At 66.9% G+C, this 113,127-nt stretch carries 103 protein-coding genes, 2 tRNA genes, 2 pseudogenes and 1 riboswitch (2 of these 108 only partly in view); of the genes and pseudogenes, 51 read left to right on the top strand and 56 right to left on the bottom strand.

The genetic code is table 11. The features are described 5' to 3' along the window. Nucleotides 1–718, bottom strand: partial view of a diguanylate cyclase domain-containing protein gene (locus tag ACSFBM_RS09955; protein WP_435484202.1) — the beginning only. 845 nt of this gene lie to the left of the window's left edge; only the first 718 of its 1,563 coding nucleotides appear in the window; it begins with the start codon at nt 716–718; the stop codon falls past the left edge of the window. 169 nt (nt 719–887) lie between these two features. On the opposite strand from ACSFBM_RS09955, the gene ACSFBM_RS09960 reads away from it, so the two are divergent. After that, on the top strand, nt 888–1,391 hold the full coding sequence (locus ACSFBM_RS09960) for a hypothetical protein (RefSeq protein WP_435484203.1): 504 nt from the start codon (nt 888–890) through the stop codon (nt 1,389–1,391). A 614-nt stretch (nt 1,392–2,005) separates the two neighbouring features. Here the strand turns inward: ACSFBM_RS09960 and ACSFBM_RS09965 are convergent. From ACSFBM_RS09965 to ACSFBM_RS10020, 12 genes and pseudogenes are all read right to left on the bottom strand, one after another. Then, nucleotides 2,006–2,275 (bottom strand): annotated as a pseudogene (locus tag ACSFBM_RS09965) (methyl-accepting chemotaxis protein); the annotation flags it as partial. A gap of 209 nt (nt 2,276–2,484) precedes the next feature. Next, a tRNA-Pro gene (locus ACSFBM_RS09970) sits at nt 2,485–2,561 on the bottom strand. A gap of 26 nt (nt 2,562–2,587) precedes the next feature. Further along, a complete protein-coding gene (locus ACSFBM_RS09975; RefSeq protein WP_435436678.1) occupies nt 2,588–3,052 on the bottom strand; it encodes a MerR family transcriptional regulator in 465 nt (154 codons plus the stop codon). A gap of 64 nt (nt 3,053–3,116) precedes the next feature. After that, nucleotides 3,117–3,488, bottom strand: coding sequence for an integration host factor subunit alpha (locus tag ACSFBM_RS09980; protein ID WP_435436677.1), 372 nt, complete (start codon nt 3,486–3,488; stop codon nt 3,117–3,119). A 5-nt stretch (nt 3,489–3,493) separates the two neighbouring features. Beyond that, on the bottom strand, nt 3,494–5,935 hold the full coding sequence (gene pheT, locus ACSFBM_RS09985) for a phenylalanine--tRNA ligase subunit beta (protein ID WP_435484204.1): 2,442 nt from the start codon (nt 5,933–5,935) through the stop codon (nt 3,494–3,496). Nucleotides 5,936–5,973: 38 nt separating this feature from the next. After that, complete coding sequence (gene pheS, locus ACSFBM_RS09990) at nt 5,974–7,050, bottom strand: phenylalanine--tRNA ligase subunit alpha (RefSeq protein ID WP_435436675.1); 1,077 nt, start codon at nt 7,048–7,050, stop codon at nt 5,974–5,976. A gap of 113 nt (nt 7,051–7,163) precedes the next feature. Beyond that, nucleotides 7,164–7,523, bottom strand: a complete 360-nt coding sequence (gene rplT, locus ACSFBM_RS09995; RefSeq protein WP_007832499.1) for a 50S ribosomal protein L20 — start codon at nt 7,521–7,523, stop codon at nt 7,164–7,166. A 24-nt stretch (nt 7,524–7,547) separates the two neighbouring features. Further along, nucleotides 7,548–7,751 carry a 50S ribosomal protein L35 gene (gene rpmI / locus ACSFBM_RS10000; protein WP_007832497.1) on the bottom strand — a complete coding sequence of 68 codons (204 nt, stop codon included), beginning with the start codon at nt 7,749–7,751 and terminating at the stop codon, nt 7,548–7,550. Between the two features lie 158 nt (nt 7,752–7,909). Continuing rightward, the gene (infC, locus tag ACSFBM_RS10005; RefSeq protein ID WP_435436705.1) at nt 7,910–8,533 is read right to left on the bottom strand and encodes a translation initiation factor IF-3; all 624 of its coding nucleotides are present in this window, start codon (nt 8,531–8,533) and stop codon (nt 7,910–7,912) included. Nucleotides 8,534–8,635: 102 nt separating this feature from the next. After that, nucleotides 8,636–10,543: a threonine--tRNA ligase gene (gene thrS / locus ACSFBM_RS10010; RefSeq protein ID WP_435484205.1), complete on the bottom strand. Its 1,908-nt coding sequence runs from the start codon at nt 10,541–10,543 to the stop codon at nt 8,636–8,638. A 344-nt stretch (nt 10,544–10,887) separates the two neighbouring features. Continuing rightward, nucleotides 10,888–12,219, bottom strand: a complete 1,332-nt coding sequence (aceA, locus tag ACSFBM_RS10015) for an isocitrate lyase (RefSeq protein ID WP_116907807.1) — start codon at nt 12,217–12,219, stop codon at nt 10,888–10,890. A gap of 206 nt (nt 12,220–12,425) precedes the next feature. Continuing rightward, entirely contained in the window at nt 12,426–12,839 is a 414-nt protein-coding gene (locus ACSFBM_RS10020) for a gamma-glutamylcyclotransferase family protein (protein WP_435484206.1), read from the bottom strand. Nucleotides 12,840–12,875: 36 nt separating this feature from the next. On the opposite strand from ACSFBM_RS10020, the gene ACSFBM_RS10025 reads away from it, so the two are divergent. Continuing rightward, nucleotides 12,876–13,808: a DMT family transporter gene (locus ACSFBM_RS10025; RefSeq protein ID WP_435484207.1), complete on the top strand. Its 933-nt coding sequence runs from the start codon at nt 12,876–12,878 to the stop codon at nt 13,806–13,808. A gap of 155 nt (nt 13,809–13,963) precedes the next feature. Continuing rightward, on the top strand, nt 13,964–14,428 hold the full coding sequence (locus ACSFBM_RS10030; protein WP_093128656.1) for an SWIB/MDM2 domain-containing protein: 465 nt from the start codon (nt 13,964–13,966) through the stop codon (nt 14,426–14,428). Nucleotides 14,429–14,468: 40 nt separating this feature from the next. Here ACSFBM_RS10030 and ACSFBM_RS10035 read toward each other — a convergent pair whose 3' ends face one another. Beyond that, nucleotides 14,469–15,248 (bottom strand): AraC family transcriptional regulator, encoded by a 780-nt coding sequence (locus ACSFBM_RS10035; protein WP_435484208.1) that lies wholly within the window; start codon nt 15,246–15,248, stop codon nt 14,469–14,471. A gap of 103 nt (nt 15,249–15,351) precedes the next feature. On the opposite strand from ACSFBM_RS10035, the gene ACSFBM_RS10040 reads away from it, so the two are divergent. Further along, nucleotides 15,352–15,645, top strand: coding sequence for a hypothetical protein (locus ACSFBM_RS10040; RefSeq protein WP_435484209.1), 294 nt, complete (start codon nt 15,352–15,354; stop codon nt 15,643–15,645). Here ACSFBM_RS10040 and ACSFBM_RS10045 read toward each other — a convergent pair. Next, complete coding sequence (locus ACSFBM_RS10045) at nt 15,611–17,335, bottom strand: thiamine pyrophosphate-binding protein (protein ID WP_435484210.1); 1,725 nt, start codon at nt 17,333–17,335, stop codon at nt 15,611–15,613. The genes ACSFBM_RS10040 and ACSFBM_RS10045 overlap by 35 nt on opposite strands. Nucleotides 17,336–17,429: 94 nt before the next feature. On the opposite strand from ACSFBM_RS10045, the gene ACSFBM_RS10050 reads away from it, so the two are divergent. The 13 genes and pseudogenes from ACSFBM_RS10050 to arsC all read left to right on the top strand — a co-directional run bounded on the left by ACSFBM_RS10050 (nt 17,430) and on the right by arsC (nt 31,710). Beyond that, entirely contained in the window at nt 17,430–18,095 is a 666-nt protein-coding gene (locus ACSFBM_RS10050; RefSeq protein WP_435436666.1) for a TetR/AcrR family transcriptional regulator, read from the top strand. A gap of 171 nt (nt 18,096–18,266) precedes the next feature. Continuing rightward, on the top strand, nt 18,267–19,262 hold the full coding sequence (locus ACSFBM_RS10055) for a tripartite tricarboxylate transporter substrate binding protein (RefSeq protein ID WP_435484211.1): 996 nt from the start codon (nt 18,267–18,269) through the stop codon (nt 19,260–19,262). Between the two features lie 25 nt (nt 19,263–19,287). Then, nucleotides 19,288–20,061: an ABC transporter permease gene (locus ACSFBM_RS10060; protein WP_435436664.1), complete on the top strand. Its 774-nt coding sequence runs from the start codon at nt 19,288–19,290 to the stop codon at nt 20,059–20,061. Between the two features lie 46 nt (nt 20,062–20,107). Further along, nucleotides 20,108–21,121: an ABC transporter substrate-binding protein gene (locus ACSFBM_RS10065; protein ID WP_435484212.1), complete on the top strand. Its 1,014-nt coding sequence runs from the start codon at nt 20,108–20,110 to the stop codon at nt 21,119–21,121. A 154-nt stretch (nt 21,122–21,275) separates the two neighbouring features. Continuing rightward, nucleotides 21,276–22,055 carry an ABC transporter ATP-binding protein gene (locus ACSFBM_RS10070; protein ID WP_435484213.1) on the top strand — a complete coding sequence of 260 codons (780 nt, stop codon included), beginning with the start codon at nt 21,276–21,278 and terminating at the stop codon, nt 22,053–22,055. Nucleotides 22,056–22,066: 11 nt separating this feature from the next. Continuing rightward, nucleotides 22,067–23,497, top strand: coding sequence for an enolase C-terminal domain-like protein (locus ACSFBM_RS10075; RefSeq protein ID WP_435484214.1), 1,431 nt, complete (start codon nt 22,067–22,069; stop codon nt 23,495–23,497). A 50-nt stretch (nt 23,498–23,547) separates the two neighbouring features. After that, the gene (locus tag ACSFBM_RS10080; RefSeq protein WP_435484215.1) at nt 23,548–24,711 is read left to right on the top strand and encodes a Gfo/Idh/MocA family protein; all 1,164 of its coding nucleotides are present in this window, start codon (nt 23,548–23,550) and stop codon (nt 24,709–24,711) included. 7 nt (nt 24,712–24,718) lie between these two features. Continuing rightward, nucleotides 24,719–25,927, top strand: coding sequence for a dihydrodipicolinate synthase family protein (locus tag ACSFBM_RS10085; RefSeq protein ID WP_435484216.1), 1,209 nt, complete (start codon nt 24,719–24,721; stop codon nt 25,925–25,927). Nucleotides 25,928–25,936: 9 nt separating this feature from the next. Continuing rightward, nucleotides 25,937–26,815 (top strand): sugar phosphate isomerase/epimerase family protein, encoded by an 879-nt coding sequence (locus tag ACSFBM_RS10090; protein WP_435484217.1) that lies wholly within the window; start codon nt 25,937–25,939, stop codon nt 26,813–26,815. 47 nt (nt 26,816–26,862) lie between these two features. Beyond that, nucleotides 26,863–27,953: pseudogene (locus ACSFBM_RS10095) on the top strand (DNA glycosylase AlkZ-like family protein). 250 nt (nt 27,954–28,203) lie between these two features. After that, nucleotides 28,204–30,414, top strand: a complete 2,211-nt coding sequence (locus ACSFBM_RS10100; RefSeq protein WP_435484218.1) for a TonB-dependent siderophore receptor — start codon at nt 28,204–28,206, stop codon at nt 30,412–30,414. A gap of 98 nt (nt 30,415–30,512) precedes the next feature. Next, nucleotides 30,513–30,681: riboswitch (FMN riboswitch) on the top strand. Nucleotides 30,682–30,780: 99 nt separating this feature from the next. Further along, nucleotides 30,781–31,293 (top strand): 6,7-dimethyl-8-ribityllumazine synthase, encoded by a 513-nt coding sequence (locus ACSFBM_RS10105; protein WP_435436655.1) that lies wholly within the window; start codon nt 30,781–30,783, stop codon nt 31,291–31,293. A gap of 36 nt (nt 31,294–31,329) precedes the next feature. Further along, a complete protein-coding gene (gene arsC, locus ACSFBM_RS10110) occupies nt 31,330–31,710 on the top strand; it encodes an arsenate reductase (glutaredoxin) (protein WP_435484219.1) in 381 nt (126 codons plus the stop codon). A gap of 4 nt (nt 31,711–31,714) precedes the next feature. Here the strand turns inward: arsC and queG are convergent, their stop codons facing one another. Continuing rightward, on the bottom strand, nt 31,715–32,788 hold the full coding sequence (gene queG, locus ACSFBM_RS10115) for a tRNA epoxyqueuosine(34) reductase QueG (protein ID WP_435484220.1): 1,074 nt from the start codon (nt 32,786–32,788) through the stop codon (nt 31,715–31,717). Here queG and tsaE point away from each other — a divergent pair. The 3 genes from tsaE to ACSFBM_RS10130 all read left to right on the top strand — a co-directional run bounded on the left by tsaE (nt 32,774) and on the right by ACSFBM_RS10130 (nt 35,234). After that, complete coding sequence (tsaE, locus tag ACSFBM_RS10120; protein WP_435484221.1) at nt 32,774–33,280, top strand: tRNA (adenosine(37)-N6)-threonylcarbamoyltransferase complex ATPase subunit type 1 TsaE; 507 nt, start codon at nt 32,774–32,776, stop codon at nt 33,278–33,280. The two genes, queG and tsaE, sit on opposite strands and share 15 nt — an antisense overlap. Then, nucleotides 33,277–34,797, top strand: a complete 1,521-nt coding sequence (locus ACSFBM_RS10125; protein ID WP_435484222.1) for an N-acetylmuramoyl-L-alanine amidase — start codon at nt 33,277–33,279, stop codon at nt 34,795–34,797. Before tsaE ends, ACSFBM_RS10125 begins: the two co-directional genes overlap by 4 nt. A 152-nt stretch (nt 34,798–34,949) precedes the next feature. After that, nucleotides 34,950–35,234 carry a glycine zipper domain-containing protein gene (locus ACSFBM_RS10130; RefSeq protein ID WP_435436650.1) on the top strand — a complete coding sequence of 95 codons (285 nt, stop codon included), beginning with the start codon at nt 34,950–34,952 and terminating at the stop codon, nt 35,232–35,234. A 67-nt stretch (nt 35,235–35,301) separates the two neighbouring features. Here ACSFBM_RS10130 and ACSFBM_RS10135 read toward each other — a convergent pair whose 3' ends face one another. Further along, nucleotides 35,302–35,964 (bottom strand): DedA family protein, encoded by a 663-nt coding sequence (locus tag ACSFBM_RS10135; RefSeq protein ID WP_435484223.1) that lies wholly within the window; start codon nt 35,962–35,964, stop codon nt 35,302–35,304. 47 nt (nt 35,965–36,011) lie between these two features. Between ACSFBM_RS10135 and ACSFBM_RS10140 the strand changes: the two genes are divergently transcribed. From ACSFBM_RS10140 to ACSFBM_RS10160, 5 genes are all read left to right on the top strand, one after another. Further along, nucleotides 36,012–36,509, top strand: coding sequence for a GNAT family N-acetyltransferase (locus ACSFBM_RS10140; RefSeq protein ID WP_435484224.1), 498 nt, complete (start codon nt 36,012–36,014; stop codon nt 36,507–36,509). 84 nt (nt 36,510–36,593) lie between these two features. Continuing rightward, a complete protein-coding gene (mutL, locus tag ACSFBM_RS10145; protein ID WP_435484225.1) occupies nt 36,594–38,498 on the top strand; it encodes a DNA mismatch repair endonuclease MutL in 1,905 nt (634 codons plus the stop codon). A 189-nt stretch (nt 38,499–38,687) separates the two neighbouring features. Next, entirely contained in the window at nt 38,688–39,662 is a 975-nt protein-coding gene (locus ACSFBM_RS10150; RefSeq protein ID WP_435484226.1) for an alpha/beta hydrolase, read from the top strand. Between the two features lie 90 nt (nt 39,663–39,752). After that, entirely contained in the window at nt 39,753–40,781 is a 1,029-nt protein-coding gene (gene miaA / locus ACSFBM_RS10155) for a tRNA (adenosine(37)-N6)-dimethylallyltransferase MiaA (protein ID WP_435484227.1), read from the top strand. Then, complete coding sequence (locus tag ACSFBM_RS10160; protein WP_435484228.1) at nt 40,778–41,431, top strand: ABC transporter ATP-binding protein; 654 nt, start codon at nt 40,778–40,780, stop codon at nt 41,429–41,431. The genes miaA and ACSFBM_RS10160 overlap by 4 nt, the downstream gene beginning before the upstream one ends. A 19-nt stretch (nt 41,432–41,450) precedes the next feature. Here the strand turns inward: ACSFBM_RS10160 and ACSFBM_RS10165 are convergent, their stop codons facing one another. After that, complete coding sequence (locus ACSFBM_RS10165; protein WP_435484229.1) at nt 41,451–42,416, bottom strand: threo-3-hydroxy-L-aspartate ammonia-lyase; 966 nt, start codon at nt 42,414–42,416, stop codon at nt 41,451–41,453. Nucleotides 42,417–42,532: 116 nt separating this feature from the next. Here ACSFBM_RS10165 and ACSFBM_RS10170 point away from each other — a divergent pair, with 116 nt between their 5' ends. The 5 genes from ACSFBM_RS10170 to ACSFBM_RS10190 all read left to right on the top strand — a co-directional run bounded on the left by ACSFBM_RS10170 (nt 42,533) and on the right by ACSFBM_RS10190 (nt 47,239). Continuing rightward, the gene (locus ACSFBM_RS10170) at nt 42,533–43,240 is read left to right on the top strand and encodes a GntR family transcriptional regulator (protein ID WP_435484230.1); all 708 of its coding nucleotides are present in this window, start codon (nt 42,533–42,535) and stop codon (nt 43,238–43,240) included. Continuing rightward, nucleotides 43,237–44,112, top strand: coding sequence for a phytanoyl-CoA dioxygenase family protein (locus tag ACSFBM_RS10175; RefSeq protein ID WP_435484231.1), 876 nt, complete (start codon nt 43,237–43,239; stop codon nt 44,110–44,112). The genes ACSFBM_RS10170 and ACSFBM_RS10175 overlap by 4 nt, the downstream gene beginning before the upstream one ends. A gap of 5 nt (nt 44,113–44,117) precedes the next feature. Beyond that, entirely contained in the window at nt 44,118–45,479 is a 1,362-nt protein-coding gene (locus ACSFBM_RS10180; protein ID WP_435484232.1) for an NAD(P)H-dependent oxidoreductase, read from the top strand. 162 nt (nt 45,480–45,641) lie between these two features. Continuing rightward, a complete protein-coding gene (locus ACSFBM_RS10185) occupies nt 45,642–46,010 on the top strand; it encodes a YciI family protein (protein WP_435484233.1) in 369 nt (122 codons plus the stop codon). Continuing rightward, nucleotides 46,007–47,239, top strand: coding sequence for an RNA polymerase sigma factor (locus tag ACSFBM_RS10190; protein WP_435484234.1), 1,233 nt, complete (start codon nt 46,007–46,009; stop codon nt 47,237–47,239). The genes ACSFBM_RS10185 and ACSFBM_RS10190 overlap by 4 nt, the downstream gene beginning before the upstream one ends. Before the next feature lie 42 nt (nt 47,240–47,281). Here the strand turns inward: ACSFBM_RS10190 and ACSFBM_RS10195 are convergent, their stop codons facing one another. After that, complete coding sequence (locus ACSFBM_RS10195) at nt 47,282–47,935, bottom strand: NUDIX hydrolase (RefSeq protein WP_435436704.1); 654 nt, start codon at nt 47,933–47,935, stop codon at nt 47,282–47,284. Nucleotides 47,936–48,121: 186 nt separating this feature from the next. Between ACSFBM_RS10195 and ACSFBM_RS10200 the strand changes: the two genes are divergently transcribed. After that, nucleotides 48,122–48,694, top strand: coding sequence for an NADAR family protein (locus ACSFBM_RS10200; protein ID WP_435484235.1), 573 nt, complete (start codon nt 48,122–48,124; stop codon nt 48,692–48,694). After that, nucleotides 48,691–49,590 (top strand): ADP-ribosylglycohydrolase family protein, encoded by a 900-nt coding sequence (locus ACSFBM_RS10205; protein ID WP_435484236.1) that lies wholly within the window; start codon nt 48,691–48,693, stop codon nt 49,588–49,590. The genes ACSFBM_RS10200 and ACSFBM_RS10205 overlap by 4 nt, the downstream gene beginning before the upstream one ends. A gap of 9 nt (nt 49,591–49,599) precedes the next feature. Here the strand turns inward: ACSFBM_RS10205 and ACSFBM_RS10210 are convergent, their stop codons facing one another. After that, nucleotides 49,600–51,033, bottom strand: coding sequence for a serine hydrolase domain-containing protein (locus ACSFBM_RS10210; RefSeq protein ID WP_435484237.1), 1,434 nt, complete (start codon nt 51,031–51,033; stop codon nt 49,600–49,602). 81 nt (nt 51,034–51,114) lie between these two features. Here ACSFBM_RS10210 and ACSFBM_RS10215 point away from each other — a divergent pair, with 81 nt between their 5' ends. The 3 genes from ACSFBM_RS10215 to ACSFBM_RS10225 all read left to right on the top strand — a co-directional run bounded on the left by ACSFBM_RS10215 (nt 51,115) and on the right by ACSFBM_RS10225 (nt 56,298). Then, the gene (locus tag ACSFBM_RS10215) at nt 51,115–53,718 is read left to right on the top strand and encodes an FtsX-like permease family protein (protein WP_435484238.1); all 2,604 of its coding nucleotides are present in this window, start codon (nt 51,115–51,117) and stop codon (nt 53,716–53,718) included. A 427-nt stretch (nt 53,719–54,145) separates the two neighbouring features. Further along, complete coding sequence (locus ACSFBM_RS10220; RefSeq protein ID WP_435484239.1) at nt 54,146–55,222, top strand: PLP-dependent cysteine synthase family protein; 1,077 nt, start codon at nt 54,146–54,148, stop codon at nt 55,220–55,222. An 8-nt stretch (nt 55,223–55,230) separates the two neighbouring features. Continuing rightward, entirely contained in the window at nt 55,231–56,298 is a 1,068-nt protein-coding gene (locus tag ACSFBM_RS10225) for a lipocalin-like domain-containing protein (protein WP_435484240.1), read from the top strand. Nucleotides 56,299–56,425: 127 nt separating this feature from the next. Here ACSFBM_RS10225 and ACSFBM_RS10230 read toward each other — a convergent pair whose 3' ends face one another. The 6 genes from ACSFBM_RS10230 to ACSFBM_RS10255 all read right to left on the bottom strand — a co-directional run bounded on the left by ACSFBM_RS10230 (nt 56,426) and on the right by ACSFBM_RS10255 (nt 62,353). After that, a complete protein-coding gene (locus ACSFBM_RS10230; protein ID WP_435484241.1) occupies nt 56,426–57,430 on the bottom strand; it encodes a branched-chain amino acid ABC transporter permease in 1,005 nt (334 codons plus the stop codon). Nucleotides 57,431–57,443: 13 nt separating this feature from the next. Continuing rightward, nucleotides 57,444–58,319: a branched-chain amino acid ABC transporter permease gene (locus ACSFBM_RS10235; RefSeq protein WP_435436629.1), complete on the bottom strand. Its 876-nt coding sequence runs from the start codon at nt 58,317–58,319 to the stop codon at nt 57,444–57,446. A gap of 42 nt (nt 58,320–58,361) precedes the next feature. Then, the gene (locus tag ACSFBM_RS10240; protein ID WP_435484789.1) at nt 58,362–59,510 is read right to left on the bottom strand and encodes an ABC transporter substrate-binding protein; all 1,149 of its coding nucleotides are present in this window, start codon (nt 59,508–59,510) and stop codon (nt 58,362–58,364) included. A gap of 100 nt (nt 59,511–59,610) precedes the next feature. Continuing rightward, nucleotides 59,611–60,759: an ABC transporter substrate-binding protein gene (locus ACSFBM_RS10245; RefSeq protein ID WP_435436702.1), complete on the bottom strand. Its 1,149-nt coding sequence runs from the start codon at nt 60,757–60,759 to the stop codon at nt 59,611–59,613. A 114-nt stretch (nt 60,760–60,873) separates the two neighbouring features. Then, the gene (locus ACSFBM_RS10250; protein WP_435484242.1) at nt 60,874–61,581 is read right to left on the bottom strand and encodes an ABC transporter ATP-binding protein; all 708 of its coding nucleotides are present in this window, start codon (nt 61,579–61,581) and stop codon (nt 60,874–60,876) included. Nucleotide 61,582: 1 nt separating this feature from the next. Next, complete coding sequence (locus ACSFBM_RS10255) at nt 61,583–62,353, bottom strand: ABC transporter ATP-binding protein (RefSeq protein ID WP_435484243.1); 771 nt, start codon at nt 62,351–62,353, stop codon at nt 61,583–61,585. Nucleotides 62,354–62,535: 182 nt separating this feature from the next. Between ACSFBM_RS10255 and ACSFBM_RS10260 the strand changes: the two genes are divergently transcribed. Then, the gene (locus ACSFBM_RS10260) at nt 62,536–63,816 is read left to right on the top strand and encodes an AGE family epimerase/isomerase (protein ID WP_435484244.1); all 1,281 of its coding nucleotides are present in this window, start codon (nt 62,536–62,538) and stop codon (nt 63,814–63,816) included. Nucleotides 63,817–63,876: 60 nt separating this feature from the next. Here ACSFBM_RS10260 and ACSFBM_RS10265 read toward each other — a convergent pair whose 3' ends face one another. From ACSFBM_RS10265 to ACSFBM_RS10280, 4 genes are read right to left on the bottom strand one after another with little or no spacing between them, the layout of a single operon-like run. After that, nucleotides 63,877–65,439, bottom strand: coding sequence for a DHA2 family efflux MFS transporter permease subunit (locus ACSFBM_RS10265; RefSeq protein ID WP_435484245.1), 1,563 nt, complete (start codon nt 65,437–65,439; stop codon nt 63,877–63,879). Nucleotides 65,440–65,483: 44 nt separating this feature from the next. Continuing rightward, on the bottom strand, nt 65,484–66,827 hold the full coding sequence (locus ACSFBM_RS10270; RefSeq protein WP_435484246.1) for an HlyD family secretion protein: 1,344 nt from the start codon (nt 66,825–66,827) through the stop codon (nt 65,484–65,486). 38 nt (nt 66,828–66,865) lie between these two features. Beyond that, nucleotides 66,866–68,329 (bottom strand): efflux transporter outer membrane subunit, encoded by a 1,464-nt coding sequence (locus tag ACSFBM_RS10275; protein WP_435484247.1) that lies wholly within the window; start codon nt 68,327–68,329, stop codon nt 66,866–66,868. After that, on the bottom strand, nt 68,322–68,861 hold the full coding sequence (locus ACSFBM_RS10280; RefSeq protein WP_435484248.1) for a MarR family winged helix-turn-helix transcriptional regulator: 540 nt from the start codon (nt 68,859–68,861) through the stop codon (nt 68,322–68,324). The genes ACSFBM_RS10275 and ACSFBM_RS10280 overlap by 8 nt, the downstream gene beginning before the upstream one ends. Nucleotides 68,862–68,937: 76 nt before the next feature. On the opposite strand from ACSFBM_RS10280, the gene ACSFBM_RS10285 reads away from it, so the two are divergent. Then, nucleotides 68,938–70,722: an ABC transporter transmembrane domain-containing protein gene (locus tag ACSFBM_RS10285; protein ID WP_435484249.1), complete on the top strand. Its 1,785-nt coding sequence runs from the start codon at nt 68,938–68,940 to the stop codon at nt 70,720–70,722. A gap of 30 nt (nt 70,723–70,752) precedes the next feature. Here ACSFBM_RS10285 and ACSFBM_RS10290 read toward each other — a convergent pair whose 3' ends face one another. The 25 genes from ACSFBM_RS10290 to ACSFBM_RS10410 form a co-directional block, all read right to left on the bottom strand. Then, nucleotides 70,753–71,205, bottom strand: a complete 453-nt coding sequence (locus ACSFBM_RS10290) for a DUF1178 family protein (RefSeq protein ID WP_435484250.1) — start codon at nt 71,203–71,205, stop codon at nt 70,753–70,755. A gap of 7 nt (nt 71,206–71,212) precedes the next feature. Then, nucleotides 71,213–71,818 (bottom strand): NUDIX domain-containing protein, encoded by a 606-nt coding sequence (locus ACSFBM_RS10295; RefSeq protein ID WP_435484251.1) that lies wholly within the window; start codon nt 71,816–71,818, stop codon nt 71,213–71,215. Between the two features lie 4 nt (nt 71,819–71,822). Continuing rightward, nucleotides 71,823–72,128 carry a DUF2818 family protein gene (locus ACSFBM_RS10300; protein WP_435484252.1) on the bottom strand — a complete coding sequence of 102 codons (306 nt, stop codon included), beginning with the start codon at nt 72,126–72,128 and terminating at the stop codon, nt 71,823–71,825. A gap of 13 nt (nt 72,129–72,141) precedes the next feature. Next, the gene (gene nuoN / locus ACSFBM_RS10305; RefSeq protein ID WP_435436617.1) at nt 72,142–73,629 is read right to left on the bottom strand and encodes an NADH-quinone oxidoreductase subunit NuoN; all 1,488 of its coding nucleotides are present in this window, start codon (nt 73,627–73,629) and stop codon (nt 72,142–72,144) included. Nucleotides 73,630–73,655: 26 nt separating this feature from the next. Continuing rightward, nucleotides 73,656–75,134, bottom strand: coding sequence for an NADH-quinone oxidoreductase subunit M (locus ACSFBM_RS10310; RefSeq protein WP_435484253.1), 1,479 nt, complete (start codon nt 75,132–75,134; stop codon nt 73,656–73,658). Between the two features lie 24 nt (nt 75,135–75,158). Beyond that, nucleotides 75,159–77,195, bottom strand: a complete 2,037-nt coding sequence (gene nuoL / locus ACSFBM_RS10315) for an NADH-quinone oxidoreductase subunit L (protein ID WP_435436615.1) — start codon at nt 77,193–77,195, stop codon at nt 75,159–75,161. Between the two features lie 7 nt (nt 77,196–77,202). Further along, entirely contained in the window at nt 77,203–77,511 is a 309-nt protein-coding gene (gene nuoK, locus ACSFBM_RS10320) for an NADH-quinone oxidoreductase subunit NuoK (RefSeq protein WP_019653383.1), read from the bottom strand. After that, complete coding sequence (locus ACSFBM_RS10325; RefSeq protein ID WP_435436614.1) at nt 77,508–78,167, bottom strand: NADH-quinone oxidoreductase subunit J; 660 nt, start codon at nt 78,165–78,167, stop codon at nt 77,508–77,510. Before ACSFBM_RS10325 ends, nuoK begins: the two co-directional genes overlap by 4 nt. 36 nt (nt 78,168–78,203) lie before the next feature. Further along, the gene (nuoI, locus tag ACSFBM_RS10330; RefSeq protein ID WP_435436613.1) at nt 78,204–78,749 is read right to left on the bottom strand and encodes an NADH-quinone oxidoreductase subunit NuoI; all 546 of its coding nucleotides are present in this window, start codon (nt 78,747–78,749) and stop codon (nt 78,204–78,206) included. A 17-nt stretch (nt 78,750–78,766) separates the two neighbouring features. Continuing rightward, complete coding sequence (gene nuoH, locus ACSFBM_RS10335) at nt 78,767–79,843, bottom strand: NADH-quinone oxidoreductase subunit NuoH (protein WP_435484254.1); 1,077 nt, start codon at nt 79,841–79,843, stop codon at nt 78,767–78,769. Beyond that, nucleotides 79,840–82,011 (bottom strand): NADH-quinone oxidoreductase subunit NuoG, encoded by a 2,172-nt coding sequence (gene nuoG / locus ACSFBM_RS10340; RefSeq protein ID WP_435484255.1) that lies wholly within the window; start codon nt 82,009–82,011, stop codon nt 79,840–79,842. The genes nuoH and nuoG overlap by 4 nt, the downstream gene beginning before the upstream one ends. 17 nt (nt 82,012–82,028) lie before the next feature. After that, on the bottom strand, nt 82,029–83,369 hold the full coding sequence (gene nuoF / locus ACSFBM_RS10345; protein WP_435436610.1) for an NADH-quinone oxidoreductase subunit NuoF: 1,341 nt from the start codon (nt 83,367–83,369) through the stop codon (nt 82,029–82,031). Then, entirely contained in the window at nt 83,369–83,926 is a 558-nt protein-coding gene (locus ACSFBM_RS10350; RefSeq protein ID WP_435436609.1) for an NADH-quinone oxidoreductase subunit NuoE family protein, read from the bottom strand. The genes nuoF and ACSFBM_RS10350 overlap by 1 nt, the downstream gene beginning before the upstream one ends. Nucleotides 83,927–83,936: 10 nt before the next feature. After that, a complete protein-coding gene (locus ACSFBM_RS10355; protein WP_435484256.1) occupies nt 83,937–85,190 on the bottom strand; it encodes an NADH-quinone oxidoreductase subunit D in 1,254 nt (417 codons plus the stop codon). 1 nt (nt 85,191) lies between these two features. Next, a complete protein-coding gene (locus ACSFBM_RS10360; RefSeq protein ID WP_435484257.1) occupies nt 85,192–85,803 on the bottom strand; it encodes an NADH-quinone oxidoreductase subunit C in 612 nt (203 codons plus the stop codon). 13 nt (nt 85,804–85,816) lie between these two features. Then, nucleotides 85,817–86,296, bottom strand: a complete 480-nt coding sequence (locus ACSFBM_RS10365; protein WP_007837763.1) for a NuoB/complex I 20 kDa subunit family protein — start codon at nt 86,294–86,296, stop codon at nt 85,817–85,819. Between the two features lie 12 nt (nt 86,297–86,308). Beyond that, the gene (locus tag ACSFBM_RS10370; protein ID WP_012748607.1) at nt 86,309–86,668 is read right to left on the bottom strand and encodes an NADH-quinone oxidoreductase subunit A; all 360 of its coding nucleotides are present in this window, start codon (nt 86,666–86,668) and stop codon (nt 86,309–86,311) included. 66 nt (nt 86,669–86,734) lie between these two features. Continuing rightward, nucleotides 86,735–86,819: transfer RNA gene (locus ACSFBM_RS10375), tRNA-Leu, on the bottom strand. Between the two features lie 119 nt (nt 86,820–86,938). Next, nucleotides 86,939–87,340: a preprotein translocase subunit SecG gene (secG, locus tag ACSFBM_RS10380; protein WP_435484258.1), complete on the bottom strand. Its 402-nt coding sequence runs from the start codon at nt 87,338–87,340 to the stop codon at nt 86,939–86,941. 35 nt (nt 87,341–87,375) lie between these two features. After that, complete coding sequence (gene tpiA / locus ACSFBM_RS10385) at nt 87,376–88,140, bottom strand: triose-phosphate isomerase (protein WP_435484259.1); 765 nt, start codon at nt 88,138–88,140, stop codon at nt 87,376–87,378. A 13-nt stretch (nt 88,141–88,153) separates the two neighbouring features. After that, entirely contained in the window at nt 88,154–89,152 is a 999-nt protein-coding gene (locus ACSFBM_RS10390) for an NAD(P)H-quinone oxidoreductase (RefSeq protein ID WP_435484260.1), read from the bottom strand. Nucleotides 89,153–89,241: 89 nt separating this feature from the next. Then, a complete protein-coding gene (gene pnp / locus ACSFBM_RS10395; protein ID WP_435484261.1) occupies nt 89,242–91,572 on the bottom strand; it encodes a polyribonucleotide nucleotidyltransferase in 2,331 nt (776 codons plus the stop codon). 205 nt (nt 91,573–91,777) lie between these two features. Further along, nucleotides 91,778–92,044 carry a 30S ribosomal protein S15 gene (gene rpsO / locus ACSFBM_RS10400; protein ID WP_093128570.1) on the bottom strand — a complete coding sequence of 89 codons (267 nt, stop codon included), beginning with the start codon at nt 92,042–92,044 and terminating at the stop codon, nt 91,778–91,780. A gap of 135 nt (nt 92,045–92,179) precedes the next feature. Continuing rightward, entirely contained in the window at nt 92,180–93,352 is a 1,173-nt protein-coding gene (locus tag ACSFBM_RS10405; RefSeq protein WP_435484262.1) for a pyridoxal phosphate-dependent aminotransferase, read from the bottom strand. A 30-nt stretch (nt 93,353–93,382) separates the two neighbouring features. Then, nucleotides 93,383–94,678 (bottom strand): branched-chain amino acid ABC transporter substrate-binding protein, encoded by a 1,296-nt coding sequence (locus ACSFBM_RS10410; protein ID WP_435484263.1) that lies wholly within the window; start codon nt 94,676–94,678, stop codon nt 93,383–93,385. Between the two features lie 124 nt (nt 94,679–94,802). Here ACSFBM_RS10410 and ACSFBM_RS10415 point away from each other — a divergent pair, with 124 nt between their 5' ends. Both ACSFBM_RS10415 and ACSFBM_RS10420 read left to right on the top strand, forming a co-directional pair. Further along, the gene (locus tag ACSFBM_RS10415; protein WP_435436600.1) at nt 94,803–95,174 is read left to right on the top strand and encodes an Hsp20/alpha crystallin family protein; all 372 of its coding nucleotides are present in this window, start codon (nt 94,803–94,805) and stop codon (nt 95,172–95,174) included. A 189-nt stretch (nt 95,175–95,363) separates the two neighbouring features. After that, a complete protein-coding gene (locus ACSFBM_RS10420; protein ID WP_435484264.1) occupies nt 95,364–96,116 on the top strand; it encodes an alpha/beta hydrolase-fold protein in 753 nt (250 codons plus the stop codon). Here the strand turns inward: ACSFBM_RS10420 and tsaD are convergent. Beyond that, on the bottom strand, nt 96,055–97,113 hold the full coding sequence (tsaD, locus tag ACSFBM_RS10425) for a tRNA (adenosine(37)-N6)-threonylcarbamoyltransferase complex transferase subunit TsaD (protein ID WP_435484265.1): 1,059 nt from the start codon (nt 97,111–97,113) through the stop codon (nt 96,055–96,057). The two genes, ACSFBM_RS10420 and tsaD, sit on opposite strands and share 62 nt — an antisense overlap. A gap of 114 nt (nt 97,114–97,227) precedes the next feature. Between tsaD and ACSFBM_RS10430 the strand changes: the two genes are divergently transcribed. From ACSFBM_RS10430 to ACSFBM_RS10485, 12 genes are all read left to right on the top strand, one after another. Further along, complete coding sequence (locus ACSFBM_RS10430) at nt 97,228–98,490, top strand: nitrate- and nitrite sensing domain-containing protein (RefSeq protein ID WP_435436597.1); 1,263 nt, start codon at nt 97,228–97,230, stop codon at nt 98,488–98,490. Between the two features lie 354 nt (nt 98,491–98,844). Next, nucleotides 98,845–100,089, top strand: a complete 1,245-nt coding sequence (locus ACSFBM_RS10435; RefSeq protein WP_435484266.1) for a CmpA/NrtA family ABC transporter substrate-binding protein — start codon at nt 98,845–98,847, stop codon at nt 100,087–100,089. A 10-nt stretch (nt 100,090–100,099) separates the two neighbouring features. Next, the gene (gene ntrB, locus ACSFBM_RS10440) at nt 100,100–101,017 is read left to right on the top strand and encodes a nitrate ABC transporter permease (protein WP_435484267.1); all 918 of its coding nucleotides are present in this window, start codon (nt 100,100–100,102) and stop codon (nt 101,015–101,017) included. 55 nt (nt 101,018–101,072) lie between these two features. Then, nucleotides 101,073–101,882 carry an ABC transporter ATP-binding protein gene (locus ACSFBM_RS10445; protein WP_435444179.1) on the top strand — a complete coding sequence of 270 codons (810 nt, stop codon included), beginning with the start codon at nt 101,073–101,075 and terminating at the stop codon, nt 101,880–101,882. A 26-nt stretch (nt 101,883–101,908) separates the two neighbouring features. After that, nucleotides 101,909–104,389, top strand: coding sequence for a nitrite reductase large subunit NirB (gene nirB, locus ACSFBM_RS10450; protein ID WP_435484268.1), 2,481 nt, complete (start codon nt 101,909–101,911; stop codon nt 104,387–104,389). Nucleotides 104,390–104,400: 11 nt separating this feature from the next. Then, a complete protein-coding gene (nirD, locus tag ACSFBM_RS10455; RefSeq protein WP_435484269.1) occupies nt 104,401–104,814 on the top strand; it encodes a nitrite reductase small subunit NirD in 414 nt (137 codons plus the stop codon). Nucleotides 104,815–104,853: 39 nt separating this feature from the next. After that, entirely contained in the window at nt 104,854–107,703 is a 2,850-nt protein-coding gene (locus ACSFBM_RS10460; protein WP_435484790.1) for a nitrate reductase, read from the top strand. A gap of 185 nt (nt 107,704–107,888) precedes the next feature. Continuing rightward, nucleotides 107,889–108,794: a DNA-binding protein YbiB gene (gene ybiB, locus ACSFBM_RS10465; protein ID WP_435484270.1), complete on the top strand. Its 906-nt coding sequence runs from the start codon at nt 107,889–107,891 to the stop codon at nt 108,792–108,794. Next, entirely contained in the window at nt 108,791–109,606 is an 816-nt protein-coding gene (gene cobA / locus ACSFBM_RS10470) for a uroporphyrinogen-III C-methyltransferase (protein ID WP_435484271.1), read from the top strand. Before ybiB ends, cobA begins: the two co-directional genes overlap by 4 nt. 137 nt (nt 109,607–109,743) lie before the next feature. After that, the gene (locus ACSFBM_RS10475) at nt 109,744–110,856 is read left to right on the top strand and encodes an ABC transporter ATP-binding protein (protein ID WP_435484272.1); all 1,113 of its coding nucleotides are present in this window, start codon (nt 109,744–109,746) and stop codon (nt 110,854–110,856) included. 71 nt (nt 110,857–110,927) lie between these two features. Beyond that, entirely contained in the window at nt 110,928–112,196 is a 1,269-nt protein-coding gene (locus ACSFBM_RS10480; protein WP_435484273.1) for an ABC transporter substrate-binding protein, read from the top strand. Between the two features lie 115 nt (nt 112,197–112,311). Next, nucleotides 112,312–113,127, top strand: partial view of an ABC transporter permease gene (locus ACSFBM_RS10485; RefSeq protein WP_435436586.1) — the 5' portion only. The gene runs 57 nt beyond the window's last position; only the first 816 of its 873 coding nucleotides appear in the window; its start codon is at nt 112,312–112,314; the stop codon falls past the right edge of the window.

Consider the following 113,127-nt stretch of genomic DNA (forward strand, 5'->3'; position numbering starts at 1 on the left):
TGGTAGGCACCGAGGCGATGGCCGAGATTTCGTCGATGCCCTTGGCATTGCGCGTCGTGCCGCTGCCGCGATAGCCTTCCATCGCGCGGTCGTGCAGCAGGTTCACGCCGACCGGCGGGGTGGGCGTGAGCGACATCGAGACGTCCGTCGAGGCGACGAAAAGCCGGTCGCGCGGCGACACCACCAGGATGCCGCCCGCCTGCCCCACGCGCCCGCGCTGCAGATGCTCGAGCAGGCCGTCGGCCGACAGGTCGGCGGTGGCCGCCAGCACCGCAACGACCTGCCCGACCCCGTTGCGCACCGGCGTGGCCATGGGCAGCACCGAATGACCCGAAACGGGCATGGCCTGCGCACGGCCCAGGCCGGACCGCCCCGCCAGCGCGCCGGTGAATTCCGCGCCGCCGACCGGAAGCTGTCCGACGCCGTCGAGCCGCTGGCCGGAGGCGTCCGCCACCGTCAGGCCGAGCGGGAACACCGGGCTCAGCGCGCTGCGTTCTTCCAGCCATGCACGCAGTTGCCCGGGTTGCGAAAGAAGGTCGGGCGGCAGGGTGGACGCCAAGCGCTCGAGAAACAGCAGCCGCTCGCTCAGGTAGTTGTCGACGTCGCGGGCCACGTAGCCGGCCAGGGCCGTCTGCTGCGTCGCCACCGATTCCGTCAGGTCTTGGCGCAGGAAGCGGCTGAGCTGGAAATAGCTGGCGGCCGTTCCCACGAGCGCCATCACCAAGCCCATCACAATCAGCCGAAAAACCAGGCTATTGACAGATTTTCTAGGTTTCACTCGTGTGACAGGTGATGGGGCGGAAGGTTCGCGACTGTAGCGCAAGCGCCCCTGGGCTCCCCGGGCAGGCACCAAGCCAGCCCACGCTGGACACCGAAAGGCACAGAAGATGCAAACGCATACGGAAGTTCTAACACGAATTCAGCGACTGCGCCGGCGATTCGTAGTGCCGGCCATTGCTGTTTCGCTCCTGGCCGCGGCCTGCTCGTCGCTCGAGCCGCCAAACGAATTCAGTGAGGCGCTGGGCAAGAAGCTGCGCACGGAACAGCCCGCGGTGGTCGACCTTGCGACGGTGGTGGCGCGCCCGTGGGACGAGCTTTTCGTGTTCGGCCCTTACTCGGGCCGCGAGCAGAACTGCAGGACGCTGCAGCTGCTGTGGTTCGACTGCCGCCGAACCTTCGCCTTCGACATGAACGAGAACGAGCTGGCGCTGGTCTTCAGAGTCGATGGCAAGGTCGTTCGCTCGGAGCGGCATTTGCGCATCAACGGAGACTTCCTCCGGCGCGTGTTCCCCCAACCGATCCAGCGCTCAGCGGCAAAGTTTGCAGTGATGCATGCACCTGGCGTGACCCCTGACGGCAGGCGATGGATCGACTTGGTGTACGAGAACTGACCTCGCAGTTCGGGTCACGTGCGGGTCACCGGTGACGGCCGAGGCAGACAGGGTGTTGGCGGACGCGTTGGATACACAGGCAAAGCGGAATGTCCGATGTGTCGCCATGCTATACTCGTCGCTTCGCTCAAAGATCCTGAGCGTTGCCTGGCCAGGCAGCCGAATCTCATACCGGCGCGTCGAAGTCACTACGACGAGAAAAACAAAAATGACTTCATGCAAAAGAATTTGCCGTAGCGTGGACCGCGTAAGAGTTCACGACCACATTCCAAAGCCCGCCTAGCGCGGGCTTTTTCATGGGCGCCAGGCCCTGGTCTCCAGCAAGGCGCGAGGAGCACAAGCGCCTGGCCGGACATGACGGGCGCTGAGCATGCACAAGAAGGTGACAGCAGGCGCGGCATCGAGGCATTCCCTGAGCAGTTTTTTATCCCTCCCTGGCCTCTACCAGCGCCGGCCTGCTGTCGAAAGCCAGTGTGCTCACGCGAAGTGAAGCCAGGGTGAAGTCCGCGCGCGGGTTCTGTGAAACAGAGCTCGACGCGCTCGGAACTCGGCCCATTCTTTCGACGCTTGCCTTGCTGACTGCTTCGGCGGTGCTACTGCGCGCAAGATGCGCGGCGCCCGCGCCGTTGCGGGCGTCTTGCGGGGCAAGGCGGAAGTCTCAGGATGTTGGTCTGAAATGCAATGCCGTCGATCACCCCGATGATGTCGACGATCTACTTCGACGAGCTGTCGATCGATGCCATGGTGCCGACCACCTGCGAGACCACCGTGCCGCCCTTGATGGCCACCTTGGAGGCCGGCAAGGCCAACTGGTTGTCCTGGCGTGCGTTCTCCGCGTTCTGCCTGACCGTGGAGAGAAACGGCTGCGTCGCCGGTCCTCTTTGTCTATCGTCACCCTGACCTACTGCTTCAAGATTCGGCTGTGCAGGAGCGGATCGCGAGCACGCGGAGGATCGGTCATGCCCGATTTTGTGCGGCGCGCGCCGCGCAGTGCGCGTGGAGTGGTGGCATGCGAAGTGAATCTGCTTGCATGGCACTAAAGAAAAACGGGTCAGAGCTTGTGGCTCTGACCCGTTGATCTATCTACTGATTTTGGTCGGTGTGAAAGGATTCGAACCTTCGACCCCTTGCACCCCATGCAAGTGCGCTACCAGGCTGCGCCACACACCGAAGCTCTCGATTATAGCTGTGTAAATTCAGCGTCCGATGGTCAACAGCTCACGAATTTCAAAGAGTTCGCGGCGCAGGTGCAACAACTGGGACAGATCGGCCGGCTTCGCCGTTGCTGACGCCGACACGGGCGCGTCCTGCACGACGGCTGCGTCGAATTCTTCCTGGTCGATCTCGATCGCTTCCATGCCTTCGAGCGGAACCTCACCGGCCTTGCGGCGCTCGCGCTCGCCCTGCACGAGTTCCTGCAGCTTGTTGCGCGCACCGCTGATGGTGAAGCCCTGGTCATAGAGCAGGTCGCGGATGCGGCGAATCATGAGCACCTCGTGGTGCTGGTAGTAGCGGCGGTTGCCACGACGCTTCATGGGGCGCAGTTGCGTGAACTCCTGCTCCCAGTAGCGCAGCACGTGCGGCTTGACGCCACAAAGTTCGCCCACCTCACCGATGGTGAAGTAGCGTTTGACAGGAATCGGCGGGAGCGTTTTCTCCATTGAAATCAAGACTGTGCGCGGGAAACCTTAGAGATTACTCCACGCAGGCGCACAGCACCAAGCACTATTCCGCGCCCAGGCTCCACTCGACCTCGGACGCGTTGCCCTGATCGATGCTCCCGTGGATCTGTTCCTTCAGTTTCGCGCTCGCGTGGAAGGTGGCCACGCGGCGTTCACCGATGGGAATGGCTTCGCCGGTGCGCGGGTTGCGGCCCGGCCGCGGCGCCTTCACACGAATCTGGAAGTTGCCGAAGCCCGAGATCTTCACGTCCGTGCCTTCAATGAGGCTGCCGGCCACGAGCTCGAAGAAGGCTTCGACCATGTCCTTGGACTCACGCTTGTTCAAGCCGATCTGCTCGAACAGCAGGTCGGCCAGATGCGCCTTGGTGAGCGCGGGTGTTTCGAGGGCCTCGAGCGTGAATTCGGCAGCGTTCATTCTCATCAACCCCTCAAGCGGCCGCCGAGCGTGGCGCCCAATTGTTCGACGATGGCACGCACGGCAGGTTCGACCTGCTCGTCCGTCAGGGTGGCGCTGTCGCTCTGGAAGCTCAGGCGCACTGCCATGCTTTTCTCGCCTTGCGCCAGCGCACCAGGCGCGGCCGCAGTGCCTTCGCGCAACGGCTGCGGACGGTAGATGTCGAACAGCGCCGCATCGCGCAGCAGGCCCTGCGCAGCGGTTGCCGCGCGAATGGTCTGCATGAGCGCGTCGTGCGTGACCGACTCCGCCACCACGATCGCGATGTCGCGTTCGACGGCCTGGTGCTTGGGCACGGCCTGCGCCACCGGCACGGGCCGCGCGGTCACGGCGTCGAGGTCGAGTTCGAACAGCACCGGCGCCTGCGAGAAGTCCCACTTCTGGCGCCAGCGCGGATGCAGTTCGCCGACGAAGCCGACGGCCTTGCCGTCGACCAGCACGCGCGCCGAACGGCCCGGGTGCAGCGCAGGATGCTCGGCCACCTCGAAGGTCGGGACCACCGGCGCAAGCAGCGCCTCGACGTCGCCCTTCATGTCATAGAAATCGACGCGCTGCGACTTGCCGTCCCAGCGCGATTCATCAGCATCGCCCCAGGCCAGGCCGGCCACGCGCATCGGCTGGTTCACGCCGCGCACCGTGCTGTCGGTGGTGGCCACGCTGTCGTCGCGCAGAAACACGCGGCCCGCCTCGAACACGCGCACACGTGGCGCCTTGCGATCGAGGTTGAACTTGAGCACCTGCATCAGCGAGCCGAGCAGCGAGGAGCGCATCACGCTCATCTGGCTGGCGATGGGATTCAGCAGCTTGATCGGGTTGGCGTTGCCGGCCAGGTCTTGCTCCCAGTGCGCTTCGACAAAGCTGAAGTTGATCGTTTCCTGGTAACCCAGCGCGGCCAGGCTGCGGCGCACCGCGAACCGGCTGCGCTGCGCCTCAGGGCGCACGCGCGCGGTGATCGGTGCCAGCGGCGCAGTGGTCGGCAGGTTGTTGAAGCCGATCAGGCGAGCGACTTCTTCGATCAGGTCTTCTTCGATCAACAGGTCGAAGCGATGCGGCGGCGGCGTCACGGTCAACGTGCCCTCGCCTTCCTTGATGGCAAAGCCGAGGCGGTTCAACGCATCGGCGCACTGCGCCTGGGTCAGCGGCATGCCGATGACGCGCGCTGCGCGCGCCACGCGCAGCGTGACGGGCACGGCCGCAGGCACGTGCAGCGTCTGGTCGTCGATGGCGCCGACCTGGCCGCCGCAGATCTCGACGATCAGTTGCGTGATGCGCTCGATGATCTGCACCGTGCGGCTCGGATCGACGCCGCGCTCGTAGCGGTGGCCCGCATCGGTCGAGAAGTTGAAACGGCGCGAACGGCCCTGCACGGCTTCGGGCCACCAGAACGCGGCTTCGACATAGATGTTGCGCGTGTCGTCGGACACCGAGGTGGCGTCGCCGCCCATGATGCCGGCGAGCGACTCGACCTCGCGGTCGTCGGCAATCACACCGACCTTGTCGTCGACCGCGATGGTCGTGCCGTTCAGCAGCTTGAGCTGTTCGCCCGCCTTGCCCCAGCGCACCGTGAGGCCGCCGTGGATCTTGTCGAGGTCGAAGATGTGGGTCGGCTGGCCGTACTCGAACATCACGTAGTTCGAGATGTCGACCAGCGGGGTCACGCTGCGTTGGCCGCAGCGCGCGAGGCGCTCGACCATCCAGCCGGGCGTGCTCACCTGGGTGTTCACGCCTCGCATGATGCGGCCCGAGAAACGGCCGCAGAGTTCGGGTGCTTCGACCTTGACGGGCAACACGTCGGTGAACGCGGCCGCGACCGCGGCGATGGCCGGGGTCTTGAGCGGCGCACCGGTGAGCGCGGCGAGTTCACGCGCCACGCCATAGACGCTCAGGCCGTGCGCCAGGTTGGGCGTGAGCTTGAGCGTGAGCAACGCGTCGTCGAGCTTGAGCACGTCGCGCACGTCGGCGCCGATGGGTGCATCGGCATCGAGCTCGAGCAGGCCGCCATGGTCTTCGCTCAGCTTCAGCTCGCGCGCCGAGCACAGCATGCCCTGGCTTTCGACGCCGCGCAGCTGACCGAGCTTGATGAGGAAAGGCTTGCCGTCTTCGCCCGGTGGCAGCTCGGCACCGACAAGCGCACAGGGCACCTTGATGCCGACGCGGGCGTTGGGCGCACCGCACACGATGTTGAGCAAGGCGCCCTGCCCGGCATCGACCTGGCACACGCGCAGGCGATCGGCGTTGGGGTGCTGCACCGCTTCCTTGATTTCACCGACCACGATGCGCGTGAAAGGCGGCGCCACCGGTCGGCGCTCTTCGACCTCGAAGCCGCCCATGGTGAGCGTTTCGGCCAGTGCGGCGCTGTCGAGGGGCGGGTTACAGAACTCGCGCAGCCAGGATTCCGGGAATTGCATCTCTTCGATCTCGATCTGGTTTTTTTGTGGGTGGGTGCTTACTGGAACTGCGAGAGAAAACGCAGGTCGCCGTCGAAGAAGAGGCGCAGGTCGTTCACGCCGTAGCGCAGCATCGTGAGCCGATCGGGGCCCATGCCGAAGGCGAAGCCGATGTAGCGCTCGGGGTCCAGGCCCATGTTGCGCACCACGTTCGGATGCACCTGGCCGGCGCCCGACACCTCGAGCCAGCGGCCGGCCAGCGGGCCGCTCGCGAACTGGATGTCGATCTCGGCGCTGGGCTCGGTGAACGGGAAGAAGCTCGGGCGGAAGCGCAGCACGAGGTCGTCGCGCTCGAAGAAGGTGCGGCAGAAGTCGGTGAAGACGACCTTCAGGTCCTTGAAGCTCACGTTCTCGCCGAGCCACAGGCCTTCGCACTGGTGGAACATGGGCGAATGCGTGGCGTCGCTGTCGACACGGTAGGTGCGGCCCGGCGCGATCACGCGGATCTCGGGCGCCTTGACGGTGCCGGTCGCGTCGGCAGCTGCAGCGGCGAACTCGGCCGCATATTTCTTGATGTGCTGATGTGCATAGCGCACCTGCATCGGGCTGGTGTGCGGACGCAGGTTGTAGGGAACACCGTCGTCGCCGTTGATGTCGACATAGAAGGTGTCCTGCATGGAACGCGCCGGATGGTTCGGCGGGTTGTTGAGCGAGGTGAAGCTGTGCCAGTCGCTCTCGATCTCGGGGCCGTCGGCCACGTCGAAGCCCATGCTCGAGAAGATCTCCTCGATGCGCTCCAGCGTGCGGCTCACGGGGTGCAGGCCTCCCGGAATGCGGCGGCGCCCGGGCAGGCTCACATCGAGCGCCTCGGCGCGCAGTTGCAGCGAGAGTTCTTCGTCTGCCAGTTGCTGACGGCGCTCGGTCAAGGCGGCCTCGATGGCCTGCTTGCCCACGTTGATCGCGGCGCCGCGGGACTTCTTCTCCTCGACACTCAGTGCGGCCATGCCCTTCATCAGCTCGGTGATGCGACCCGACTTGCCGAGGAACTGCGCCTTGGCGTTTTCGAGTTCAGCGGGCGTTTTCGCCTGGGCGAAAGCGGCGCCTGCGGTGGCTACCAGGGAGTCCAGCTCGTTCATAGCAACAAAAATCTTCGAGGGGAAATAAAAAAGAGCTGGAGCCTTTTCAAGCGCCAGCCCTTGAGCCGTGGGCGCAGGAAGCCGCCCGAAGGCGGCACCCCTGCTGTGCAGAATCAAGCAGCCAGCTTGGCCTTGACCTGCTCCACGATGCCGGCAAAAGCGGCCTTGTCGTGCACGGCGATGTCCGCAAGCATCTTGCGGTCGATCTCGATACCGGCCTTGCGGATGCCGTTGGCGAACTGGCTGTAGGTCAGGCCCAGTTCACGCGAGGCGGCGTTGATACGCGCAATCCACAACTGACGGAACACGCGCTTCTTGGTACGGCGGTCACGGTAGGCGTATTGGCCTGCCTTCATCACCGCCTGTTTGGCGACGCGGAAGACATTGCCGCGGCGACCGCGGAAACCCTTGGCGAGTGCGAGAACTTTCTTGTGGCGGGCGCGAGCCGTTACACCACGTTTGACGCGAGGCATGTGTGTACTCCTTGTTCGTCTGAGTTAAATGCCACGGCCGGGCAGCATGGCGGCGACAGAAACCATGTTGGTCTCATGCACTGCGACTGCACCACGGAGGTGACGCTTGTTCTTGGTGGTCTTCTTCGTCAAGATGTGACGCTTGAAGGCTTGACCGCGCTTGACGGTGCCACCGGGACGAACGCGGAAACGTTTTTTCGCGCTGCTCTTGGTCTTCATTTTGGGCATGTGAATGCTCCTTTAGTTTGTGCTCGTGAGGCGCCGCGGATACTCCACGGACTTGTTGGCCCCGAGACACTTCTTTATCTCGCCGCTGCCTGCGCTTCTTTCGAAGTGCCGGCAACGGCGAAATCCCTTCAAAACCTCGCTACTGCGACCCCGCCCGTTCAGGCCGTTGCGGGAGACGCCGCTGCCGGCGCAGCGTCTGCTGCCGGCTTCGGTGCGGCGCCTCCGGCCTTCTTGCGGCCCGGCGCGATCATCATGATCATCTGCCGGCCTTCGAGCTTGGGGAACTGCTCGACCATGATCAGGTCGCCCAGTTCGTCGCGAATGCGCTGCAGCAGCGCCAAACCGAGCTCCTGGTGCGTGATCTCGCGGCCGCGGAAGCGCAGCGTGATCTTGCATTTGTCGCCCTCATCGAGAAAGCGCTTGATGTTGCGCATCTTGATGTTGTAGTCGCCGTCGTCGGTACCGGGGCGGAACTTGATTTCCTTGACCTCGATGACCTTCTGCTTCGACTTCGCCTCTGCTGCCTTCTTCTGCTCGTGGTACTTGAACTTTCCGTACTCGATCAGGCGGCAAACCGGCGGGTTGGCCGCCGCAACGACCTCCACCAGATCCACGTCAGCCTCGCCGGCAAGGCGCAAGGCCTCCGAGAGACTCATGACACCCATGGGCTCGTTTTCCGGGCCGACTAGGCGGACTTCCGGGGCCATGATTTCCCGGTTAAGGCGGTGTTGGCGTTCCTCGCGGTGGCGGCGGTCGCGAAATGCAGTAGCGATGGTCAGAATCCTTCAAAATTTGCTACAAAATCTGTAGCGAACGCCGGTCAGTCCTCGCGGACAAGCGACACGACTTGCAGGGGAAACACATGGGGGTGTTTCCCGGACAAATCAACGCTTGTCAGCAACATCCTGGACGAGCCGTTGCACGAACGATTCGAGGGACATTGCACCGAGGTCTTGATTGCCCCGGGCGCGCACTGCGACGGCACCTGCCTCCTTTTCCTTGTCGCCTACGACGAGGATGTAAGGGAGCTTTTGCAACGAATGCTTCCGTATTTTATACGTAATCTTTTCGTTGTGCAGGTCAAGCTGAACCCTAAGCCCTTGATTTTGCAGCGCTTTCGCCACGTCCCGAGCGTAATCGGCCTGTCCTTCGCTGATATTGAGCACCGCAACCTGCACCGGAGCGAGCCATGCGGGCATCGCGCCGGAGTGGTGTTCGATGAGCATGCCGATGAACCGCTCCAGGCTGCCGACGATCGCGCGGTGCAGCATCACGGGATGCGCGCGGCCGCTCGATTCCGTCACGTATTCGCCGCCCAGGCGCTCCGCCGTGTTGAAGTCGACCTGCATCGTGCCGCACTGCCACTGGCGACCGATGGCGTCACGCAGCGTGTATTCGATCTTCGGGCCGTAGAAGGCGCCGTCCCCCGGCGAGATGATGAAGTCGACACCCGAACGGCGCAGCGACTCCATCACCGCATGCTCGGCCTTGTCCCACAGCTCGTCGGAGCCCACGCGGTTCTCGGGACGCGTCGCGACCTTGTAGAGGATGTCCGTGAAGCCGAAGTCGGCGTAAACCTTCTGCAACTGCGCCGTGTAGGCGATGCACTCGTCCAGGATCTGGTCTTCCGTGCAGAAGATGTGCCCGTCGTCCTGCGTGAAGCCGCGCACGCGCATGATGCCGTGCAGCGCGCCGCTGGGCTCGTTGCGGTGGCACTGGCCGAACTCGCCGTAGCGCAGGGGCAGATCGCGGTAGCTGCGCAGGTCGCTCTTGAAGATCAGCACGTGGCCCGGGCAGTTCATCGGCTTGAGCGCGTACTCGCGCTTCTCCGACTCCGTGGTGAACATGTTGTCGCGGTAGTTCTGCCAATGGCCCGTTTTCTCCCACAGGCTCTTGTCGAGAATCTGCGGACCCTTCACTTCCCAATAGCCCGTGTCGCGGTAGATGCCGCGCATGTACTGCTCGACCTGCTGCCACACCGCCCACCCCTTCGGGTGCCAGAACACCACGCCCGGCGCCACTTCGTCGATATGGAACAGGTCGAGTTCCTTGCCAAGCTTGCGGTGATCGCGCTTCTCGGCCTCCTCGATGCGCTGGATGTACTGGTCGAGCTGCTTCTTGTCGGCCCAGGCCGTACCGTAGATGCGCTGCAGTTGCTCGTTCTTGGCGTCGCCGCGCCAGTAGGCACCGGCCAGCTTCGTGAGCTTGAAGACCTTCAGGAAGCGCGTGTTCGGCACGTGCGGCCCGCGGCACATGTCGACGTATTCCTGGTGGTAATACAGGCCCATGGTCTGCTCGTCGGGCATGTCCTCGACGAGGCGCAGCTTGTAGTCCTCGCCGCGCGACTTGAACACCTCGATCACCTCGGCGCGCGGCGTCATCTTCTTGACGACGTCATAGTCCTGCGCAATCAGCTCCCGCATGCGCGCTTCGATGGCTTCCATGTCCTCGGGCGTGAAGGGGCGCTCGTACGAAATGTCGTAATAGAAGCCTTCGTCGATCACCGGACCGATCACCATCTTCGCCGTCGGGTAGAGCTGCTTCACCGCATGGCCAACCAGGTGGGCCGTCGAGTGGCGGATGATCTCCAGGCCCTCGTCGTCCTTGGGCGTGATGATCTGGAGCTTCGCGTCGTGGTCGATGACGTCGCTGGCATCGACGAGCCTGCCGTCGACCTTGCCGGCCACCGTCATCTTGGCGAGGCCGGGGCCGATGGACCGGGCCACTTCGGCCACCGAAACAGGGCCTGGGAACTCGCGGCGCGAGTTGTCGGGGAGCGTGATCTGGATCATGTGAAAACCTCGGGGAGAAAAACAAAAAAGCGCGGTGGAAGACCGCGCTTTGCTTGGCTGTAGAGCTGGCAGAAGCCAGCACGCGCGGGGCTACCGGCCTTTTCCTTCAGTGAAGAAAAAGCCGCTGGTTTCTTGCGGGGTAGTTCGCGGTGTCATAACCAAGGTGCCTTTCTCGCTCTTGTTGAGTGCAGAGCCGGTGATTCTAGCCGCTGCCCGCCCGGGCCGTGGGTACGGCACTCCTGGAGCCACGCGCCCCAACGAGGAAGGGGCCAAAGCAAAAGCCCGGCGACGAGCCGGGCTTGAAAGCGACGGCAAGCCGCCGCGCGTCAACCGATCCGCGAGGATCAGTGGAACTGCTCTTCCTCGGTCGAGCCCGACAGCGCCTTCACGCTGGACGAGCCGCCCTGGATCACGGTGGTCACGTCGTCGAAGTAGCCGGCACCGACTTCCTGCTGGTGCGACACGAAGGTGTAGCCCTTGTCGCGCGCCGCGAATTCGGGCTCCTGCACCATGTTCACGTAGTGCTTCATGCCTTCGCCGCGGGCGTAGGCGTGGGCGAACTGGAAGGTGTTGAACCAGTTGATGTGAATACCGGCCAGCGTGATGAACTGGTACTTGTAGCCGAGGGCCGACAGGTCTTCCTGGAACGATGCGATCTGCTTGTCGTCGAGGTTCTTCTTCCAGTTGAAGGAAGGCGAGCAGTTGTACGACAGCAGCTTGCCGGGGCATGCAGCGTGCACGGCCTGGGCGAATTCGCGGGCGAAGCCGATGTCCGGCACGCCGGTTTCACACCACACCAGGTCGGCGTACGGTGCGTAGGCCACACCGCGGCTGATGGCTTGTTCCAGGCCGTTCTTGACGCGGTAGAAGCCTTCTTGCGTGCGCTCGCCGGTCAGGAAGGGCTTGTCGTTGGCGTCATGGTCGGAGGTGATCAGGTTGGCGGCTTCCGCATCGGTGCGGGCCAGCACGATGGTCGGCACGCCCATCACGTCGGCGGCGAAGCGCGCGGAGATCAGCTTCTCGCAGGCTTCCTGCGTGGGAACCAGCACCTTGCCACCCATGTGGCCGCACTTCTTCACGGCAGCCAACTGGTCTTCGAAGTGCACGCCGGCAGCGCCCGACGCGATCATGTTCTTCATCAGTTCGAAGGCGTTCAGCACGCCGCCGAAGCCGGCTTCCGCGTCGGCCACGACCGGCAGGAAGTAGTCGATGAACTCCTTGTCGCCCGGGTTGATGCCACGGCCCCACTGGATTTCATCGGCACGGCGGAAGGTGTTGTTGATGCGACGGACCATCGTCGGCACCGAGTCGTAGGCGTACAGCGACTGGTCGGGGTACATCGTCTCGGAGGTGTTGCCGTCGGCGGCGACCTGCCAGCCCGACAGGTACACCGCTTCCAGGCCGGCCTTGGCCTGCTGCATGGCCTGGCCGGCGGAGATGGCGCCGAACGCGTTCACGTAGCCCTTCTTGGCACCGCCGTTGATCTTGTCCCAGAGCTTTTCAGCGCCGCGCTTGGCCAGCGTGTGCTCGATGGGAAACGAGCCGCGCAGACGCACCACGTCGGCCGCGCTGTAGCCGCGCTTGACGCCCTTCCAGCGCGGGTCGGTGGCCCACTCTTTTTCGAGGGCGGCGATTTGTTGTTCGCGGCTGAGTTGTTCTGTGAGGGTCTGGGGCATGGTCACTCCGTGAGGTTGGTTGAAGGTCTGGCGCTGCGGCCGTGGAGTTACTTTAATCCGCTCCCGGACTCTTATGTCTTATAGAAGACATATTTTTCAACCAATAAAATCAATAGCTTACGGAAGTATTTCTCAATGCAAAATTATTTTTCTCATATTGAGAAAAAATATTGCGGCGCAGCACTCTCGCATTTCACAATGCGCAATCAATCTTTCGTTGGTGAAAACGAGCCACCGCTCAGCGCGGCATGCGAGATCCAGTCCCCGCTCTGGATCACATGGCGGCCTGCAATGCGCGACGGGTGAATCTCGTACACCAGGCAATCGACCCACTGCCCACTCACTTCGACGCGCACGCGCCGCTTGATGTACTCGCCCGAATCGTCATCGGCCACTTCCTCGAGCACATCGAGCGCAGCCTCGAGCGCCGGATCGACCGCATAGACCTCGCCCACGACACGCCCCACGCCACCGAGCACGATGCCCGGATAGGCGCCCAGGTCGTACAGCGTGCCGTCGATGCAGGCCTCGCCCACTCGCACAGGCAATGGCCGGTAGCGCGCGATGTCGTTGCGCCCGCCGCTGCGCAGCGTGCCGTAGACAAAAACGTGGGGCATCATCGAAACCGCTTTCCGCAACAACAAGATCCCAGTCTATTGAACTCCACCACCCCCGCATCAGGCCGCCTCGTGGCCTACGGCTGCCTGGCCTTGAGCATGTCGCTCGTGGGCGGCTACGTCGCCCTCTCCAAGCCCCTGGTCGCCGCCTTCCCCGTGCTGCTGCTCGCGTGGCTGCGCTTCGGCATTGCGGCGCTCGCCATGCCCCATTGGCTCAAGCGCGCGCCCGACGAGCCGCCCATGACATCGCGCACGCGCTGGCTGGTGTTCCTCGAATCGTTCCTCGGCAACTTCCTGTTCTCGATCTGCATGCTGTTCGGCGTGAGCCTGACCAGCGCGGTGTCGGCCGGCGTGATCATGGCGTCGATCCCCGCCTGCGTGGCCGTTGCGAGCTGGCTCTTCCTGCGCGAGCGCATCACCATGCGCATCGGCGGGGCCATCGCTTGCGCGGCGCTGGGCATTGGTCTGCTCGCGCTCTCGACGGCGTCTTCCGCGCACGCGCCGGCCTCGACCGCGGCCATGCATTCGTCGATGCCGTGGCTCGGCAACCTGCTGGTGTTCTGCGCGGTGCTCTGCGAGACGGCCTACGCGGTGATCGGCAAGTCGCTCACAGGGCGCCTCGGCCCCAAGCGCATCGCCTCGCTCATCAACCTGTGGGGCTTCATGCTCTCGATGCCCTTCGGCATCTGGTTCGCGCTGCAGTTCGACTTCACCGCCGTGCGCTTCGGCACCTGGGCCCTGCTCGTGGCCTATGCGCTGGCCGCGAGCATCTGGACGGTATGGCTATGGATGACCGGACTTCGCAACGTACCAGCCGCACAAGCGGGTGTCTTCGCGGTGCTGCTGCCGGTGAGCGCAGCCCTCGTGGGCGTGCTCGTGCTGGGCGAAAACCTGTCTTCGCCACAGCTGATTGCGTTCGTGATCGCCATCGTGGGCGTGGTGCTCGCAACATGGCCGGCCCGGCGAACGTGAAAAAGGACGCTTCTCCCCTCTGAAAAAACAACAGCCCCCAATGAAAAAAGCGCTTTTCCCCTTGGAAACGCGTTTTTTCTCCTTTAGCATCCGCAATGCCACTGGAGACGCAAGTTTTTCATTGGTGAACGTTCAACCAAAAAAGGAAATCAACCATGGCAACTGCAAAGAAAGCTCCGGCAAAGAAAGCTGCGGCTCCCGCGAAGAAGGCTGCTGCTCCGGCAAAGAAGGCCGCTGCTCCTGCGAAGAAGGCTGCTGCTCCGGCAAAGAAGGCTGCTGCTCCTGCAAAGAAGGCCGCCGCTCCCGCGAAGAAGGCTGCTGCTCCTGCAAAGAAGGCCGCACCCGCAAAGAAGGCTGCTCCCGCCAAGAAGCGCACGCCCAACGCCGCGTTCATGAAGGCCCTGACCCCCAGCCCGGCACTCGCCGCCGTAGTCGGCTCGACGCCGCTGCCGCGCACCGCTGTCGTGAGCAAGCTGTGGGACTACATCAAGAAGAACAACCTTCAAGACAAGGCCAACAAGCGCAACATCAACGCCGACGCCAAGCTGAAGGAAATCTTCGGCAAGGCCCAAGTGTCGATGTTCGAACTGGCCGCGCTGATCGGCAAGCACGTCAAGTAAGCACTCGGGGGCCTCGCGCTCCTGAATCAGAAAGCCGGCTTCATGCCGGCTTTTTTTTCGCCTGCGGCAAGGCCATCCCCTCCTCGAAGAAGCGCGCCGGCGTGCAGCCGAAGTGCTTGCGGAAGGCCTCGATGAAGGCGCTCACCGAGCTGTAGCCCACCGTCAAAGCCACCGTCGTCACAGGCTCTTTCACGCTCAGCAGTTCCACCGCCTTCAGCAAACGCGCCTGCTGGCGCCATTGCGCGAAGCTCAGTCCCGTCTCTGCCGCGAAGCGGCGCGTCAGCGTTCGGCGCGCCATGCCGATGCGATCGGCCCATTCGTCGATTCCATCCGCCAGCGCCGGATCGGCGGACAGCGCGGTGGCCATCGCGATCAGGCGCCTGTCCTGCGGCATCGGCAGGTGCAGCGACGGCCTCACGCCCGCCACAAGCTCGTCGATCAGCACACCCACCAATCGCGCACGGCGTGGCTCCTGGAGGGGGTCGGATGCATCCAGCGATGTCAGCCGGTCCACCAGCCCCTGCGCCAGCGGCGTGACCGCGAATACATGCGGCCCGTCCGGCAACACGGCCGCCATCGACGCGTCGATGTGCAGGCTCCAGCCCGCCGTCGCGCCGAAGCTGTGCGCCGCATGGGCGCAGCGCGGCGCGATCCAGCCGATCCACCCCGGCGGCTGCACCCATCGCCCCGATGGTGTCTCGATGACCTGCAGGCCCTCGCGCAGCGCGAACAGCTGACCGGTCTCATGCGCGTGATACCCGGTGACGCGCGGTGCTTCGTGCGCGTCGAGCCAGAGCCTCGCCGAGGGCTCAGCAGCCATGCCTGGCCCGCCGGCGGTATCGATTGGCCCCGCGCCGCAAGCCTGAACGCGCCGTGCTGCCTAGCATCGTGTTCATCTTCACCACCCCTTCCAAGGAACACACATGCAAGCCCAGGATGTACTGCCCGACGGCCAGGACTTCACCGTCATCAACGGCCACACATTGCGCAAGGGATCGGTCGGTGCCTTCCTCGCGAACGTGCGCGTCCTCGAAGACGCGCATGCGTCTGCCGAGCAGAAACACACCGCGCGGCACGACCTGCTGTCGCTGATTCCCACCCTCGACGCCCTGGGCCTGTTCGACGTGTTCGAACTGCGGTCGAGCGCCCTGCGCGCCGAAGTGGCCCGGCATCGTGCCGAACTCAGCGCGGGGCCTGCTGCTTCGCCGAGCGCGTGATCGACGCCAGCGTGCCGCGCGTGGTGATCACCTCGGGGTCGAGCGGAATCTCGATCAGCGTACCCGTGTCCGCCGCCAGTGCGCGCAACAGCGCGGCTTCGAATTGCCCGGTGGCCGTCACCCGCTCGGCTGCATAGCCATAGGCGCGTGCAAGTCCGCAGAAATCGGGGTTGCGCAGCGCCGTGCCGCTCGTGCGTTCGGGGTACTCGCGCTCCTGGTGCATGCGGATGGTGCCGAACATGCCGTTGTTCAGCAGCACGATGATGCTCTTGCCGCCGTGCTGCGACGCCGTGGCCAGCTCCTGCCCCGTCATCAGGAAATCGCCGTCGCCCGCGATCGTGAAGGCCACGCGCCCCGTCGCCAGGTTGGCCGCGATGCCGGCCGGCACGCCGTAGCCCATGGCACCGCTGGTCGGCGCCAGCTGCGTCTTGGTGCCCTTGGCGAGCCCGTGGTAGCGGAAGTAGCGGTGCACCCAGCTCGCGAAGTTGCCCGCGCCGTTGGTGATGGCCGCATCCGCCGGCAGGTGCTTCTGCAGCAGCGCGACGACCTGCGCCATGTCGACCGGCCCGCGCGGCGTCTCGGCAGGCATGCCGGCCAGCGCCTGCGGCACCAGGTTGGCTTCGTAGTCGGCATGCGCCTGCAGCGTCCACTCTTCCCACGGCAGCGTCGGCGGCGCGCTCAGCACCTCCAGGCTGCGCGCGGCCGCGCTCATGCCGGCGTTGATCGCCAGGTCGGCCTGGTACACGCGGTTGAGTTCTTCCGCGCTCGCGTGGATGTGCACCAGCGTCTGCTTCGCCTTGGGCGCCTCGAGCAGCGTGTAGCCGCCGGTCGTCATCTCGCCCAGGCGCGGGCCGATCGCCAGGATCAGGTCGGCGTCCTTCACGCGCTGAGCGAGCTTGGGGTTGATGGCGATGCCGACGTCGCCCGCATACAGCGGATGGTGGTTGTCGAACGTGTCCTGAAAGCGGAAGGCGTTGGTCACTGGCAGGCGCCAGTTCTCGGCAAAGCGCTGCAACGCCTGCGCGGCCTGCGCGGTCCAGCCGCCGCCGCCGGCAATCAACAGCGGGCGCTGCGACTTCAGCAGCAGTTCGCGCAGCGTGCGCAGCGCACCGGGGTCGCTCCAGGGCTCGACGGCCTCCACGCGCTTCAACGGGCGCGCCGCGGTCTCGCTGCGCAGCATGTCTTCCGGCAGCACCACCACCACCGGGCCGGGCCGTCCGTTCATCGCCGTGGCGAAGGCGCGTGCGATGTATTCGGGAATGCGGTTCGCGTCGTCGATGCGCTCCACCCGCTTGGCGAAACCCTTGGTGCTCGGCCCGAAGAAGCTGCCGTAGTCCACCTCCTGGAAGGCCTCGCGGTCGCGGAAGTCGCTGCCGACGTCGCCCACGAACAGCACCATCGGCGTCGAGTCCTGGAATGCGTTGTGCACGCCGATCGACGCATTGGTCGCACCCGGACCGCGGGTCACGAAGCACACGCCCGGCCGCCCGGTGAGCTTGCCGTGCGCCTCGGCCATGAAGGCCGCGCCGCCCTCCTGCCGGTTGACGATGAAGCGCGCACGGTCGCGGTACGCATGAAAGCCGTCGAGCACCGCCAGGAAGCTTTCGCCGGGCACGCCGAACGCGATCTCCATGCCCTGCTCGACCAGGCACTCCACGATCAGGTGGCCTGCGGGTTGTGATGTACTCATGAGAAGTGGAACCTCAGCTGCAAATGTCTTCGGCAATTATGTGCGCCCCCTCCAGACGCCTTGCGTTAATTCACCAATTGGTTAAATTCGCGCCATGAAGGCCCCCAAGGACTCCGCGTCCGACGCCCCCGAACTTCTCGAACCCCGTTCGCGCGATGCCGACCGCTCGCAGCTCGCCATCCTCGCGTCGGCGCGCGACGAGTTCTCCGCACGCGGCCTGGCCGGCGCGCGCATGGACAGCATCGCCGAGCGCGCGGGCCTCAACAAGCGGCTCATCTACTACTACTTCGGCAGCAAGGACGACCTGTTCCTGGCGGTGCTGGAGCGCACCTACGCCGACATCCGCGAGGCCGAGCAGCGCCTGCACCTCGACGAGATCGAACCGGTCGAGGCCATCCGCCAGCTGGTGTCCTTCACCTGGCACTACTACCTGGAGCACCCCGAGTTCATCACGCTGCTCAACAGCGAGAACCTGCACTGCGCGGCGCACCTGAAGCGCTCCGAGCGCATCCAGGAAATGAACTCGCCGCTGGTGCAACTGCTCGACACCGTGCTGGAGCGCGGCAAGAAGGACAACCTGTTCCGCGCGGGCGTCGACCCGGTGCAGCTGTACATCTCCATCGCGTCGCTGTGCTACTTCTACCTGTCGAACAACCACACGCTGTCGGCCATCTTCGGGCGCGACCTGCGCGCGCCCAAGGCGATGGCGCAACGCCTCTCGCACATGACCGACCTCGTGCTGGGCTACGTCCTGCGCTGACCTCGCACTGAGCGCGCGCCCTCGCGGCGCCCTCGCGGCGCCCTCGCACTCTCCGGGTATTCACTAGGCAGCGGCCGTTGACGCTGCGGCGCACCCGTTCCTAAAATCGTTAATTCACTCATTGGTGAATTGAACGATCAAAGAATGCGGACCCACCGCGCGGAGACAAACTTGAAGCCTCTTCTTGCAAGCACTGCACGCACCGCCGTCATTGCCTCCCTGACCTGCATCGCGGCCTTGCTGCCGGGCCTGGCCGCCGCGCAGAACGGTTACCCCACCAAGCCGATCCGCGTGATCGTTCCCTTCGCGGCCGGCAGCACCACCGACATCATTGCCCGCGCCATCACCGACAAGATGAGCCTCAGCATGGGCCAGACGCTGGTCATCGACAACCGCGGCGGCGCCAGCGGCACCATCGGGCAGCAGGCAGTGGCCACGGCCGCTGCGGACGGCTACACGGTCATGATCCATTCGTCCTCGCACACGGTGAGCCCGTCGACCTTCGCCAAACTGCCCTTCGACACGGTGCACGACTTCGCGGGCGTCACGCCCATCTCGTCGCTGCCCAACGCGCTGGTCATCTCGCCCTCGAAGAACATCAAGACGCTGCCGCAGTTGCTGGCCGCCGCACGCGCCAAGCCCGGCAGCATGAACTTCGCCTCCGCCGGCCAGGGCAGCGCCACGCACCTGAACGCCGAGAAGTTCAAGATGGCCGCGAAGATCGACGCGACCAACATCCCCTTCAAGGGGTCGGGCGAGGCCGTGACCGAAGTGCTCTCGGGCCGGGTCGACTACTACTTCTCCCCCATCGCGCCGGTCATCGGCCAGATCAAGGAAGGCCAGCTGCTGGCGCTGGCCGTCGGCTCGCCCAAGCGCGCGGCCGCCCTGCCCGACGTGCCCACCACCACCGAGGCCGGCGTGCCCGGCTCGGAGTTCAACTTCTGGATCGGCATGATGGCGCCGGCCAAGACGCCACGCGACATCGTCGAGCGACTGAACGCAGAGGTGGCCAAGGCGCTGGCCACGCCCGAGGTGAAGGAACGCTTCCTGAAGCTCGGCGCCGACGCCTGGACGCTCAAGCCCGCGCAGTTCGACGCCTACATCAAGGACGAGATCGCCAGCAACGCCGAACTCGTGAAGGCCGCCGGCCTGACCGTGCAGCAGTAAGCACGCAAGAAAGCGCCGCCCCGCCATGCTCCGCAAGCTCCTGCTCTCCCCGGCCCTGCGCCCGTTCATCCTCATCTTGCTGCTGCTGGTGCTGTGGGACCTGGCGATCCGCCTCTTCAAGATCCCGGCCTACCTGGTCCCACCGCCGTGGGAGGTGGTGAAGCAGCTCGTGGCCGAATGGCCGCGCCTGTTGTCCGAAAGCTGGAAGACCACGCTGGCCACGCTGGGCGGCTTCGGCCTGACGATCCTGATCGGCATTCCGATGGCGATGGTCATCGCCTACTCGCGCGTGGTCGAGTCGTATGTGTACCCGCTGCTGGTGTTCTCGCAGAGCATCCCGAAGGTGGCGATCGCGCCGCTGTTCGTGGTGTGGTTCGGCTTCGGCATCTTTCCGAAAGTGATCAGCGCCTTCCTGCTGGGCTTCTTCCCGGTGGTGGTGTCCACGGTGATGGGCTTCAAGTCGGTCGAGCCCGACATGATCGACCTGTCGCGCTCCATGGGCGCGAGCCGGCTTCAGACCTTCTTCAAGATCAGCCTGCCGCAGGCCCTGCCCCAGATCTTCAGCGGCCTGAAGGTGTCGGTCACGCTGGCCGTGGTGGGTGCGGTGGTGGGCGAGTTCGTCGGCTCCAACTCGGGCATCGGCTATGTGCTGCAGGTGGCCAACGGCAACTTCGACCTGCCCCTGATGTTCGCCGCGCTGGTGGTGCTGTCGAGCATCGGCGTCATTCTTTTCGTCGCGGTCGACCTGGTCGAGCGCGTGATGATTCCGTGGCACGCCTCGCAGCGCCACGCGCACTGAGTTCCTGGTTCCTTCTGCATACCAACAACCTCCCGGAGACAAGACCATGAAGAAACTGCTTCCCTCGCTGCTCGGCGCCGCCGCCTTCGCCGCCTTCGCCGCCCTTTCCATCGCGCCGGCCCACGCCCAGGCCGACAAGCCCAAGGACAAGGTCACGCTGATGCTCAACTGGTACCTGTACAGCGAGCACGCGCCCTTCTTCCTCGGCAAGGAAAAGGGCTTCTACGCCGAGGAAGGCATCGACCTCGACATCCAGGAGGGCCGCGGTTCCGCCGTCACCGCGCAGGCGGTGGCCGCCAAGTCGGCCACCTTCGGCTACATCGACGTCACGACCATGATCAAGGCCGCCGCCAAGGGTGCGCCGCTGAAGTCGACCGGCGTGCTGTTCCAGGTGAGCCCGATGTCGGTCATGGGCTTCACCGAGAAGAACATCAAGACGCCCAAGGACATCATCGGCAAGACCGTGGCGACCACGCCGGGCGACTCGATGTCGCAGATGTGGCCGCTGTTCCTCAAGGTCAACAACATCACGGCCGACCAGGTGAAGATCGTCTCGGGCGACGGCCAGACCAAGCTCAATGCCGTGACCAACGGCCAGGCCGACCTGCTGCTGGGCTATGTGATGGACCAGGCCATCAAGCTGCAGGACGCCACCGGCAAGCCCGTGACGCCCATCCGCTTCGCCGACTCGGGCGTGAACCAGATCAGCTCCGGGATCATCACCAACAAGAACCTGCTGACCGAGAACCCCGACCTGGTGAAGCGCTTCATGCGCGCCTCCACCAAGGCGGCCGAGGCCGCCGAGAAGAACCCCGAAGCGGCGGTGGACGCCATGCTCAAGGCCAACCCGAAGGCCGGCGTGCGCGACACGCTGATCGTGGGCATGAAGCAGAGCGTGGCGCTGTACCACACCAAGGAAACGGCCAACCAGCGCCCGTTTCGCGTGGCCATGAAGAACGTGAGCGACTCGCTCGACCTGCTGGTGCAGTACGGCGGCATGGACGCATCCACGCGCGGCAAGCCGGAAGACTACGTGACCCTCGACTTCCTGCCGCAATAGGTTCACCCCCAGGCTGCGCGCACTTCATGTCGCTTCTCCCTCCCCGTTCCGGGGGCGACACCAGCGGCCCGGCAAAGCCGGTTCCGCGGTGTCTCGCGAAAAAGCCGAACGCCCCGTTTTCAACTCGCCAGCTTCCGCTCTCTCTTTAAGCTCAATGCCTACCAATGTCCTGATCGAAGCGCGCGGCGTCTCGAAGATCTACCCCAGCAAGGACGGCCCGGTCGAGTCGCTCAAGCCGCTCGACTTCGCCATCGGGGAAGGCGAGTTCGTCTCGGTCGTCGGCCCCTCGGGCTGCGGCAAGAGCACGCTGCTGAAGATGGTGGCGGGCCTGCTGCCCATCAGCGGCGGCAGCCTCACGCTGGCGGGCAAGCCCATCGTCGGTCCGCAGAAGGACGTGGGCATCGTGTTCCAGAGCGCGGTGCTGCTGCCCTGGCGCAGCGTGGAAGACAACATCCTGCTGCAGGCCGAGATGCGCCACCTGCCCATGGATGCAGCCAAGGCCCGCGCCCGCGAGCTGATGGAGATGGCCGGCCTGAAGGGCTTCGAGGGCAAGTACCCCTGGCAGCTCTCGGGCGGCATGCAGCAGCGCGCGTCGATCTGCCGCGCGCTGCTGCACGACCCCTCGGTGCTGCTGATGGACGAGCCCTTCGGCGCGCTGGACGCAATGACGCGCGAGAAGATGAACCTGGAGCTGCAGCGCATCTGGCTGGCCTCGAAGAAGACGGTGATGCTCATCACCCACAGCATTCCGGAAGCCATCTTCCTGTCGGACCGCGTGATCGTGATGAGCGAGCGGCCCGGCGCCATTGCCGCCGTGTACGACATCGACCTGCCGCGCGCCCGCACGCTGGACATGATGGCCTCGCCGGAGTTCGGCGCGTACACGAAGCTGGTGCGCGCGCATTTCTTCTCCCAGGGCATCCTGGACCACTGAAGGCGACAGCCATGGATGCGATCCGCTTTCACGTCGAGGAAGTCCGCTTTGCCGAGCGCCACGTGGCGCTGCGGCTGCCGTTCCGCTTCGGCGCGGCCACCGTCACGGCCTGCCCGCAGGTCTACGTGAAGGCCCGCATCCGCCTGGCGGACGGCCGCACCGCCGAGGGCTGCGCCGCCGAGATGATGGTGCCCAAGTGGTTCGACAAGAACCCCGCGCTCACCCACGAGCAGAACTTCGAACAACTGCGCTTTGCCTTGCGCGACGCGCGCGAGGCCTACACGGCCGAGCCCGAAGCGCAGACCGCGTGGACGCACTTCGCATCGAACTACGCCGCGCTGCAGGACCTTGCCAAGGCCAAGGGCCTGCAGCCGCTGGTGGCCAGCTACGGCCCGGCGCTGATCGACCGCGCCCTGTTCGACGCGCTGTGCCTGCACACCGGCGTGAGCTTTGCCACGGCGATGAACGGCAACCTCGGCGGCATCGACATCGCCGGCAGCGGCCTGGTCGACGACCTCGCGGGGTTCGACATGCACGCGTTCCTGGCCGGCAAGTCGCCGCGCGTGCGCATCGCGGCGCGCCACACCGTGGGCCTGGCCGATGCCATCGACGACGAAGACGCCGCGCCCGATGCGCCGACCGACGGGCTGCCCACCACGCTGGCCGCGGCCGTGCGCCGCTACGGCCTCACGCACTTCAAGATCAAGCTGTGCGGCAACACCGCGCGGGACATCGACCGCCTGCAGCGCATCGCCCGCGTCATCGACGGCCACGCGCAACTGGTCACCCTCGACGGCAACGAGCAGTACGCGGACGCCGACGACTTCGCCGTGTTCCTCGACCGCATGCTGTCCACGCCCGTGCTGTGGAAGCTCGCGCAGAAGACGGCGTTCGTCGAGCAGCCGATCCGGCGCGATGCGGCGCTGCAGCGCGACGTGTCCGCGCTGGGCAAGCGCATTCCGCTGCTCATCGACGAATCCGACGCGACGCTCGACGCCTTCGTGCAGGCCCGCGCGCTCGGCTACACCGGCGTGTCGAGCAAGAGCTGCAAGGGCTTCTACAAGTCGGTGGTCAATGCGGCGCGCTGCGCCCACTGGAATGCGGCCCAGGACAAGCCGCGTTACTTCCTTTCCGGTGAAGACCTCACCATGCAGGCCGGCCTCGGCGTGCAGCAAGACCTGGCGCTGGTCGCCTGGCTGGGCCTGTCGCACGTGGAGCGCAACGGGCACCACTACGTCAACGGCCTGGCAGCCGCGCCCGAGGCCGAACAGCAGGCCCTGTTGAAGCTGCACCCCGGCCTTTACGAGCAAAGCGACGGCGCGGTGCGCCTCGCCATCCGCGACGGACAGCTCGACCTGTCCTCGCTCGCCACCGCGCCCGGTTTCGCCACCGGCCAACCCGGCGCCGGCATCTCGTGGGACGCGATGCGTTCCGTCTACTGAAGCCCCCCGCTTCGATCTCCAATCTCTCTCGCATCTCAAGGAAGCAAACGATGGCCACCCAACGTCTAGGAATCATCATGCACGGCGTCACCGGCCGCATGGGCATGAACCAGCACCTGATCCGCTCGATCTGCGCCATTCGCGCCCAAGGCGGCGTCACGCTGTCGAACGGCGACAGAGTCATGCCCGACCCCATCCTCATCGGCCGCAACGCCGAGAAGATGGAGGCGCTCGCCAAGGCGCACAACATCGCGCGCTGGGGCACCGACCTCGACAAGGCCCTGGAGAACAAGGAGGACACCATCTTCTTCGACGCCGGCACCACGCAGATGCGCCCCACGCTGCTGGCCAAGGCCATCCGCGCCGGCAAGCACGTGTACTGCGAGAAGCCGATCGCCACCAACCTGAACGAAGCCGTCGAAATCGCCCGCCTGGCCGAAGGCTCGGGCCTGAAGCACGGCGCGGTGCAGGACAAGCTCTTCCTGCCCGGCCTGCGCAAGCTCGACATGCTGCGCCGCGCGGGCTTCTTCGGCCGCATGCTCAGCGTGCGCCTGGAGTTCGGCTACTGGGTGTTCGAGGGCGACCTGCAGCCCATCCAGCGCCCGAGCTGGAACTACCGCAAGGAAGACGGCGGCGGCATGATCCTGGACATGATGTGCCACTGGCGCTACGTGCTGGACAACCTGTTCGGCGAGGTGAAGTCGGTGTCGTGCATAGGCGCCACCCACATCCCCAAGCGCTGGGACGAAGCCGGCGAGCCCTACCAGGCCACCGCCGACGACGCGGCCTACGCCACCTGCGAGCTCACCGGCCACAACGGCGAGCCCGTCATCGCGCAGATCAACATGAGCTGGGTCACGCGCGTGCGCCGCGACGACCTGGTCACCTTTCACGTGGACGGCACCGACGGCTCGGCCGTGGCGGGCCTGTCGAGCTGCCGCGCCCAGTCGCGCGTGGCCACGCCGCGCCCGGTGTGGAACCCCGACGAGAAGCAGACCATGAACTTCTTCGACCAATGGCAGGAAATTCCGGACTCGCAGGTCTACGACAACGGCTTCAAGATCCAGTGGGAGCACTTCATTCGCCACGTGGTCGAGAACGCGCCCTACAAGTGGACGCTGCCCGAAGGCGCCAAGGGCGTGCAGCTGGTGGAGGCCGCGCTCGAATCGTGGAAGGACCGCCGCTGGGTCGACGTGTCCCCGCTGAAGGTCTGAGGCGGCCATGGCGCTCTCGCTCATCCTCCCCACCGCCGGCGGCACGCTGGCGCCGTACACCCTGCGCGGCACCGTGCCGGTGAAGCCTGCTGCGGGCGTGAAGTTCGACCGCATCGCCTACTCGGCCGCGCACGTCGTGGCCGACCCGCTCGCCGCCATCGACCCGTGGCTGCAATGCGCGGTCGACTGGGACACCACCATCGCCTACCGCCGCCACCTGTTCTCGCTGGGGCTGGGCGTGGCCGAGGCCATGGACACTGCGCAGCGCGGCATGGGCCTGGACTGGCCCACGTCGCTCGAACTGATCCGCCGCTCGCTCGATGCGGCGAAAGATATTCCCGGCGCGCTCGTCGCCTCGGGCTGCGGCACCGACCACCTGGACATCGACGACGTGAAGAGCGTCGACGACGTGATCCGCGGCTACGAAGAACAGATGGCCGCCATCGAGAAGCTCGGCGGCAAGCTCATCGTCATGGCCAGCCGCGCGCTGGCCCGCGTGGCGAAGAGCCCAGCCGACTACGAGCGGGTGTACGACCGCATCCTGGGCCAGGCGAAGCAGCCGGTGGTGCTGCACTGGCTGGGCGACATGTTCGACCCGGCGCTGGCGGGCTACTGGGGCACGAAGGACGTCGATGCGGCCATGGACAGGGCGCTGGGCATCATCGCGGCGCACCCCGACAAGGTCGACGGCATCAAGATCTCGCTGCTCGACAAGGACAAGGAAATTGCGATGCGCCGGCGCCTGCCCGCTACCGGAGGGGCCGATGGCCGTGGTGTTCGCATGTACACGGGCGACGATTTCAACTACGCAGAGCTGATTGCGGGTGACGGTTTCGGGAGCGAACCGACGCACGGCAAGAGCGATGCGCTGCTGGGCATCTTCGACGCCATCGCGCCCGCGGCCAGCGCCGCGCTGGGCGCGCTGGCGCAGGGGCACACCGAGAAGTTCCACGCCATCCTCGGACCCACGGTGCCGCTGTCGCGCCACATCTTCGCGGCGCCCACGCGCTTCTACAAGACCGGCGTGGTGTTCATGGCCTGGCTCAACGGCCACCAGAAGCACTTCACGATGGTGGGCGGCCAGCAGAGCACGCGTTCGCTGCAGCACTTCGCGGAGTTGTTCCGCCTGGCCGACGCGGCCAACCTGCTGGAGCAGCCCGAACTTTCGGTGCGGCGCATGAAGACGCTGCTGGCCCTGCACGGCGTGGAAGGTTGAAGCCACCCCATGCGTGATTTTTCGAAAGACCACGACTGGCTGTCGATCAACACCGCCACGGTGCGCAAGCAACTGGGCGCCGAGGTACCGCTGGACCGCATCATCGACCAGTGCGCCGAGCGCGGCATCCGTGCGATCAGCCCGTGGCGCGACCAGGTGGCGGCCGTCGGCCTGGCCAAGGTCGCCAGGCAACTGAAGGCGCACGGCATCGGCCTGTCAGGCTACTGCCGCGGCGGCTTCTTTCCGGCGCCCGATGCGGCCGGCCTGAAGGCCGCGATCGACGACAACCGCCGCGCCATCGACGAGGCCAAGACACTCGATGCGCCCTGCCTGGTGCTGGTGGTGGGCGCGCTGCCCGGTGCGCTCGAGGGCAAGGCCGCGTACACGGACATCGGCCGTGCGCGCAACGAGGTGCGCGACGGCATTGCCGCATCCCTTGAGTACGCCCGCGAGGTCGGCATGCCGCTGGCCATCGAGCCCCTGCACCCGATGCAGGCGGCCGACCGCGCCTGCATCAACACGCTGGAACATGCGCTCGACCTGTGCGACGAACTCGATGCGGGCAAGAGCGGCATGCTGGGTGTGGCGCTGGACATCTATCACGTGTGGTGGGACCCGAAGCTGCGGCAGCAGATTGCCCGCGCGGGCCGGGAGCGCCTGCTGGCCTACCACGTGTGCGACTGGCTCACGCCCACGCGCGATCTGTTGAGCGACCGCGGGATGATGGGCGACGGCGTGGTCGAGCTGAAGAAGATCCGCGGGTGGGTCGAGGACGCAGGCTTCTCCGGGTTCAGCGAGGTCGAGATTTTTTCCAACCTCGACTGGTGGCAGCGGCCTGGCGGTGAAACGCTCGACGCCTGCATCGAGCGACACCGTAGCGCGGTCTGACGCAGCGCCGCGAAGCGAAAGGCTGCCGCCTGTGCTGCAATTCGCCGATGGCTGACCCGACCCTCGACGACCTGCGCCGCTATGCCGTGGCGCGGACCCTCTTCAAACCCACCACGCTGCCCGCAGCGATCCGCCAGCTCGGCTTTGTCCAGGCCGATCCCATCCGCGCCCCCGCGCGTGCGCAAGACCTGACCTTGCGCCACCGCGTGACGGACTACCGCGCGGGCGACCTGGAAAGCCGCTACGCCCGCCTCGCCGTCGAGGAAGACTGTCTCGTCAACTACGGCTTCCTGCCGCGCGAGCATCTGGCGCTGATGCATCCGCGCGAAGCCAGGCAGGCCTGGGACGCCGACACCCGCCGCAAGGCCGCCGACGTGCTGGCCTACGTGCAGGAACACGGCCCCGTGCACCCGCGCCAGGTCGAGCAGCATTTCGCGCACGGCCGGGTCAAGAACTACTGGGGCGGCTCGAGCAACGCGACCACCCCCTGCTCGACGGCATGCACTACCGAGGCATGCTGCGCGTGGTGCGGCGCGACAGCGGCACGCGCGTGTACGCGGCCGTCGCGCACCTGCCCGCCGACGACAGCCCCGCCGGCCGCGCGCTGCGCGCCGCCGCGCTCATCGCACTGGTGGTGCGCAAGTACGCGCCGCTGCCGGCCGCGAGCCTCACCTACCTCGTGCGCCTGCTCGGCTACGGCGCGCCGCACCTGTCGGCGCAGACACAGGCGGCACTGCGCATCGCGCGCGACGAACTCGCGAGCTGCCGCATCGACGGCACCACCTGGTACTGGCCCGCCGGCGAGAACCCGGCCTCGCGCCGCCACGCCCCCGACGACGCGGTGCGCCTGGTCGCGCCCTTCGATCCGGTGGTGTGGGACCGCCGCCGCTTCGAGCTGCTGTGGGGCTGGACGTACAAGTTCGAGGCCTACACGCCCGCGCCGAAGCGCCAGTTCGGCTACTACGCGCTGCCGCTGCTGTGGCACGACCGCGTGATCGGCTGGGCCAACGTCACGGCGCCCGGCGGGCAGGTGCAGCCCGACTTCGGCTACGTCGACAAGAAGCCGCGCGACGCGGCCTTTCGCGCGGCGCTGGACGACGAGCTGCAGCGCATGACGCAGTTCCTTTCGGGGCGCTGAAGCGCTTCTATAATTCCGCCGCTCAGCCAGCCGCCCGCCACGGGCGCGCCAGCCGTCTTCGAAGGAACGAAGACCGCAGCCGCAACGGCTGCCCCGACGACGCACAGACACACAAACACCATCGGCCGCCGGCATCCGGCGCGCGGCCGGATGCGCTCGCACGGACCGAACCGAACCCGAGAAGCCATGGCACGCCCCGACGCGCGCCGCAGCCACTCCCCCTTCACGCAGGACACAGGAGAAGCTGCACATGACATCCAGGATCCGTCGCCCGAATTGGCGCCTTTCACCCCTTTCACCCCTTTCACGCATTTCGCACGGCCGCCGCGCCACGCTTGCCGCCACCGCCGTGGCGCTGAGCGCGGCCGTGCCGGCCTACGCCGAGGACAAGGACGAAGCCAACGAGCCCCGCAGGGCGCTGCCCACCGTCACCGTCTCGGGCGATTCGGACGAGACCGCCACCGGCCCGGTGACCGGCTTCGTCGCCAGGCGCGGCGGCACCGCCACCAAGACCGACACGCCGCTGATCGAGACGCCGCAAGCCATCTCGGTCATCACGCGCGACCAGATGGAGGCCCAGGGTGCGCTCACGCTGCGCGAAACCACCAACTACACGGCCGGCGTGGTGTCGAGCTACTTCGACAGCCGGGTCGATTCGTTCAAGGTGCGCGGCGGTGATGCGGTGCAGTACCTCGACGGCCTGCAGCGCACCTACGGCACCTACAACTCGACCAGGGTTGATCCGTACCAGCTCGAGCGCGTCGAGCTGCTGCGCGGCCCGTCGTCGGTGCTCTACGGGCAAGGGGGCATCGGTGGCGTGCTCAACATGGTGTCGAAGCGGCCGCAAGCGGAGGCGCAGCGCGAAGTGCAGGTGCAGCTGGGCAACCACGACCGCAAGCAGGTGGCGGCCGACTTCACCGGCCCGCTCGATACCGAAGGCAAGTGGCTCTACCGCCTGGTGGCCGTGAACCGCGACAGCGGCACGCAGGTCGACCACGTGTCTGACGACCGCATCCTGGTGGCGCCATCGCTCACCTGGCGCCCGAGCACCGACACCTCGCTCACGCTGCAGGCGTCGTACCAAAAGGACAAGAGCGGCTCGCTGATCGGCTTCTTCCCGTGGCAGGGCACGCTGCAGCCTTCGCTCTACGGGCAGATTCCCACCTCGACCTTCACCGGCGAGCCGGGCTTCGACCGCTACGACTCGCGCAACACCTCGCTGGGCTACCTGTTCAGCCACCGCATCGACGACACGTGGACCGTGCGGCAGAACCTGCGCTCGACCGAAAGCAAGGTCTGGTACGACACCTCGTACACCAGCTTCACGGCCAACCGCCTCACGGGCCGGCCCGCGCGGCCGGTGTTCAACATCGACCAGCGCACCATCGAGCGCGACCTGAGCTCCACCATCAGCGGCGGCAAGATGCTGTTGATCGACAACCAGGCCGAAGCGCATTTCAAGACTGGCGCGGTCGAACACACGCTGCTGGTGGGCGCCGACTTCCAGCGCAACCAGACCTCGCAGCTCACCGGCCGCGGCCGCGCGGGCGCGCTCGACGTGTATGCGCCGGTGTACGGCAACTACACGCCGCCCGCCGTCCTCACGCGCCAGCCCGCCGTGGTGCAGAAGCAGGTAGGCATCTACGCACAGGACCAGGTCAAGTACGGCAGATGGATCGGCCTGCTGGGCCTGCGCCACGACAAGGCCGACACCGACACCGAAGGCCGCCCCGCGGCCGCCGTCGACGACAAGGCCACGACCAAGCGCGCAGGCCTGGTCTACCTGGCCGACGGCGGCTGGGCGCCGTACCTGAGCTATGCCGAATCGTTCCTGCCGCTGGGCGGCGTCGACCTGAACAACACGCCCTTCAAGCCGCAGCGCGGCAAGCAGTGGGAGGCCGGCATCAAGTGGGAGCCCGAAGGCCAGCGCACCTCCTTCATGGCGGCGGTGTACGACCTGCGCGACACCAACCGCAAGACCACAGACCCGACCAACCCGCTCAATAGCGTGCAGCTCGGCGAGGTGCACGTGAAGGGCCTGGAGCTGGAGTACAAGGGCAGCATCGCGCGCGACTGGGACTGGATCGCCTCCTATGCCTACACCGACGCGCGCGTCTCGCGCAGCAACGGCGCCGACCTGGGCAAGCGCCTGTCGGGCGTGCCGAAGCACGCGGCCTCGGCCTGGCTGATGCGGCGCTTCTCGATCGGCGGCGTGCCCGGCTTTTCGCTGGGCGGCGGCGTGCGCTACCTGGGCGAATCGTGGGACGGCACGGACGCCCTGCGCACGCCGTCGGTCACGCTGTTCGACGCGATGTTCGCCTGGGACAACGGCCCGCTGCGCCTGTCGCTGAACGTCGGCAACCTGACGGACAAGGTGCAGATCACCACCTGCCTCACGCGCGGCGACTGCTTCTACGGACAGCGCCGTAACGTGACCGCGGCCGCCACGTATCGCTTCTGAAGAAAATCCCCGCGCGCCTGAAGGTCTGGCGCGCGGGCGACAACCCGGCCCTGCGCCGGACTTCTAGAATCGCTCCGTCGTCCGGTTCGCCGGGTGGCAAGCGTTCTCAGGGCGGGGTGCAATTCCCCACCGGCGGTGATGGCGGCTCTTCCGAAAGGAGGCTGCACGAGCCCGCGAGCGCCTGGAGCTTGCAACAAGCCCCGGGGTCAGCAGATTTCGGTGAGATTCCGAAGCCGACGGTCACAGTCCGGATGAAAGAGAGCGCGAAATGCGGGCATGCCCGCGCGCCTCGCATTTGCCGGCGCGCGGGCGGGCCTGTGGTTTCGTGCGCCCTGATTCAGGAAACCTGCTTTCTAGAGGCACACCATGAGTCAGATCAACGACCTTCCCCTTTCCGCAGTGACGGCATCGGGCTCCCCGCGCGGCACGCGCATCGCCTTCGTCGAGGCCCAGTGGCACGCCGACATCGTGCACCAGGCCCGCGACGCCTTTCTTGCCGAGATGGACCGGCTCGGCGTGGCACGCGAGCTCATCGACATCTTCGACGTGCCGGGCGCCTTCGAGATTCCGCTGCACGCCAAGCGGCTCGCCAACTCCGGCAAGTACGCGGCCATCGTCGCCTGCGCGCTGGTGGTGGACGGCGGCATCTACCGCCACGAGTTCGTGGCGAGCACGGTGGTCAGCACGCTGATGTCGCTGCAGCTGGAGACCGACGTGCCGATCTTCTCGGCCGTGCTCACGCCGCACCACTTCCACGAGCACGTGGAGCACCGCAAGTACTTCCACCGCCACTTCGCCGTCAAGGGCACCGAAGTGGCCGAGGCCTGCTTCCGCACGCTGGAAGGCCTGAACAAGGTCGACGCGCTGCTGGCGGCGTGACAGCGGCGGATTGCGCGTTTTTGCGATGATTCCGCCATGACCGCACGCACCCCCACCACCGCCTACCCGATGACGATCTTCCACAAGCCCAACTGCAGCACGTCGCGCAACGTGCTGTCGTTGATCCGCGAAAGCGGCGTGGAGCCCGAGATCGTGCTGTACCTGGAAGCGCCGCCCTCGAAGAAGAAGCTGCGTGAACTCGCCAAGGCCATGGGCATGGGCCCGCGCGACCTGCTGCGCACAAAGGAAGCGCCCTACGAGGAACTGAAGCTGGCCGACGAGACATTGACCGACGACCAGCTGTTCGACGCCATCGTCGCGCACCCGATCCTGCTGCAGCGCCCCATCGTGGTGTCGCCGCGCGGCACGCTGATGTGCCGCCCGTGGGAACGCGTGCGCGAGATCCTGCCCGCCTGAGTATTCAGCTGCCGGCCTGCTGCGCCAGGCCCCAGGCCACGTGCTCGCGCACGAGCTCGCTGTCGTGCGAGGCCCGTGTCGCGAGTGCTTCTTGCGCCCCGCCCTCGCCCGCTTTCGCCGCATTGCCCAGCGCCACCGCGATGTTGCGCAGCCAGCGCTCATGCCCGATGCGGCGGATCGGGCTGCCCTCGGTGCGGCGCAGGAAGTCTTCTTCGGTCCAGGCGAACAGCTCGGCCAGCGTGCGGCCGGTGAGCCCTTCGCGGGCATCGAAATCGGGCAGCGTGCTTTTCTTCGCGAACTTGTTCCAGGGGCAGATCAGCTGGCAGTCGTCGCAGCCGTAGATGCGGTTGCCCATGAGCGGGCGCAGCTCGGCCGGAATCGGTCCGCCGTGCTCGATGGTGAGGTACGAGATGCAGCGCCGCGCATCGAGCCGCCGCGGCGCGACGATGGCCTGCGTCGGGCACACGTCGATGCAGGCACTGCAGCTGCCGCAGTGCGCGGTGACGGGCTCGCTCGGCGGCAGCTCCATGTCGACGTAGATCTCGCCCAGGAAGAACATCGAGCCCGCGTCTCGGTCGAGCACCAGCGTGTGCTTGCCGCGCCAGCCCTGCCCGCTGCGCGAGGCCAGCTCGGCTTCGAGCACGGGGGCCGAGTCGGTGAAGGCGCGATGGCCGAAGGGGCCCACCTCTTCGGCGATGCGCTCGGCCAGCCTGGCGAGCCGGTTGCGCAGCACCTTGTGATAGTCGCGGCCCCGCGCATAGACCGACACGATGGCCTCGCCGGGGCGCGTGAGCCGGTCGAACTCGACGGCCTGCCATTCGGGCGAGGTGTCGCGCGGCAGGTAGTCCATGCGCGCGGTGATCACGCTCACCGTGCCCGGCACCAGCTCGGCCGGGCGGGCGCGCCGCGTGCCGTGCGTTGCCATGTATTGCATCTCGCCGTGGAACCCATGGGCCAGCCATTGCATCAGACCGTGCTCGGCGCTCGATAGATCGACGCCCGCGATTCCGATTTGGGAGAATCCGAGATCCCGGGCCAAGGCCTGAATACGAACAACGAGTGGATGGCTGACGATCACTTGCCGATTGTAGAAACGCAAACGAGCACCCGCACCCTGTGCTGGCGCAGCGAAGACGACACCGACGCCTTCGCGCGCGCACTCGCGGGCTCGCCGGCCGTGCGCGACGCTTTCATCGCGCTGCATGGCGACCTGGGCGCGGGCAAGACGACCTTCGTGCGCCACCTGCTGCGCGCGCTGGGCATCGAGGGGCGCATCAAGAGCCCCACCTATGCCGTGGTGGAGCCGCACGAGGCGCCCGACGGCCTGCAGATCTTCCATTTCGACTTCTACCGCTTCGCCGACCCGCGCGAATGGGACGACGCGGGCTTTCGCGACATCTTCGCGGGCCCCGGGCTCAAGCTGGCCGAATGGCCAGACAACGCCGCGGGCCGTACCCCACCTGCCGACCTCGCTATTAAAATAGAAGCAATGACTGACGACACACGCAGCGTGACCCTCCTCGCGAACACCCCTCGCGGCCGCGATCTGCTGGCGCGCATCGCCGCATGAAGGCGGGCGGCCTGAAACGGCGCGTGCTGCTGCAAGGCGGCAGCATCGCGCTGATGCTCGGCGTGCACCAGATCGCGCGCGGCGCTTCCATCCTCGCCGTGCGGGTGTGGCCCGCCGCCGACTACACCCGCGTGACCATCGAGTCCGACGCGCGCCTCAATTCGCAGCAGCTCGTGGTGGGCAGCCCGCCGCGGCTCGCGGTGGACATCGAAGGCATCGACCTCAACCCCGAACTGCGTGAGCTGGTCGGCAAGATCAAGCCGGGCGACCCGTTCATCAACGGCCTGCGCGTGGGGCAGAACGCACCGAAGGTGGTGCGCATCGTGTTCGACCTGAAGCAGGCCGTGGTGCCGCAGGTGTTCTCGCTCGCGCCCGTGGCCGCGTACAAGCACCGGCTGGTGCTCGACCTGTATCCCGAGCAGGCCGTCGACCCGATGGAAGCACTGATCGCCGAGCGGCTGCGCGACGCGCCCCGTACGGCAGGCAGTGCAACAGGCAATTCAACGGGCAGCTCGGCCATGGCCGGCGCGGCCCCCACGCCCGCACCGCCGCCCCCGCCCGGCGTGCCGGTGCGCCCCGCGCCCCCCGCCGGCGACGCGCTGGGCGACCTGATAGCGCAGCAAGCCATGCGCCCCGGTCCTCCCACGCCGCCGCCGCCGGTGGTGGCCGGCGCCGACCGGCCGGGCCCACCGCCGGTGCTCGTGGCACCACCGCCCGTCAGGCCCCTGCCGCCGCCGATGCCACCGGCTGTGGCGGCGGCCCGGGGCGGCACCGCCACCGCGAGCCGCACCGACCGAATCATCATCGTGGCGCTCGACCCCGGCCACGGCGGCGAAGACCCCGGTGCCATCGGCCCGGCGGGAACGCGCGAGAAAGACATCGTGCTGCAGGTGGCGTTCCGCCTGCGCGACCGCATCAATGCGAGCAGCGTCAACGGCAACCCGATGCGCGCCTTTCTCACGCGCGACGCCGACTTCTTCGTGCCGCTGGGCGTGCGCGTGCAGAAGGCCCGCCGCGTGCAGGCCGACCTGTTCGTGAGCATCCATGCCGACGCCTTCACCACGCCGGCCGCACGCGGTGCGAGCGTGTTCGCCCTGAGCCAGAGCGGCGCGTCGAGCAGCGCGGCACGCTGGATGGCCAACAAGGAAAACGACGCCGACAAGGTGGGCGGCGTGAACGTCGGCGGCCACGAGGCGCAGGTGCAGCGCGCGCTGCTCGACATGAGCACCACCGCACAGATCAACGACAGCCTGAAGCTGGGCGGCGCCATGCTCGGCGAAATCAAGGGCATCGGCGCGCGGCTGCACAAGGGCCAGGTCGAACAGGCCGGCTTCGCAGTGCTGAAGGCGCCGGACATTCCCAGCGTGCTGGTGGAAACCGCGTTCATCAGCAACCCGGAAGAAGAAGCCAACCTGCGCCGCGTCGACTACCAGGAAAGCCTGTCCGATGCGCTGATGCGCGGCATCCAGCGGTACTTCTCGCAGAACCCGCCGTTGGCCCGCAGCCGCCAGCTCTGATTCAGGCGCCTGCCTTGCAAACTCTAGGCAGGCCCTGCTGTCCCACGGCTGCCGGCCTGTGACACCGCACAGCCAGGCGCGGCAGGCTCCTACACGGCGACAACAGGGGCGTTGGCCATGATTGACCCATCACTCTTCGAAAGGTGGACATCATGAACACACGTCTCTGGATCGCTGCAGCCGCAGCCACTTCGGTCATGACGATTGCAGGCTGCGCAAGCGGCCCCAACCAGAACCTCGGTACTGGCGTCGGTGCAGTGGGCGGTGCGCTCGTGGGCAACGCCATCGGCGGCAACACGGCCGCCACCGTGGGTGGCGCTGCCATCGGCGGCATCATCGGCAACCAGGTCGGCCGCAATGCCGACGAGCGCAACTACAACCGCCAGCGCTATCCGCAAGGCAGCGGCTACTACCCGAGCAACGGCCCGAACTACTGATCGCCAGCCGGCTTGAACGAAAAAACGCGCCCTCGGCGCGTTTTTTCATGGTGGAGAAGAAAGAAGATCAGGCTTGGGCGGCCGCACGCGCCTTCTCGGCCTTCGACGCGCGCCATGCGCCGAAGATGGCCAGCAGGCCCGGAATGAAGATCAGCGCCCAGATGATCTTGTCCAGGTGCTGGCGCACAAGCGGCAGGTTGCCGAAGAAGTAGCCGGCTGTTGCAATGCCGAGCACCCAGATCAGCGCACCGACCACGTTGAACATGGTGAACTTGGCGCGGCCCATTTCGGCCACGCCGGCCACGAAGGGCGCGAAGGTGCGAATGAACGGCATGAAGCGCGCCAGCACGATGGTGATGCCGCCATAGCGCTCGTAGAAGGCGTGGGCCTGGTCGAAGGCCTTGCGGTTGAAGAAGCGCGAGTTCTGCCACTGGAAGACCTTGGGCCCGAAGAAGCGGCCGATGGAGTAGTTGCACTGGTCGCCCAGGATGGCCGCCGCAATCAGGATGCCGCAGGCCAGCGGGAAGCTCATGAGCCCCGCGCCGCACAGCGCGCCCACGATGAAGAGCAGCGAGTCCCCGGGCAGAAACGGCATGACGACCGCCCCGGTTTCCACGAAGACAATGAGGAACAGCAGCGCGTAGACCCAGGGGCCGTAGGCAATGACGAAGGCCTCGAGGTGTTTGTCGACGTGCAGGATGAAGTCGACGAGAAAGCTGATGATTTCCATGGGCGCGGATTATCCTTGTTGAAATCGAACGCTCCCTGAATCACCCCATGCTGCACATTCGCCTTGCCACCGACACGGACTGGCCCGCACTCTGGTCGTTCCTCGAGCCCACATTCCGCCGCGGCGACACCTACACCTTCGCGACCGACGTCACCGAGGCCGAGGTCCGCCACGCGTGGATGACCTTGCCCGCCGCAACCTTCGTGGCCTGCGACGACCAGGGCGCGGTGCTGGGCACGTACGTGATCAAGCCCAACCAGCCGGGGCACGGCGCGCATGTGAGCAACTGCGGCTACGTGGTGTCGGAGGCAGCGCGCGGGCTGGGGGTGGCCTCGGCGTTGTGCGAACACTCGCAGCAGGAGGCGGTGCGCATGGGCTTTCGCGCGATGCAGTTCAACTTCGTGGTGTCGACCAACGAAGGCGCGGTGCGGCTGTGGCGCAAGCTGGGCTTTGCCATCGTGGGCACGCTGCCGGGTGCGTTCCGGCATCCGCAGCGCGGGTTCGTGGATGCGTTCGTCATGTTCAAGCAGTTGCTGCCGCACTGAATCGTGCGCGCGGGGCTTTGGGGTCGGGCCGGACCCGATGCCCCGCCGGCCGCGCCGGCGCCACCTCGCTCCTAGAATGCCCCGGTGAGCGCCCTCCCCACCCCCAGCACCCCCATCGAACGCCGCCCGATCCGCGAGCTTCCCGACGAACTGATCAGCCAGATCGCCGCCGGTGAAGTGGTCGAACGGCCCGCCTCGGTGGTGCGCGAACTGCTGGACAACGCGCTCGACGCGGGCGCGAGCCACATCACCGTTCGGCTGGCATCGGGCGGCGTGCGGCTGATCTCCGTCGAGGACGACGGCCTGGGCATTCCGCGCGAAGAACTCACGGTGGCCTTGCGCCGCCATGCGACCAGCAAGATCGCGAGCCTGAACGACCTGGAAACGGTCGGCACCATGGGCTTTCGCGGCGAGGCGCTCGCGGCCATCAATGCGATTGCCGAGCTGAGCATTCTTTCGCGCTTCACCGGCGCCGACACCGCGTTCTCGCTCGACGGGCGCACGGGTGAGCTGCGGCCGGTGGCGCGTGCTGCCGGCACCACGGTCGAGGTGCGCGAGCTGTTCTTTGCCACACCCGCGCGCCGCAAGTTCCTGAAGACCGACGCCACCGAACTGGCCCACTGCATCGAGGCCGTTCGCCGGCATGCGCTGGCGCGGCCCGAGGTGGGCTTTTCGGTCTGGCACGACGGCAAGCTGGTCGAGCAGTGGCGCGCCGCCACCACGCGCGAGCAGCGTCTGGCAGACGCGCTGAGCGACGACTTCGTCACGCAGAGCGTGGCAGTCGATCGCACCGGCGGCCCGGTGCGCGTGGTCGGGCGCGCCGGCATTCCCGACGCGGCACGCTCGCGCGGCGACCAGCAGTTCTTCTACGTCAACGGGCGCTTCGTGCGCGACAAGGTGCTGTCGCACGCCGTGCGCAGCGCCTACGAAGACGTGCTGCACGGCCAGCGCCAGCCCATCTACGCGCTGTACCTGGAAATCGATCCGGCGCGGGTCGACGTGAACGTGCATCCGACCAAGATCGAAGTGCGCTTTCGCGACGGGCGCGAGGTGCACCAGGCGGTGCGCCACGCGATCGAGGACGCCCTGGCCGCCCCACGCGCCGGCGACGCGCTCGCGCCATCGGCCGCGCAGCAGCCGTTTTTCAAGGAAAGCCAGCTCCCAACGAGCGCCAGCTGGTCGCAACCCGCTATGAATTTCGTAGCGCAGGAGCGCGGCGCGGGTGATTTCGAGGCGATGTGGCCCCAGCGCACGGGGCAGTCCGTGCCCGCACAGGAATCCGGCGCACTGCCATGGTCCGCGCCAAGTGCGTCGCCAACTGCGTCACCAATGGCGTTCCGCGCCCCCATCGGGCTGCCATCGAGCCCCGGCGCCGGCCCCGCATCCATCACCACCAACGAGGAGGCCTGGCCGCTGGGCCGTGCGCTCGCGCAGCTGCAGGGCATCTACATCCTGGCCGAGAACAGCCAGGGCCTCGTGATCGTCGACATGCACGCGGCGCACGAGCGCATCGTCTACGAGCGGCTGAAGACGCAGCTCGACGGGGCCGCCATCGGCAGCCAGCCGCTGCTGATCCCGGCCACTTTCGCGGCCACGCCGCAGGAAGTGGCCACCGCCGAGGCCTGCGCCGACGTGCTGCCGACGCTGGGCCTGGACATCACGCCCTTCTCCGCGCGCACGCTCGCGGTGCGCGCCGTGCCCTCGACGCTGGCCGACGGCGATCCGGTGGAGCTGGCGCGCAGCGTGCTGGCCGAGCTGGCCCAGCACGACGCCAGCACCGTGGTGCAGCGCGCGCAGAACGAATTGCTCTCCACCATGGCGTGCCACGGGGCCGTGCGGGCCAACCGCAAGCTCACCATCGACGAGATGAACGCACTGTTACGCCAAATGGAAGCAACAGAACGTTCGGACCAGTGCAACCACGGCCGGCCGACCTGGCGCCAGCTGTCTGTTCGGGAGCTCGACGCGCTGTTCATGCGCGGCCGCTAGGGTTTTCGGCGCTTTTTTCAGGGTTTTCGAGGGTTTTGGACGGTCATCCGCACAGCGGGCACGCACGTTGCATAGGTTCACAAAGCGCCAATGAGCGTTGTTTGAGGGGGTTACCAAAGTGCAATGTCGGCGCACGGCGGTAGGAGCAGATGAACTTTTACGCCGACTTCGCTGTCCCTCAACCCCATGATGAAACGCTGGCCCCTCCTCGCGTCTGTCTTCTCGCTGTGTGCCCTGCTCGCCGCCGGTTGCTCGACGCTCGACGCGCAGCAGCGTGAGTGGATCTTCCAGCCCAGCGACCGCAGCTGGGGCAACACCGCCACCATGACCCAGGGCATGGAGGACGTGTGGATCGACTTCCAGTCCTCCCTCACCGGCGAGCCGGCTCGCCTGCACGGCCTGTGGCTGGGCGGCGCACCGGAGACCACCGACACCCCCGTGCTGCTGTACCTGCACGGCGCGCGCTACAACGTGGCCGGCTCCGCACCGCGCATCCAGCGCATGCACGAGCTGGGCTTTTCTGTGCTGGCCATCGACTACCGCGGTTTCGGGAAGAGCTCCAAGGGCCTGCCCTCCGAGGAATCGGCCCGCGAGGACGCCCGCGCCGCCTGGACCTGGCTGGCCGCGCGCCACCCCAAGCAGCACCGCTACATCTTCGGCCACTCGCTGGGCGGCGCCATCGGCATCGACCTGGCCGCGCACGTCAACGACGAGAGCGGCACCATCGTGGAGAGCACCTTCACGTCCATCGCCGACGTGGTCAGCAGCTTCAAGTGGGGCTGGCTGCCCTTCGGCCCCTTCATCACGCAGCGCTTCGATGCGATCGACAAGGTCAAGGACATCGGCGCGCCGCTGCTCGTGGTGCACGGCACGGCCGACAGCCTGATCAACCCGACGCTGGGACGCAAGCTCTACGACGCGGCCACGGTGCCCAAGCAGTTCGTGCTGGTGGAAGGCGGCTCGCACCACAACACCAACTCGATCGGCGAGACGCAATACCGCGCCGCGCTCACGCAGCTGTTCCGCATGAAGCCGGAGAACATGGTCGCCAGCAACGGCGGCGTGCCGCGCCCGACGCCCAAGCTTGCACCGCCGGCCGCCGGCGGGCTCACACCGCAGGACGTGAGCGGCAAGGTGCGGCCGCCGGTGCCCGCGGCCATCTGACGCACAAGGGAACGGCACCAGCCGGCACCGGCCTCCCTTGAAGCCCCGGTGCCCAGCCGGGCACGCGCCATTTGCTACCCTCGGCGCACCATGTCCCCCAGCTACGTTCCGGCCGCCGAGGCCGCTCCCCCGGCAGCGCCTGGCGCTGCCCCTCGCCAAGCCCCCCCGCGCTATGTCGCGCTCGCAGGCCCCACGGCCTGCGGCAAGACCGCCGCCGCACTCGCGCTGGCCCGCCTGCAGCCCATCGAAATCATCTCGGTCGATTCGGCCCTGGTCTACCGCGGCATGGACATCGGCACCGCCAAACCCACTGCGGCCGAGCAGGCCGCCGTGCCGCACCACCTGATCGACATCCTCGATGCGCGCGAGAGCTACAGCGCCGCCGCCTTCGTGGCCGACGCCACGCGGCTCATCGAGGAGATCCGCGCGCGCGGCGCGCTGCCGCTGCTGGTGGGCGGCACCATGCTGTACTTCAAGGCGCTGTTCGATGGCATCGACGCAATGCCGGCGGCCGACGCCGCGGTGCGAGCCCAGATCGACGCCGAGGCAGCCGCGCTCGGCTGGCCCGCCATGCACGCGCGGCTCGCCGTGGTCGACCCGGTGACGGCCGCGCGGCTGGCGCCGCAGGACAGCCAGCGCATCCAGCGTGCGCTCGAGGTGTGGGCCAGCAGCGGGCAGCCGCTGTCGAGCTTTCACGCGAGCGACAACAAGACGGCCCGGCCCGTGGAAGGCGGCGTGCTGTTCTCGCTGGAACCGGCCGATCGCGCGTGGCTGCACGCGCGCATCGCCGAGCGCTTCGACGCGATGCTCGCGGCCGGCTTTCTCGACGAAGTGCGTACGCTGCGCGCGCGCGGTGACCTGACGACCGACCTGCCCTCGATGCGCTGCGTCGGCTACCGCCAGGCCTGGGAAACGCTGGCCGCCTGCGGCGATGCGGCGCCCGACGCCAAGGCCATGGCCGACCTGCGCGAGCGCGGCATCGCCGCCACGCGCCAGCTCGCCAAGCGGCAGGTCACCTGGCTGCGCAGCATGCCGCAGCGCACCGTGATCGCCTGCGACGCCCCCGACGCGGTGCAGACCGCCGTTCAACTGATCGCCAAGACCACCCAAGCCGGATGACGCTGCGCATTACCAACCTCGGCAAGCACTACGGTGAATCGCCTGTCTTCGAGAACGTGACGCTGGCCGTCGAGCCCGGCGAGTTCGTCGCCATCGTGGGGGAGTCGGGTGTCGGCAAGTCGACGCTGCTCAACTGCATGGCCGGGCTGGACAGCTGGGACCAGGGCACGGTGACGCACGACGGCACCGACATCGGCGCGCTCGACGGCGAAGCCTGCGCGCTCTGGCGGCGCAGCCATGTGGGCTTCGTGTTCCAGGCCTTCCATGTGCTGCCGCACCTGGACGTGGCGCAGAACGTGTCGCTGCCGCTGATGCTGCTGGGCGAGAAAAACAAGGACGACCAACGCGTCGCACGAATGCTCGACGCCGTGGGCCTGCCCGGCATGGGCGCGCGGCTGCCGCAGACGCTGTCGGGCGGCCAGCTGCAGCGCGTGGCCATTGCGCGCGCGCTGGTGCACCGCCCCGCCCTGCTGCTGGCCGACGAGCCCACGGGCAACCTCGACCCCTCGACCGCCGCCAAGGTGATGGACCTGCTGATCGGCCAGACCCGCGAGCACGGTGCGTCGCTGGTGCTGGTGACGCACTCCGAAAGCGCGGCCGCCCGAGCCGACCGGCTGCTGCACCTGACGGCGACCGGCATCCGCGCCTGACCGGCTTGCCGCTTGCTGCTTACTGCGGCGGCGCGATCAGCGCGGCAAAACGCGACAGGTCGACGTTGCCGCCGCTGATCACGATGCCCACGCGCTGGCCCGCAATCGCCTGGCCCGCCGCGATGGCGCCCGCGAAGGCGAGGCAGCCGGTGGGCTCCACCACCATCTTCATGCGCTCGGCGAAGAAGCGCATCGCGTCGACGAGTTGCTCGTCGGTCACGGTGAAGATGTCGTCCACGTCGCGGCGGATGATGCCGAAGGTGTATTCGCCCAGGTGCTGCGTCTGCGCGCCGTCGGCGATGGTCTGCGGCGTGGGGATGTGCACGATCTTCCCTGCGCGAAAAGACTGCTGGCCGTCGTTGCCAGCCTCGGGCTCCACGCCGTAGACCTTGCAGTTCGGCGCGAGCGCGCGCGCCGAGAGCGCCGAGCCCGACAGCAACCCGCCGCCGCCGAGGCACACGAACAGGTGGTCCAGCGGGCCGGTCTCTTCGATCAACTCCTTCACCGCCGTGCCCTGGCCCGTGAGCACATCGGGATGGTCGTACGGCGGAATCATCGTCATGCCGCGCTCCTGCGCGAGCCGCTTCGTCAGCGCCTCGCGGTCTTCGGTGAAGCGGTCGTACATCACCACTTCGGCGCCGTAGCCCTTGGTGGCGGCCACCTTGGCGGCGGGCGCGTCCCTGGGCATGACGATCACGGCCGGCATCGACAGCAGGCGGGCCGACAGCGCGATGGCCTGCGCATGGTTGCCCGACGAGAAGGCGATCACGCCGCCCTTGCGCTGCGCGGCATCGAACTTGGACAGCGCATTGAATGCGCCGCGGAACTTGAACGCGCCCATGCGCTGGAAGTTCTCGCACTTGAAGAAGAACTGCGCGCCCCAGCGCTCGTTGGCGGTGGTCGATTGCAGCACCGGCGTGCGGTGGGCATGGCCTTCGAGCCGCGCGGCCGCGGCGATGACGTCGTCGTAGGTAGGTAGTTGCATGGGTCCGAGCTTAGCGGCGGCTTGCAATTTTTTGCAGCCCCGATGGGTAAAAACCCGGTAGGCGCGGCAGCCCCGAAGTTCGTACTCTGTATACAGAGTTCAAAAAGAGGTTCGCAATGCCCGCCCAGCTCGTCAGCATCGAGGTCGCACCCGACCTCGTCGACCAGGTGTACCGCGCCCTGCTCGGCGCCATCAGCAGCGGTGCGCTCGCCCCAGGCGAGCGCCTCACGCAGGAGGACATCGCGCAACGCCTGTCGGTCTCGCGCCAGCCGGTGCTGCAGGCGTTGCGGCTGCTGAAGAAAGACGGCTTCGTGCTGGACGCGCCCGGCCGCGGCGTGCTGGTGGCGCCGCTGGAGGCCGAGGCGATGCGCCAGGTCTACCAGGTGCGCGGTGCGCTCGATGTGCTGGCCGCGCGGCTCGCGGCGCAGCAGCGTTTTCGCATCGACCCGAAGCTCATCGAGCGTGGCCGGCGCGCGGCGCGCGGGCGCAACGTCGAAGCCATGATCGACGCCGACGTGGCCTTCCACCAGGCCATCTACGAAGCCTCGGGCAACCCGCTGATCGGCCAGAGCGCCAGCCCGCACTGGCGCCACCTGCGCCGCGCGATGGGCGCGGTGCTGCAGGCCGAGCCGCAGCGCGAGACGCTCTGGGACGAGCACGAGGCCATTGCCGCGGCCATTGCCGCGGGCAACGCGGACCGTGCGGCGCGCCTGAGCGAAGCGCACGTCGCGCAAGCCAGCGAGTCACTGAGCCGGCGCCTGACCGAGCAGTTGGCGCGCATCGCATCCGCATCCACCCCCACCCACAAAGGAGACAAGGCATGAAGCTGACCCTGGAGCAACGCGCGCAGTTCGAGCGCGACGGCTACCTGTTCTTTCCCGGCCATTTCTCGGCCGAGGAAACCCGCGCGCTGACCGATGCGGTGCCCGATCTGTACAGCAAGCGCGAGGCCTTCAACGTGCGCGAGAAAGGCTCCGACGCGGTGCGCACGAACTTCGCGGCGCACCTCATCAGCGAGCCCTTCGCGCGCCTGGCGCGCCACCCGCGCATGGTCGGTCCGGTGATGGACCTCTTCGAGGAAGAGGTCTACATGCACCAGTTCAAGATCAACGGCAAGATGGCCTTCGAAGGCCAGGTGTGGCAGTGGCACCAGGACTACGGCACCTGGCTCAACGACGACCTGATGCCCACAGAGCGCGCGATGAACGTGGCCATCTTCCTGGACGACGTGAACGAGCACAACGGCCCGCTGATGTTCATTCCGGGCAGCCACCGCAAGGGCGTGGTCGATGCGAAACATGACCTCACGACGACGAGCTATCCGCTCTGGACCGTGGACAACGAGCTGATCGCGCAACTGGTCGACCGCGCCGGCGGCAAGGACGGCGGCATCGTCTCGCCCAAGGGCCCGGCGGGTTCGATGATCCTGTTCCACAGCTGCCTGGTGCATGCCTCGGGCAGCAACCTGTCGCCCTTCAACCGCGTGGCGGTATACCTGAGCCTGTGCGCCGTCAGCAACCACATCCGGCGCCACAAGCGGCCCGAGTACATCGCGCACCGCGACTTCACCCCCATCGAGATGCTGCCCGACGACTGCCTGCGCGAGCCCTACCCCGTCGACGTGCCGTGGAAGGACGGCCTGCCCGAGAGCGCGCTGCGCACCTCGCTCGATGTGATCGAACCCGTGGAGGCCTGAACGCCATGAGCCTGCACACCCGCCTGCTGCAGCGCGCCGCCGAAGGCCGCCCCATTCGCATCGGCCTGATCGGCGCCGGCAAGTTCGGCGCCATGTACCTCGCGCAGATTCCGCGCACGCCCGGCGTGCAGCTGGTGGCCATTGCCGACCTGTCGCCCGACGCGGCGCGCGCCAATCTCGAGCGCGTGGGCTGGCAGCCCGAGCGCGCCGCCGCCGGCTCGGTGCAGGAGGCGCTGAAGCACGGCACCACCTGGATCACCGACGACTGGCGGGCAGTGACGCGCGAGCCTTCGATCGACATCGTGGTCGAGTGCACCGGCAACCCCATCGCCGCGGTCGAGCACTGCCTGGACGCCTTCGCGCACGGCAAGCATGTGGTCAACGTGACGGTGGAGGCCGACGCCTTCTGCGGCCCGATGCTCGCGCACCGTGCGCGGCAGGCCGGCGTGATCTATTCGCTGGCCTTCGGCGACCAGCCCGCGCTGATCTGCGACCTGGTCGACTGGGCGCGCACCTGCGGCTTTCCGGTGGTGGCGGCCGGGCGCGGCCACAAGTGGCTGCCGCACTTCACCGAATCGACGCCCGAGACCGTGTGGGGCAACTACGGCCTCACGCCCGAGCAGGCGCTGCGCGGCGGGCTCAACCCGAAGATGTTCAACAGCTTCCTGGACGGCTCCAAGCCGTCCATCGAAAGCTCGGCCGTGGCCAACGCCACCGGACTCACCGTGCCGTCGGACGGGCTGCTCTACCCGCCCGCGAGCGTGGAAGACATTCCCTTCGTCACGCGACCGAAGAGCGAGGGCGGCGTGCTGGAGCGCAAGGGCATGGTCGAGGTGGTGTCCTCGCTGGAAGCCGACGGCCGCAAGATTCCCTACGACATCCGCATGGGCGTGTGGGTCACGGTCGAGGCCGAGACCGATTACATCAAGAACTGCTTCGAGGAATACAACGCCCACACCGACCCGAGCGGGCGCTACTTCACGCTCTACAAGCGCTGGCACCTCATTGGCTTGGAGGTCGGCATGTCGGTGGCCAGCGTGGCGCTGCGCGGCGAGCCCACCGGCGTGGCCACCTGCTGGAACGCCGACGTGGTGGCCACCGCCAAGCGCGACCTGGCCGCGGGCGAGATGCTCGACGGCGAAGGCGGCTACACGGTCTGGGGCAAGCTGCTGCCGGCCGAGCGCTCGTTGCGCCTGGGCGGCCTCCCGCTCGGGCTGGCGCACAACATCAAGCTGCTGCGGCCGGTGAAGAAGGGCCAGAGCCTGAGCTGGGCCGACGTGGCGATCGACACCGGCACCGCCGCCTGCAAACTGCGAAACGAGATGGAGGCGATGTTCGCGCCGTCGGCACGGGAGCGGGCCGCCTGAACGCGTGCCGAAATGAACGCCAAATGATGCATTGCGCTCGGCCGCCTTAACGTCAAAAATATTCTGCTCGGCACGGCGAACCCGTGTCGAAATGGCCGCTGGCGGGCCGTCATTGTGGTGAGCGATCCTGCTCTGCAGCTTCTTCCATGACGGAGAGACACCATGCAGTACATGTTGATGTTCTATCAGCCCGCGGCCGAGTTCGAGCAACGCGACAACGCCGCCTCGCAGGCCTACCGCGCCAGCTGGATGGCCTATGCCGACGCCGTGCGCCAGTCGGGCATTTCGCTCGGCGGCCACGGCCTGTTCCCGCCCATGACCGGCACCACGCTGCGCGTGCGCGGCGACAAGCGACAGGTGCAGGACGGCCCCTTCGCCGACACCAAGGAGCAGCTCGGCGGCTACTTCGTGATCGAGGTGGCCGACCTCGACGCCGCGCTCGAATGGGCCGAGCGGGCGCCCTGCGCCACCAGCGGCGGGGTGGAGGTGCGACCCGTCTTCACCGCCACCGCGGCGGCCGCAGCGCCATGAGCGGCCCGGCGGCTCACCAGGCCGCCGAACGCGCGGCGCGCCATGCCTACGGGCGGCTGCTGGCCATCCTGTCGGCGCGCACGCACGACATCGCCGCGTCCGAAGACGCACTGGCCGACGCCTTTGCCCGTGCGCTGGAGCGCTGGCCCGCCGACGGCATTCCGCAGCAGCCCGAAGCCTGGCTGCTGAGCGTGGCGCGGCACCGCAAGCTCGACGCCTGGCGCCACACCCGCGTGCAGGACAAGGCCACGCAAACGCTGATGCTGCTGGCCGGCGAGGTCGACGAAGGCAGCACCGAGGGCGCAGCCGTGCCCGACGAGCGGCTGCGCCTGCTCTTCGTGTGCGCGCACCCGGCCATCGACGCGGCCGCGCGCGCACCGCTGATGCTGCAGACCGTGCTCGGGCTCGACGCGGCGCGCATGGCGGGCGCCTTCCTGAGCTCGCCCTCCGCGCTGGCGCAGCGGCTGGTACGCGCCAAGGCCCGCATCCGCGCAGCGGGCGTGCCATTCGAATACCCGCAGGCGCGCGACCTGCCGCACCGGCTGCGCGACGTGCTCGACGGCATCTACGCCGGCTATGGCACGGGCTGGGACGACGTGGACGGTGCCGACGCCCTTCCCCGCGGGCTGACCAACGAAGCCATCGACCTGTGCCGCATCCTGTGCCGGCTGATGCCGAACGAGCCCGAACCGCTCGGGCTGCTGGCGCTGATGCTGTTCTGCGACGCCCGCCTGGCAGCGCGCCGCAGCGACACCGGCGCCTACGTGCCGCTCGACCAGCAGGACATCACGCGCTGGAACCACGAGCTGCTGGCCGAGGCCGAGCACCATCTGCGGCAGGCGTCCACCCTGGGATCGCTCGGGCCCTACCAGCTGGAGGCCGCCATCCAGTCGGCGCACTGCGAACGCCGCGCGGGCGCGCCGGTGCCGCCCGAAGCGCTGGTGTCGCTGTACGAAGGCCTGCTGGCACTGCGGCCCAGCGTCGGTGCGCAGGTGAGCCTCGCCTGCGCGCTGGCCAATGCCCGCACGCCGGAGACCGGCCTGCGCGCGCTCGATGCCATCCCGGCCGACGAGGTGACGAACTACCAACCCTTCTGGGCCGCGCGCGCGCACCTGCTGGCGGCCGGGGGTGCGCGTGCCGCGGCCCGACAGGCCTATGACCGGGCGATCGGCCTGAGCACCAGTGCGGCGGTGCGGACCTACCTCAGCGCGATGTCGCAGCGGGTCTGAGCAGGCGCCCTTCCCGCAGCGGCCCAGAGTTGCTGCCTGCCTTTAGCGGGCGCTGAAAGTGCGCGGAAACAGCGCCGCTTGCGAGCGGTCGCGCAGCCGGTAGCTCATGGCCGGGCGGCCCAGGCTGCCGGTGACCATGCCGGCCTCTTCCATGAACTCGCCGTCGAGCATGCGCTTGCGAAAAGCGCTCTTGTCGATGTCGCGGCCCAGCACCACCTCGTAGGTGTGCTGCAGCGCCGGCAGCGTGAACGGCTCCTCCAGCAGAAAGGCCGGCAGCGAGGTGTATTCGACCTTGCTGCGCAGGCGGGCGACGGCCGCGTCCAGCAAGTCGCCGTGGTCGAAGGCCAGCCGCTTGCGCGCGGCCACGTCGACCGCGAACCACGCCACCTCGGCCGCGTTGGCGCCGCTGCGCAACTGCATCGCCTGCGCGGGAATCAGCGCATAGAAGCAATGCGTGGTCGACCAGCCGCGCGGGTCCCGCTGCGCGCCGCCCCAGCTGCCGAGTTGTTCGAGGTAGGGCGTGACCACGCCGGTCTTCTCGCGCAGCTTGCGCTGCGCGCAGTCGAGCAGCGTGGCGTCTTCGTCGATGTTCACGAAGCCGCCGGGCAAGGCCCACTTGCCGGGGAACGGCTCGGCGGTGTCGGCGGGGCGCTTCACCAGCAGCACCTGCAAGGCGTCGTCGAGCACGGTGAACATCACCACGTCGACCGTGACCAGCGGGCGCGGGAAGCTCAGGGACGGAAAAATCGACGAGGGTGATTTCACGGGAAGGCCTGACTGCGGATTTGTTAGTTGTACTATACAACCCCTGATTAGTTGTACAGAGCAACTCACGACAGGAACAGGAACCAAGCTGTCACATGCTTTCGAGGGAGAGAAAAAATGACGATCCACCCAACGACCACGCCGCGCAGCACCCGCGACCTGCCCGCCTACTTCGCGCAGGGCCATCGCCCCGAATACCTGCTGTTCTGGGGCCACCAGGCGCCGAAGACGGGCGTGAACAAGAGCTGCTTCAGCCAGTGGTTCGAGGCCGAATTCAAGGTCGACGGGCTCAGGTACCGCACGGCCGAGCATTTCATGATGACCGGCAAGGCGCGCCTGTTCGACGACGCGCAAACCTGCGAGCGCATCCTCGCGGCCCGCACGCCCGGCGAAGCGAAGAAGCTGGGCCGCGAGATCCGTGGCTTCGACGAGGCGGCATGGGTCGAGGCGCGCCTGGACATCGTGACGCAGGGCAACATCGAGAAGTTCGCGCAGAACGCGGCGCTCGGCGCCTTCCTGCTCGGCACGGGCCACCAGGTGCTGGTGGAGGCCAGCCCGGTCGATCCGATCTGGGGCATCGGGCTGGCGGCCACCGACCCCGCGGCGCAAGACCCGCGCGCGTGGCGCGGCCTCAACCTGCTGGGCTTCGCGCTGATGGCCGCACGCGACGCACTGAGGGCCGCGCGATGACACGTATCGAACGCTACCGGGGCTGCCTGCTCGGCCTGGCCTGCGGCGACGCCGTGGGCACCACGGTCGAGTTCCGCACGCGCGGCAGCTTCGAGCCGGTGACGGACATGGCCGGCGGCGGGCCCTTCGGCCTGGTGCCCGGCGAATGGACCGACGACACCTCGATGGCGCTGTGCCTCGCGGCGAGCCTCATCCACTGCGAGGGCTTCAACGCCGTCGACCAGATGAACCGCTACTGCAACTGGCGCAGCGTGGGCTACATGAGCAGCACCGGCAACTGCTTCGACATCGGCCTCACGGTGTCGGGCGCCCTCACCCGCTACCTCGCGTCGGGCGATCCGTTCGCTGGCGACCCCGATCCGCGCGCGGCGGGCAACGGTGCGCTGATGCGGCTGGCACCCGTGCCGATGTTCTGCGCGGCCAGTGCCGAAGCCACCTGGCAACAGGCCGGCGAGAGCACGCGCACCACGCACGGCGCACTGGAGGCCATCGAGTGCTCGCGGCTGTTCGCCTTGCAGCTGCGGGCGGCCTTGCAGGGCGAAGGCAAGGCGGCCATTCTTGCCACCGCGCCGCTGGCCCCGCTGAGCGAGAAGGTCGCGGCACTCGCGCGCGGCGACTACGCCTCGAGGCCGCGCGAGCACATCAAGGGTTCGGGCTACTGCGTCGAGTCGCTGGAAGCGGCGCTCTGGTGCTTTGCACACACGCAGTCGTTCGAAGAAGCCGTACTCGCCGCCACCAACCTCGGTGACGATGCCGACACCACCGCCGCCATCTGCGGCCAGCTGGCGGGCGCGTTCTACGGCGTGGGCGGCATTCCCGCGAACTGGCTCGACAAGCTCGTCATGCGCGAGGAGATCGCGCAGATGGCCGACCGGCTGCTCGCGCTCGCAGACTGAACGCGCCGGCTACTCCTGCGGCGCCACGGCCGGCTCGCCGACCCGGCGCCCCTCCAGCTGGCTGCCGCCCTGCGCCAGCGTGACGCCGACCACCGCATGGCCGGCATCGCGCCGGAACATCAGTTGCGCGCCGATGCCCGTGACCGCGAAACGGTCGGTGCCGGTCGGCGTGAGCGCGCTGTAGCCGCGCCCCGTCTCGCGCACCAGCAGCTTGCCGTCGCGCACCGTGAAGTTCAGCGCCTGGGTCTTGCTCACGCGGAACTCGCCGCGGTAGTCGTCCAGACGCTTCGCATCGATCGGCACCTCGGCGGTCGACACCGGGTAACGGCTCTTGCCGATGGCCAGCATCACGGGCTGCAGCGGCGCGCGTGCGTTGCTGCTGAGCACGATGATGGCCTCGCCGGTGTCGGGCGCCAGCAGCCAGAGCGTGCGGTAGCCCTCGGTAACGCCCGCATGGTAGTAAGTGCGGCGTCCGCCCTCGGGGCCGCGCACCATCACCGCATAGCCGATCTCGGCGCCCTCGTAGCGCGCCAGCGGCGTGAGCATGCGCGCGGCGGCCGGGCCCAGCGGGCCGGCAGCGCCGGCCAGCACGGCGCGGCTGAAGGTCATCATGTCGGCGGCCGTGGAGCGCAGGGCGCTGGCCGGCGCGTAGGCCAGCATGTCGAACAGCGGCTGTCGGCGGTCGCCCGAGAAGGCCGGGGCCATGCGCGAGGCCTTGTCGCCGAGCGGGATCACGGTGTCGTTCATGCCCAGCGGCTCGGTGATGCGCGCGCGCACCAGCTCGCCCCACGAGGTGCTGTAGCGCTCGGCCAGCAACTGGCCCAGCAGCGCCATGCCGAAGTTGCTGTATGCGCCCTCGCACGGCGGCGCGGCGGCCGTGAGCCTGATGCGCGCGAGCGCGGCCCAGAACATCGGTTTGTCGAAGGTGCGGAACTGTTCGGCCAGCGGCGCGCCGCCGGTCACGCCGTCGGCCATCACGGGCATGCAGCCGGTGTGCGTGACCAGCTGGCGCAGCGTGACCGCGGCCACGCCCGGCGACAGGCCCTCGACCTTGCCGGCCAGCAGCTTGCCCACGTTGTCGTCGAGCTTCAGGTCGCCGCGCTCGACCGCCTGCGCGAGCAGCAGGCCGGTGAAGACCTTGGTGACGGAGCCGATCTCGAACATCGGCTGCTCGGCGCTGCTGGCGGCGATGGCGCGCGGCGGTGACGGCGGCTCGGGGTTGTAGGCGGCGCCGTAGGCCGCCTGCCCGTTGCGCAGCGTGCCCACCACCAGCGTGCCGCGCTCTGCGCCCAGCGCTGCCTTGGCCAGCATCGCGGGATCGCTCGCCAGCGTCAGGGGCGCCTGAGGTTGCGCGGCGGCATGGCCCACGAGCAGGGGTGCGAGGACGCACAGCGCAAGCCAGGGTCGGCACAGGGGACGGGGAGCACGGGGCAAGAGCCGCATCGTCGGGTTCCTCAGGCGTCATCGAAGAGGCGCCATGGTGCCACGCCTGTGCAACCTTTCGCGCGCCGCCACAATCGATGCATGCGCGCATTGCTCACCACCTTCTCCTGGCAGGAACTCCGCCACCACCCCTGGCGCAACGCGGCGGCCGTGATGGCCGTGATGCTGGGCGTGGCGCTGGCCTTCTCGGTGCAGCTGATCAACGCCTCCGCGCTGGACGAGTTCTCCAGCGCCGTGCGCTCGGTGAACGGCCAGCCCGACCTGGAAGTGCGCGCCGTGCAGGGCGGCTTCGACGAGGCGGTGTTCGCCCAGCTGGCCCGGCATCCGCAGGTGACGCTCGCGAGCCCCGTGGTGGAGTTCCAGGGCCTGGCACTGGTGGCCGACAGCCAGGTGCCGATGCGCGTGATCGGCATCGACGCGCTGGTGCTGCCCACCATCGCGCCCGCGCTGATGCCGCAACCCGCGCCCGGCGCCGACCGCTTCGCGCTGTTCGCGCCGGGACAGGTGTTCCTCAACGCCGCAGCGCGCAGCGCGTTGAAACTGCCCGCGCAAGCACCCGCAGGCACCCCGGAAACAGTGCAGCTGCGCAGCGGCGACGCCTGGCAGCAGCTGGCCGTGGCCGGCCATGTCGCCGCCGGCGGCACGGCGCTCGCGGTGATGGACATCGGCGCCGCGCAAGACCTGTTCGGCCAGGGCGGCCGGCTCAGCCGCATCGACCTGCGGCTGGCGCCCGGCACCGACCGCGCCACCTTCATGGCCGCGCTGCAGAAGTCGCCGGACTGGCCCGCGGGCGTTCAGTTCGCCGAGCCGGGCGATGCGGCGGAACGCGTGAGCAACCTGTCGCGCGCCTACCGCGTCAATCTCACGGTGCTGGCGCTGGTGGCGCTGTTCACCGGCGCGTTCCTGGTGTTCTCGGTGCTGGCGCTCAGCGTGGCCAAGCGCGCGCAGCAGTTCGCGCTGCTGGGCGTGCTGGGCCTCACGCCGCGCGAGCGGCTGCGGCTGGTGCTGGCCGAATCGCTGGTGCTGGGCCTGATCGGCAGCGCGGCCGGCCTGGCGCTGGGCACCGCGCTCGCGGCCTTCGCGTTGAAGGTGCTCGGCGGCGACCTGGGCGGCGGCTATTTCGAGGGCGTGGCGCCCACGCTGCACTGGAGCGCCGGATCGGCCCTGCTGTACGGCGGCTTGGGCGTGGTGGCCGCGCTGGTCGGCGGCTGGTGGCCCGCGCGCGCAGCGCAGGCGTTGCCCGAGGCCCAGACGCTCAAGGGCCTGGGCGCCGCGCCCGTGCAGAGCAACGGCCACTGGCTGGCGCTGGGGCTGATTGCGCTGGGCGGGGTGCTGGCCAACGTGCCGGCCATTGGCGGCATTCCCGTGGCGGCGTACCTGTCGGTGGCCTGCCTGCTGGTGGGCGGCATCACCGCCCTGCCCTGGCTGATCGCCCTGCTGTACGACCGCATCGCGCCCCTGTTCGCGCAGCGCGTGCTGCCCATGCTGGCCGTGGAGCGCGCGCGGCGCATGCGCGGCACGGCGGCCGTGGCGGTAAGCGGCGTGGTCGCGAGTCTGAGCCTGGCGGTTGCGCTCACGGTGATGGTCGCGAGCTTTCGCGACTCGGTGACGCAGTGGCTGAACGTGGTGCTGCCCGCCGACCTGTACGTGCGCGCCACCTCGGGCGGTCGCGGCAGCAATAGCGGCGGCACCAGCAGCACCGACACCGCGACCTTCGCACCCGCTTTCGTGCAGGCGCTGGCGCAGTTGCCCGGCGTGGCGCGCACCGGCACGCTGCGCACGCAGACGCTGCAGCTCGACGCCACGCGCCCTGCCGTGGCGCTGATCGCGCGCAGCCTGGAAGGCGGCGCCACGCAGTCGTTGCCGCTGGTGGGCTCGGCCGTTGCCGTGCCCGAGGGGCAGATCGGCATCTACGTGAGCGAGCCGATGGTGGAGCTGTATGGCGCCAAGCCCGGCACCACCTTCGCGCCGCTGTCGAACGCGATGGGCATGTCGGCGTCGTCCAAAAAGACGCCATCGTTCTTCGTGGCCGGCGTGTGGCGCGACTACGCCAGGCAGTTCGGCGCGATCACCATGGATGCGCGGGACTACGAGCGCATCACCGGCGAGCGCAACGTGAGCGACGTGGCGCTGTGGCTGGCGCCCGGCGCGTCCGAAGGCGAGGTGCAGACGGCGGTGCGCGCGCTCGCCGCTCGCCAGGGCGGCGGCTCCGCCGAGTCGGTGGAAATTGCGTCGGTCGGGCAGATCCGCGTGACCTCGCTGCGCATCTTCGACCGCAGCTTTGCCGTGACCTACTGGCTGCAGGCAGTGGCCATCGCCATCGGCCTGTTCGGCATTGCCGCGAGCTTCAGCGCGCAGGTGCTGGCGCGCCGCAAGGAATTCGGGCTGCTCGCGCATCTGGGCTTCACGCGGCGGCAGGTGCTGGCGGTGGTGGCGGGCGAAGGTGCGGCGTGGACGGCCATCGGCGCCGTGGCCGGGCTGGGGCTGGGCCTGGCGGTCTCGGTGGTGCTGGTGAAGGTGGTGAACCCCCAGAGCTTTCACTGGAGCATGGACCTGCTGGTGCCGTGGGAGCGGCTGCTGCTGTTGTGTGCGGCGGTGGTGGCCGCAGGCACGGTGACGGCGTGGATGGCCGGCCGCGCCGCAGCCGGCAAGGACGCAGTCCTGGCAGTCAAGGAAGATTGGTAATAAAAGAGCCCAAAAAGAAGCAAGCCCAAGGCGCTGCAGAAGCGAAGCGCCTGCAGCGCCTTGTTGGCCAAGCGAAGCAAAGGCCCGGGTGGTCTCCACCCCCTCTGGCTGCGCCGAGGAGCGCAGCGTTTCGCGGATCAGGGCTCGCCCTTGTCTGAGCGAAGCGAGTTTGGGCGAGACCCCGCGAAACGCGAGCACCGCAGGTTGCCCGGAGCGAAGCGCAGGGACGCAGACAGTGGGGTCGCCTTTTCTTTGCTTACTTTCTTTTGGCGAAGCAAAAGAAAGTAAGTCGCCCGCCGGGGCGAGTCCCGGCCCCGAAACCCAGCTTCCAAAGCCGTCAACGCTTCCCCCGGACCTGTGGTCAGACAAGCAGCGCAAAGCAACGCCCCATAGGGGTTGCAAGTCATGACTTGTAGACTGGCACGCTATGCAGCAAACCCTCTCTTCCACCTCCTGCAGCGGCTGGCTCGGCGGCGCCATTCGCCGCATCGAGGCCGACTACCAGCGCAGCGCCGACACGCACCTGATTCCACTGCCCCTGCCCTCGCTGGCCGCGCACGGCATCGACCTGTACCTGAAGGACGAGTCCACGCACCCGACCGGCAGCCTGAAGCACCGGCTCGCGCGCTCGCTCTTCCTGTACGCGCTGTGCAACGGCTGGGTGCGCGAGGGCACGACCATCGTGGAAGCGTCGAGCGGCTCCACCGCCGTGAGCGAGGCCTACTTCGCGCGGCTGCTGGGCCTGCCCTTCATCGCGGTGATGCCGCGCACCACCTCGCCCGAGAAGGTCGCGCAGATCGCCTTCTACGGCGCGAGCTGCCACTTCGTGGACCATGCGGCGCAGGTGTACGAAGAGGCCCGCGCGCTGGCCGAGCGCACCGGCGGCCACTACATGGACCAGTTCACCTACGCCGAGCGCGCGACCGACTGGCGCGGCAACAACAACATCGCCGAGAGCATGTTCCAGCAGATGGCGCGCGAGCGGCATCCGGTGCCGAAGTGGATCGTGGTGGGCGCGGGCACGGGCGGCACCAGCGCGACCATCGGGCGCTATGTGCGCTTTCGCTGCCACGACACGCAGGTGTGCGTGCCCGACCCCGAGGGCTCGGTGTTCTCGGCCTACCACCGCACGGGCGACTCCACGCTCACCGCGGCGGGCTCGCGCATCGAGGGCATCGGCCGGCCGCGCGTGGAGCCGAGCTTCGTTCGCACGCTGGTCGACCGGATGATCGAGGTGCCCAACCTCGACTCGGTGGCGGCGATGCATGCGCTGTCGGCGTTGCTGGGCCGCAAGGTCGGCCCTTCGACGGGCACGAACTTCATCGGCATGCTGGCCGTGGCGCAGGAGATGCGCGCAGCCGGACAGCAGGGGTCCATTCTTTCGTTGCTGTGCGATGCGGGCGAGCGCTACCTGCCGAGCTATCACGACGCCGCGTGGGTGCGCAACGCGTTCGGCGACATCGCACCGGTGCAGCGGCGCATCGATGCGCTGGTGGCGGTGTGATGTCTCCCATGCCTTCCATGGCTTTCGTTTCGCGGCGCAGCCTGCTGCTGGCAGCGCTGTCGTCGGGGCCCATGGCGGCCTGGGCGCTGCCCGAGCGCAGGCTCGAATTTCCGCGCGACTTCGGCAGCCACCCCGACCTGCACACCGAGTGGTGGTACATCACCGGCCATGCGAAGACACCGGCCGGGCGCGAGTTCGGCTTTCAGGTGACCTTCTTCCGCTCGCGCGTGGAGGCGGCGCTGGGCATGCGCTCGGCCTTCGCGGCGAAGAACCTGGTGTTCGCGCATGCGGCGGTCACCGACCTGGAGGGTCGCGTGCTGCTGCACGACCAGCGCATCGCGCGCGCGGGCTTCGGCGTGGCGGAAGCCAGCACCAGCGACACCGACGTGCGCATCCGCGACTGGTCGCTGGTGCGCGAGAACGGTCTGTACGTGGCGCGCATTCCGGCCGGCGAGTTCTCGCTCGACCTGCGCTTCACGCCGACGCAGCCGGTGCTGTTGCAGGGCAAGGCCGGCTTGTCGCGCAAGGGGCCGGACGAATCGCAGGCAAGCTACTACTACAGCGAGCCACAGCTCAAGGCGCAGGGCAAGCTGACGCTGAAAGGGCAGACCGTCGACGTCGGCGGCGCGGCCTGGCTCGACCACGAATGGAGCGAGGCGCTGATGCACCCCGAGGCCGTGGGCTGGGACTGGATCGGCATGAACCTCGACGACGGCAGTGCCCTTACGGCCTTTCATCTGCGTCGCAGCGACGGCAGTGCGTTGTGGGGAGGCGGATCGTTTCGCGCACGCGATGGGGTGGCGCGCATCTTCAACAACGACGAGGTGCGGTTCGAGGCGATCAAGTCGTGGGAAAGCCCGCGCACGCAGGCGAAGTACCCGACGCAGTGGCGTGTGCAGACGCCGGCCGGCAACTTCGAGGTGCGCGCGCTGCTGGACGACCAGGAGTTGGACAGCCGTGGGTCGACTGGGGGCGTGTATTGGGAGGGGGTGAGCGACCTGCTCGACGCACAGGGAAAGCGCGTGGGTCGCGGGTATCTGGAGATGACGGGGTACGCAGCGCCGCTGCGGCTTTAGCTCTTGTTCGGGGTGAACGCACAGGCCGCCAGGTGCTCCCCTCCGCGAATGTCGCCCATCGGCGTGACCGCGCCCCGAGCAGGACACGTCACGCGCAACGCAGCGAATCCAAAAGCGAGCCGCCCTCTCAGTGCGACTTGCCGCCTGAGGCCCCCTTGCGCCGCTCGATGAACGCAATGATCTCTCCCATGATCCCCTTGCGGAACGCCAGCACGCAGATCACGAAGATCAAGCCCGTGACCATGGTCACCGACTCACCCAGCGTGTTGAACCAGTCGATCGTGGTGATGCGCGCCAGGAAGTTGCCGAGTTCGCCGATCTTGTTCTCGAGCAGCACCACCACCGCCGAACCCACCAGCGGACCGGAGATCGTGCCCAGCCCGCCCACCAACGTCATCAGGATGACCTGGCCCGACGCCGTCCAGTGCACGTCGGACAGCGTGGCAAAACCCAGCACCAGCGTCTTGAGCGAACCGGCCAGGCCCGACAGCGCCGCCGAAATCACGAAGGCCAGCAGCTTGAAGCGGTTCACGTCGTAGCCCAGCGACAGCGCGCGCGGCTCGTTCTCCTTGATGCCCTTCAACACCTGGCCGAACGGCGAGTGGATGGTGCGCACGATCAGCAGGAACGCCAGCACCACCACGACCAGCGCCACGTAGTACATCGTGAGGTCGCTCGACAGGTCGATCAAGCCGAACAGCTTGCCGCGCGGCACGCCCTGCAAACCGTCTTCGCCGCCCGTGAACTTGGCCTGCAGCGCGACGAAGAACATCATCTGCGCGAGCGCCAGCGTGATCATCGCGAAGTAGATGCCCTGGCGGCGGATGGCCACCACGCCGAAGACCCAGCCCAGGAAGCCGCCGGCGAGCGTGCCCGCGACCAGGCCCAGCTCGGGCGTGAGGCCCCAGACCTTCATCGCATGGCCCGCGACGTATGCGGAGCCGCCCAGGAAGGCCGCATGGCCGAAGGACAGCAGGCCGGTGAAGCCCAGCAGCAGGTTGAACGCCGCGGCGAACAGTGCGAAGCACATGAGCTTCATCACGAACACCGGGTAGGCGCCGAAGAACGGCGCCAGGATCAGCGCGACCAGCAGCAGGCCGTAGACGACGGTGGATATTTTTTTCATGTTCATGGTGCCGGTCGCCTTACTTCTCTTTGCCGAACAGGCCGGCGGGGCGAATCAACAGCACGATGACCATGATCACGAACACGACCGTGGACGAAGCCTCGGGATAGAAAACCTTGGTGAACCCCTCGATCACACCGAGGCCCAGCCCGGTGAGGATGGCGCCCATGATCGAGCCCATGCCACCGATGACGACCACCGCGAACACCACGATGATGAGGTTCTGTCCCATCAGCGGCGACACCTGGATCACCGGCGCGGCAAGCACGCCGGCGAATGCGGCCAGCCCTGCGCCGAACGCGTAGGTCAGCGTGATCATCAGCGGCACATTGACGCCGAAGGCCTCCACCAGCCGCGGGTTCTCGGTGCCGGCGCGCAGGTAGGCGCCCAGCCGCGTCTTCTCGATGACGTACCAGGTGGCGAAGCACACGACCAGCGAGGCCACGACCACCCAGGCGCGGTAGTTGGGCAGCACCATGAAGCCCAGGTCGGTGGCGCTCGACAGCGCATCGGGCGCGTCGTAGGCCAGGCCCGACACGCCGTAGACCGAGCGGAACACGCCTTCGATCAGCAGCGTGAGGCCCAGCGTGAGCAGCAGGCCGTAGAGGTGGTCGAGCTTGTAGATCCAGCGCAGCAGCAGCCGCTCGATCAGCACGCCGAACAGGCCGATGACGAGGGGCGCCGCGATCAGCATCACCCAGTAGTTGATGCCGAAATACTCCATTGCCATCCAGGTCAGGATGGCGCCCATCATGAACAGCGCGCCGTGCGCGAAGTTGATGACGTTGAGCAGGCCGAAGATCACCGCGAGCCCGAGGCTCAGGATGGCATAGAACGAGCCGTTCACCAGCCCAAGGAGAAGCTGGCTCAGCAGGCCGGGAAGGGAAATGGTCATAAGCGTTTCAACGAACCCGGGCGCCGCGGCGCCCGCGAACAATCACTTCCAGAGGGTGCACCTGCTCTCGGCCTTGGTGGTGAAGACGTCTTCGCCCTTGAGCTTCTGGACCACCTTGTAGTAGTCCCACGGCTGCTTGGACTCGGCGGGCGACTTCACCTGCATGAGGTACATGTCGTGCACGAAGCGGCCGTCGTCGCGCACCACGCCCTTGGCATAGAAGTCGTCGATCGGCGTCTTCTTGATCTGCGCCATGACGGTGTCGGCGTCGGTGCTCTTGGCGGCCTGCACGGCCTTCAGGTAGGTCATGGTGGCCGAGTAGTCCGCCGCCTGGATGTCGGTGGGCATGCGCTTGGTCTTGTCGAAGAACTTCTTGCCGAAGGCGCGCGTCTTGTCGTCCAGGTTCCAGTCCCAGCTGGTGGTGAGCAGCAGGCCTTCGGTGTTCTTCAGGCCCAGGCTGTGCACGTCGGTCACGAAGACCAGCAGGCCGACCATCTTCATGGTCTTGGTGATGCCGAATTCCTTGGCCGCCTTGATGGCATTGATGGTGTCGCCGCCCGCGTTGGCCAGTGCCAGCACCTGCGCCTTGGAGTTCTGCGCCTGCAGCAGGAACGAGGAGAAGTCCGAGGTGTTCAGCGGATGCTTCACGCTGCCCACCACGGTGCCGCCCTTTTCCTTCACGACCTTGGACGCATCGGCCTCCAGGGCCTGCCCGAAGGCGTAGTCGGCGGTCAGGAAGAACCAGTTCTTGTCGCCGCGCGCAATCACCGCGCTGCCGGTGCCCTTGGCCAGCGCCACGGTGTCGTAGGCGTAGTGCACGGTGTAGGGGCTGCACTGTTCGTTGGTGAGCGCCGAGCTGCCCGCGCCGTTCACGATGAACACGCGCTTCTTCTCCTGCGCCACCTTGGCCATGGCCAGGCCGGTACCCGAGCTGGTGCCGCCGAACAGCATCGTCAGGCCCTGCGTGTCGATCCACTCGCGCGCCTTGGAGGCGGCGATGTCGGCCTTGTTCTGGTGGTCGGCCTGCAGCAGCTCGATGGGCATGCCGTTGACCTTGCCGCCGAAGTCGTCGATCGCCATCTGGATGGCGAGGGCGCCGTTCTTGCCCTCCACGTCCGCGTAGAGGCTCGACATGTCGGTGATGAACCCGATCTTGACCTTCTCCTGGGCCTGCACGGCGCCCGCGGCCATCAGACAGGTTGCCAAGAGGCAGGCGGAAGCGATGAGCGTTCGTTTCATGGGGAGGGTCCTCAGTGACTTCGGTAAGTAAATCGTGATGGGCGTCAGCGCATCATTTCCAGGCCGCGCATTTCGTTTCCGCCTTGGTCGTGAAGACCTGGTCGCCCGGCAGCACCTTGAGCACCTTCAGGTAGTCCCACGGCTTCTTCGACTCGGCGGGCGACTTCGCTTCGACCAGGTACATGTCGTGGATGAAGCTGCCGTCGGCGCGGATCTGGCCCTTGCCGTAGAAGTCGTCGATCTTCATGCTCTTGAGCTGCGCCATCACCTTGTCGGAATCGGTGGTCTTGGCGGCGGCCACGGCCTTCAGGTAGGTGGTGGTGGCCGAGTAGTCGGCGGCCTGCACGTCGGTGGGCATGCGCTTGGTCTTCTCGAAGAAGCGGTTGGCGAACTTGCGCGTGTCGTCGTTCAGGTCCCAGTACCAGCTGGTGGTGTGCAGCAGGCCTTCGGTGTTCTTCAGGCCCAGGCTGTGGATGTCGCTCAGAAACACCAGCAGGCCCGCCGTCTTCATGGTCTTGTTGATGCCGAATTCCTTGGCCGCCTTGATGGCGTTGATGGTGTCGCCGCCGGCGTTGGCCAGCCCCAGGATCTGCGCCTTGGAGTTCTGCGCCTGCAGCAGGAACGAAGAGAAGTCCGACGCGTTCAGCGGATGGCGCACCGCGCCCACCACCGTGCCGCCCTTCTCTTTCACCACCTTGGTGGTGTCGGCTTCGAGCGCATGGCCGAAGGCGTAGTCGGCCGTCAGGAAGAACCAGCTCTTGCCGCCGCGGTCGACCACCGCCGCGCCCGTGCCCTTGGCCAGCGCCACGGTGTCGTAGGCGTAGTGCACGGTGTAGGGGCTGCACTGCTCGTTGGTGAGCACCGAGCTGCCGGCGCCGTTGTTGAAGTACACGCGCTTCTTTTCTTCCGCCACCTTGGCGGTGGCCAGCGCGGTGCCGGAGTTGGTGCCGCCGAAGATCATGGTCACGCCGGCCGTGTCGACCCACTCGCGGGCCTTGGAGGCGGCGATGTCGGCCTTGTTCTGGTGGTCTGCCACGAGCAGCTCGATGGGCTGGCCCAGCACCTTGCCGCCGAAGTCGTCGATGGCCATCTGGATGGCAGTGGCACCGCCCTTGCCTTCGAGGTCGGCGTACAGGCTGGACAGGTCGGTGACGAAGCCGATCTTCACTTTTTCCTGCGCCTGGGCGGCACCTGCGCTCATGGCGAGGACGGCGACGGCGGAGGCGATGAGGCCGAGTTTCTTGTTCATGGGGTTGTCTCCTGGAGGAATCTTTGTGGGATGAGCGTGCGGTCTTGTGGACGTTTCTTTTTCTTCTCAGACGCCGAGCAGCTCGGTGAGCACCGGCATCTTGGCTTCGAGTTCTGCAGCGCCGAACTTTTCGACGATGCGGCCGTGCTCCATCACGTAGAAGCGGTCGGCCAGCGGCGCGGCGAAGCGGAAGTTCTGCTCCACCATCACGATGGTGTAGCCCTTGGCGCGCAGCATGGTGATCATGCGGGCCAGCGCCTGCACGATGACCGGTGCCAGGCCTTCTGAAATCTCATCGAGCAGCAGCAGCTTGGCGCCCGTGCGCAGGATGCGCGCCACGGCCAGCATCTGTTGCTCGCCGCCCGAGAGCCGAGTGCCCTGGCTGTGGCGGCGCTCGGCCAGGTTGGGGAACATGGCGTAGATCTCCTCGACCGACATGCCGGGCCCCGCGCCCTTGAGCTCGGGCGGCAGCAGCAGGTTTTCTTCGCACGAGAGGCTCGCGAAGATGCCGCGCTCTTCCGGGCAGTAGCCGATGCCCAGGTGGGCAATGCGGTGCGTCGGCATGCCGATGGTCTCTTTGCCGTTGACCTCGATGCTGCCCTTGCGCGAGCCCGTCAGGCCCATGATGGCGCGCAGCGTGGTGGTGCGGCCCGCGCCGTTGCGGCCCAGCAGCGTGACGACTTCGCCGGGCTGCACGACCATGTCGACGCCGTGCAGAACGTGCGATTCGCCGTACCAGGCCTGCAGGCCCTTGATTTCCAATGCGGCCGTCATGTCAGTGGGCACCTTGCAACTGGCCGTCCGTCGTGCCCATGTAGGCCTCCATGACCTGCGGGTTCTTCGAGACTTCGGCGTAAGGGCCCTCGGCCAGCACGGCGCCGCGTTGCAGCACGGTGATGGTGTCGGCAATGGTCGAGACCACGCTCATGTTGTGCTCGACCATGAGGATGGTGCGCCCGGCCGACACGCGCTTGATGAGTTCGGCCACGCGGTGCACGTCTTCATGGCCCATGCCCTGGGTGGGCTCGTCGAGCAGCATCAAGTCGGGCTCCATGGCCAGCGTGGTCGCTATTTCGAGCGCGCGCTTGCGGCCGTAGGGCAGGTTCACGGTCTGCTCGTCGGCAAGCTCCTCCAGGCCCACTTCGGCCAGCAGTTCGCGCGCACGCGCATCGAGCGGCTTGAGCGACTTCTCGCTCTTCCAGAAGTGGTACGAGGTGCCCAGCCGGCGCTGCAGGCCGAGGCGCACGTTTTCCAGCAGCGTGAGGTGCGGGAACACGGCCGAGATCTGGAACGAGCGGATGATGCCGCGCCGTGCGATCTGCGCCGGGCGCTCGCCCGTGATGTCCTGACCGTTGAAGAGGATCGTGCCGGAGGTCGGCTCGAGGAACTTCGTCAGCAGGTTGAAGCAGGTCGTCTTGCCGGCGCCGTTGGGGCCGATGAGCGCGTGGATCGAACCGCGCACCACCGACAGGTCGACCTTGCTGACCGCGGTGAACCCTTTGAATTCCTTGGTGAGCTGGCGTGTTTCGAGGATGACGTCGCTCATCTCGCGAAGTCGCCCGGATGCGAAGAAAGAAAGTCGGTCATGCGGCCCATCTGAATGCGCCACTACCGGGCGCGGACTGATTGTTGGTGGGCGTCATGCAATTTCATACTGGGGCAAATGCCTATGCTGCAGTGCAACCTGTACGGGGTGGTACGGCGCAAGAATGGGTGACTGTCGCTGCGATGACAAAGAAGCCGTTGGTCGCTTCGACAGCGTCCGGATGGCTATCGCCACCACTTCCAGAACCGACCGCCCTGTCTTCGATGCCGAACTTCCGCTCGCCCGATTTCCTGACTGATCACATCCTGCACACGCTCGCGTTCTACGAGCCGCGTTGCCTGGACGCCTCGGGCGGGTTCTTTCATTTCTTCAAGGACGACGGCACGGTGTACGACCGGCGCACGCGCCATCTGGTGAGCAGCACGCGCTTCGTCTTCAACCACGCCATGGCCTACCGGCGCTTCGGCAATCCGGCGCACCAGAAGGCGGCGCGCCATGGCCTGGCCTTTCTTCAGCAGGGCCACGCGAAACACGAAGGCGGATACGCCTGGCAGATCGACTGGCAACGGCACGGCGCCACCGTGCAGGACGCCACCAACCACTGCTACGGCCTGGCCTTCGTGCTGCTCGCGCATGCGCATGCGCTGATGGCCGGCGTGGAAGAAGCGCGCGCGGGGCTGGCACACACCTGGGACCTGATGGAGCAGCATTTCTGGGAGCCGCAGCACCAGCTCTATGCCGACGAGGCCACCGCCGATTGGCGTGTGGGCGCCTACCGGGGCCAGAACGCCAACATGCATGCCTGCGAGGCGATGCTCGCCGCGTACGAGGCCACGCGCGAAGCGCGCTACCTGGCGCGGGCATCGGCGCTGGCGGAATCCGTCACGGGCCGGCAGGCTGCCCTGGCCGACGGACTGGTCTGGGAGCACTACCGCGAGGACTGGTCTGTCGACTGGGACTTCAACCGCGGCGACAAGACCGACATCTTCCGCCCCTGGGGTTTCCAGACCGGCCACCTCACCGAATGGGCCAAGCTGCTGCTGCAGCTGGAACGGCATCTCGCCGCGGCGGGCCGCGAGGCAGAGTGGATCGTGCCGCGCGCCCGGCACTTCTTCGACACCGCCATGTTCCGCGGCTGGGACGCCGACAACGGCGGGCTGGCCTACGGCTTCGGGCCCGACGGCACGGTGTGCGACGGCGACAAGTACTTCTGGGTGCAGGCCGAGAGCTTCGCCGCCGCCGCGCTGCTCGCGGTGCGCACCGGCGAGCCGGGCTACTGGGACTGGTACGACAGCATCTGGGCGTACAGCTGGGAGCACTTCGTCGATCACCGGCACGGTGCCTGGTACCGCATCCTCACGCCGCAGAACCGCAAGATCAGCGACGAGAAGAGCCCGGCCGGCAAGACCGACTATCACACCATGGGCGCGTGCCACGACGTGCTGCGCGCGCTCGGCACGTAAAAACCCCCGGGTCTTCTCGAAGAAGCCCGGGGGTCGCGTGGGTTGCCTGTCGGCTGTCGATCAGTGCGCGCCTGCCGCGGCGTCGCCACCGGCGCCGCCCTTTTGCGGCCTTGCCAGCCACACCAGCGGAATCAGCAGCAGGAACAGGATCGCCGAGGCATAGAAGATGTCGTTCGTGGCCAGCATGTAGGCCTGCTGGTCGACGATGCGGTTGATCTGTCCCAGCACCTGCTCGGTGCTGAGGCCGCTGCTCGCAAGACCCGACATCGCGCTGGTCGCCGCGTTGTTGCCCTGGTTGATCGTCTCCGAGAGCTGCGTGTGGTGCAGCGTGGCGCGGTTGTCCCACAGCGTGGTGGTGAGCGAGGTGCCCATGGCACCGGCCGTGATCCGCAGGAAGTTCGACAACCCCGACGCCGCCGGAATGCGGTCGGGCGTGAGGCCCGACAGCGTGATGGTCACCAGCGGAATGAAGAAGAACGCCATCGCGATGCCCTGGATCACCGTCGGGATGATGATGGTGACGAAGTCGGCCTGCGTGTTGAAGTTCGACCGCATCCACAGCACCAGCGCGAACACCAGGAACGAGAAGGTCGCGTAGCGGCGCGGATCGATCTTGGCCACCGTGAGCCCGACGATCGGCGAGAAGAAGATCGCCAGCAGCCCCACGGGCGCCATGATCATCCCCGCCTGCGTCGCGGTGTAGCCCATCCACTGCTGCAGCCATAGCGGCAGCAGCACCACGTTGCCGAAGAACAGGCCGTACGCCACGGCGGTTGCCACGGCACCCGACCAGAAGTTGCGGCGCTTGAACAGCGACAGGTCGACCACCGGGTGCTTGTCGGTCAGCTCCCAGATCAGGAAGAACGCGAAGCCGACCACGGCCACCACCGCCATGGTGACGATCTGCGGCGAGTGGAACCAGTCGAGCTCCTTGCCCTTGTCGAGCATGAGCTGCATGGAGCCGACCCACAGCACCAGCAGCGCGAGGCCGATGGCGTCGATGGGCACCTTGCGCGTGGTGCTCTCGCGCTTGCGATACAGCGCCCAGGTGATGGAAGCCGCGACGATGCCCACCGGGATGTTGATGTAGAAGATCCACGGCCACGAGATGTTGTCGGTGATCCAGCCGCCCAGCAGCGGCCCCATCACCGGCGCGACCAGCGTGGTCATCGACCACATGGCCATCGCCAGGCCCGCCTTGGCGCGCGGGTAGCTCGACAGCAGCAGCGTCTGCGACAGCGGGATCATCGGACCGGCGACAAAGCCCTGCAGCGCGCGGAAGGCGATCAGCGTGGTCATGTTCGGCGCCAGGCCGCACAGCAGCGAGGCGACCATGAACAGGATCACGCTGGCCATGAACAGGCGAACCTGCCCGAAGCGCTGGGTCATGAAACCCGTGAGCGGCACCGCGATGGCGTTGGCCACCGCGAAGCTGGTGATGACCCAGGTGCCTTGCGTGGTGCTCACGCCCAGGTCACCCGAGATGGCGGGCAACGACACGTTGGCGATCGACGAGTCGAGCACGTTCATGAAGGTTGCCGCAGAAAGCGCGATGGTGCCCCACACGCGGGCAGAGCCCTCGAGTGGCGCGTGCGCTATGTAGGCAGGAGCAGCAGTGGCCATGTGCGGTCGCGCGGGCTCTGTTTACCTGAAGGAAGCGCGGGCGATCAGCCCGGCTGGCCTTGCACGGCCACGGAGGCCGCGCCTGGCGTGGTCGCAGGCGCGGCCGAACCCTTCGAAGGCACGGCGGCGGTGGCCGGTGCGCTGCGCCCGAGGTTGGCCGAGACGATGCGGTCCACTTCGGCGTCGGCGCCGTGGTCGAGCTGGCTGTACACCGCCGTCTGCGTCAGCGCGGTGGCGCGCGGCGCGTCGGCGAGCATCTTGCCGCTCTTGGACGAGATGTCGATCTCCGCGTCCATCGACAGGCCGATGCGCAGCGGGTTGGCCTTGAGCTGCTCGGGGTCGAGCGCAATGCGCACGGGCACGCGCTGCACCACCTTGATCCAGTTGCCGGTGGCGTTCTGCGCGGGCAGCAACGCAAAGGCGCTGCCGGTGCCCACGCCGAGGCCCGCAACCTTGCCGGTGTATTCGACCTTCTTGCCGTACACGTCGGCCGTGAGCTTCACGGGCTGGTCGATGCGGATGTTGCGCAGCTGCACTTCCTTGAAGTTGGCGTCGACCCACAGCTGGTTGAGCGGCACGATCGACATCATCGGCGTGCCGGCGGCCACACGCTGGCCGAGCTGCACGGTGCGCTTGGCCACGTAACCGTCGACCGGCGCGGGCATGGCGACGCGTTGCGTGGCCAGGTAGGCCTCGCGCACCTTGGAGGCGGCGGCCAGCACGCTCGGGTGCTGGGCCACGCTGGTGCCTTCGGTCAGCGACTGGTTGCTGACCAGCGCTTCCTTGGCGGCGACGACGCCGGCCTGCGCGGCGGCGAGCTGGCTCTTGGCGGTGTCGAGCTGCGTCTCGGCGTGGTTGAGTTCTTCCTTCGACACGGCGCCGTTGCCCGACAGCGCGCGGCGGCGCTGCAGGTCGTCCTGTGCCTTGGCGATGTCGCTCTGCGCCTTGACGATGTCCGACTGGCGCAGCGTGACCTGCGCGGCCAGCGAGCCGTTGTTGGCGTACAGGGTGCGCACCTGGCGCACGGCCTGCGCAAGCGCGGCCTCGGCCTGCTCGAGCGCCACCTTGGCGTCGGCCGGGTCGAGCTGCACCAGCGGCTGGCCGGCCCTGACGAAGTCGGTGTCGTCCGCGCCGATGGCCATCACGGTGCCGCCGATCTGCGGCGTGATCTGGATGACGTTGCCCGACACGTAGGCGTTGTCGGTGTCCTCGTAGTGGCTGGCCACCAGCCATTCGTAAATGCCCCAGCCGCCGCCGGCGACGATCACCACCGCGGCGAGCGCGGTGAGTGCGCGACGGCGCTTGCCGTTGCTCGCCGGCGCCTCGGGCGCCGTGGGGTTTGCGGAGGCTGCGGCAGCAGCGGGCGTCGGAGTGTTGTTATCGCTCATGGTGAAGTTCTTTCCGAAGACGAGAGAGTCGAGTCAGTTCAGTGGTTCAGTGCGGCCGTCGCGGTGGCCGGTGGCTGCCAGCCGCCGCCCAGTGCGCGCGCCAGCGCCACCTGCGTGTCGAGCGCGCGCGCGGCGAGATCGACCGCCAGGCGGCGTTGCGCCAGCACGGCGGTTTCTGCCGTCAGCACGTTGAGGTAATTGCCCAGGCCCGCGCGGTAGCGCTGCACGGCGATGTCGTAGGCGCCTTCGGCCGCGGTCTGCGCGGCGCGCTGCTCGGTCTGCTGGCGCGCGATCGACTGCGCGCTGGCCACCTGGTCGGCGGCGTCGCGCACCGCATCGATCACGGCGGCGTTGTAGCTTTCGATGGCCACGTCGAGGTCGGCCGACTTGCCGCGCAGGTTGGCGCGCAGCTTGCCGCCTTCGAAGATCGGCAGGCTGATGGCCGGGCCCACGCCCCACTGCTCGCTGCCCGACTTGAGCAGCTTGCCGAAGCCCAGGCTCTGGAAGCCTGCGAAGGCCGTGAGGTTCACGTTGGGATAGAAGAGCGTCTTGGCGTTGGCCACGTCGCTGGTGGCAGCCTCGACGCGCCAGCGCGCGGCGGCGATGTCGGCGCGGCGGCCCAGCAGATCGGCGGGAATGTTGGCCTGCAGGGCCATCGTCTTCACGCTTTCGAGCACGGGCGGCTTGAGCGAGGCCGACACGTTGGGCTGGCCCACGAGCGCGTCGAGCGCATGCTGCTGCAGCGCGATCTGCTCGTTGAGCGCTTCGATCTGCTGGCGTGCCTCGGGCAGGCCACCTTCGCTCTGGCGCAGTTCGAGGCGGGTGTCGAGGCCGGCGGACACGCGGTCGCGCACCAGCTTGAGCGTTTCGTCGCGCTGGGCCAGCGTGCGCCGGGCCACGGTGAGCTGGTCGTTCAGGCGCGCCCACTGGAAGTAGCTGCGCGCCACGTTGCTCGCGAGCAGCACGCGGGCTGCATCGGCATCGGCGGCCGCGGCGTTGGCCGCGCCGATGGCGCTGTCCAGCGCGCTGCGGTTCTTGCCGAAGAAGTCGAGCTCCCAGCTGGCGCTGAGCTGCAGCAGGCCGATGTTCTGCGTGGAGCCGCCCAGCGGCGCCGGGTAGATGTAGTTGCTGTTGAACTTCTGGCGGTTCAGGTCGAAGTCGCCCTTGACCTGCGGCTTGAGGGCCGCGCCGGCAATGTCGGCCGAGGCCTGCGCGCGCGCGAGGCGGGCCTGCGCGACCTGCAGGTTCGGGTTGCCGGCCACGGCCTGGTCGATCAACGAATTGAGCTGCGTGTCGCCGAATGCGAACCACCACTGGCCGTCGAGCCGGGACGCCGGCACCGCGGCGGTGTCGGGCGCAATGCCCAGCGACGAGGCGTCGCGCAGCTTGGCCTGCGAGCCGATGCCGGCCATGTCGGCACAGCCGGCCAGTGCGACCACCAGCAACGCGGCGGCCACGACAGAAGTGCGACGCGGTGCGCGCACGGCGAGGGAATCAGTCATTTTTATCTCCACGGACCGCGAGGGCCTGTGCGTTGTCGAGGATGCGGCGCAAGTAGCCCTTCAGCTGCTCCCATTCCTCATTGGAAAAACCTGCAAGGTGTTCGTTCTGGACGCGGCTCAGCACGTAAGGCACTTCCTTGGCGGCGGAACGGCCTTCGTCAGTGAGCTCGATGTTGACCACGCGGCGGTCTTCGAGCGAGCGCACGCGCCGGCACAGGCCCTTGGCCTCTAGGCGGTCGAGCAGGCGCGTCATGGCGCCGGTATCGAGCTCGCAGGCGCGGGCCAGTTCGGCCACCGTGGTGGCGGCGCCGACATGCAATTTGTAGAGAGGCACCCACTGCGGATAGGTCGGGCTGCCGGGCTCGCAGATGCGGCTTTCGATCGACTGGCCGACGGCCGTCACGATGCGGCGCATCAGGTAGCCGATGCTCTCCTCGGTCTGGTAGGTCTCCGGCCGATAAAAGGCGGCAGGCGCGCGACGCTCGGCGTCGGTGGAGGCCGACGAAGCTGGGTTGGAATTGGCATCGCTCATGGCCAAAATATTAGCTGCCATGACAGTTATTGTCAAGGCTGCCTTTGTGGGGGCAAGGGATCGTTAGAATCAGCGCATGGCTTCTAATGCACCGTCTTCCCAGGCCAAGGGCTCGCCCCGGTCGCTGTCTGGCCTGAGCCCTTTTCTCCGCCCCTACCGCGTCCAGATCGTCCTGGCGGCCATCTTTTTGGTGATGGCAGCGGTCACTACGCTGGCTTTTCCTATCGCCTTGCGCAGCCTGATTGACGGAGGTTTGATCAACCCCGACAAGGGCGCTCAGACCATGGCACTGCGCGAGCACTTCGGCGCCCTCTTCGCGGTGGCCGTGGCGCTGGGCCTTTTCTCTGCGGCGCGCTTCTACACGGTGAGCTGGCTGGGCGAGCGGGTCACCGCCGACATCCGCAACGCGGTCTACGGCCACGTGCTGACGCAGAGCCCGGCGTTCTTCGAAACCACGCAGACTGGCGAAGTGCTGTCGCGCCTGACGGCCGATACCACGCTGGTCCAGACGGTGGTGGGCTCGTCGCTGAGCATGGGCCTGCGCAATGCCGTCATGGGCGTGGGCGCACTGGCCGTGCTGGTATGGACCAACCCCTACGTGATGGTGCAGGTGCTGGGCATCCTGGTGCTGGTGGTGCTGCCGAGCATGTGGTTCGGCCGCCGCGTGCGCAAGCTGTCGCGCGCCAGCCAGGACCGCGTGGCCGATTCGAGCGCCATCGCCGCCGAAGTGCTCAACGCCATCCCCGTGGTGCAGAGCTACACGGCCGAAGGCCGCGAGGCGGCGCGCTTCAACGGCTCCACCGAAAACGCCTTCAGCACCGCCGTGCGGCGCACCAAGGCGCGCTCGGTGCTGGTCGCGTTCATCATCATCGCGACCTCGGCCGCGCTGCTGTGGGGCCTGTACCAGGGCACGCAGGCCGTGCTGCGGGGCGACATCACGGCCGGCCACCTGGGCCAGACCGTGGTCTACGTGGCCATCCTGGCAAGCGCCACCGCGGTGCTCGGCGAGGTGTACGGCGACCTGCTGCGCGCCGCTGGCGCCACCGAGCGCCTGATGGAACTGCTGCATGCGCCCGCGGCCATCGCTTCACCCTCGAACCCGGCGGTCGCGCCCGTCCCTGTTGCGGGCAGCGCCATCAAATTCGATGCGGTGACCTTTCACTACCCGTCGCGTCCCGGCACGCCGGCGCTGCGCGACTTCAGCCTCGATGTCGCGCCCGGCGAAACCGTCGCGCTGGTGGGATCGAGCGGCGCGGGCAAGAGCACGGTGTTCCAGCTGCTGTTGCGCTACTACGACCCGCAGTCCGGCCGCCTGCTGCTCGACGGCACGCCGCTGGCCTCGCTCGCCCTGCCCGACCTGCGCACCCGCATCGGCCTGGTGCCGCAGGACGCGGTGATCTTCTCGACCAGCGCCTTCGAGAACATCCGCTACGGCCGCCCGGAGGCCACCGCCGACGAGGTGCATGCCGCCGCGCGCGCCGCCTTCGCGCACGACTTCCTGCAGGCGCTGCCCGAGGGCTACGACACCTTCCTGGGCGAGCGCGGCGTGCGCCTGTCGGGCGGACAGCGCCAGCGCATCGCGATTGCGCGCGCCATCCTCAAGAACCCGCCGCTGCTGCTGCTCGACGAAGCCACGAGCGCGCTCGATGCGGAAAGCGAACGCATGGTGCAGGCGGCACTGGAATCGGCGATGGAAAACCGCACCACGGTCGTGATCGCCCACAGGCTGGCGACGGTGCAGAAGGCCGACCGCATCGTGGTGCTGGACCACGGCGGCATCGTCGAGCAGGGAACGCACGCGACGCTGGTCGCGCAAGGCGGCGTCTATGCGCGCCTGGCGGCACTGCAGTTCACGGCCTGAACGGACTGAAGGCCGCGAGCGCCGGGCCGACTACTGCAGGGTTTCCTTGAGCGACGCCGGTATCGGCAGCGCCATCACCGCAATGCCTTCGTCGAGCAGCGCCTCGGTCTGCTCGGGCGTGGCCTGGCCGCGGATGCCGCGTTCCTGGGCTTCGCCGTAGTGCATCTTGCGGGCTTCGTCGGCAAAGCGCTCGCCCACGTCCTCGGTCTTCGCCATGACCTCGCGCATGGCGCGCATCCAGCGGGCTTCGGGTGAAAGCTCCGTGGAAACGCTCGAAGAGGCGGCCGGCGCAGAGGCTTCCTGCGGTGGCTTCGCGTTGCCGAGATTGAGGCGCGGCGCGCTCAGCAGCTTGACGATGGCGGTGTCGCCGCAGACCGGGCATTCGACCAGTCCGCCCGCCAGCTGGGTCTCGAAGGCCTCTGTGGACGCGAACCAGCCCTCGAAGCCATGGCCGTGTGCGCAGCGGAGATCGAGAACCTTCATGCGCGGATTATCCCGCGCCGCCTTGTTCGGGCACGGCCTTCCAGTCCAGTGCCCATGCGCCGGACAGGACGTTCTGCAGCCAGAGCGTGCAGGTCAGCGTCTTGGCATCGGTCACGCTGCCGTCGCGGCACCAGCCGGCCAGCTCTGCGGGCGTGGCCGTGAACACGTCCAGAAACTCGCCATGGTCGAGCTGGCGCTCGCCGAGCGTGAGGCCGCGCGCAAAGTAGATGTGGATGATCTCGGTCGAGTACGCCACCGCCAGGTGCATCGCACCCGCGTGCGCCCATTCGCGCGCGGTGTAGCCGGTTTCCTCGAGCAGCTCGCGCCGGCCGCAGACGAAGGGGTCTTCCCCCGCGTCGAGCTTGCCGGCCGGGAACTCGATCATCACATGGCCGACCGGGTAGCGAAACTGCCGCTCCAGCACCACGCGGCCGTCGTCCAGCAACGGAATCACCACCACGGCACCCGGGTGCACCACGTACTCGCGCGTGGCGCTGTGGCCGTCGGGCAGGCGGATGGTGTCTCGCTTGGCCTGCAGGAAGTTGCCCTTGAAGAGCTCCTCGCTGCGGACCAGCTCTTCCCTCAGGTGCGAATCGGTGGTGGGTGAAGTCATGTCGTCAGTGCCTGTGTTTCATCAGGTAGCGCCAGGTGAACCCCGGAAAGGCCAGCACGATGAACAACGCGCCGGTCACCGCATAGAACTCCCACCCCTGCGGGGCGATCTGCCCTGCCCTGCGCTCGAACAGCAGCCCGATGCCGCCGGCCAGAAAGTACAAGACCACCAGTTCGGCCAGGCGCACTGCGAGCGACTTGGGTCGCGTGGGCAGTGGCACGGCGCCGAACAGACGGTCGTTGAAGAAAGGCAGGTTGGCGGCCACCAGGGCCACCAGCAGAACAACCCAGACCGACGCGGTTTGCGACACCGGGTGTTGCGCGTCAGTGGGCCAGCGTGGCCACGATCGCGTCGTAGCAAAGCGTCATGAGCCCGCCGGGCACGATCCCCAGTATCAGGATCAGCGCGCCGTTGATCGTGAGCACGACGCGCACGTCGCGCGGCGCCGACACGGTGGTCGCCGTGACCGGGGCGTCGAAGTACATGACCTTGACCACGCGCAGGTAGTAGAAGGCGCCGATCAGCGACATCATCACCGCGAACACGGCCAGGCCGATGTAGATGGCATGGCCCGACGCGATCAGCGCCTGCAGCACGGCCAGCTTCGCGTAGAAGCCCACCAGCGGCGGCAGGCCGGCCAGCGAGAACATGGCGATGGCCATCACGCCGGCGTACAGCGGGCTGCGCTGGTTCAGGCCTGCGAGGTCGGTGATCTCTTCGCTTTCGAAGCCTTCGCGCGCCAGCAGCAGGATGATGCCGAAGCTCGCCAGCGTGGTCAGCACGTAGGTCACGATGTAGAACATCGAGGCGCTGTAGGCGAACTGGGCGTTGTAGGTGCCCTGCTGGTCCGAACCGGCCACCAGGCCGAGGAGCATGAAGCCCATCTGCGAGATGGTCGAGTACGCCAGCATCCGCTTCAGGTTGCTTTGCGCAATGGCCGCCAGGTTGCCGACCAGCAGCGAGGCGATGGCCAGCACCGCCAGCATCTGCTGCCAGTCGATGGCCAGCGGTTGCAGCGCATCGACCAGCAGGCGAATGATGATCGCGAAGGCGGCCAGCTCGGGCGCGGCGCCGATCAGCAGCGTGATCGCCGTCGGCGCGCCCTGGTAGACGTCGGGCACCCACATGTGGAACGGCGCAGCGCCCACCTTGAAGGCCAGGCCGGCCACGATGAACACCAGGCCGAACACCAGCACCTGGTGGTTCACCTTGCCGCTGGCGATGGCCTTGAACACCTCGTTCACGTCGAGCGAACCCGTGGCGCCGTACATCATCGACAGGCCGTACAGCAGGAAGCCGCTGGCCATGGCGCCGAGCACGAAGTACTTCATGGCCGCCTCGCTGGCCACCGCGTTGTCGCGGCGTAGCGCCACCAGCGCATAGCTCGACAGCGTGAGCAGTTCCAGGCCCAGGTAGATCAGCAGGAAGTTGCTGCCCGAGATCATCACGAACATGCCCAGCAGCGCGAACATGCTCATGGTGAACATCTCGCCGCCGCGCAGCATGTCGCGGTCGGCCGCATAGGGACGGCCGTAGACCAGCGTGACCATCAGGGCGATGGTGGCGAAACACTTGAGCCAGTTGCCCATCGGGTCGCTCACGACCATGCCACCGAAGCCATAGGCCGTCTTGCCGTTGAGGGCCGCAAGGCCCGACAGCACACCGACCACGGCGAGCGTGAGCAGCGTCAGCACATAGGTGCGCGTGCGGCGATGGTCCGTGGTCGACAGGTCGACCAGCGCAATGATGCAGGTCATGACCAGCAACACGATTTCAGGGTAGATCGTGACCCAGCTGATTTTGTCAATCATCTCGTTCTCTTGTCTTCAGCGTGGAATCAGGAAGGCAGCTTCGAAATCGCCACATGGCGCAGGAGCTCGACCACCGAGGCGTCCATGGCGTCGGTGAAAGGCTTCGGATACAGGCCCATCCAAAGCACGGCGATGGCCAGCAGCGACAGCATCACGAACTCGCGGGCGTTGATGTCCTTGAGCTCCTTGACGTGGTCGTTGCCGACCGGGCCCAGGTACACGCGCTTGTACATCCACAGCGTGTAGGCCGCTCCGAAGATCAGCGCGGTGGCCGCACCGAGGCCGACCCAGAAGTTGGCCTTCACGGCGCCCAGGATCACCATCCACTCGCCCACGAAACCGGCGGTGCCCGGCAGGCCGCAATTGGCCATGGCGAACAGCAGCGCGAACGCGGCGAACTTGGGCATGGTGTTGACCACGCCGCCGTAGTCGGCGATCTGGCGCGAGTGCACGCGGTCGTACAGCACGCCGATGCCCAGGAACATGGCGCCCGAGACGAAGCCGTGCGCAATCATCTGCACGATGCCGCCGGACACGCCGAGCTCGTTGAAGATGAAGAAGCCCAGCGTCACGAAGCCCATGTGCGCGACCGACGAATACGCCACCAGCTTCTTCATGTCCTGCTGCACCAGCGCGACCAGGCCCACGTAGATCACCGCGATCAGCGACAGCGCGATCATGAGCCAGGCCCATTCGTGCGACGCATCGGGGGCGATGGGCATCGAGAAGCGCAGGAAGCCGTAGGCGCCCAGCTTCAGCATGATCGCGGCCAGCACGGCGGAACCGCCGGTGGGCGCCTCGACGTGCACGTCGGGCAGCCAGGTGTGCACCGGCCACATCGGCACCTTCACCGCGAAGGCCGCGAAGAAGGCGAAGAACAGGAAGGTCTGCGCGGTCGACCCCAGCGGCAGCTTGTGCCAGGCCAGGATGTCGAAGCTGCCGCCCGACTTGTTGTACAGGAAGATCAGCGCCACCAGCATCAGCAGCGAGCCGAGCAAGGTGTACAGGAAGAACTTGAACGCCGCGTAGATCTTGTTCGGGCCGCCCCAGATACCGATGATCAGGTACATCGGGATCAGCGTGGCTTCGAAGAACACGTAGAACAGGATGCCGTCGAGCGCGGAGAACACGCCGATCATGAAACCCGACAGGATCAGGAACGCGCCCATGTACTGGTTCACGCGCTCGGTGATCACTTCCCAGGCCGAGATCACGACGATGACCGTGATGAACGACGTCAGCAACACCAGCCAGAGCGACATGCCGTCGATCCCGAGGTGGTAGTTGACGTTGAAGCGCGAGATCCAGCTCGTCTTCTCGACGAACTGCATGGCGGCGGTGCCGTTGCGGAAACCCGTGAACAGCGGCACCGTGACCAGGAAGCTCACGATGGCGCCGACGAGGGCGACCCAGCGGACGCCCTTGGCGTGCTCGTCACGGCCAAACGCCAGCAGCGCGACGCCGAATGCGATCGGCACCCAGATGGCAAGGCTCAACAAACCCATTTTTCTTTTTCTCCAGCGCTAGGCTCAGCGTTTGAACCAGACGAAATACGTCATCAGGATGAAGATGCCCAGCAGCATCGCGAAGGCGTAGTGATAGATGTAGCCCGACTGCATCCAGCGCACCACACCTGAAATACGGCCGACCAGCTTCCACGAACCATTGACCACGGCGCCGTCGATGAGGGCTTGGTCGCCACCCTTCCACAGGCCGGTGCCGAGCGCACGCGTGCCGCGGGCGATGATGTTCTCGTTGATCCAGTCGAGGTAGTACTTGTTTTCCAGCAGGCGGTAGATCGGGCCGCAGGCACGCTTGATCGCGGCCGGCAGCGCCGGGTTGATCATGTACATGTACCAGGACAGGACCACGCCAGCCAGTGCCAGCCAGAAAGGTGCCGTCGTCAGGCCGTGGATGGCCATGGCCACCGGACCGTGGAAGGCTTCTTCCAGTTCTTTCATGGCGTGGTGCTTGGCACCGTCCACGAAGATCGCGTTCTTGAAGAACTCGCCGAACAGCATCGGCTCGATCGTCATGAAGCCGATCACCACCGAGGGAATGGCCAGCAGCACCAGCGGCAGCCAGACCACCATCGGCGACTCGTGCGGCTTGTGGGCCTCGTGACCGTGGCCATGATCGTCGTGGCCATGGCCGTGGTCGTCATGGTGCGCATCAGGGTTCTGGTCGTAGCGTTCCTTGCCGTGGAAGACCAGGAAGTACATGCGGAACGAGTAGAACGCCGTGATGAACACGCCGGCCAGCACCGCGTAGTACGCGAAGTTCGCGCCCCACAGGTGGCTTTCGTGCACCGCTTCGATGATGCTGTCCTTCGAGTAGAAGCCGGCGAAGAACGGCGTGCCGATCAGCGCGAGCGAACCCAGCAGCGACGTGATCCAGGTGATCGGCATGTACTTGCGCACGCCGCCCATCCAGCGGATGTCCTGGTTGTGGTGCATGCCGATGATCACCGAGCCGGCACCGAGGAACAGCAGCGCCTTGAAGAACGCGTGCGTCATCAGGTGGAACACGGCCACCGAGTAGGCCGAGGCACCGAGCGCCACGGTCATGTAGCCGAGCTGCGAGAGCGTCGAGTACGCGACCACGCGCTTGATGTCGTTCTGGATGATGCCCAGGAAGCCCATGAACAGTGCGGTGATGGCGCCGATCACGAGGATGAAGCTCAGGGCCGTGTCGCTCAGCTCGAACAGCGGCGACATGCGCGCCACCATGAAGATGCCGGCGGTCACCATCGTGGCCGCGTGGATCAGCGCGGAGATGGGGGTCGGGCCTTCCATCGAGTCGGGCAGCCACACGTGCAGCGGGAACTGCGCGCTCTTGCCCATCGCACCGATGAACAGGCAGATGCAGATCACGGTGATCAGCATCCATTCGGTGCCCGGGAAGGTGATGCCGGCCAGCGTGTTCGCCTTGGCGAAGGCTTCGGTGTAGTTCAGCGTGCCGGCGTAGGCCGCAATGAGGCCGATGCCCAGGATGAAGCCGAAGTCGCCCACGCGGTTGACCAGGAAGGCCTTCATGTTCGCGAAGATGGCGGTCGGCTTGTTGAACCAGAAACCGATCAGCAGGTACGACACCAGGCCCACCGCTTCCCAGCCGAAGAACAGCTGGAGCATGTTGTTGCTCATGACGAGCATCAGCATCGAGAAGGTGAACAGCGAGATGTACGCGAAGAAACGGTTGTAGCCGTCGTCTTCTTCCATGTAGCCGATGGTGTAGATGTGGACCATCAGCGACACGAAGGTCACGACGCACATCATCATGGCGGTGAGGCCGTCGACCATGAAGCCGACTTCCATCTTCAGGCCGCCCACCACCATCCACTCGTAGAGGGTGGCGTTGAAGCGTGCACCGTCGGCCACCACGCTCTTGAGCGTCATGGCCGAGATGATGAAGGCGACCAGCACGCCCAGGATGGTCAGCGAATGCGTGACCTTGCGGCCGATGTGATTGCCGCCGAACTTCGTGCCGAACAGGCCGGCGACAGCGGCGCCGACCAGGGGTGCCAGCGGCACGGCCAGCAAGGTGGATGCGGAAAGGGTTGCGCTCATGTTGCTTTCAACCCTTGAGCGAGTTGAGTTCGTCCACGTTGATGTTCGACTTGTTGCGGAACAGCAGAACCAGCAGCGCCAGCCCGATGGCCGACTCGGCCGCAGCCACCGTCAGGATGAAGAACACGAAGATCTGGCCGTGCATGTCGCCCAGGAAGTGCGAGAACGCCACGAAGTTCATGTTGACCGCGAGCAGCATCAGTTCGATGGCCATCAGCAGCACGATCAGGTTCTTGCGGTTCAGGAAGATGCCGATCACCGACAGCGCGAAGAGCATCGCGCCGAGCGAAAGAAAGTGTCCTAGCGTGAGCGTCATGCCTTGTTTTCCTTTGCAGCATCCGCAGCTGCAGCTTCAGCCACAGGTTCGGCCGCACGCGTCACCGGCATCTGCACGATGCGCACGCGGTCACGCGCCTTCACGCGCACCTGGTCGGCCGGATTCACGTACTTGCTGTCCTTGCGGGTGCGCAACGTCAACGCGATGGCGGCCACGATGGCCACGAGCAGGATGACCGCGGCAATTTCCAGCGGGTAGAGGTATTCGGTGTACAGCAACTTGCCCAGTTCGAGCGTGTTGGAGGCATCGGCCGCCATCGGGCCAGAGGCCGCGCGAGGTGCCTCGCCCAGGCGGAAGCCGCCCATCAGCACGGCCGCCATTTCGAGCGCAATGAGCGCACCCACGCCAGCGGCCAGCGGGAAGTGCTTCCAGAAGCCCTCTCGCAGGCCGTCGACGTTGATGTCCAGCATCATCACGACGAACAGGAACAGCACCATCACGGCGCCGACATACACCAGCACCAGCGAGATCGCGAGGAACTCGGCGCGCAGCAGCAACCAGATGGCCGAAGCCTGGAAGAAGGCCAGCACCAGGTACAGCGCGGCGTACACGGGGTTGCGGGCGGTGATGACGCGGAAGGCTGCAAACAGCAGCACCGCGGCAAACAGATAGAACAGACCGGTCTTGACGTCCATGGAATTCGAATGGGTACGGGGTTCGGGCTGGTCGGATCAGCGGTACTTGGCGTCAGCCGCCTTGTTCGCTGCAATTTCTTTTTCGTAGCGATCGCCCACGGCCAGGAGCATGTCCTTCGTGAAGTACAGGTCGCCGCGCTTTTCGCCGTGGTATTCGAAGATGTGCGTCTCCACGATCGAGTCCACCGGGCAGCTTTCTTCGCAGAAGCCGCAGAAGATGCACTTGGTCAGGTCGATGTCGTAGCGCGTCGTGCGGCGCGAGCCGTCGTCACGCACATCCGATTCGATGGTGATGGCCAGTGCCGGGCAAACGGCTTCGCAGAGCTTGCAGGCGATGCAGCGTTCTTCGCCGTTTTCGTAGCGGCGCAGCGCGTGCAGGCCGCGGAAGCGCGGCGACAGCGGCGTCTTCTCTTCGGGGAACTGGACAGTGATCTTGCGGGCGAAGGCGTACTTGCCGGTGACGGCCAGCCCCTTGAACAGCTCGAACAGCATGAAGCTGCTCAGGAAGTCCTTGAGCGAGAACGGCGCGGACGCAAGCTTGGAAGGGCGCGCGGACGCGCCGGCGGTGTGCGCAGCAGACATGGTATTGGCGCTTCCTGTTATTTCCAGATGTTGAACGGCGTCTGCATCCAGCCACCGACCACGACCAGCCACACGAGGGTGACGGGAATGAAGATCTTCCAGCCCAACCGCATGATCTGGTCATAGCGGAAGCGCGGGAATGTCGAGCGGACCCACAGGAACATGGTGACCACGCAGAAGGTCTTGGCGCCCAGCCAGATCCAGCCCGGGATGAAGCTCAGGAAGTCGAACGGCGGCAGCCATCCGCCCAGGAAGAGCACCACGGTGAGGATCGAGACGAGCCACATGTTGGCGTACTCGGCCAGGAAGAACATCGCGAAGCTCATGCCCGAGTACTCGATCATGTGGCCGGCCACAATTTCGGATTCGCCTTCCACCACGTCGAACGGGTGACGGTTGGTTTCGGCGAGGCCCGAGATGAAGTAGACGACGAAGATCGGCAGCAGAGGCAGCCAGTTCCACGACAGGAAGCCCACGCCCAGGTTGGCGAACATGCCCTTGCCCTGAACGTTCACGATCTCGCTCATGTTCAGGCTGCCGGTGACCATCAGCACCACGACGAAGCAGAAGCCCATCGCGATTTCGTAGCTCACCATCTGTGCCGAGGCGCGCAGCGCGCCCAGGAAGGCGTACTTCGAGTTCGAGGCCCAGCCGGCGATGATCACGCCGTACACCTCGAGCGAGGTGATGGCCATCACGAACAGCAGGCCGGCATTGATGTTGGCCAGCGCCACATCGGGGCCGAAGGGAATCACCGCCCATGCGGCGAGCGCCGGCATGATGGTCATCACCGGGCCCAGCAGGAACAGGCCCTTGTTGGCGACCGTCGGAAGAATGATTTCCTTGGTCATCAGCTTGAGCGCGTCGGCGATCGGCTGCAGCAGGCCCAGCGGGCCGGTGCGGTTCGGGCCGATGCGGATCTGCGTGAAACCGATGGCCTTGCGTTCCCACAGCGTGAGGTAGGCCACGGCCAGCATCAGCGGGATCACGACCACGATGATCTTGATCAGCGTCCAGATCACGGGCCAGACCACCACGGTCCACCAGCCTGCGGCGACCAGGCCCTGGCCGAAGCCATGAATAGCGTCGATCATGCCAATGCCTCCTCGGCACGGGCCGACACGTTCGATCCGGCCGATGCATTGCGTGCGTCGGCGGTCAGTTGCAGCGACGGTGCGCGGCGCACGATCGAGTCGAGCTGGTAGATGCTCGCGACCACGGGCGCAGCAGCTGCGCCGTTGGAAGCGACCGCATCGGCGGACGTGGCGTTGCTCAGGGCATTCGCCGGCAGCGCGCCGCTGTCACCGATGGTGGCGAGCACGTCGGCAGTCGATTCGAACGCGAAGCCAGGCAGGCCGAGCAGGTTGGCCAGCACGCGCAGCACCTTCCACGCCGGACGCGTTTCGCCTTGCGGCTTCACGACGGCATGGAAACCTTGCAGGCGGCCTTCGGCGTTGACGAAGGTGCCGGGGGTTTCGCTGAACGGGGCGATCGGGAGCAACACGTCACTGAATGCGAGGTTGGCCTTGAAGGGGCTGAGCGTGACGACCATTTGCGCATTGCCGATGACATCGGCTGCGGCGGCGCCTGCGGCCGAGTCGAACACCGGCTCGGTGTTCAGCAGCATCACGGCCTTCAGGCCGGAGCCCGCGGCGAGCATGCGGCCGGCATCGAGGCCGCCGTTCTTCGGGAACGCGCCGACAAGCTGCGCGCCCACGGTGTTGGCCGCTTCGGTCAGGTAGCCGACGGTGGCGCCGGTTTGCGCGCCGATCCAGTTCGCCAGGGCCAGCAGGCTGCTGGCCTGGGCGTGGTGCGCGGCGGCGTTGCCGAGCAGCACGGCCTTGCGTTCGCCGTTCAGCAGCGACGCTGCGATGGCCTTGGCGGCATCGTCGGGTGCGTTGGTCGGCGCCAGCGGCGCGGTCGCGCCATTGGTTGCGCCGATGGCGGCGGCCACGGCGGCCAGCGCTTCGACCCACTGGTCGGCGTCGACGATCGACGACTGCGCCACGTCGATGGCCCAGGCGTCGCGGTCGGCCATCAGGCTGGCCGAGGTGATCACCGACAGCGCGGCGCCCTTGCGCACGGCCTGGCGGATGCGCTGCGCGAACAGCGGGTGTTCCTTGCGCAGGTTGGAACCGACGACCAGCGCGCGCTGCACTTGCGTGAGCGAGGCGATCGAGGTGCCGAGCCAGCGCACGCCTTCGAACGCCGTGAATTCGGCGTTGCGCAGGCGGTAGTCGATGTTGTCGCTGCCGAGTTCCCGCGTGAGCATGGCGGCGAGATGCAGCTCTTCGAGCGTGCTGTGCGGGCTGACGAGCGTACCGATGCTTTGCGCGCCGTGGTCGGCCTTGATCTGGCGCAGGCCGTTGGCGACGTACTCGAGCGCCGTCTGCCAGTCGACCTGCTGCCATTGGCCGCCCTGCTTCAGCATGGGTTGCGTCAGGCGTTCCGGGCCGTTGAGCGCTTCGTACGAGAAGCGGTCGCGGTCGGCGATCCAGCATTCGTTGACGTCTTCGTTCTCGAGCGGCACCACGCGCATCACGCGGTTGTTCTTGACCTGGACGATCAGGTTGGCGCCGGTGGAATCATGCGGGCTCACCGACTTGCGGCGCGACAGTTCCCAGGTGCGGGCGCTGTAGCGGAACGGCTTGCTCGTGAGCGCGCCGACCGGGCAGATGTCGATCATGTTGCCCGAGAGTTCGGAGTCGACCGAGTCGCCCACGAAGGTCTCGATTTCGGAGTGCTCGCCGCGCTGGGTCATGCCGAGCTCCATCACGCCGGCCACTTCCTGGCCGAAGCGGACGCAGCGCGTGCAATGGATGCAGCGGCTCATTTCTTCCATGCTGATCAGCGGGCCCACGTCCTTGTGGAACACGACGCGCTTTTCTTCTTCGTAGCGCGAAGAAGAGCCGCCGTAGCCCACGGCCAGGTCCTGCAGCTGGCATTCGCCGCCCTGGTCGCAGATCGGGCAATCCAGCGGATGGTTGATCAGGAGGAACTCCATGACCGACTGCTGCGCCTTGATGGCCTTTTCGCTCTTGGTGCGAACGATCATGCCCTGCGTGACGGGCGTGGCGCAGGCCGGCATCGGCTTGGGCGCCTTTTCCACGTCCACGAGGCACATGCGGCAATTCGCCGCAATGCTCAGTTTCTTGTGATAGCAGAAGTGCGGGATGTACGTGCCTGCCTTGTCGGCCGCATGCATGATCATGCTGCCTTCGGTCACGTCGACCTTCTTGCCGTCGAGTTCGATTTCAACCATATGTGTGCTTCTCGCGCTCAGGCCTGGACCGGCGCTTTGGGAACGTAGCCCGGGATCAGGGCTTCGAACTCATGACGGAAATGCTTGATCATGGCGCGCACCGGCATGGCCGCCGCGTCGCCGAGCGCGCAGATCGTGCGGCCCTGGATGTTGTCTGCCACCGAATTGAGCAGGTCCATGTCGGTCGCCCTGCCCTGCCCGTTGTGGATGCGGTCCACCACGCGGTAGAGCCAGCCCGTGCCTTCGCGGCACGGCGTGCACTGGCCGCAGGACTCGTGCATGTAGAAGTACGACAGGCGCTTGAGCGACTCGACCATCGAGCGGCTGTCGTCCATGACGATCACCGCGCCCGAGCCCAGCATGGAGCCGGCCTTGGCGATGGAGTCGTAGTCCATGGTGCAGGCCATCATGAGGTCGGCCGGCAGCACCGGCGACGACGATCCACCGGGGATCACGGCCTTCAGCGTGCGGCCCTTGCGAACGCCGCCGCACAGCTCGAGCAGCTTGGAGAACGGCGTGCCCATGGGCACTTCGTAGTTGCCGGGCAACTCGACGTCGCCGCTCACCGAGTAGATCTTGGTGCCGCCATTGTTCGGCTTGCCGCACTCGAGGTAGGCCGGACCGCCGTTGCGGATGATCCAGGGCACCGCCGCGAAGGTCTCGGTGTTGTTGATGGTCGTCGGCTTGCCGTACAGGCCGAAGCTGGCCGGGAACGGCGGCTTGAAGCGCGGCTGGCCCTTCTTGCCTTCGAGCGACTCGAGCAGCGCGGTTTCCTCGCCGCAGATGTAGGCGCCGAAGCCGTGGGCGGCGTGCAACTGGAAGTTGTACGTGCTGCCCATGATCTTGTCGCCGAGGTAGCCGGCGGCGCGCGCTTCTTCGAGGGCTTCCTCGAAACGGTCGTAGCTCTGGAAGATCTCGCCGTGGATGTAGTTGTAGCCCACGCTGATGCCCATCGCATACGCGGCGATGGCCATGCCTTCGATCACGATGTGCGGGTTGAACTGCAGGATGTCGCGGTCCTTGCACGTGCCCGGCTCGCCTTCGTCGGAATTGCAGACGAGGTACTTCTGGCCCGGGAACTGGCGGGGCATGAAGCTCCACTTCAGGCCGGTCGGGAAACCTGCGCCGCCGCGTCCGCGCAGGCCCGAGGCCTTCACTTCGGCGATCACCTGGTCGGGCGTGAGGCCCTCGGTCAGGATCTTGCGCAGCGCCTGGTAGCCGCCGCGCGCTTCGTAGTCGGCCAGGCGCCAGTTGGTACCGTCGAGGCCCGCGTAGATCTGCGGTTCGATGTGGCGGTCATGGAAACAGGTCTGGACGCCCGTTGCCTGGAACTGCTGGAGTACTTGTTCGGGCGACATCAGGAAGCCTCCCCTTTGGTGGCGGGCGCGGCACCGCGCAGGCCTTCGATGAGCTGGTCGAGCTTCTCGTTGCTCATGAAGCTGCACATGGTGCGATCGTTGACCAGCATGACGGGCGAATCGGCGCAAGCGCCCAGGCACTCGCTCTGCTGCAGCGTGAACAGGCCGTCGGCCGTGGTCTCGCCCATCTTGATGCCGAGCTTCTTCTCGAGGTGCACGAGGGCGGTGACGCCGTCGCGCAGCTGGCAAGGCAGGTTGGTGCACACGTTGAGCTTGAACTTGCCCACCGGGTGCTGGTTGTACATGTTGTAGAAGGTCGTCACTTCATGCACGGCGATGGGCGCCATGCCGAGGTAATCGGCAATTTCGCGCTCGCGCTGCAGGCTGACATAGCCTTCGTCCTGCTGGACGATGGCAAGGCAGGCCATCACGGCGGATTGCTTGCCTGCTTCGGGGTACTTGGCCACCTCGCGCGCAAACCGCTCGAGGATTGCAGGCTGCAGAGGGGAAGAAGGCGCCGAGGGCGCCGTGTCATGGTGGGTCGAGGAAGTCGTCATGCGCTCTTTCTCACCTGTCGATCTCGCCGAACACGATGTCCATCGTGCCGATCACCGCGACAGCGTCGGCGATCATGTGACCGCGCGACATTTCGTCGAGGGCGGCGAGGTGCGGGAAGCCAGGGGCGCGGATCTTCAGGCGGTACGGCTTGTTGGCGCCGTCGCTCACCAGATAGATGCCGAACTCGCCCTTCGGATGCTCGACGGCGGCATACGCCTCGCCTTCGGGCACGTGGAAGCCTTCGGTGAAGAGCTTGAAATGGTGGATCAGCTCCTCCATGTTCGCCTTCATCGATTCGCGCGCAGGCGCGGCAACCTTGTGGTTATCGGTAATGACCGGACCGGGATTCACGCGCAGCCATGCCGAGCACTGCTGGATGATCTTGTTGGCCTGGCGCATCTCTTCGACGCGAACCAGGTAGCGGTCGTAGCAATCACCGGTCTTGCCGACGGGCACGTCGAACTGCATCTGGTCGTAGACGTCGTAGGGCTGCTTCTTGCGCAGGTCCCATTCGATGCCCGAACCACGCAGCATGGGGCCGGTGAAGCCGAGGTTCAGCGCGCGCTCCGGCGTGACCACGCCAATGCCCACGGTGCGCTGCTTCCAGATGCGGTTGTCGGTGAGCAGCGTCTCGTACTCGTCGACCATCTTCGGGAAACGCTTGCTGAAGTCGTCGATGAAGTCGAGCAACGAACCCTGGCGGTTTTCGTTGAGACGCTCGATCGCCTTCGCGTTCTTGATCTTGCTGACCTTGTACTGCGGCATGGCATCCGGCAGGTCGCGGTAGACGCCGCCCGGACGGAAGTACGCCGCATGCATGCGCGCGCCGGACACGGCCTCGTACATGTCGAACAGATCTTCACGCTCGCGGAAGCAGTAGATGAGCATGTTCATCGCACCGCAGTCCAGACCGTGCGCGCCGAGCCACAGCAGATGGTTCAGCAGGCGGGTGATCTCGGCGAACATCACACGGATGTACTGCGCGCGGATCGGCACCTCGAGGCCCATCATCTTCTCGATGGCAAGGCAGTACGCGTGCTCGTTGGACATCATCGACACGTAGTCGAGACGGTCCATGTACGGCAGCGACTGGATGAAGGTGCGCGACTCGGCAAGTTTCTCGGTCGCGCGGTGCAACAGGCCGATGTGGGGATCGGCGCGCTGGATCACTTCGCCGTCCAGCTCCAGCACCAGGCGCAACACGCCGTGGGCCGCCGGATGCTGCGGACCGAAGTTGAGTGTGTAATTCTTGATTTCGGCCATATCAGTGCAAACCGCCGCCGTAGTTGTCTTCGCGGATCACGCGCGGGGTGATTTCGCGCGGCTCGATCGATACCGGCTGGTAGACCACGCGCTTTTGTTCTTCGTCGTAACGCATCTCGACGTGACCCGACACCGGGAAGTCCTTGCGGAACGGGTGGCCGATGAAACCGTAGTCCGTGAGGATGCGGCGCAGGTCGTCGTGGCCGTCGAACACGATGCCGTAGAGGTCGAAGGCTTCGCGCTCGAACCAGGTGCACGCGCTCCACACCGGCTGCAGCGAATCGACCATGGGAAGGTCTTCGCTGGGCGCGAACACCTTCAGGCGCACGCGCTGGTTGAGGCTCACGGACAGCAGGTGCGAAACCACGCAGAAGCGCTCGCCCTGCCACTCGCCTTCACGGTAGTCGGAATAGTCCATGCCGCAGAGGTCGACCAGCTGCTCGAATCGGCAGCCGGGCGCATCGCGCAGCAGCGTGGCGGCTTCGAGGTAGTCAGCCGCACTCACCACCACGGTCACCTCGCCCAGCGCGAGCGTCACGCTCCTGGCCTTGGCGCCAAGCGTCTCGGCGATGGTGGCGCGCAGCACCTCCGGCGAAATTGCAAAATCAGTCATCGTCGGCAATCTCTCAGGCGCGTGCAATGGTGTTGGTGCGGCGAATCTTCTGCTGCAACTGGATCACGCCGTAAAGCAAGGCTTCGGCGGTGGGCGGACAACCCGGCACGTAGACGTCGACGGGCACGATGCGGTCGCAGCCGCGCACGACCGAATAGCTGTAGTGGTAGTAGCCACCGCCGTTCGCGCACGAACCCATCGACAGCACCCAGCGCGGCTCGGGCATCTGGTCGTAGACCTTGCGCAGCGCTGGCGCCATCTTGTTGCACAGCGTGCCGGCCACGATCATCAGATCGGACTGGCGCGGGCTGGGACGGAACAACATGCCGAAACGGTCGATGTCGTAACGGGCTGCGCCCGCGTGCATCATTTCCACCGCACAGCATGCGAGGCCGAATGTCATCGGCCAGAGAGATCCGGTCTTCGCCCAGTTCACGACCGAGTCGTAGGTCGTGGTGACGAAGCCTTCTTTGAGAACGCCTTCAATGGCCATGGTGTAGCTTCCTTATTCCCAGTCGAGCGCGCCTTTTTTCCACTCGTAGGCGAAGCCCACGACGAGGATGGCGAGAAAGATCATCATGGCCCAGAAGCCGACGGCACCGATCTCCTTGAGCGCAATGGCCCACGGAAAGAGAAAGGCAATTTCGAGATCGAACAGGATGAAGAGAATCGCGACGAGGTAGTAACGCACGTCGAACTTCATGCGCGCGTCCTCGAAGGCTTCAAAGCCGCACTCGTAGGGAGCGTTCTTCGCGGCGTCAGGCCGGTTGGGCCCGAGAATGTATCCGATGACCTGGGGTGCGACGCCTACGCCGACTCCGACCAGAATGAACAAAAGGACGGGGAGGTAGGAGTCGAGATTCATCGAGGTTTTTCACCGCTTGCCACCGGCAAGGAGAACCCCTGGATGAGGTTTTCTGCCGATGAGATTTGGTGCGGTCGGCGAGACTCGAACTCGCACAGCTTTCGCCACTACCCCCTCAAGATAGCGTGTCTACCAATTTCACCACGACCGCGGTTTTTACTGTTCGGATGGCATGAGGTACCTGAAACAGGCATTTGGCTTTCCGAACAGATTTAGAGTTTACCCTGAAAAGAAGCCTTTTCTCACAGGTGACTCATGAAAACGACTTGATTACTTGCCTGGGATCTGGCCCGCGCCCGAAACCGGGGCAGCAGGTGCCGAAGCAGGCGCGCTGGGAGCCCCTGCACCAGGGATTTCGTTCGCCGCACCGGAGGCCGGCGCAGCAGGTGCGCCGATGGCCGCGCGCTCGAGCAGACTGCCGCCGCTCGCAGGCCGCGCGTGGCTGAAGTAGGCCAGCAACAGCGTGCATGCAAAGAAGACAGCGGCAAGCACTGCGGTGGTGCGCGACAGGAAGTTCGCACTGCCGCTGGCACCGAAGAGGCTGCCGGCACTGCCGCTGCCGAAGGCAGCACCCATGTCGGCACCCTTGCCGTGCTGGATCAGGATCAGGCCGATCATCACGAGGGCGGACAGCATCTGCACGCCGACGAGAAGGTTGAGGACCACGTTCATTCGTTCTTACTCCTAAGTGATACAGCCGTTGCGCTTCAGCGCGCAGCGGCGGAAATGATCTGCAGAAAGTCGGGGGCCTTGAGCGACGCGCCGCCGATGAGGCCGCCGTCGATGTCGGCCTGCGCCAGCAACTCCGCGGCGTTGGCCGCGTTCATGCTGCCGCCATAAAGAATCTGGATGCCCGCCGCATGCTCGCTGGCTGCGTGATGCAACTGCGCACGCAGCACTGCATGCACCGCCTGCGCCTGCGCCGGCGAGGCCGTCTTGCCCGTGCCGATGGCCCAGACGGGCTCGTACGCGACGACGATCTCGCTGATGCAATGGCCGTTCACATGGATCACCGCGGCCAGCTGGCGCTTGACGACCTCTTCGGTCTGCCCTGCTTCGCGCTGCGCCAGCGTTTCACCCACGCAGACGATCGGCGTGATGCCGCTCGCCAGCGCAGCGGCAGCCTTGGCCGCCACCGCGTCGTCGGTTTCGCCATGGTACTGACGACGCTCGGAATGACCGACGATCGCATAGCGCACGCCGAAATCCTTCAGCATCGCAGCCGACTGCTCGCCCGTGAACGCACCTTGCGGATGCGCCGAGATGTCCTGCGCACCCAGCGCCAGCGCCGGCGAACCCGCCAGCAGCGACTGCAGTTGCGCGAAGTACGGCGCGGGCGCGCACAGCGCGACATCGCAGGCCGCAGGGATTTGGGCCAGGCCTTGCTGCAAGGCCTTCACCAGCGCCTCGTTGGCGGCCAGGCCGCCATTCATCTTCCAGTTGCCGGCGATCAGCTTCTTCTTGGTTGTCATCGCGTTTTGTTCTTCACCATGTCAGCACGATCTTGCCGATGTGCTGGTTCGATTCCATCAGCGTGTGAGCCTGGGCAGCGCCGCTCGGTTCACCCACTGCCGCAAAGGTGCTGTGGATCACGGGTTTGATCGCACCGCTTTCGAGCAGCGGCCACACCTTCTCGCGCAGCGCCTTGGCAATGGCACCCTTGAACGCCACGGGCCGCGGACGCAGCGTCGAGCCGGTGATCGTGAGACGCCTGCGCAGCACGAGGCCGGCATTGATCTCGCTCTTCACGCCGCCCTGCACCGCGATGATCACGAGCCGGCCGTCTTCGGCCAGGCACTCGATCTCGCGCGCCACGTAGTCGCCGGCGACCATGTCGAGCACCACGTCCACACCCTTGCCGCCCGTGAGCTTCTTCGCCTCTTCGACGAAGTCGCTGGTGCGGTAGTTGATGGCATGGTCGGCGCCCAGCTTCTTGCAGGCTTCGCACTTGTCGTCGCTGCCGGCCGTGACGATGACGGTGGCACCGAGCGCCTTGGCCACCTGGATTGCCGTGACGCCGATGCCGCTGGAGCCGCCCTGGATCAGCAGCGTCTCGCCCTTTTGCAAGCGGCCGCGTTCGAACACATTGCTCCAGACGGTGAAGAAGGTCTCGGGCAGCGACGCCGCATCGGCATCGCTCCAGCCCTTGGGCACCGGCAGGCATTGCGCCACAGGCGCCACGCACAGCTCGGCATAGCCGCCGCCCGCGACGAGCGCGCAGACGTGATCGCCGATCCTGAAGCCCGCCTCGGCCAGCGCCGCAGCGTCGCCCGACACGATCTCGCCGGCCACCTCAAGGCCCGGCAGGTCCGACGCACCGGGCGGCACGGGGTAGTGCCCCATGCGCTGCAGCACGTCCGGACGATTGACGCCACTTGCCGCAACGCGGATCAGCAGCTCGCCCGCGCCGGCCACCGGGTCGGGACGCTCCGCGACGCGCAGCACCTCAGGGGCGCCGTACGAAGTGATTTCAATGGCTCTCATGGTCTTTCGGCCTCCAACGCCCGCAGATGGGGCGAAGCTTGCTGTTCAAAAGATAGCAGCGGCGGCGTGGCGCCGCCGCTGCGCCCTTCTTACTCCTGAGGCTCGCGCGGGGCCTGTTGCTGCTCGCCGGCCGGGGCCTGCGGCTGCTCGTTGCGCGGCTGCTGTTGCTGGTCGTTGAAGCGCGGTGCGCGCTCGCCACGATCACCACCACGGTCGCCGCCGCGATCGCCACGGTCCGAACGCTCACGGCGCTCACCGCCACGGTCGCCGCGATCGCCACGGTCTTCGCGCGGCGGGCGCTCGCTGTATTCCATGCCGGCCGGACGCTCGGTCAGCGCCTTCATGGACAGCTTGACGCGGCCCTTTTCGTCCGTTTCGAGAACCTTGACCTTGACGATCTGGCCTTCGCTCAGATAGTCGGTCACCTTCTCGACGCGTTCGTGCGCGATCTGGCTGATGTGCAACAGGCCGTCCTTGCCGGGCAGCAGGTTGATGAGGGCGCCGAAGTCCAGGATCTTGGTGACCGGGCCTTCGTAGACCTTGCCGATTTCGACTTCGGCCGTGATCTGCTCGATGCGCTTCCTGGCCAGCTCGGCCTTTTCGGGATCGGTCGACGCAATGGTGATGAGGCCCGGATCTTCGTCGGAAATGTTGATCGTCGTGCCGGTCTCTTCCTGCAGACCGCGGATGACCGCGCCGCCCTTGCCGATCACGTCGCGGATCTTCTCGGGGTTGATGCGCATCGTGGTCAGGCGCGGTGCGAAGCTGGAGACTTCGGCCTTGGCCTCGCCCATGGCTTCCTGCATCTTGCCCAGGATGTGCATGCGCGCTTCCTTGGCTTGCGCCAACGCGACCTGCATGATTTCCTTGGTGATGCCCTGGATCTTGATGTCCATCTGCAGCGCGGTGATGCCGTTGGTGGTGCCGGCAACCTTGAAGTCCATGTCGCCCAGGTGATCTTCATCGCCCAGGATGTCGGTCAGCACGGCAAAGCGGTTGTCTTCCTTGATCAGGCCCATGGCGATGCCCGCCACGTGCGCCTTCATGGGCACGCCTGCGTCCATCATCGACAGGCAGCCGCCGCAGACCGAAGCCATCGACGAGGAGCCGTTCGACTCGGTGATTTCCGAGACCACGCGCACGGTGTACGGGAACTCTTCCTTGGTCGGCAGCACGGCGACGAGCGCGCGCTTGGCCAGGCGGCCGTGGCCGATTTCGCGGCGCTTGGTCGAGCCCATGCGGCCCACTTCGCCGGTGGCGAAGGGAGGCATGTTGTAGTGGAACAGGAAGCGGTCTTCGTACTCGCCGGCCAGCGCGTCGATGCGCTGTGCGTCGCGCTCGGTGCCCAGGGTGGTGATGACCAGCGCTTGCGTTTCACCGCGCGTGAACAGGGCCGAACCGTGGGTACGGGGCAGCACGGAGTTGCGGATCTCGATGGGGCGCACGGTGCGCGTGTCGCGACCGTCGATGCGGGGCTCGCCCGACAGGATCTGGCTGCGCACGATCTTCGATTCGATGGAGAACAGCAGGTCGTTGACCTTGCCCGAATCGAAGGGCTCGCCGCTTTCCTTCAGCGCGCTCATGACGCTGGCGTTGGCTTCGCGCAGGGCTTGGGTGCGAGCTTGCTTGCTGCGGATCTGGTACACGGCGCGCAGCTTTTCTTCGGCCAGGCCCTTGACCTTGGCGACGAAGGCTTCGTCTTCGGCAGGCGCCTGCCAGTCCCACACCGGCTTGCCGGCGTCGCGCACGAGGTCATGGATCGCGTTGATGGCGATGCCTGCCTGTTCGTGGCCGAACACCACGCCGCCCAGCATGATTTCTTCGCTGAGTTGCTGGGCTTCGGACTCGACCATCAGCACGGCGGCTTGCGTGCCGGCGACGACGAGGTCCATCTGCGAATCCTTGCGGGCCGTTTGACCCGGATTCAGCACGTACTGGCCGTTGATGTAGCCCACGCGGGCCGCACCGATCGGGCCGCTGAACGGAATGCCGGAAATCGACAGCGCAGCGCTCACGCCGATCATGGCGGCGATGTCGGCGTCGACTTCGGGGTTGAGCGACACGGTGTGGATGACCACGTGCACTTCGTTCAGGAAGCCTTCGGGGAACAGCGGGCGGATCGGACGGTCGATCAGGCGGCTGGTCAGCGTTTCGTGTTCGCTGGGCTTGGCTTCGCGCTTGAAGAAGCTGCCGGGAATCTTGCCCGCGGCGTAGGTCTTCTCGATGTAGTCGACGGTGAGCGGGAAGAAATCCTGACCCGGCTTGGCCGACTTGGAGGCGACCACGGTCGCCAGGATCACGGTGCCGTCGATGTCGACGAGCACGGCGCCATTGGCCTGACGGGCGACTTCGCCCGTTTCCATGACGACGGTCTTGTCGCCCCATTGGAACGACTTGGTGACTTTGTTGAAGAGGCTCATGTTTGCTCCTGTTTTGATAGCAGACCGTACAGGATCTGCAAGGGCCGGAGGCTTCTCAGAACACGATGCCATTCCAGTGAAGATCGATCGAACTTCATTGGAATGACACAGCTTCGCTCTGTTTGGGCGCTCCGAAAAGTGGATCGCGAAGTAAAAAACGCCTGAGCTAGCGGACTAACCCAGGCGTTTTTTCATGCGATTCGGTTTACTTGCGCAGACCCAGCTTGGCGATCAGCGCGGTGTAACGTTCAGCGTTCTTCGACTTGAGGTAGTCGAGGAGCTTGCGGCGGCGGCTCACCATGCGCAGCAGACCGCGACGGCCGTGGTGGTCCTTGGCGTGGGTCTTGAAGTGGGGGGTGAGCTCGTTGATGCGGGCGGTCAGCAGTGCGACTTGCACTTCTGGGCTGCCCGTGTCGTTGGCGGCGCGGGCGTTGTCTTTGACGACTTCGGCCTTGATGGAGGCTGCGATCATGATGATTTCCTTGTTCCGGGATGTTTGACTTGCGGTGAGCGCTGGAACTGCCCTCACCGTGCGCCTTGCGGCATGCAAAGCCTCGGGATTATAGCCCGGGCCCGATTGCCCCCGGGCCGCAGGCCATTCGCGGGCTCAGCCCTGGCGCTGCGGCTGCTGTGCCAGCCAGTTGCGCAGGCGCTCCACCCCCGCCACCAGCCGCTGCGGGTCCTTCGACGCGAAGCACCAGCGCAGCCAGCCCTGTGCCTCGGGCGCAAAGGCGTTGCCCGGCGCGAGCCCCAGGCCGGCTTCGGCCACCAGCCGCTTGGCCACCTCGAGCGAGTCGCCGAAGCCTTCGAGCCGGAAGAAGGCGTACATGCCGCCCTTGGCCGACGCCACTTGCACACCCGGCACGGCCGCCAGCAGCGGCACCAGCGTGTCGCGGCACAGCTTCAGGTGCGCCACCACGCGCGGCGTGATCTCGCCCGTGTGCTCGATGGCGGTGAGGGCGGCGCGCTGCGTGAACACACTGGCGCACGAGGTGTTGAACTCGATCAGCTTGCCGATGCCGTCCACCATCGACGGCGGCAGCACCAGCCAGCCCAGGCGCCAGCCGGTCATCAGGAAGCTCTTCGAGAAGCTGTGCGTCACGACGAGGCGATCGTCCGCTTTCGAGATGTCGAGGAAGCTCGGCGCGCAGCCATTGGCCGTCGGCTCGTAGTACAGCCGCTCGTACACCTCGTCGGCCAGGATCCAGGTGCCGGTCTGGCGGCAGTGGTCGAGCACGGCTTGCTGCTCGTCGCGCGTCATGGTCCAGCCGGTGGGGTTGTTGGGCGCGTTGACGATCAGCAGCTTCGTCTTCGGCGTGACCGCTGCGCGCAGCGCCGGCAGGTCGAGCGTCCACTGCCCGTTCACCGGCACCAGCGGCAGCGTGCGGACCTGCGCGCCCATGATCGCGGGCTGCGCCGTGAGGTTGGGCCACACCGGCGTGACGGCGACCACCTCGTCGCCCGCATCGACCAGCGCCTGCACCGCGAGCATCAGCGCGCTCACGCCGCCCGAGGTCACGGCAATGCGCGAGGCGTCGACCGCCGGGTGCAGCGCGCTGGTGTAGCGCGCGATGGCCTGGCGCAACTCGGGCAGGCCGAGGTTGTGCGAATAGAAAGTCTCGCCGCGCTGCAGCGACTCGATGGCCGCCTGGCGGATCACCTCGGGCGTGACTTCGTCGCTTTCACCGAACCAGAAGGCCAGCACGTCGTCGCGCCCCATGCCGGCGTTGGCGACTTCGCGGATCTTCGATGCTTCGAGGTTGTGGATGGCTTCACGCATGTCCTGTGTTCCTGGTGTTCGGGGGTTGGGTTACGAAGGTCTCTTCATCTTGCACGACGTCGGCAGTTCGGCGCGCTCGGGCGCGATGGTCTTCACCACGCGAAAGCCGTACCCGGAGCCCTCGACATCGAACTGCACGCCCGGCCTGCCCTGCCGGTCCATCACGCCCACCACGAGCTGCTGCTGGAACTGGTGATCGGTGGCGCGCATGCGGCCGCGCTGGCCGTAGAGGCTCACGTCGGCCTGTTCCAGTGCGCGCGCGAGCGGCACCGCATCGACACTGCCCGCGCGTTCGACGGCCTGCGCGAGCGCCTCGACCATCAACTGCAGCCGCATGTGCACATAGTCGTCGGCCGGCTTCGGAAAACGTGCGCGAAAGGCGCGATAGAAGGCTTCCGACTGCGGGGTCTGCACGTTCGGCAGCCAGTCGGCCACCGCGATCACGCGGCCGATGCCCGCGTCGCCGATGGCGGCCGGAGCACCCAGCGCATTGCCGTAGAAGGTATAGAAGGTGCCGTTGAAACCCGCCTCGCGCGCGGCCTTCACCAGCAGCGTGAGGTCGTTGCCCCAGTTGCCCGTGACCACGGCCTGCGCGCCGCTGGCGATGATCTTGGTGGCATAGGGCGCGAAGTCCTTCACCTTGCCCATGGGATGCAGTTCGTCGCCAACGATCTCCACGTCGGGACGCTGCACCCCGAGTTGCCTGCGCGCCTCGCGCAGCACCGCCTGCCCGAAGCTGTAGTCCTGCCCGATCAGGTACACGCGCTTGAGCGCGGCGTCGTCCTTCACCGCGGCCATCAGCGCGGCCACGCGCATGTCGGCATGCGCATCGAAGCGGAAGTGCCAGAAGCTGCAGCGCTCGTTGGTGAGCACCGGATCGACCGCCGCGTAGTTGAGAAAGATCACGCCCCGCGACGGATCGCGCTCGTTGTTCTTGTCGATGGCATCGACCAGCGCCGACGCAGTGGCCGACGAGTTGCCCTGCAGCACGATGCGCGCGCCGTCGTCCATCGCGGCGCGCAGCGCGGAAAGCGCTTCCTCGTTCTGACCCTTGCTGTCGTAGCGGTCGAGTTGCAAGGGCCGCGCACCGCCGGGCAGCTTGACGCCGCCGCGTGCGTTCACCCGCTCCACCGCCCACAGCAGGTTGCGAAACACCGCCTCGCCGGTGTTGGCGAACGGGCCGCTCATGCTTTCGATCAGGGCCAGGCGGATGGGTGCGGGAGGCGACGACGGCGCTGCTTGCGCCAGCGCGGCGAAGGGCCTCGCGCATAGCGCCAGCGCCGCGAATTTCAAGGCCTCGCGGCGCCAAATAAAGGGGGGATTCATTGTCTTGAAACGCGTGCGGCTGCGCCTAGATGAGGTGTCAAGCGGCACTCACGATTGAACGGCCGCGCAGTGTAAGGGACACACATTCCTTGTCCCCATTGTGTTGACTCAGGAGTTCTTCATCATGTTTTTCGCACCCACCATCCGCACCGCCCGCTTCGCTCCCCGTGCCTATGACCGCGCCTTCGAACGCTTCGCCAGCGAAGCCTTCGCCGGCACCGGCCGTTCGCCGCTCGTGGAACAGGACGACACCAGCTGGACCCTGTCGCTCGACGTGCCGGGCCTCGCTCGCGAAGACCTCGTCATCAACATCGAAGGCCCCGTGGTGCGCATCGACAGCAAGGCCGAAGCCAAGCGCCAGTTCAAGGCCGCCTACGAGCTGCCGCTGGACATCGACGTGACCGCGAGCGACGCCAAGCTCGAGAACGGCGTGCTCACGCTCAAGCTCGGCAAGCGCGTTCCGGTGAGCCAGGCCGCGCAGTTGCAAATCAACTAGTTCGGCTCAAGCCCACAAGAAGAAAGTGTCACCAAAGGTTCACTTTGACTTTGAACATGCTCCCTATCCACAATAGGGCCGCATAACGTCACATCATGTGACGTTTTCTTAGTACTTTCTTCTTCGTGGGCGTCTCGTAAACGCATCGAGTTCCATGACGGTGCGGGTCGGGTGCCCCCTCACGGCACCATGCAAACACATCTCCAACCCGCCAGTCCCGACGAACAGTCAGACACGCTCCTGATCTTCCTGCCGGGTGCGTACCTCAAGCCCGACGAGTTCGAGCGAGAGGGATTCATCGCCGCAGTGCGCGAACGCCATCTGGCAGCCGATGCGTTGCTGGTCGATGCGGACGTCTCCTACTACTACGAGCAGACCCTGAGCGACCGCCTGCACGCCGATGTCATCGAGCCCCAGCGCGCCAAGGGCTACAAGTCGATCTGGCTCGTGGGCATTTCCATCGGCGGCTTCGGCGCCTTGATCCACGAACTGGCGCGCCCGGGCTCGGTGGACGGCATTGTGGCCCTGGCGCCCTACCTCGGGCGGCGCGTGCTCGGCGCGGAGATCAAGAAAGCCGGCGGCCTGCGCACATGGCAGGCCCCGACCGGCCCGCAGCCCGACGAGGAACCCGACCGCAAGCTGTGGCCCTTCTTCCAGCAGTACCTGCAGGACCAGACCTCGAAGGACCTGCCTCCGCTCTACCTGGGGTTCGGTCTTGAAGACCGCTTCGTCAACAACCACAGGCTGCTGGCCGACGCCCTGCCGTCGGGACAGGTATTCACCACCGAAGGCGGCCACGACTGGCCGCAATGGCGCCAGCTCTGGCGCAACATGCTCGACGTGCTGCCGCTGCCGTCGATCGGCCGCGCGCGGCAACCGGTTACGCAGTCTCCGGTAGCGTTGCCTCGGGCGACAGCGGCGCCATGGGCCATCGCGGCTTGACGTCGAACGCGTAGCGCTCGCTGGCCTGCGACAGGCCGGATTGCAGGCGCATCGCGGCAGCCATGGCGATCATGGCGCCGTTGTCGGTGCACAGGTGCAGCTCGGGGTAGTGCACGCGCACCCGGCGCTTGGCGCAGGCGGCATTCAGCTGCTCGCGCAGATTCGCGTTGGCCCCCACCCCACCCGCCACCACCAGGCGTTTCAGCCCGGTCTGGTCGAGCGCGGCGAGCGACTTCTTCAGCAGCACCTCGACGATGGCCGCCTGCGTGGATGCCGCCAGGTCGGCCTTGTTCGCCTCCAGCGTGTCGCCGAGCTTCTTGGCCTGCGTGAGCACGGCGGTCTTCAGGCCGGCGAACGAGAAGTCGAGATCGCCGCTGTGCAGCAGCGGGCGCGGCAGCTTGAACGCCGTGGCATTGCCGCCCTCGGCCAGCTTCGCGAGCCACGGGCCGCCGGGGTACGGCAGTCCCATGAGCTTGGCGCTCTTGTCGAAGGCCTCGCCGGCCGCATCGTCGATGGTCTCGCCTAGCAATGCGTAGCGGCCCACGCCGTCCACCCGCATCAGCTGCGTGTGGCCGCCCGACACCAGCAGCGCGACGAACGGAAACTCCGGCGGATCGGCGCTCAGGAACGGCGACAGCAGGTGCCCTTCGAGGTGATGCACGCCCAGCACCGGCTTGCCCAGCGCCACGCCCAGCGCGCACGCCACGCCGGCACCCACGAGCAGCGCGCCCGCCAGGCCCGGGCCGCGCGTGTACGCGACCACGTCGATGTCGGCGAGCGAACGGCCTGCCTCGGCCATGACGGCTTCGGTCAGCGGCAACACGCGGCGGATGTGGTCGCGGCTGGCCAGTTCGGGCACCACGCCGCCGTAGGCCTGGTGCATGGCGATCTGGCTGTGCAGCGCGTGCGAAAGCAGCACCGGCAGCGCGTCGCCGTGCGACTCGACCAGCGCCACGCCGGTTTCATCGCAGGATGATTCGATTCCCAACAAGAGCATGCCGCCGAGTGTAGGTGGCGCCTGCCGCGCCCGTCCCGCGAAGGGACAAGCGCGCGCCAGAGGCACGGATGTTGCGATACTTGAAACGACCCTGCGCATTCCCCGCGCCCCACCATGAAATCCGGACTGAGCTTCCTCATCGCCGCACGCCGCTGCGAAATCGACGAACTGGACCAGCTCGCCCGCACCAGCGAGCTGGTGAGCGTGATCGGCCGCCTGGTGCACGCGCTGCAGCGCGAGCGCGGCATGTCGAACATCTTCCTCGCCACGCGCGGCGCCCGCTTCGCGGAACAGCGCGGCCCGCAGATCGCCGAATGCCTGGCGCTCGAGCAGGAGGTGCGCGCCGGTTTCGACCAGTTGGCAACCGACGACCACCGCGGCGTGGGCGCGGGCAACGGCGCGCGACTGTTCAGCCGCATCGCCTTCGTGCTGCCGGGGCTGGACGCACTGCCCGCCTTGCGCCGCCGCATCGACGCACTGGAACTCAAGCCGGCACAGGCGGTCGCGGCCTTCGCCAAGCTGATCGCCGGCCTGTTGTCGGTGGTGTTCGAAGCGGCCGACGGTGCCGCCGACCCCGAGATCTCGCGCCTGCTTGTCGCGATGTTCAACTTCATGCAGGGCAAGGAGTTCGCCGGCCAGGAGCGCGCTTTCGGGGCCGCCGCGCTCGCGCTGGGCCGAAGCGACGAGGCGCAGCGCCTGCAATGGCTGCACCTGATCGAGTCGCAGGAGCGTTGCTTCCAGGTCTTCACCGACTTTTCGGGCGACACCGTGCTCGCGCTGTGGCGCGACAGCCAGCCCGACGCCATGCTGGCCGAGCTGGAGCGCATGCGGCGGCGCGGCGCCTCCCCCGCCCAGGCCGACGCCCCGCTGAGCCAGGCCTGGTTCGACTGCTGCACCCGCCGCATCGACGCCATGAAGACGGTGGAAGACCGCCTGGCCGCCGACCTGCGCGCGCTGTGCGAGCACAAGACCGCGCAGGCGCGCCACGAGCTGCAGGAATACCAGCAAGTGCTCGACACGCTGGCCCCGCAGGCCGGCGCGCTGTTCTTCGACGACGCCGACGCCCAGGCCGCCGCGCCCGCGCAGTTCGGCCGGCACCTGGAGCGTTCGGTGGTCGACATGGTCCGCGAGCAGTCGCTACGCCTGCAGGCCATGAGCGACGAGCTCGAGACCGTGCGCGCCTCGCTCAACGAACGCAAGGTCGTCGAGCGTGCCAAGGGCCTGCTGATGGCGCACCGCCGCCTCAGCGAAGAAGACGCGCACAAGATGCTGCGCCAGACCGCCATGAACCAGAACCGGCGGCTGGTGGACGTGGCCGAGTCGATGCTGGCCATGGCCGACTACCTGCCCGTGGTCGACCGCGCGCCACCACGCTGAAACGCAAAGGTTTCAACTTGGTGCAGCGCACAACAAACGTGCCCGCGCCGGTTTCATAGGCAAATATAGCGCTTGCCCGCGTCTGAAGGCCGCACCACGCTCCTTTATTGATAGCAAACAGGTGACCTGACCAGCTGGCACAGCGTTTGCATGTACGCATGCCTACAGACCCCCCAATGGGTCTTCAGGCAGGCGGCACCCAATGGCGGGTGCTTCCCACCTGACCGGACAAAGGCGTCCCCATCCCGCAAGGGCTCGTTCTCGAGCAGCCCCTGCGCGGTGCGGACGCCTTTTTTCGTTTCCGTTTTTGTTTCGTCTTTCCTGTTTGTTCGTCTTCCACCGGAGCCCCGCCCCATGACCGATCTGCTCAAAACCCGCCTCAGCCGACGCCGCGTATTGCAAGCCGCCGCCATCGGCGCCGTGGGCATCGACCCCGCCCTGCGCTCGGCCGTCTGGGCCGCGGGCTCGGACAAGCCAGAGAAGGAAGAAGTGAAGATCGGCTTCATTCCGCTGACCGACTGCGCCAGCGTGGTCATGGCCTCGGTGCTGGGCATCGACAAGAAGTACGGCGTGAAGATCGTCCCCAGCAAGGAAGCCAGTTGGGCCGGCGTGCGCGACAAGCTGGTCAACGGCGAGCTCGACTTCGCCCATGTGCTCTACGGCCTCGTCTACGGCGTGCACGTGGGCGCCGGCGGCCCGAAGAAGGACATGGCCGTGCTCATGACCCTGAACAACAACGGCCAGGCCATCACGCTGTCGAAGAAGCTGGCCGACAAGGGCGCCGTCGATGCCGCATCGCTCGCCAAGCTCATCGCCACCGAGAAGCGCGAATACACCTTCGCCCAGACCTTTCCCACCGGCACCCACGCCATGTGGCTGTACTACTGGCTCGCCTCGGCCGGCATCGATCCGTTCAAGGACGTGAAGAACATCACCGTGCCGCCGCCGCAGATGGTGGCCAACATGCGCATCGGCAACATGGACGGCTACTGCGTGGGCGAGCCCTGGGGCCAGCGCGCGATCATGGACGGCATCGGCATCACGGCCATCACCACGCAGGACATCTGGAAGGACCATCCCGAGAAGGTGCTGGGCACCACCGGCGACTTCGTCAAGAAGTACCCCAACACCGCGCGCGCCGTGACCGCGGCCATCCTGGAGGCCGGCAAGTGGATCGACGCCGGCCTGCAGAACAAGAACAAGATGGCCGAGACCATCGCCGACAAGAGCTACGTCAACACCAGCGTGGACGCCATCAACCAGCGCATCCTGGGCCGCTACACCAACGGCCTGGGCAAGAGCTGGGACGACCCCAACCACATGAAGTTCTACAACGACGGCGCCGTGAACTTCCCCTACCTGTCGGACGGCATGTGGTTCCTCACGCAGCACAAGCGCTGGGGCCTGCTGAAGGAACACCCCGACTACCTGAAGGTGGCCACCGAGATCAACCGCATCGACATCTACAAGCAGGCCGCCGCCGCCACGCAGACGCCGGTGCCCAAGGACGCGATGCGCACCAGCAAGCTGTTCGACGGCACGGTGTGGGACGGCAAGGATCCGAAGAAGTACGCCGAGTCTTTCAAGCTTCATGCATAGGGAGAACAACATGGTCAGCGCCGTCTTTCATTCGCCCCTCGATGCGTCTCTCCCCCTGCCGCCCGCGCCAGCGCGTGCGGCGGAGGCTCCTCAACCTGCGGCCGCCCCCGCGGTGCAGGGAGAGCCAAGGCAACGCACGCCCCTGGACCTGCGCGCCTTCTGGATGCACGTGCTGCCGCCGCTCGCGGGCTTCGGCCTGCTGCTGCTGGTGTGGGAACTCATTGCCGTGAACAGCACCACCGGCTTTCCCACGCCGCTGGCGGTGTGGCACCAGGCCGTGACCGTGTTCAGCGACCCGTTCTACAGCAAGGGCCCCAACGACCAAGGCGTGGGCTGGAACGTGCTCTCGTCGCTGCAGCGCGTGGCGCTGGGCTTCGGCCTGGCGGCGCTGGTGGGCATTCCGGCGGGCTTCGCCATCGGCCGCTTCGAGTTCCTCGCGCGCATGTTCAACCCGCTCATCAGCCTGCTGCGCCCGGTGTCCCCGCTGGCCTGGCTGCCCATCGGCCTGCTGGTGTTCAAGGGCGCCAACCCGGCGGCCATCTGGACCATCTTCATCTGCTCGATCTGGCCGATGGTCATCAACACCGCCGTGGGCGTGCAGCGCGTGCCTTCCGACTACATGAACGTGGCCAAGGTGCTGAACCTGAGCGAATGGAAGATCCTCACCAAGATCCTGTTCCCCGCCGTGCTGCCCTACATGCTGACCGGCGTGCGGCTGGCCGTGGGCACCGCCTGGCTGGTGATCGTGGCGGCCGAGATGCTCACGGGCGGCGTGGGCATCGGCTTCTGGGTGTGGGACGAGTGGAACAACCTCAACGTCGCCAACATCATCATCGCGATCTTCGTGATCGGCATCGTCGGCCTGGTGCTGGAGTTCGCGCTCATCAAGCTGGCCACCGCATTCACGTTCGAAGAGGTGAAGTCATGAACCGCACGGCCGCTCCGAAGGCGAATACCGCAGCGCTGCTGCGCGGAGGTTTCCAATGAACGACGACAGCAAGTACATCGAGATCCACGACGTCGAGCAGGCGTTCAAGACGCCCAAGGGCCGCTTCGTCGCGCTGCGCGACGTGAACCTGAACGTGGCCAAGGGCGAGTTCATCACGCTCATCGGCCACTCGGGCTGCGGCAAGTCGACGCTGCTGAACCTGATTGCCGGGCTCACCACGCCCACCCAGGGCGTGCTGCTGTGCGCCAACAGGGAAATCAAGGGCCCCGGCCCCGAGCGCGCGGTGGTGTTCCAGAACCATTCGCTGCTGCCCTGGCTCACCTGCTTCGAGAACGTGTACCTCGCCGTCGAACGCGTGTTCGCGGCCACCGAAGGCAAGGCGCAGCTGCGCGAACGCACCGATGCGGCGCTGGCGCTGGTGGGCCTCACGCCCGCCGCGCAGAAGCGGCCCGGCGAGATTTCCGGCGGCATGAAGCAGCGCGTGGGCATTGCGCGCGCACTGTCGATGGAGCCCAAGGTGCTGTTGATGGACGAGCCCTTCGGCGCGCTCGACGCGCTCACCCGCGCCAAGCTGCAGGACGAGCTGCTCGCCATCGTGCAGAAGACGCACAGCACGGTGGTCATGGTGACGCACGACGTCGACGAGGCCGTGCTGCTGAGCGACCGCATCGTGATGCTCACCAACGGCCCGGCCGCCACCATCGGCGACGTGCTGGCGGTGAACATTGCGCGCCCGCGCAACCGCGTGGCGCTGGCCGAAGACCCGGCCTATGTGCATGCCCGCAAGGCCGTCATCGATTTCCTCTACACGCGCCAGGCGCATGTGGAAAAAACGGCCGCCTGAGGCACCTTTCGCAGGAGCACAACACCATGGACATGCGTGTGAAAAAACAGAAGCTCGTGCTGGTCGGCAACGGCATGGCCGGCGTGCGCACCATCGAGGAACTGCTCAAGGTAGAGCCCGACCTGTACGACATCACGGTGTTCGGCGCGGAGCCGCACCCCAACTACAACCGCATCCTGCTGTCGCCCGTGCTGGCCGGCGAACAGACGGTGGACGAGATCATCCTCAACCCCTGGGCCTGGTACGAAGAGAACGGCATCACGCTGCACGCCGGCAAGAAGGTGGCGAGCGTCGACCGCGTGAAGCGCGTCGTGCGCGCCGAGGACGGCACCGAGGCCGCCTACGACCGCCTGCTGCTGTGCACCGGCTCCAACCCCTTCATGCTGCCCGTGCCGGGCGCCAGGCTCGAAGGCGTCATTGCCTACCGGGACATCGCCGACACCAACCTCATGATCGAGACCGCGAAGACGCACAAGCACGCGGTCGTCATCGGCGGCGGGCTGCTCGGGCTCGAAGCCGCCAACGGACTCATGAAGCGCGGCATGCAGGTCACGGTGGTTCACGTCATGCCCTGGCTCATGGAGCGCCAGCTCGACGAGGTGGCGGGCAAGCTGCTGCAGAAGTCGCTGGAAGACCGCGGCATGAAGTTCCTGATCGGCGCGCAGACGCAGGAGCTGGTCGGTGACGCCGACGACGGCAAGGCCGGCCGGGTCAAATCCATCCGCTTCAAGGACGGCCTCGAAGTGCCGACCGACCTGGTGGTCATGGCCGTGGGCATCCGCCCCAACACCGCACTGGCCGAGAGCATGCGCCTGCACGTCAACCGCGGCATCGTGGTGACGGACACCATGCAGACGGTGACCGACGCGCGCATCTACTCGGTGGGCGAATGCGCGGCGCACCGCGGCATTGCCTATGGGCTGGTGGCACCGCTGTTCGAACAGGCCAAGGTGGCGGCCAACCACCTTGCGATGTTCGGCATCGGCCGCTACATGGGCTCGCTCACCTCCACCAAGCTCAAGGTCACGGGCATCGACCTGTTCAGCGCGGGCGACTTCCAGGGCGGCGAAGGCACCGAGGAAATCGTCATGAGCGACCCCTTCGGCGGCGTGTACAAGAAGCTGGTGATCAAGGACGACAAGCTCGTGGGCGCCTGCCTGTACGGCGACACGGTGGACGGCAGCTGGTACTTCAAGCTGCTGCGCGACGGGCGCAGCGTGCACGACATCCGCGACAAGCTGATGTTCGGGGAATCGAACATCGGCGACACCGGCCATGAAGGCCACAGCAAAGCCGCGAGCATGCCCGACGACGCCGAAGTGTGCGGGTGCAACGGCGTGAACAAGGGCACGATCTGCAAGGCCATCAAGGACAAGGGCCTGTTCACGCTCGACGAGGTGAAGAAGCACACCAAGGCCAGTGCGAGCTGCGGCTCCTGCACCGGGCTGGTCGAGCAGATCCTGATGTTCACGGCCGGCGGCGACTACTCGGCCACGCCGAAGAAAAAGGCCGTGTGCGGCTGCACCGATGCGAGCCACCAGGACGTGCGCGACGCCGTTCGCAAGGAACACTACCTCACGCACGACGAGGTGTACCGCAACCTCGGCTGGCGCACGCCCAACGGCTGCGCCACCTGCCGCCCAGCGGTCAACTACTACCTGATCAGCACCTGGCCGAAGGAGGCGAAGGACGATCCGCAGAGCCGCTTCGTCAACGAGCGCAGCCACGCCAACATCCAGAAGGACGGCAGCTACTCGGTCATTCCGCGCATGTGGGGCGGCCACACCACGCCCGACGAACTGCGCCGCATCGCCGACGCGGCCGACAAGTACAAGATTCCGACCGTCAAGGTCACGGGCGGACAGCGCATCGACCTGCTGGGCGTGAAGAAGGAAGACCTGGAGGGCGTGTGGAAGGACATCGGCATGCCCAGCGGCTTCGCCTACGCCAAGTCGCTGCGCACCGTGAAGACCTGCGTGGGCAGCGAGTGGTGCCGCTTCGGCACGCAGGACTCCACGCAGATGGGCAAGGACCTGGAGCGCGCGCTGTGGGCCATGTACGCGCCGCACAAGGTCAAGCTGGCCGTGTCGGGGTGCCCGCGCAACTGCGCGGAATCGGGCATCAAGGACGTGGGCGTGATCGGTGTCGACTCGGGCTGGGAGCTGTACGTGGGCGGCAACGGCGGCATCAAGACCGAGGTGGCGCAGTTCCTCGTCAAGGTGAAGACCAGCGAGGAAGTGATGGAGTACGCAGGCTCCTTCCTGCAGCTGTACCGCGAGGAAGGCTGGTACCTGGAGCGCACGGTGCACTACATCGCCCGCGTGGGCCTGGACTACGTGAAGAAGAAGATCCTGGACGACGCCGCAGGCCGCAAGGCGCTGTGGGAGCGGTTGCAGTTCGCGCTCGACGGCGAGCCCGACCCGTGGTTCGAATCGGCGCAGGCCTCGGTGGACGTGCGGCAGTTCGCGCCGCTGGCTGTCGCCGACAACGCCGCGCAGCCGGCGTGAAGGGAGACACCATGAGCGATTGGAAAGTCATCTGCCGCATCGACGACATCCCCGTGCTCGGCGCGCGCCGCGTGACGCGGCCCGCGGGCGTGGACGTCGCGGTGTTCCGCAACGCGGACAACCAGGTGTTCGCGCTGCTCGACCGCTGCCCGCACAAGGGCGGCCCGCTGAGCCAGGGCATCGTGTTCGGCACCAGCGTGGCCTGCCCGCTGCACAACTGGGCCATCGGGCTGGACGACGGCTGCGCCAAGTCGCCCGACGAAGGCTGCACGCCGAAGTTCGCGGTGAAGCTCGAAGACGGCGTGGTGCATCTGGATGCGGTCGAACTGGCCACGCATGCCACCGACCTGCCGCGCCCGGTCGCCGGCCCGAGGCCTTTCGCGGTCTTGTCCCCTCTCCTCCACGCCAGCGGTGGAGAGGGCTAGGGTGAGGGCCGCGGCGTGAACACGAACAACAGCATGTCCATGGAACAAGCCGCGAGCCCCCACCCCAACCCTCCCCCGGAAAGGGAGGGAGCAAGAAAGGAAACCCGCTCCACCTGCCCCTACTGCGGCGTCGGCTGCGGCGTCATCATCGAATCGCACGGCGCCGAGATCACCGGCGTGCGCGGCGACCCCGACCACCCGGCCAACTTCGGCCGCCTGTGCACCAAGGGCTCGACGCTGCACCTCACGGCCAGCGCCACGGTCACGCGCCAGACGCGCCTGCTGCAGCCGCTGCAGCGCCTGGCGCGCGACGAAGCGCCCACGGCGGTGCCGTGGCACACCGCGCTGGACAACGCAGCTGGCAAGTTCGCCCAGGTGATTCGCGACCATGGCCCGGACGCAGTCGGCTTCTACGTGTCGGGCCAGTTGCTCACCGAGGACTACTACGTCTTCAACAAGCTCGCCAAGGGCCTGGTGGGCACCAACAACATCGACACCAACTCGCGCCTGTGCATGAGCAGCGCGGTGGCCGGCTACAAGCAGACACTGGGCGCCGACGCGCCGCCGGCCTGCTACGACGACCTGAAGCATGCCGACTGCCTGTTCATCGTGGGCAGCAACACGGCGTGGGCGCACCCCATTCTTTTTCGCCGCATCGAGGACGCGAAGGCCGCGAACCCGGCGCTGAAGATCGTCGTGGCCGACCCGCGCCGCACCGACACGGTCGAGATTGCCGACCTGTTCCTGCCGATCCAGCCCGGCACCGACGTCATGCTGTTCAACGGCATGCTGCACCTGATGCTGTGGGAAGGCTGGACCGACGCGGCGTACATCGCGGCCCACACCGGCGGCTTCGACGCGCTGAAGGCCACGGTGCGCGAATGCACGCCGGACAAGGTGGCGCAGGTGTGCGGCATCTCGAAGGAAGACCTGTTCGAGGCCGCGCGCCTCTTCGCGACCTCGCCAGCCACGCTGAGCCTGTACTGCCAGGGCCTGAACCAATCTTCGAGCGGCACGGCGAAGAACGCGGCGCTCATCAACCTGCACCTGGCCACCGCGCAGATCGGCAAGCCCGGCGCCGGACCGTTCTCGCTGACCGGCCAGCCCAATGCGATGGGCGGTCGCGAAGTGGGCGGCCTCGCCAACCTGCTGAGCGCGCACCGCGACCTGGCAAACCCCGAACACCGTGCGGAAGTGGCCGCGCTGTGGGGCGTGCCTTCGGTGCCCGGGAAGCCGGGCAAGACCGCCATCGAGATGTTCCAGGCCGCGGCCGACGGCGAGATCCGCGCCCTGTGGATCGCCTGCACCAACCCCGCCCAGTCGATGCCCGACCAGGCCACGGTGCGCCGTGCGCTGGAGCGCGCCGAATTCGTCGTGGTGCAGGAGGCCTTCGCCACCACCGCCACCTGCGCCTTCGCCGACCTGCTGCTGCCCGCCACCACCTGGGGCGAAAAGGAAGGCACCGTGACCAACAGCGAGCGCCGCATCTCGCGCGTGCGGGCCGCGGTGCCGGCGCCGGGCGAGGCGCGCAACGACTGGTCGATCGCGGTGGCCTTCGCGCACCGGCTCGAACGGCAACTGGGCCGGAGCTTCACGCTGTTTCCCTACGACACGGCCGAATCGGTGTGGAACGAGCACCGCGAATCGACGCGTGGGCGCGACCTGGACATCACCGGCCTGAGCTACGCGATGCTGGAAACAGCCGGCCCGCAGCAATGGCCGCTGAAGGAAGGCGAAAGCACCGGCCGCGTGCGCCTGTACGAAGACGGCGTGTTCCCCACGCCGGACGGGCGCGCGCGCTTCGTCGACACCGTCTACAAGCCGGTGGCCGAGGCCCGCGAGGCGCGCTACCCCTTCTCGCTGAACACCGGCCGCCTGCGCGACCAGTGGCACGGCATGAGCCGCACCGGCACGGCCGGCCGGCTGTTCGGGCACGTGTCGGAACCGATGGTGCAGATGCATGCGCAGGACATGGCGCGCCGGCAGATCCAGGAAGGCGACCTGGTGCACCTCGCGTCGAAGCGCGGCGCGATCGTCCTGCCGGCGCGCGCCAGCGCCGAGGTCGGCATGAGCCAGGCCTTCGTCGCGATGCACTGGGGCGAGGAATACCTGAGCGGCTGCTCGTCGACCGGCGAGCGGCTCGCGGGCATCAATGCGCTGACCACGCCGGCCTTCTGCCCCACTTCGAAGCAGCCCGAGCTGAAGCACACGCCGGTGAAGATCCTGAAGGCCGAGCTGCCCTGGTCGCTGCTGGCCATGGCCTGGCTGCCCGCCGACGAAGCGCTGACCGCGCACCGCGCGCTGCAGCCCTTGATGGCGATGTTTCCGTTCGCGACCTGCGTGCCGTTCGCGGGGAACACGCAGGGCCAGGAGCGCTGCGGCCTGCTGTTTCGCGCCGCCGCGCACGACGCGCCCGACGAGGCGCTGGTCGAGCAGATCGAAGCCCTGCTCGGCCTGCAGGCCGCCGACACCCTGCGCTACGCCGACCGCCGCCGCGGCCAGCGGCGCTCGGCCCGGCTGGTGCGCCGCCCTGACGGCAGCGCGGGCCTCGACGCCTTTCTGCTGGGCGGCGACACCAGCGCCGAGGCCTGGATCGCCACGCTGCTGCGCGAGGAGCTGCCGGCGCAGACCTACGGCCGCCTGCTGCTGTCGCCGGGCGCACGCGCGCCGGTGGCGGTGCAGTCGCGCGGCAAGACGGTGTGCACCTGTTTCAACGTGGCGGACGTGGCGATACAGACCGAACTGGGGCGTTGCAGCGGCACGGCGGACGAGCGGCTGGCCAAGCTGCAGGGGGCGCTGAAGTGCGGCACGAACTGCGGGTCGTGCATTCCGGAGCTCAAGCGGATGGTGCGGGCGACGGCGGTCGAGGCGGAGGCGGTGGCGCCATGACCCCGCGCATGGCTCCCTCCCCCTTTGGGGGAGGGCTGGGGTGGGGGCAAGCGGCATTCAACGCCGCGCAGCCTCGAAAGCCGCGAGCCCCCATCCCGGCCTTCCCCCAGCGGGGGAAGGAGAAAGACCGGTGCATAAGCCAACTCACATTCCGGCATAAGCCTTGCAGGACAATCGCCCCACCCATGGGAATCAGTCAATACATCAAGGAAATCGGCCGCGGCGCGCGAGGCGCCAGGCCGCTCACACGCGAACAGGCCACCGACCTGTTCGGCCAGGTGCTGGACGGCAGCGTCACCGACCTCGAAATCGGCGGCTTCTGCCTGGCCATGCGCATCAAGGGCGAAACGCCCGAAGAGATGGCCGGCTTTCTGGACGCCACGCACGCCAGGCTGCACCGCATTCCGGCCGGCGACCGTCCGCTGGTCGTGCTGCCCAGCTACAACGGCGCGCGCAAGCTGCCGGTGCTCACGCCCCTGCTGGCGCTGCTGCTGGCCCGCGAAGGCCTGCCGGTGCTGGTGCACGGCAGCGCGAGCGAAACCTCGCGCGTGCTGGCGTCGAACGTGCTCGCGGCGATGGACATTGCGCCGCTGACGGCCGTTCGCCCCATCGCCAACGGCGAAGCCGCCTTCGCACCCACCGAACTGCTCAACCCCGCGCTCAAGCGCCTGCTCGACGTGCGCCGCGTGGTCGGACTGCGCAACCCGGGCCACAGCGTGGTCAAGCTCATGCAGCCCGGCGCCGGCCCCTGCGTGGTGGTCGCCAGCTACACGCACCCCGAATACGCGCGCACCATGGGCGAGACCTTCGAGCTCACGGGCCAGACCGCCCTGCTCTCGCGCGGCCTCGAAGGCGAGGTGGTGTCCGACCCTCGCCGCACCGCGCAGATCGACGGCTTCGTGCGCGGCGTGCGCACCGAGCTGCAGGCCCAGCAGCCGGGCACCACCAGCGAAGTACCGGGCCTGCCGACGGAAATCGACGTGGCCACCACGGCCGCGTACACGCGACGCGTGCTGGCCGGCGAGCTTCCCGTGCCGGCGGCGATCGCGACGCAGGTCAGGCACATCACGCAACTGGCATCCCACGCATGAACAACAACGCCACCCCCACCCCTTCTTCCCTCGTCACCGGGCGCTGCACGCTGGTGGGCGCCGGCCCCGGCGACCCGGAGCTGCTGACGGTCAAGGCGGTGAAGGCGATCCAGGCCGCCACGGTGCTGCTGGTGGACGACCTGGTGAACGACGAGATCCTGGCCTATGCCCGCCCCGGCGCGCGCATCGTGCACGTGGGCAAGCGCGGCGGCTGCAAGAGCACGCCGCAGGCCTTCATCGAGCGGCTGATGATCACCGCCGTGCACGAAGGCGAGACCGTGGTGCGGCTCAAGGGCGGTGACCCCTTCATCTTCGGGCGCGGCGGCGAAGAGGTGGCGCACCTGCGTGAAGCCGGCATCGAATGCGCCGTGGTCAACGGCATCACCGCGGGCTTGGCCGCCGTGACCTCGCTGGGGGTGCCGCTCACGCACCGCGACCATGCGCAGGGCGTGGTGTTCGTCACCGGCCACGCCAAGACCGGTGCGGGCGCGGCCGAAGACCCGACCGACTGGCGCGCGCTGGCCGCCACGGCGTACAACGCGCGCCTGACGCTGGTGATCTACATGGGCGTGGCGGGTGCCGGACACATCGAGCGCGAACTGCTGCAAGGCCTGCCGGGCGACACGCCGGTGGCCGTCATCCAGCACGCGAGCCTGCCGCACCAGCGGCACATCGCGACCACGCTGGACAAGCTGCAGAGCGGCATCGCCGAAGCCGGCCTCGCGAGCCCTGCGGTGATCGTGGTGGGCGACGTGCTGCGCGGCCTGGCCGCGGCGCAGTTGCCGGTGGACGCGGGCAAGTTCGGCACCTGATCCCGCGGCGCTAGCCCGCCGGGCCCGGCTGGCGCAACCTGCACGCGCCGGTCTGTACGCCGTTCGGCCCCCTGGCGGCCCCCGGCCTGCACCCCGGTTTGGTGCGGCGTGGCATGGATCCTGCTCGGTCCTCGGCAATGAATGCCGTCGCCACGCCAGTCCCCGCCGCCGTCGAAATCGTCGCGCTCACCAAGCGCTACGCCGCCGGCACGCCGGCAGCCGTCGACCAGATCGACCTGCGCATCGCCAGCGGCAGCTACTGCTGCCTGCTGGGCCCCTCGGGCTGCGGCAAGAGCACCACGCTGCGCATGATCGCGGGGCACGAGTCGGTCACCAGCGGCGACATCCTTCTCGACAACCGGAACATCACCAACCTGCCCGCCGCCGCACGCGGCACGGCCATGATGTTCCAGAGCTTCGCCCTGTTTCCTCACCTGTCGGCCACCGACAACGTGGCCTTCAGCCTCAAGATGAAAGGCGTCGGCAAGGCCGAACGCCAGAAGCGCGCGCACGACCTGCTCGAACGCGTGGCCATGGGCCACCTGGCCGAGCGCAAGCCCGGCGAACTCTCCGGCGGCCAGCAGCAGCGCGTGGCGCTGGCACGGGCGCTCATCACCGAGCCGCGGGTGCTGCTGCTGGACGAACCGCTGTCCGCGCTCGACCCCTTCCTGCGCATCCAGATGCGCGCCGAACTGCGGCGCTGGCAGAAGGAACTGGGCCTGACCTTCGTGCACGTCACGCACTCGCAGGAAGAAGCGATGGCGCTGGCCGACACCATGGTGGTCATGAACCACGGGGTGATCGAGCAGGTCGGCGCGCCGCACGCCATCTACAACCACCCGGCCAGCGAGTTCGTGGCGCGCTTCATGGGCGGGCACAACGTGTTCGACACGCCCGCCGGCCCGATCGCCGTGCGCAACGACCACATGCGGATTGCCGCGTCGGACAGCGGCGCCACCGGCGGCCTTGTCGCCACGGTGACCGACGTCGAGTACCAGGGCACTTATGTGCTGCTCGGCCTGGCGCTGCAGGCGCCCGCGCCCGGACGCCAGAACGTGTCGGTCCTGCTGGGCGAAGCCGCCTTCCTGGCGAGCCCGATCGCACAGGGCGAGACGGTGCGCCTGTCATGGGCCGACGTCGATGCCCGCACGCTCGGCCCCGGCGTCAAGCCGCCGGGCGAGCGTGCGCCGGCGCCGCCCCCCACCGGCGCCCTGCGCGACGACAACGCCGCGATCGCCATGACCCTGTAGGCAGGCCGCTGCCCACCCAGCCCCCCTTTTTTCCGCGTCCCTTTCCACTTGTCATTCACGGAGACTCAGCCATGACCGAACCCATCGACTCGTCCGCCGGCGTCAAGCGCCGCACGCTGCTGCAAGGCACCGCCGGCATCCTGGCCACGGGCATCGCGCCCTTCGTGCACGCGCAGGAAAAGATCGTGCTGCGCTACCTGGGCACCGCGGTGAACCAGGACAAGGCCATTGCCGAAAAATTCAAGGCCGACACCGGCATCGAGATCCAGTACGTGGCCATCACCACCGACGAGGTGACCAAGCGCGCCGTGACCGCGCCCAACAGCTTCGACCTGATCGACACCGAGTTCTTCTCGCTCAAGAAAATCGTGCCCACCGGCAACCTGAAGGGCATCGACACCAAGCGCGTGAAGAACGCCGACAAGATCACCTCGCTCTTCACCAAGGGCGAAGTCGCCGGCAAGAAGGTCGGCAGCCAGGGCACGGCGCCGGTCAAGGTGATTTATCTGGAGGGCGAGAAGAGCAAGGTCTTCGCCAAGTCGGTCACCCAGTTCATGTCGCTGATTCCGACCACCTACAACGCCGACACGCTGGGCATTCGCCCCGACCTGATCAAGCGCCCGGTCTCCTCGTGGGCCGAGCTGCTGAACCCCGAGTTCAAGGGCAAGACCGCGATCCTGAACATTCCGTCCATCGGCATCATGGACGCCGCGATGGTGGTGGAGGCCAAGGGCATCCACAAGTACGCCGACAAGGGCAACATGACCAAGGCCGAGATCGACCTGACGATCAAGACCCTGATCGAAGCCAAGAAAGCCGGCCAGTTCCGCGCGCTGTGGAAGGACTTCAACGAATCGGTGAACCTGATGGCCTCGGGCGAGGTCGTGATCCAGTCGATGTGGTCGCCCGCCGTCACGGCCGTGCGCAGCAAGGGCATCGACTGCACGTTCCAGCCGCTCAAGGAAGGCTATCGCGCCTGGGCCTCGGGCTTCGGCCTGCCGGCCACGCTCTCGGGCAAGAAGCTCGACGGTGCCTACGAATTCATCAACTGGTTCCTCGACGGCTGGGCCGGCGCGTACCTCAACCGCCAGGGCTACTACAGCGCCGTGCTCGACACCGCCAAGACCAAGATGGAAGCCTACGAGTGGGCCTACTGGATGGAAGGCAAGCCCGCCGCACAGGACATCAAGAGCCCGCAGGGCGACGTGATCGCCAAGGCCGGTTCGGTGCGCGACGGCGGCAGCTACGAACAGCGCATGGGCGGCATCGCCTGCTGGAACGCGGTCATGGACGAGAACGAGTACATGGTTCGCAAGTGGAACGAGTTCGTCGCCGCGTGAGGAGGCTGGGCCTGTTAGCGAAACGCCGCGGATGCGGCTTTGCCGGGCCGCAGGTGTTGCCCCCGGTAGGGGGTTGGCGTAGCGACACGAAGTGCGCGAAGACTGGGGGCGAGCTTTGACTGTCAAGGCGTGGTGGCAGGCGGCGCCGTTCGCGCTTGTCTTCCTGCTGTTCTTCCTGATTCCGCTGGCGCTGGTCGCGATGGTCAGCCTGTGGAATTTCAACGAATACGAGTTGATTCCGGCGGTCACGCTGCGCAACTACCTGAGCCTGTTCGAAGGCTGCTCGCACCTGACCGACAACGGCGACCTGTGCGTCACGCTCAACACCTACCTGAGCACGTTCAAGTTCTGCGTGCTGGTGTGGGGCATCACGCTGCTGATCGGGTTTTCGGTGGCGTACTTCCTGGCGTTCCATGTGCGCTCGTCGACCATGCAGACGGTGCTGTTCGTGCTGTGCACGGTGCCGTTCTGGACGTCGAACGTGATCCGCATGATCTCGTGGGTGCCGCTGCTGGGCCGCAACGGGCTGGTCAACCAGGCGCTGATGGGCGTGGGCCTCGTCAACCAGCCGGTGGAGTGGCTGCTGTTCTCCGATTTCTCGGTGGTGCTGGCCTTCGTGCACCTGTACACGATGTTCATGATCGTGCCGATCTTCAACAGCATGATGCGCATCGACCGTTCGCTGCTCGAAGCGGCCAGCGACGCGGGTGCGTCGGGCTGGCAGACGCTGTGGAACGTGGTGGTGCCGCTGTCGCGCACCGGCATCCTGATCGGCTCCATCTTCGTCATCACCATCGTCATGGGCGACTTCGTGACCATCGGCGTGATGGGGGGGCAGCAGATCGCCTCCATCGGCAAGATCATCCAGGTGCAGACCTCCTACCTGCAGTTTCCGCTGGCAGCGGCCAACGCGATGATTCTTCTTGCAGTG

It is taken from the genome of Variovorax pasteuri (genome assembly GCF_051216435.1).
Classification (GTDB): domain Bacteria; phylum Pseudomonadota; class Gammaproteobacteria; order Burkholderiales; family Burkholderiaceae_C; genus Variovorax.

Coding starts and splice junctions, on each gene's coding strand:
- rpmI (WP_007832497.1), bottom strand. CDS start 7,751: ATGCCCAAAATGAAGACCAAGAGCAGCGCGAAAAAACGTTTCCGCGTT.
- nuoN (WP_435436617.1), bottom strand. CDS start 73,629: ATGATTGACAAAATCAGCTGGGTCACGATCTACCCTGAAATCGTGTTG.
- ACSFBM_RS10250 (WP_435484242.1), bottom strand. CDS start 61,581: ATGACGGCCGCATTGGAAATCAAGGGCCTGCAGGCCTGGTACGGCGAA.
- ACSFBM_RS10245 (WP_435436702.1), bottom strand. CDS start 60,759: ATGAGCGCAGGTGCCGCCCAGGCGCAGGAAAAAGTGAAGATCGGCTTC.
- ACSFBM_RS10230 (WP_435484241.1), bottom strand. CDS start 57,430: ATGAACATGAAAAAAATATCCACCGTCGTCTACGGCCTGCTGCTGGTC.
- ACSFBM_RS10420 (WP_435484264.1), top strand. CDS start 95,364: ATGCAAACACATCTCCAACCCGCCAGTCCCGACGAACAGTCAGACACG.
- ACSFBM_RS10090 (WP_435484217.1), top strand. CDS start 25,937: ATGCGTGATTTTTCGAAAGACCACGACTGGCTGTCGATCAACACCGCC.
- ACSFBM_RS10220 (WP_435484239.1), top strand. CDS start 54,146: ATGCAGCAAACCCTCTCTTCCACCTCCTGCAGCGGCTGGCTCGGCGGC.
- ntrB (WP_435484267.1), top strand. CDS start 100,100: ATGGTCAGCGCCGTCTTTCATTCGCCCCTCGATGCGTCTCTCCCCCTG.
- ACSFBM_RS10275 (WP_435484247.1), bottom strand. CDS start 68,329: ATGACTGATTCCCTCGCCGTGCGCGCACCGCGTCGCACTTCTGTCGTG.
- ACSFBM_RS10150 (WP_435484226.1), top strand. CDS start 38,688: ATGAAACGCTGGCCCCTCCTCGCGTCTGTCTTCTCGCTGTGTGCCCTG.
- ACSFBM_RS10135 (WP_435484223.1), bottom strand. CDS start 35,964: ATGGAAATCATCAGCTTTCTCGTCGACTTCATCCTGCACGTCGACAAA.
- ACSFBM_RS10260 (WP_435484244.1), top strand. CDS start 62,536: ATGACAAAGAAGCCGTTGGTCGCTTCGACAGCGTCCGGATGGCTATCG.
- rplT (WP_007832499.1), bottom strand. CDS start 7,523: ATGCCTCGCGTCAAACGTGGTGTAACGGCTCGCGCCCGCCACAAGAAA.
- ACSFBM_RS10445 (WP_435444179.1), top strand. CDS start 101,073: ATGAACGACGACAGCAAGTACATCGAGATCCACGACGTCGAGCAGGCG.
- ACSFBM_RS10040 (WP_435484209.1), top strand. CDS start 15,352: ATGCAAGCCCAGGATGTACTGCCCGACGGCCAGGACTTCACCGTCATC.
- ACSFBM_RS10080 (WP_435484215.1), top strand. CDS start 23,548: ATGGCCACCCAACGTCTAGGAATCATCATGCACGGCGTCACCGGCCGC.
- ACSFBM_RS10160 (WP_435484228.1), top strand. CDS start 40,778: ATGACGCTGCGCATTACCAACCTCGGCAAGCACTACGGTGAATCGCCT.
- ACSFBM_RS10265 (WP_435484245.1), bottom strand. CDS start 65,439: ATGGCCACTGCTGCTCCTGCCTACATAGCGCACGCGCCACTCGAGGGC.
- ACSFBM_RS10475 (WP_435484272.1), top strand. CDS start 109,744: ATGAATGCCGTCGCCACGCCAGTCCCCGCCGCCGTCGAAATCGTCGCG.
- ACSFBM_RS10390 (WP_435484260.1), bottom strand. CDS start 89,152: ATGAGAGCCATTGAAATCACTTCGTACGGCGCCCCTGAGGTGCTGCGC.
- ACSFBM_RS10205 (WP_435484236.1), top strand. CDS start 48,691: ATGACACGTATCGAACGCTACCGGGGCTGCCTGCTCGGCCTGGCCTGC.
- ACSFBM_RS10415 (WP_435436600.1), top strand. CDS start 94,803: ATGTTTTTCGCACCCACCATCCGCACCGCCCGCTTCGCTCCCCGTGCC.
- ACSFBM_RS10195 (WP_435436704.1), bottom strand. CDS start 47,935: ATGTTCACCGTGCTCGACGACGCCTTGCAGGTGCTGCTGGTGAAGCGC.
- ACSFBM_RS10060 (WP_435436664.1), top strand. CDS start 19,288: ATGCTCCGCAAGCTCCTGCTCTCCCCGGCCCTGCGCCCGTTCATCCTC.
- ACSFBM_RS10430 (WP_435436597.1), top strand. CDS start 97,228: ATGAAATCCGGACTGAGCTTCCTCATCGCCGCACGCCGCTGCGAAATC.
- nuoF (WP_435436610.1), bottom strand. CDS start 83,369: ATGTCGCCCGAACAAGTACTCCAGCAGTTCCAGGCAACGGGCGTCCAG.
- thrS (WP_435484205.1), bottom strand. CDS start 10,543: ATGATCCAGATCACGCTCCCCGACAACTCGCGCCGCGAGTTCCCAGGC.
- ACSFBM_RS10045 (WP_435484210.1), bottom strand. CDS start 17,335: ATGAGTACATCACAACCCGCAGGCCACCTGATCGTGGAGTGCCTGGTC.
- ybiB (WP_435484270.1), top strand. CDS start 107,889: ATGGGAATCAGTCAATACATCAAGGAAATCGGCCGCGGCGCGCGAGGC.
- ACSFBM_RS10170 (WP_435484230.1), top strand. CDS start 42,533: ATGCCCGCCCAGCTCGTCAGCATCGAGGTCGCACCCGACCTCGTCGAC.
- ACSFBM_RS10035 (WP_435484208.1), bottom strand. CDS start 15,248: ATGGCTGCTGAGCCCTCGGCGAGGCTCTGGCTCGACGCGCACGAAGCA.
- miaA (WP_435484227.1), top strand. CDS start 39,753: ATGTCCCCCAGCTACGTTCCGGCCGCCGAGGCCGCTCCCCCGGCAGCG.
- ACSFBM_RS10075 (WP_435484214.1), top strand. CDS start 22,067: ATGGATGCGATCCGCTTTCACGTCGAGGAAGTCCGCTTTGCCGAGCGC.
- ACSFBM_RS10235 (WP_435436629.1), bottom strand. CDS start 58,319: ATGACCATTTCCCTTCCCGGCCTGCTGAGCCAGCTTCTCCTTGGGCTG.
- ACSFBM_RS10175 (WP_435484231.1), top strand. CDS start 43,237: ATGAAGCTGACCCTGGAGCAACGCGCGCAGTTCGAGCGCGACGGCTAC.
- rpsO (WP_093128570.1), bottom strand. CDS start 92,044: ATGATCGCAGCCTCCATCAAGGCCGAAGTCGTCAAAGACAACGCCCGC.
- ACSFBM_RS10365 (WP_007837763.1), bottom strand. CDS start 86,296: ATGGCCATTGAAGGCGTTCTCAAAGAAGGCTTCGTCACCACGACCTAC.
- ACSFBM_RS10190 (WP_435484234.1), top strand. CDS start 46,007: ATGAGCGGCCCGGCGGCTCACCAGGCCGCCGAACGCGCGGCGCGCCAT.
- nuoI (WP_435436613.1), bottom strand. CDS start 78,749: ATGTCTGCTGCGCACACCGCCGGCGCGTCCGCGCGCCCTTCCAAGCTT.
- nuoL (WP_435436615.1), bottom strand. CDS start 77,195: ATGAGCGCAACCCTTTCCGCATCCACCTTGCTGGCCGTGCCGCTGGCA.
- nirD (WP_435484269.1), top strand. CDS start 104,401: ATGAGCGATTGGAAAGTCATCTGCCGCATCGACGACATCCCCGTGCTC.
- ACSFBM_RS10280 (WP_435484248.1), bottom strand. CDS start 68,861: ATGAGCGATGCCAATTCCAACCCAGCTTCGTCGGCCTCCACCGACGCC.
- ACSFBM_RS10480 (WP_435484273.1), top strand. CDS start 110,928: ATGACCGAACCCATCGACTCGTCCGCCGGCGTCAAGCGCCGCACGCTG.
- ACSFBM_RS10130 (WP_435436650.1), top strand. CDS start 34,950: ATGAACACACGTCTCTGGATCGCTGCAGCCGCAGCCACTTCGGTCATG.
- ACSFBM_RS09975 (WP_435436678.1), bottom strand. CDS start 3,052: ATGGAGAAAACGCTCCCGCCGATTCCTGTCAAACGCTACTTCACCATC.
- ACSFBM_RS10050 (WP_435436666.1), top strand. CDS start 17,430: ATGAAGGCCCCCAAGGACTCCGCGTCCGACGCCCCCGAACTTCTCGAA.
- ACSFBM_RS10410 (WP_435484263.1), bottom strand. CDS start 94,678: ATGAATCCCCCCTTTATTTGGCGCCGCGAGGCCTTGAAATTCGCGGCG.
- ACSFBM_RS10295 (WP_435484251.1), bottom strand. CDS start 71,818: ATGACTTCACCCACCACCGATTCGCACCTGAGGGAAGAGCTGGTCCGC.
- ACSFBM_RS10285 (WP_435484249.1), top strand. CDS start 68,938: ATGGCTTCTAATGCACCGTCTTCCCAGGCCAAGGGCTCGCCCCGGTCG.
- ACSFBM_RS10200 (WP_435484235.1), top strand. CDS start 48,122: ATGACGATCCACCCAACGACCACGCCGCGCAGCACCCGCGACCTGCCC.
- ACSFBM_RS10085 (WP_435484216.1), top strand. CDS start 24,719: ATGGCGCTCTCGCTCATCCTCCCCACCGCCGGCGGCACGCTGGCGCCG.
- ACSFBM_RS10370 (WP_012748607.1), bottom strand. CDS start 86,668: ATGAATCTCGACTCCTACCTCCCCGTCCTTTTGTTCATTCTGGTCGGA.
- tpiA (WP_435484259.1), bottom strand. CDS start 88,140: ATGACAACCAAGAAGAAGCTGATCGCCGGCAACTGGAAGATGAATGGC.
- ACSFBM_RS10070 (WP_435484213.1), top strand. CDS start 21,276: ATGCCTACCAATGTCCTGATCGAAGCGCGCGGCGTCTCGAAGATCTAC.
- ACSFBM_RS10350 (WP_435436609.1), bottom strand. CDS start 83,926: ATGACGACTTCCTCGACCCACCATGACACGGCGCCCTCGGCGCCTTCT.
- ACSFBM_RS10225 (WP_435484240.1), top strand. CDS start 55,231: ATGCCTTCCATGGCTTTCGTTTCGCGGCGCAGCCTGCTGCTGGCAGCG.
- ACSFBM_RS10460 (WP_435484790.1), top strand. CDS start 104,854: ATGGAACAAGCCGCGAGCCCCCACCCCAACCCTCCCCCGGAAAGGGAG.
- cobA (WP_435484271.1), top strand. CDS start 108,791: ATGAACAACAACGCCACCCCCACCCCTTCTTCCCTCGTCACCGGGCGC.
- ACSFBM_RS10360 (WP_435484257.1), bottom strand. CDS start 85,803: ATGACTGATTTTGCAATTTCGCCGGAGGTGCTGCGCGCCACCATCGCC.
- ACSFBM_RS10065 (WP_435484212.1), top strand. CDS start 20,108: ATGAAGAAACTGCTTCCCTCGCTGCTCGGCGCCGCCGCCTTCGCCGCC.
- ACSFBM_RS10310 (WP_435484253.1), bottom strand. CDS start 75,134: ATGGGTTTGTTGAGCCTTGCCATCTGGGTGCCGATCGCATTCGGCGTC.
- ACSFBM_RS10435 (WP_435484266.1), top strand. CDS start 98,845: ATGACCGATCTGCTCAAAACCCGCCTCAGCCGACGCCGCGTATTGCAA.
- nuoK (WP_019653383.1), bottom strand. CDS start 77,511: ATGACGCTCACGCTAGGACACTTTCTTTCGCTCGGCGCGATGCTCTTC.
- ACSFBM_RS10105 (WP_435436655.1), top strand. CDS start 30,781: ATGAGTCAGATCAACGACCTTCCCCTTTCCGCAGTGACGGCATCGGGC.
- ACSFBM_RS10020 (WP_435484206.1), bottom strand. CDS start 12,839: ATGATGCCCCACGTTTTTGTCTACGGCACGCTGCGCAGCGGCGGGCGC.
- ACSFBM_RS10325 (WP_435436614.1), bottom strand. CDS start 78,167: ATGGACGTCAAGACCGGTCTGTTCTATCTGTTTGCCGCGGTGCTGCTG.
- arsC (WP_435484219.1), top strand. CDS start 31,330: ATGACCGCACGCACCCCCACCACCGCCTACCCGATGACGATCTTCCAC.
- ACSFBM_RS10405 (WP_435484262.1), bottom strand. CDS start 93,352: ATGCGTGAAGCCATCCACAACCTCGAAGCATCGAAGATCCGCGAAGTC.
- ACSFBM_RS10165 (WP_435484229.1), bottom strand. CDS start 42,416: ATGCAACTACCTACCTACGACGACGTCATCGCCGCGGCCGCGCGGCTC.
- nuoG (WP_435484255.1), bottom strand. CDS start 82,011: ATGGTTGAAATCGAACTCGACGGCAAGAAGGTCGACGTGACCGAAGGC.
- ACSFBM_RS10270 (WP_435484246.1), bottom strand. CDS start 66,827: ATGAGCGATAACAACACTCCGACGCCCGCTGCTGCCGCAGCCTCCGCA.
- pheS (WP_435436675.1), bottom strand. CDS start 7,050: ATGAACGAGCTGGACTCCCTGGTAGCCACCGCAGGCGCCGCTTTCGCC.
- ACSFBM_RS10030 (WP_093128656.1), top strand. CDS start 13,964: ATGGCAACTGCAAAGAAAGCTCCGGCAAAGAAAGCTGCGGCTCCCGCG.
- aceA (WP_116907807.1), bottom strand. CDS start 12,219: ATGCCCCAGACCCTCACAGAACAACTCAGCCGCGAACAACAAATCGCC.
- tsaE (WP_435484221.1), top strand. CDS start 32,774: ATGGCTGACGATCACTTGCCGATTGTAGAAACGCAAACGAGCACCCGC.
- nirB (WP_435484268.1), top strand. CDS start 101,909: ATGGACATGCGTGTGAAAAAACAGAAGCTCGTGCTGGTCGGCAACGGC.
- ACSFBM_RS09960 (WP_435484203.1), top strand. CDS start 888: ATGCAAACGCATACGGAAGTTCTAACACGAATTCAGCGACTGCGCCGG.
- ACSFBM_RS10100 (WP_435484218.1), top strand. CDS start 28,204: ATGACATCCAGGATCCGTCGCCCGAATTGGCGCCTTTCACCCCTTTCA.
- ACSFBM_RS10255 (WP_435484243.1), bottom strand. CDS start 62,353: ATGAGCGACGTCATCCTCGAAACACGCCAGCTCACCAAGGAATTCAAA.
- ACSFBM_RS10185 (WP_435484233.1), top strand. CDS start 45,642: ATGCAGTACATGTTGATGTTCTATCAGCCCGCGGCCGAGTTCGAGCAA.
- secG (WP_435484258.1), bottom strand. CDS start 87,340: ATGAACGTGGTCCTCAACCTTCTCGTCGGCGTGCAGATGCTGTCCGCC.
- ACSFBM_RS10125 (WP_435484222.1), top strand. CDS start 33,277: ATGAAGGCGGGCGGCCTGAAACGGCGCGTGCTGCTGCAAGGCGGCAGC.
- ACSFBM_RS10210 (WP_435484237.1), bottom strand. CDS start 51,033: ATGCGGCTCTTGCCCCGTGCTCCCCGTCCCCTGTGCCGACCCTGGCTT.
- ACSFBM_RS10355 (WP_435484256.1), bottom strand. CDS start 85,190: ATGGCCGAAATCAAGAATTACACACTCAACTTCGGTCCGCAGCATCCG.
- ACSFBM_RS10215 (WP_435484238.1), top strand. CDS start 51,115: ATGCGCGCATTGCTCACCACCTTCTCCTGGCAGGAACTCCGCCACCAC.
- ACSFBM_RS10140 (WP_435484224.1), top strand. CDS start 36,012: ATGCTGCACATTCGCCTTGCCACCGACACGGACTGGCCCGCACTCTGG.
- ACSFBM_RS10240 (WP_435484789.1), bottom strand. CDS start 59,510: ATGGCCGCGGGCGCCGTGCAGGCCCAGGAGAAGGTCAAGATCGGGTTC.
- nuoH (WP_435484254.1), bottom strand. CDS start 79,843: ATGATCGACGCTATTCATGGCTTCGGCCAGGGCCTGGTCGCCGCAGGC.
- ACSFBM_RS10180 (WP_435484232.1), top strand. CDS start 44,118: ATGAGCCTGCACACCCGCCTGCTGCAGCGCGCCGCCGAAGGCCGCCCC.
- pheT (WP_435484204.1), bottom strand. CDS start 5,935: ATGCAATTCCCGGAATCCTGGCTGCGCGAGTTCTGTAACCCGCCCCTC.
- ACSFBM_RS10290 (WP_435484250.1), bottom strand. CDS start 71,205: ATGAAGGTTCTCGATCTCCGCTGCGCACACGGCCATGGCTTCGAGGGC.
- tsaD (WP_435484265.1), bottom strand. CDS start 97,113: ATGCTCTTGTTGGGAATCGAATCATCCTGCGATGAAACCGGCGTGGCG.
- ACSFBM_RS09980 (WP_435436677.1), bottom strand. CDS start 3,488: ATGAACGCTGCCGAATTCACGCTCGAGGCCCTCGAAACACCCGCGCTC.
- pnp (WP_435484261.1), bottom strand. CDS start 91,572: ATGAGCCTCTTCAACAAAGTCACCAAGTCGTTCCAATGGGGCGACAAG.